Origin of the sequence: Parasphingopyxis sp. (assembly GCF_028279465.1) — a bacterium.
Classification (GTDB): Bacteria; Pseudomonadota; Alphaproteobacteria; order Sphingomonadales; family Sphingomonadaceae; genus Parasphingopyxis.
Window position 1 is genome coordinate 223728 of the sequence record NZ_JANQNS010000015.1, and the last position, 113191, is coordinate 336918.

General features: G+C 62.8%; 109 protein-coding genes, 2 tRNA genes, 2 other RNA genes and 1 pseudogene (2 of these 114 only partly in view). 70 read left to right on the forward strand and 44 right to left on the reverse strand.

Annotation, left to right across the window (positions count from 1 at the left end; genetic code table 11):
• The 5 genes from yidC to Q0974_RS10510 all read right to left on the reverse strand — a co-directional run.
• A protein-coding gene (gene yidC, locus Q0974_RS10490) for a membrane protein insertase YidC (protein WP_299327305.1) crosses the window boundary here: on the reverse strand, window positions 1-222 show its start. It extends 1521 nt beyond the left edge of the window; the window shows 222 of its 1743 coding nt (coding positions 1-222); its start codon is at window positions 220-222; its stop codon lies off the left edge, out of view.
• Between the two features lie 30 nt (window positions 223-252).
• On the reverse strand, window positions 253-465 hold the full coding sequence (gene yidD, locus Q0974_RS10495) for a membrane protein insertion efficiency factor YidD (protein WP_299327307.1): 213 nt from the start codon (window positions 463-465) through the stop codon (window positions 253-255).
• Window positions 462-803, reverse strand: coding sequence for a ribonuclease P protein component (gene rnpA, locus Q0974_RS10500; RefSeq protein WP_366943592.1), 342 nt, complete (start codon window positions 801-803; stop codon window positions 462-464). Before rnpA ends, yidD begins: the two co-directional genes overlap by 4 nt.
• Before the next feature lie 4 nt (window positions 804-807).
• Complete coding sequence (gene rpmH / locus Q0974_RS10505; protein ID WP_176874774.1) at window positions 808-942, reverse strand: 50S ribosomal protein L34; 135 nt, start codon at window positions 940-942, stop codon at window positions 808-810.
• Between the two features lie 92 nt (window positions 943-1034).
• Window positions 1035-1340, reverse strand: coding sequence for a hypothetical protein (locus tag Q0974_RS10510; protein ID WP_299327359.1), 306 nt, complete (start codon window positions 1338-1340; stop codon window positions 1035-1037).
• Window positions 1341-1484: 144 nt separating this feature from the next.
• On the opposite strand from Q0974_RS10510, the gene Q0974_RS10515 reads away from it, so the two are divergent.
• The 3 genes from Q0974_RS10515 to Q0974_RS10525 all read left to right on the forward strand — a co-directional run bounded on the left by Q0974_RS10515 (window position 1485) and on the right by Q0974_RS10525 (window position 3765).
• Window positions 1485-2993, forward strand: coding sequence for a YifB family Mg chelatase-like AAA ATPase (locus tag Q0974_RS10515; RefSeq protein WP_299327360.1), 1509 nt, complete (start codon window positions 1485-1487; stop codon window positions 2991-2993).
• A gap of 125 nt (window positions 2994-3118) precedes the next feature.
• Window positions 3119-3619 carry a DUF805 domain-containing protein gene (locus tag Q0974_RS10520; RefSeq protein ID WP_299327362.1) on the forward strand — a complete coding sequence of 167 codons (501 nt, stop codon included), beginning with the start codon at window positions 3119-3121 and terminating at the stop codon, window positions 3617-3619.
• A 61-nt stretch (window positions 3620-3680) separates the two neighbouring features.
• A tRNA-Leu gene (locus Q0974_RS10525) sits at window positions 3681-3765 on the forward strand.
• Between the two features lie 347 nt (window positions 3766-4112).
• Here the strand turns inward: Q0974_RS10525 and Q0974_RS10530 are convergent.
• The 4 genes from Q0974_RS10530 to Q0974_RS10545 all read right to left on the reverse strand — a co-directional run bounded on the left by Q0974_RS10530 (window position 4113) and on the right by Q0974_RS10545 (window position 11924).
• Window positions 4113-9200 carry a hypothetical protein gene (locus tag Q0974_RS10530; RefSeq protein ID WP_299327364.1) on the reverse strand — a complete coding sequence of 1696 codons (5088 nt, stop codon included), beginning with the start codon at window positions 9198-9200 and terminating at the stop codon, window positions 4113-4115.
• Window positions 9201-9276: 76 nt separating this feature from the next.
• Window positions 9277-10374, reverse strand: a complete 1098-nt coding sequence (locus Q0974_RS10535) for a hypothetical protein (RefSeq protein ID WP_299327366.1) — start codon at window positions 10372-10374, stop codon at window positions 9277-9279.
• Between the two features lie 77 nt (window positions 10375-10451).
• Window positions 10452-10913: a hypothetical protein gene (locus Q0974_RS10540; RefSeq protein ID WP_299327368.1), complete on the reverse strand. Its 462-nt coding sequence runs from the start codon at window positions 10911-10913 to the stop codon at window positions 10452-10454.
• A 12-nt stretch (window positions 10914-10925) separates the two neighbouring features.
• Window positions 10926-11924: a hypothetical protein gene (locus tag Q0974_RS10545; RefSeq protein WP_299327370.1), complete on the reverse strand. Its 999-nt coding sequence runs from the start codon at window positions 11922-11924 to the stop codon at window positions 10926-10928.
• A gap of 285 nt (window positions 11925-12209) precedes the next feature.
• On the opposite strand from Q0974_RS10545, the gene Q0974_RS10550 reads away from it, so the two are divergent.
• A tRNA-Asp gene (locus Q0974_RS10550) sits at window positions 12210-12286 on the forward strand.
• Here the strand turns inward: Q0974_RS10550 and Q0974_RS10555 are convergent.
• The 5 genes from Q0974_RS10555 to Q0974_RS10575 all read right to left on the reverse strand — a co-directional run bounded on the left by Q0974_RS10555 (window position 12275) and on the right by Q0974_RS10575 (window position 13921).
• Complete coding sequence (locus tag Q0974_RS10555; protein ID WP_299327372.1) at window positions 12275-12484, reverse strand: DUF2842 domain-containing protein; 210 nt, start codon at window positions 12482-12484, stop codon at window positions 12275-12277. The two genes, Q0974_RS10550 and Q0974_RS10555, sit on opposite strands and share 12 nt — an antisense overlap.
• The gene (locus Q0974_RS10560; RefSeq protein ID WP_299327374.1) at window positions 12481-13047 is read right to left on the reverse strand and encodes a 5-formyltetrahydrofolate cyclo-ligase; all 567 of its coding nucleotides are present in this window, start codon (window positions 13045-13047) and stop codon (window positions 12481-12483) included. The genes Q0974_RS10555 and Q0974_RS10560 overlap by 4 nt, the downstream gene beginning before the upstream one ends.
• An 18-nt stretch (window positions 13048-13065) precedes the next feature.
• Window positions 13066-13222: non-coding RNA, 6S RNA (gene ssrS / locus Q0974_RS10565), on the reverse strand.
• 11 nt (window positions 13223-13233) lie between these two features.
• Window positions 13234-13542: a cell division protein ZapA gene (locus Q0974_RS10570; protein ID WP_299327376.1), complete on the reverse strand. Its 309-nt coding sequence runs from the start codon at window positions 13540-13542 to the stop codon at window positions 13234-13236.
• A complete protein-coding gene (locus Q0974_RS10575) occupies window positions 13535-13921 on the reverse strand; it encodes a hypothetical protein (RefSeq protein WP_299327378.1) in 387 nt (128 codons plus the stop codon). Before Q0974_RS10575 ends, Q0974_RS10570 begins: the two co-directional genes overlap by 8 nt.
• A gap of 158 nt (window positions 13922-14079) precedes the next feature.
• Between Q0974_RS10575 and tkt the strand changes: the two genes are divergently transcribed.
• The 6 genes from tkt (at window position 14080) to thiE (ending at window position 20390) form a co-directional block, all read left to right on the forward strand.
• Window positions 14080-16053: a transketolase gene (gene tkt / locus Q0974_RS10580; protein ID WP_299327380.1), complete on the forward strand. Its 1974-nt coding sequence runs from the start codon at window positions 14080-14082 to the stop codon at window positions 16051-16053.
• Window positions 16054-16067: 14 nt separating this feature from the next.
• Complete coding sequence (gene gap, locus Q0974_RS10585) at window positions 16068-17075, forward strand: type I glyceraldehyde-3-phosphate dehydrogenase (RefSeq protein ID WP_299327382.1); 1008 nt, start codon at window positions 16068-16070, stop codon at window positions 17073-17075.
• A 35-nt stretch (window positions 17076-17110) separates the two neighbouring features.
• Complete coding sequence (locus Q0974_RS10590) at window positions 17111-18295, forward strand: phosphoglycerate kinase (protein ID WP_299327384.1); 1185 nt, start codon at window positions 17111-17113, stop codon at window positions 18293-18295.
• Window positions 18292-18744 (forward strand): PaaI family thioesterase, encoded by a 453-nt coding sequence (locus tag Q0974_RS10595; RefSeq protein ID WP_299327386.1) that lies wholly within the window; start codon window positions 18292-18294, stop codon window positions 18742-18744. Before Q0974_RS10590 ends, Q0974_RS10595 begins: the two co-directional genes overlap by 4 nt.
• Window positions 18745-18862: 118 nt before the next feature.
• Window positions 18863-19756 carry a fructose bisphosphate aldolase gene (locus tag Q0974_RS10600; protein ID WP_299327389.1) on the forward strand — a complete coding sequence of 298 codons (894 nt, stop codon included), beginning with the start codon at window positions 18863-18865 and terminating at the stop codon, window positions 19754-19756.
• Window position 19757: 1 nt separating this feature from the next.
• On the forward strand, window positions 19758-20390 hold the full coding sequence (gene thiE, locus Q0974_RS10605; protein ID WP_299327391.1) for a thiamine phosphate synthase: 633 nt from the start codon (window positions 19758-19760) through the stop codon (window positions 20388-20390).
• A 9-nt stretch (window positions 20391-20399) separates the two neighbouring features.
• Here the strand turns inward: thiE and Q0974_RS10610 are convergent, their stop codons facing one another.
• Window positions 20400-20585 carry a hypothetical protein gene (locus Q0974_RS10610; RefSeq protein ID WP_299327393.1) on the reverse strand — a complete coding sequence of 62 codons (186 nt, stop codon included), beginning with the start codon at window positions 20583-20585 and terminating at the stop codon, window positions 20400-20402.
• 136 nt (window positions 20586-20721) lie between these two features.
• On the opposite strand from Q0974_RS10610, the gene efp reads away from it, so the two are divergent.
• The 23 genes and pseudogenes from efp to Q0974_RS10725 all read left to right on the forward strand — a co-directional run bounded on the left by efp (window position 20722) and on the right by Q0974_RS10725 (window position 41598).
• Window positions 20722-21285 (forward strand): elongation factor P, encoded by a 564-nt coding sequence (gene efp / locus Q0974_RS10615; RefSeq protein WP_299327395.1) that lies wholly within the window; start codon window positions 20722-20724, stop codon window positions 21283-21285.
• Between the two features lie 35 nt (window positions 21286-21320).
• Complete coding sequence (locus tag Q0974_RS10620; protein ID WP_299327397.1) at window positions 21321-22139, forward strand: inositol monophosphatase family protein; 819 nt, start codon at window positions 21321-21323, stop codon at window positions 22137-22139.
• A 94-nt stretch (window positions 22140-22233) separates the two neighbouring features.
• Window positions 22234-22623, forward strand: coding sequence for an NADH-quinone oxidoreductase subunit A (gene ndhC, locus Q0974_RS10625; protein WP_299327399.1), 390 nt, complete (start codon window positions 22234-22236; stop codon window positions 22621-22623).
• The gene (locus Q0974_RS10630) at window positions 22614-23159 is read left to right on the forward strand and encodes an NADH-quinone oxidoreductase subunit B family protein (RefSeq protein WP_299327401.1); all 546 of its coding nucleotides are present in this window, start codon (window positions 22614-22616) and stop codon (window positions 23157-23159) included. The genes ndhC and Q0974_RS10630 overlap by 10 nt, the downstream gene beginning before the upstream one ends.
• 3 nt (window positions 23160-23162) lie before the next feature.
• Window positions 23163-23774: pseudogene (locus Q0974_RS10635) on the forward strand (NADH-quinone oxidoreductase subunit C); the annotation flags it as partial.
• A 150-nt stretch (window positions 23775-23924) separates the two neighbouring features.
• Window positions 23925-25160 carry an NADH-quinone oxidoreductase subunit D gene (locus tag Q0974_RS10640; RefSeq protein WP_299327403.1) on the forward strand — a complete coding sequence of 412 codons (1236 nt, stop codon included), beginning with the start codon at window positions 23925-23927 and terminating at the stop codon, window positions 25158-25160.
• Entirely contained in the window at window positions 25157-25525 is a 369-nt protein-coding gene (locus Q0974_RS10645) for a cupin domain-containing protein (RefSeq protein ID WP_299327405.1), read from the forward strand. The genes Q0974_RS10640 and Q0974_RS10645 overlap by 4 nt, the downstream gene beginning before the upstream one ends.
• Window positions 25525-26202 (forward strand): NADH-quinone oxidoreductase subunit NuoE, encoded by a 678-nt coding sequence (gene nuoE, locus Q0974_RS10650; protein ID WP_299327407.1) that lies wholly within the window; start codon window positions 25525-25527, stop codon window positions 26200-26202. Before Q0974_RS10645 ends, nuoE begins: the two co-directional genes overlap by 1 nt.
• Complete coding sequence (locus Q0974_RS10655; RefSeq protein WP_299327409.1) at window positions 26202-26402, forward strand: hypothetical protein; 201 nt, start codon at window positions 26202-26204, stop codon at window positions 26400-26402. The genes nuoE and Q0974_RS10655 overlap by 1 nt, the downstream gene beginning before the upstream one ends.
• Window positions 26395-27696 (forward strand): NADH-quinone oxidoreductase subunit NuoF, encoded by a 1302-nt coding sequence (gene nuoF, locus Q0974_RS10660; RefSeq protein ID WP_299327411.1) that lies wholly within the window; start codon window positions 26395-26397, stop codon window positions 27694-27696. The genes Q0974_RS10655 and nuoF overlap by 8 nt, the downstream gene beginning before the upstream one ends.
• Window positions 27693-28430, forward strand: a complete 738-nt coding sequence (locus Q0974_RS10665) for a hypothetical protein (RefSeq protein ID WP_299327413.1) — start codon at window positions 27693-27695, stop codon at window positions 28428-28430. The genes nuoF and Q0974_RS10665 overlap by 4 nt, the downstream gene beginning before the upstream one ends.
• Window positions 28430-30445, forward strand: coding sequence for an NADH-quinone oxidoreductase subunit NuoG (gene nuoG / locus Q0974_RS10670; protein WP_299327415.1), 2016 nt, complete (start codon window positions 28430-28432; stop codon window positions 30443-30445). The genes Q0974_RS10665 and nuoG overlap by 1 nt, the downstream gene beginning before the upstream one ends.
• A complete protein-coding gene (gene nuoH / locus Q0974_RS10675) occupies window positions 30442-31512 on the forward strand; it encodes an NADH-quinone oxidoreductase subunit NuoH (protein ID WP_299327417.1) in 1071 nt (356 codons plus the stop codon). The genes nuoG and nuoH overlap by 4 nt, the downstream gene beginning before the upstream one ends.
• Window positions 31509-31997 (forward strand): NADH-quinone oxidoreductase subunit NuoI, encoded by a 489-nt coding sequence (gene nuoI, locus Q0974_RS10680; protein WP_299327419.1) that lies wholly within the window; start codon window positions 31509-31511, stop codon window positions 31995-31997. The genes nuoH and nuoI overlap by 4 nt, the downstream gene beginning before the upstream one ends.
• 36 nt (window positions 31998-32033) lie before the next feature.
• Window positions 32034-32645 carry an NADH-quinone oxidoreductase subunit J gene (locus Q0974_RS10685; RefSeq protein ID WP_299327421.1) on the forward strand — a complete coding sequence of 204 codons (612 nt, stop codon included), beginning with the start codon at window positions 32034-32036 and terminating at the stop codon, window positions 32643-32645.
• 127 nt (window positions 32646-32772) lie between these two features.
• A complete protein-coding gene (nuoK, locus tag Q0974_RS10690) occupies window positions 32773-33078 on the forward strand; it encodes an NADH-quinone oxidoreductase subunit NuoK (protein ID WP_299327422.1) in 306 nt (101 codons plus the stop codon).
• A gap of 4 nt (window positions 33079-33082) precedes the next feature.
• Window positions 33083-35074 carry an NADH-quinone oxidoreductase subunit L gene (nuoL, locus tag Q0974_RS10695; protein WP_299327423.1) on the forward strand — a complete coding sequence of 664 codons (1992 nt, stop codon included), beginning with the start codon at window positions 33083-33085 and terminating at the stop codon, window positions 35072-35074.
• Window positions 35071-36651 carry an NADH-quinone oxidoreductase subunit M gene (locus tag Q0974_RS10700; RefSeq protein ID WP_299327425.1) on the forward strand — a complete coding sequence of 527 codons (1581 nt, stop codon included), beginning with the start codon at window positions 35071-35073 and terminating at the stop codon, window positions 36649-36651. Before nuoL ends, Q0974_RS10700 begins: the two co-directional genes overlap by 4 nt.
• Window positions 36651-38093: an NADH-quinone oxidoreductase subunit NuoN gene (nuoN, locus tag Q0974_RS10705; protein WP_299327426.1), complete on the forward strand. Its 1443-nt coding sequence runs from the start codon at window positions 36651-36653 to the stop codon at window positions 38091-38093. The genes Q0974_RS10700 and nuoN overlap by 1 nt, the downstream gene beginning before the upstream one ends.
• Before the next feature lie 63 nt (window positions 38094-38156).
• Window positions 38157-38876, forward strand: coding sequence for a biotin--[acetyl-CoA-carboxylase] ligase (locus tag Q0974_RS10710; protein ID WP_299327427.1), 720 nt, complete (start codon window positions 38157-38159; stop codon window positions 38874-38876).
• An 11-nt stretch (window positions 38877-38887) separates the two neighbouring features.
• On the forward strand, window positions 38888-39661 hold the full coding sequence (locus Q0974_RS10715) for a type III pantothenate kinase (protein ID WP_299327429.1): 774 nt from the start codon (window positions 38888-38890) through the stop codon (window positions 39659-39661).
• Between the two features lie 6 nt (window positions 39662-39667).
• The gene (locus Q0974_RS10720; protein ID WP_299327431.1) at window positions 39668-41305 is read left to right on the forward strand and encodes a ribonuclease J; all 1638 of its coding nucleotides are present in this window, start codon (window positions 39668-39670) and stop codon (window positions 41303-41305) included.
• A gap of 2 nt (window positions 41306-41307) precedes the next feature.
• The gene (locus tag Q0974_RS10725) at window positions 41308-41598 is read left to right on the forward strand and encodes a DUF1467 family protein (protein WP_299327433.1); all 291 of its coding nucleotides are present in this window, start codon (window positions 41308-41310) and stop codon (window positions 41596-41598) included.
• On the opposite strand, the gene Q0974_RS10730 is transcribed toward Q0974_RS10725, so the two are convergent.
• Window positions 41595-43886 (reverse strand): hypothetical protein, encoded by a 2292-nt coding sequence (locus Q0974_RS10730; RefSeq protein ID WP_299327435.1) that lies wholly within the window; start codon window positions 43884-43886, stop codon window positions 41595-41597. The two genes, Q0974_RS10725 and Q0974_RS10730, sit on opposite strands and share 4 nt — an antisense overlap.
• Before the next feature lie 99 nt (window positions 43887-43985).
• Here Q0974_RS10730 and Q0974_RS10735 point away from each other — a divergent pair, with 99 nt between their 5' ends.
• The 4 genes from Q0974_RS10735 (at window position 43986) to Q0974_RS10750 (ending at window position 48230) form a co-directional block, all read left to right on the forward strand.
• Window positions 43986-44315, forward strand: a complete 330-nt coding sequence (locus tag Q0974_RS10735; RefSeq protein WP_299327437.1) for an Hpt domain-containing protein — start codon at window positions 43986-43988, stop codon at window positions 44313-44315.
• Window positions 44316-44431: 116 nt separating this feature from the next.
• The gene (locus tag Q0974_RS10740; RefSeq protein WP_299327439.1) at window positions 44432-45670 is read left to right on the forward strand and encodes a hypothetical protein; all 1239 of its coding nucleotides are present in this window, start codon (window positions 44432-44434) and stop codon (window positions 45668-45670) included.
• A gap of 53 nt (window positions 45671-45723) precedes the next feature.
• Window positions 45724-46860, forward strand: a complete 1137-nt coding sequence (locus Q0974_RS10745) for a DUF2336 domain-containing protein (RefSeq protein ID WP_299327441.1) — start codon at window positions 45724-45726, stop codon at window positions 46858-46860.
• On the forward strand, window positions 46860-48230 hold the full coding sequence (locus Q0974_RS10750; protein WP_299327442.1) for a HAMP domain-containing sensor histidine kinase: 1371 nt from the start codon (window positions 46860-46862) through the stop codon (window positions 48228-48230). The genes Q0974_RS10745 and Q0974_RS10750 overlap by 1 nt, the downstream gene beginning before the upstream one ends.
• Window positions 48231-48233: 3 nt before the next feature.
• Here Q0974_RS10750 and Q0974_RS10755 read toward each other — a convergent pair whose 3' ends face one another.
• Together Q0974_RS10755 and gltX are read right to left on the reverse strand one after the other, a co-directional pair.
• Window positions 48234-49517: a citrate synthase gene (locus Q0974_RS10755; RefSeq protein ID WP_299327443.1), complete on the reverse strand. Its 1284-nt coding sequence runs from the start codon at window positions 49515-49517 to the stop codon at window positions 48234-48236.
• 13 nt (window positions 49518-49530) lie between these two features.
• Window positions 49531-50964 (reverse strand): glutamate--tRNA ligase, encoded by a 1434-nt coding sequence (gene gltX / locus Q0974_RS10760; protein WP_299327445.1) that lies wholly within the window; start codon window positions 50962-50964, stop codon window positions 49531-49533.
• A gap of 26 nt (window positions 50965-50990) precedes the next feature.
• On the opposite strand from gltX, the gene Q0974_RS10765 reads away from it, so the two are divergent.
• Window positions 50991-53123, forward strand: coding sequence for a ComEC/Rec2 family competence protein (locus tag Q0974_RS10765; RefSeq protein WP_299327447.1), 2133 nt, complete (start codon window positions 50991-50993; stop codon window positions 53121-53123).
• Here Q0974_RS10765 and lexA read toward each other — a convergent pair.
• The 5 genes from lexA to trpD all read right to left on the reverse strand — a co-directional run bounded on the left by lexA (window position 53117) and on the right by trpD (window position 57272).
• On the reverse strand, window positions 53117-53773 hold the full coding sequence (gene lexA / locus Q0974_RS10770) for a transcriptional repressor LexA (RefSeq protein WP_299327449.1): 657 nt from the start codon (window positions 53771-53773) through the stop codon (window positions 53117-53119). The genes Q0974_RS10765 and lexA overlap by 7 nt on opposite strands.
• Window positions 53774-53847: 74 nt before the next feature.
• Window positions 53848-55035 carry a gephyrin-like molybdotransferase Glp gene (gene glp, locus Q0974_RS10775; RefSeq protein WP_299327451.1) on the reverse strand — a complete coding sequence of 396 codons (1188 nt, stop codon included), beginning with the start codon at window positions 55033-55035 and terminating at the stop codon, window positions 53848-53850.
• On the reverse strand, window positions 55032-55502 hold the full coding sequence (gene moaC, locus Q0974_RS10780; protein WP_299327453.1) for a cyclic pyranopterin monophosphate synthase MoaC: 471 nt from the start codon (window positions 55500-55502) through the stop codon (window positions 55032-55034). The genes glp and moaC overlap by 4 nt, the downstream gene beginning before the upstream one ends.
• A complete protein-coding gene (gene trpC / locus Q0974_RS10785) occupies window positions 55495-56289 on the reverse strand; it encodes an indole-3-glycerol phosphate synthase TrpC (RefSeq protein ID WP_299327455.1) in 795 nt (264 codons plus the stop codon). The genes moaC and trpC overlap by 8 nt, the downstream gene beginning before the upstream one ends.
• Window positions 56286-57272 (reverse strand): anthranilate phosphoribosyltransferase, encoded by a 987-nt coding sequence (gene trpD, locus Q0974_RS10790; RefSeq protein WP_299327457.1) that lies wholly within the window; start codon window positions 57270-57272, stop codon window positions 56286-56288. The genes trpC and trpD overlap by 4 nt, the downstream gene beginning before the upstream one ends.
• Before the next feature lie 128 nt (window positions 57273-57400).
• Between trpD and Q0974_RS10795 the strand changes: the two genes are divergently transcribed.
• Entirely contained in the window at window positions 57401-58123 is a 723-nt protein-coding gene (locus Q0974_RS10795; RefSeq protein ID WP_299327459.1) for a hypothetical protein, read from the forward strand.
• 5 nt (window positions 58124-58128) lie between these two features.
• Here the strand turns inward: Q0974_RS10795 and Q0974_RS10800 are convergent, their stop codons facing one another.
• Window positions 58129-58719, reverse strand: coding sequence for an aminodeoxychorismate/anthranilate synthase component II (locus tag Q0974_RS10800; protein ID WP_299327461.1), 591 nt, complete (start codon window positions 58717-58719; stop codon window positions 58129-58131).
• 153 nt (window positions 58720-58872) lie between these two features.
• Here Q0974_RS10800 and Q0974_RS10805 point away from each other — a divergent pair, with 153 nt between their 5' ends.
• Both Q0974_RS10805 and Q0974_RS10810 read left to right on the forward strand, forming a co-directional pair.
• Window positions 58873-60942 (forward strand): M13 family metallopeptidase, encoded by a 2070-nt coding sequence (locus Q0974_RS10805; RefSeq protein ID WP_299327463.1) that lies wholly within the window; start codon window positions 58873-58875, stop codon window positions 60940-60942.
• 27 nt (window positions 60943-60969) lie between these two features.
• The gene (locus tag Q0974_RS10810) at window positions 60970-61098 is read left to right on the forward strand and encodes a hypothetical protein (protein WP_299327465.1); all 129 of its coding nucleotides are present in this window, start codon (window positions 60970-60972) and stop codon (window positions 61096-61098) included.
• 186 nt (window positions 61099-61284) lie between these two features.
• Here the strand turns inward: Q0974_RS10810 and cls are convergent, their stop codons facing one another.
• From cls to Q0974_RS10830, 4 genes are all read right to left on the reverse strand, one after another.
• Entirely contained in the window at window positions 61285-62721 is a 1437-nt protein-coding gene (gene cls / locus Q0974_RS10815) for a cardiolipin synthase (protein ID WP_299327467.1), read from the reverse strand.
• 29 nt (window positions 62722-62750) lie between these two features.
• A complete protein-coding gene (locus tag Q0974_RS10820; protein ID WP_299327469.1) occupies window positions 62751-63281 on the reverse strand; it encodes an HdeD family acid-resistance protein in 531 nt (176 codons plus the stop codon).
• A 110-nt stretch (window positions 63282-63391) separates the two neighbouring features.
• Window positions 63392-64900 (reverse strand): anthranilate synthase component I, encoded by a 1509-nt coding sequence (gene trpE, locus Q0974_RS10825; protein WP_299328492.1) that lies wholly within the window; start codon window positions 64898-64900, stop codon window positions 63392-63394.
• A gap of 31 nt (window positions 64901-64931) precedes the next feature.
• Window positions 64932-66887: a peptidyl-prolyl cis-trans isomerase gene (locus Q0974_RS10830; protein WP_299327471.1), complete on the reverse strand. Its 1956-nt coding sequence runs from the start codon at window positions 66885-66887 to the stop codon at window positions 64932-64934.
• A 148-nt stretch (window positions 66888-67035) separates the two neighbouring features.
• Here Q0974_RS10830 and tpiA point away from each other — a divergent pair, with 148 nt between their 5' ends.
• The 5 genes from tpiA to Q0974_RS10855 all read left to right on the forward strand — a co-directional run bounded on the left by tpiA (window position 67036) and on the right by Q0974_RS10855 (window position 71882).
• Window positions 67036-67785 (forward strand): triose-phosphate isomerase, encoded by a 750-nt coding sequence (gene tpiA, locus Q0974_RS10835; protein WP_299327473.1) that lies wholly within the window; start codon window positions 67036-67038, stop codon window positions 67783-67785.
• A gap of 96 nt (window positions 67786-67881) precedes the next feature.
• On the forward strand, window positions 67882-68277 hold the full coding sequence (secG, locus tag Q0974_RS10840; RefSeq protein WP_299327475.1) for a preprotein translocase subunit SecG: 396 nt from the start codon (window positions 67882-67884) through the stop codon (window positions 68275-68277).
• Between the two features lie 88 nt (window positions 68278-68365).
• Window positions 68366-70000: a CTP synthase gene (locus Q0974_RS10845; RefSeq protein WP_299327476.1), complete on the forward strand. Its 1635-nt coding sequence runs from the start codon at window positions 68366-68368 to the stop codon at window positions 69998-70000.
• 51 nt (window positions 70001-70051) lie between these two features.
• Entirely contained in the window at window positions 70052-70753 is a 702-nt protein-coding gene (locus Q0974_RS10850; RefSeq protein WP_299327478.1) for a Crp/Fnr family transcriptional regulator, read from the forward strand.
• A 49-nt stretch (window positions 70754-70802) separates the two neighbouring features.
• Window positions 70803-71882 (forward strand): DUF2855 family protein, encoded by a 1080-nt coding sequence (locus Q0974_RS10855; RefSeq protein ID WP_299327479.1) that lies wholly within the window; start codon window positions 70803-70805, stop codon window positions 71880-71882.
• Here Q0974_RS10855 and Q0974_RS10860 read toward each other — a convergent pair.
• The gene (locus Q0974_RS10860; RefSeq protein WP_299327481.1) at window positions 71879-72919 is read right to left on the reverse strand and encodes a glutathione S-transferase family protein; all 1041 of its coding nucleotides are present in this window, start codon (window positions 72917-72919) and stop codon (window positions 71879-71881) included. The two genes, Q0974_RS10855 and Q0974_RS10860, sit on opposite strands and share 4 nt — an antisense overlap.
• A gap of 11 nt (window positions 72920-72930) precedes the next feature.
• Window positions 72931-74439, reverse strand: a complete 1509-nt coding sequence (locus Q0974_RS10865; protein ID WP_299327483.1) for an MFS transporter — start codon at window positions 74437-74439, stop codon at window positions 72931-72933.
• Window positions 74440-74841: 402 nt separating this feature from the next.
• Here Q0974_RS10865 and proS point away from each other — a divergent pair, with 402 nt between their 5' ends.
• The 7 genes from proS (at window position 74842) to Q0974_RS10900 (ending at window position 84616) form a co-directional block, all read left to right on the forward strand.
• Window positions 74842-76161, forward strand: coding sequence for a proline--tRNA ligase (proS, locus tag Q0974_RS10870; protein ID WP_299327485.1), 1320 nt, complete (start codon window positions 74842-74844; stop codon window positions 76159-76161).
• Window positions 76158-77408 (forward strand): lipoprotein-releasing ABC transporter permease subunit, encoded by a 1251-nt coding sequence (locus tag Q0974_RS10875; protein ID WP_299327487.1) that lies wholly within the window; start codon window positions 76158-76160, stop codon window positions 77406-77408. Before proS ends, Q0974_RS10875 begins: the two co-directional genes overlap by 4 nt.
• Window positions 77401-78087, forward strand: coding sequence for an ABC transporter ATP-binding protein (locus Q0974_RS10880; protein WP_299327489.1), 687 nt, complete (start codon window positions 77401-77403; stop codon window positions 78085-78087). Before Q0974_RS10875 ends, Q0974_RS10880 begins: the two co-directional genes overlap by 8 nt.
• Window positions 78084-78560, forward strand: a complete 477-nt coding sequence (locus Q0974_RS10885; RefSeq protein ID WP_299327491.1) for a glutathione peroxidase — start codon at window positions 78084-78086, stop codon at window positions 78558-78560. Before Q0974_RS10880 ends, Q0974_RS10885 begins: the two co-directional genes overlap by 4 nt.
• A gap of 78 nt (window positions 78561-78638) precedes the next feature.
• Window positions 78639-82169, forward strand: a complete 3531-nt coding sequence (gene dnaE, locus Q0974_RS10890) for a DNA polymerase III subunit alpha (RefSeq protein WP_299327493.1) — start codon at window positions 78639-78641, stop codon at window positions 82167-82169.
• Window positions 82170-82257: 88 nt separating this feature from the next.
• Entirely contained in the window at window positions 82258-83856 is a 1599-nt protein-coding gene (locus tag Q0974_RS10895) for a long-chain fatty acid--CoA ligase (protein WP_299328495.1), read from the forward strand.
• Window positions 83857-83881: 25 nt separating this feature from the next.
• Entirely contained in the window at window positions 83882-84616 is a 735-nt protein-coding gene (locus tag Q0974_RS10900) for a class I SAM-dependent methyltransferase (protein ID WP_299327495.1), read from the forward strand.
• Between the two features lie 6 nt (window positions 84617-84622).
• On the opposite strand, the gene Q0974_RS10905 is transcribed toward Q0974_RS10900, so the two are convergent.
• A complete protein-coding gene (locus Q0974_RS10905; RefSeq protein WP_299327497.1) occupies window positions 84623-85696 on the reverse strand; it encodes a PA0069 family radical SAM protein in 1074 nt (357 codons plus the stop codon).
• A 61-nt stretch (window positions 85697-85757) separates the two neighbouring features.
• Between Q0974_RS10905 and Q0974_RS10910 the strand changes: the two genes are divergently transcribed.
• On the forward strand, window positions 85758-86549 hold the full coding sequence (locus tag Q0974_RS10910) for a hypothetical protein (protein WP_299327499.1): 792 nt from the start codon (window positions 85758-85760) through the stop codon (window positions 86547-86549).
• Here the strand turns inward: Q0974_RS10910 and moaB are convergent.
• The 3 genes from moaB to Q0974_RS10925 are packed head-to-tail and all read right to left on the reverse strand — an operon-like array spanning window position 86546 to window position 89566.
• Window positions 86546-87073, reverse strand: coding sequence for a molybdenum cofactor biosynthesis protein B (moaB, locus tag Q0974_RS10915; protein ID WP_299327501.1), 528 nt, complete (start codon window positions 87071-87073; stop codon window positions 86546-86548). The genes Q0974_RS10910 and moaB overlap by 4 nt on opposite strands.
• Window positions 87063-88823 (reverse strand): lytic transglycosylase domain-containing protein, encoded by a 1761-nt coding sequence (locus tag Q0974_RS10920; RefSeq protein ID WP_299327503.1) that lies wholly within the window; start codon window positions 88821-88823, stop codon window positions 87063-87065. Before Q0974_RS10920 ends, moaB begins: the two co-directional genes overlap by 11 nt.
• Window positions 88820-89566, reverse strand: coding sequence for a uracil-DNA glycosylase family protein (locus Q0974_RS10925; RefSeq protein ID WP_299327505.1), 747 nt, complete (start codon window positions 89564-89566; stop codon window positions 88820-88822). The genes Q0974_RS10920 and Q0974_RS10925 overlap by 4 nt, the downstream gene beginning before the upstream one ends.
• A gap of 113 nt (window positions 89567-89679) precedes the next feature.
• Here Q0974_RS10925 and Q0974_RS10930 point away from each other — a divergent pair, with 113 nt between their 5' ends.
• Genes Q0974_RS10930 through Q0974_RS10940 form a run of 3 tightly spaced genes read left to right on the forward strand, consistent with a single transcriptional unit; the run spans window position 89680 to window position 93825 of the window.
• Window positions 89680-91332, forward strand: coding sequence for an electron transfer flavoprotein-ubiquinone oxidoreductase (locus tag Q0974_RS10930; protein WP_299327507.1), 1653 nt, complete (start codon window positions 89680-89682; stop codon window positions 91330-91332).
• 43 nt (window positions 91333-91375) lie between these two features.
• Complete coding sequence (locus tag Q0974_RS10935) at window positions 91376-92971, forward strand: tetratricopeptide repeat protein (protein ID WP_299327509.1); 1596 nt, start codon at window positions 91376-91378, stop codon at window positions 92969-92971.
• Entirely contained in the window at window positions 92971-93825 is an 855-nt protein-coding gene (locus Q0974_RS10940) for a 4-(cytidine 5'-diphospho)-2-C-methyl-D-erythritol kinase (protein ID WP_299327511.1), read from the forward strand. Before Q0974_RS10935 ends, Q0974_RS10940 begins: the two co-directional genes overlap by 1 nt.
• Before the next feature lie 175 nt (window positions 93826-94000).
• On the opposite strand, the gene Q0974_RS10945 is transcribed toward Q0974_RS10940, so the two are convergent.
• Complete coding sequence (locus Q0974_RS10945) at window positions 94001-95854, reverse strand: DUF885 family protein (protein ID WP_299327513.1); 1854 nt, start codon at window positions 95852-95854, stop codon at window positions 94001-94003.
• A gap of 102 nt (window positions 95855-95956) precedes the next feature.
• Here Q0974_RS10945 and Q0974_RS10950 point away from each other — a divergent pair, with 102 nt between their 5' ends.
• From Q0974_RS10950 to Q0974_RS10965, 4 genes are all read left to right on the forward strand, one after another.
• Window positions 95957-96685, forward strand: a complete 729-nt coding sequence (locus tag Q0974_RS10950; protein ID WP_299328498.1) for an N-formylglutamate amidohydrolase — start codon at window positions 95957-95959, stop codon at window positions 96683-96685.
• A 10-nt stretch (window positions 96686-96695) separates the two neighbouring features.
• Window positions 96696-98417: a dihydroxy-acid dehydratase gene (gene ilvD, locus Q0974_RS10955; protein WP_299327515.1), complete on the forward strand. Its 1722-nt coding sequence runs from the start codon at window positions 96696-96698 to the stop codon at window positions 98415-98417.
• A gap of 129 nt (window positions 98418-98546) precedes the next feature.
• Window positions 98547-98921: a hypothetical protein gene (locus Q0974_RS10960; RefSeq protein ID WP_299327517.1), complete on the forward strand. Its 375-nt coding sequence runs from the start codon at window positions 98547-98549 to the stop codon at window positions 98919-98921.
• Window positions 98918-100315, forward strand: a complete 1398-nt coding sequence (locus Q0974_RS10965; RefSeq protein ID WP_299327518.1) for an NAD(P)H-hydrate dehydratase — start codon at window positions 98918-98920, stop codon at window positions 100313-100315. Before Q0974_RS10960 ends, Q0974_RS10965 begins: the two co-directional genes overlap by 4 nt.
• A 102-nt stretch (window positions 100316-100417) precedes the next feature.
• Here the strand turns inward: Q0974_RS10965 and Q0974_RS10970 are convergent, their stop codons facing one another.
• Genes Q0974_RS10970 through Q0974_RS10980 form a run of 3 tightly spaced genes read right to left on the reverse strand, consistent with a single transcriptional unit; the run spans window position 100418 to window position 102247 of the window.
• Window positions 100418-101371 carry a carbon-nitrogen hydrolase family protein gene (locus Q0974_RS10970; protein ID WP_299327520.1) on the reverse strand — a complete coding sequence of 318 codons (954 nt, stop codon included), beginning with the start codon at window positions 101369-101371 and terminating at the stop codon, window positions 100418-100420.
• On the reverse strand, window positions 101371-101796 hold the full coding sequence (locus tag Q0974_RS10975) for an MAPEG family protein (protein ID WP_299327522.1): 426 nt from the start codon (window positions 101794-101796) through the stop codon (window positions 101371-101373). Before Q0974_RS10975 ends, Q0974_RS10970 begins: the two co-directional genes overlap by 1 nt.
• 19 nt (window positions 101797-101815) lie before the next feature.
• Entirely contained in the window at window positions 101816-102247 is a 432-nt protein-coding gene (locus Q0974_RS10980; protein WP_299327524.1) for an MAPEG family protein, read from the reverse strand.
• A 109-nt stretch (window positions 102248-102356) separates the two neighbouring features.
• Here Q0974_RS10980 and Q0974_RS10985 point away from each other — a divergent pair, with 109 nt between their 5' ends.
• A complete protein-coding gene (locus Q0974_RS10985; protein WP_299327526.1) occupies window positions 102357-103325 on the forward strand; it encodes a threonine/serine dehydratase in 969 nt (322 codons plus the stop codon).
• A 9-nt stretch (window positions 103326-103334) separates the two neighbouring features.
• Entirely contained in the window at window positions 103335-103514 is a 180-nt protein-coding gene (locus Q0974_RS10990) for a hypothetical protein (protein WP_299327528.1), read from the forward strand.
• A gap of 34 nt (window positions 103515-103548) precedes the next feature.
• Here Q0974_RS10990 and Q0974_RS16285 read toward each other — a convergent pair whose 3' ends face one another.
• Both Q0974_RS16285 and Q0974_RS10995 read right to left on the reverse strand, forming a co-directional pair.
• Entirely contained in the window at window positions 103549-103980 is a 432-nt protein-coding gene (locus Q0974_RS16285; RefSeq protein ID WP_366943593.1) for an energy transducer TonB, read from the reverse strand.
• 41 nt (window positions 103981-104021) lie between these two features.
• Complete coding sequence (locus Q0974_RS10995; protein ID WP_299327530.1) at window positions 104022-104678, reverse strand: alpha/beta hydrolase; 657 nt, start codon at window positions 104676-104678, stop codon at window positions 104022-104024.
• A gap of 119 nt (window positions 104679-104797) precedes the next feature.
• Here Q0974_RS10995 and Q0974_RS11000 point away from each other — a divergent pair, with 119 nt between their 5' ends.
• The 7 genes from Q0974_RS11000 (at window position 104798) to Q0974_RS11030 (ending at window position 110425) form a co-directional block, all read left to right on the forward strand.
• Window positions 104798-105871, forward strand: coding sequence for an aminotransferase class V-fold PLP-dependent enzyme (locus tag Q0974_RS11000; RefSeq protein ID WP_299327532.1), 1074 nt, complete (start codon window positions 104798-104800; stop codon window positions 105869-105871).
• Window positions 105868-106998: a cysteine desulfurase family protein gene (locus Q0974_RS11005; RefSeq protein WP_299327534.1), complete on the forward strand. Its 1131-nt coding sequence runs from the start codon at window positions 105868-105870 to the stop codon at window positions 106996-106998. Before Q0974_RS11000 ends, Q0974_RS11005 begins: the two co-directional genes overlap by 4 nt.
• Window positions 106995-107330 (forward strand): 2Fe-2S iron-sulfur cluster-binding protein, encoded by a 336-nt coding sequence (locus Q0974_RS11010; RefSeq protein ID WP_299327536.1) that lies wholly within the window; start codon window positions 106995-106997, stop codon window positions 107328-107330. The genes Q0974_RS11005 and Q0974_RS11010 overlap by 4 nt, the downstream gene beginning before the upstream one ends.
• 95 nt (window positions 107331-107425) lie before the next feature.
• Window positions 107426-108226, forward strand: coding sequence for a class A beta-lactamase (bla, locus tag Q0974_RS11015; protein WP_299327538.1), 801 nt, complete (start codon window positions 107426-107428; stop codon window positions 108224-108226).
• Window positions 108227-108261: 35 nt separating this feature from the next.
• An RNA gene (ffs, locus tag Q0974_RS11020) (signal recognition particle sRNA small type) lies at window positions 108262-108359 on the forward strand.
• A 52-nt stretch (window positions 108360-108411) separates the two neighbouring features.
• Window positions 108412-110097 carry a DNA polymerase III subunit gamma/tau gene (locus Q0974_RS11025; protein ID WP_299327540.1) on the forward strand — a complete coding sequence of 562 codons (1686 nt, stop codon included), beginning with the start codon at window positions 108412-108414 and terminating at the stop codon, window positions 110095-110097.
• 4 nt (window positions 110098-110101) lie between these two features.
• Complete coding sequence (locus tag Q0974_RS11030) at window positions 110102-110425, forward strand: YbaB/EbfC family nucleoid-associated protein (RefSeq protein ID WP_299327542.1); 324 nt, start codon at window positions 110102-110104, stop codon at window positions 110423-110425.
• Here the strand turns inward: Q0974_RS11030 and Q0974_RS11035 are convergent.
• The 4 genes from Q0974_RS11035 to Q0974_RS11050 form a co-directional block, all read right to left on the reverse strand.
• Complete coding sequence (locus Q0974_RS11035) at window positions 110422-111306, reverse strand: alpha/beta hydrolase (RefSeq protein WP_299327544.1); 885 nt, start codon at window positions 111304-111306, stop codon at window positions 110422-110424. The two genes, Q0974_RS11030 and Q0974_RS11035, sit on opposite strands and share 4 nt — an antisense overlap.
• A complete protein-coding gene (gene mtgA / locus Q0974_RS11040) occupies window positions 111303-111989 on the reverse strand; it encodes a monofunctional biosynthetic peptidoglycan transglycosylase (protein ID WP_299327546.1) in 687 nt (228 codons plus the stop codon). The genes Q0974_RS11035 and mtgA overlap by 4 nt, the downstream gene beginning before the upstream one ends.
• Before the next feature lie 81 nt (window positions 111990-112070).
• Window positions 112071-112973, reverse strand: a complete 903-nt coding sequence (gene rpoH, locus Q0974_RS11045; RefSeq protein ID WP_299327548.1) for an RNA polymerase sigma factor RpoH — start codon at window positions 112971-112973, stop codon at window positions 112071-112073.
• Between the two features lie 61 nt (window positions 112974-113034).
• A protein-coding gene (locus Q0974_RS11050) for an RluA family pseudouridine synthase (protein ID WP_299327550.1) crosses the window boundary here: on the reverse strand, window positions 113035-113191 show its end. It continues 800 nt past the right edge of the window; 157 of the gene's 957 nt are visible here — the last part of the coding sequence; its start codon lies off the right edge, out of view — the gene reads right to left on this strand; its stop codon occupies window positions 113035-113037.

A 113191-nucleotide genomic window follows, 5' to 3' on the forward strand; every position in this document is an offset into this window, starting at 1 on the left:
GGCGGCATCGTTTCCGTCGAGCACATCGGCCACGGTGCGTGTCGCCTCAACGCTTTCGGCGGCGGGCATCTCGGCTTCGGGCAGCACGACATCGGCTTCGGCGGCCGTTTCGGGCGCGGGTTCGGGCGGGGGCGGAGCGACCTGCTCAGCGATGAAACTCCAGCCGATCAGCACGAGCGCCGACAGCGCGATCGCCAGGATCATGTTGCGCGAATTATCCACCGCAATTCCTCATTCGTCTCAATCTCTTACTTATGGAACCGGATCGTGGCCCGATCCGCCCCAAGGATGGCAGCGCGATATACGCCGAAGCGCAAGCCAGCTACCCTTGAATGCCCCATAGCGCTTCCAAGCCGTGATCGCATAGGCCGAACATGAAGGCTGATAGCGGCAGGTCGGCGGCAGGATCGCCGAGGGCCCGATCTGCCAAAGCCGGGCGAGGCCGATAAGGAGTTTTGCGATCATTGGCTCAACCGCTCAAGCGCTTCGGAAAAGTCGCTGCGTAGCGCGCCGAAATCGCGGTCTATCCCGCTCTTGCGGCCGATCAAAACATGATCGGCGCCGATGATGCCCTTTTCCGGCAGGACTTCGCGACCCAAAGCGCGGAACCGCCGCTTCATGCGGTTGCGCACGACGGCGCCGCCGATTTTTTTGGTAACGGTAATGCCGAGCCGGATCGTGTCGTCGCCATCCGCCCGGTCGCGAACGAGCAGCACGAAGCCGGGCATAGCCGCGCGTTTGCCGCGATTGGCGGCGAGAAAATCGCGTCTTTTCGTTAGCGTCGCCACACGGGGCGCAGACACCGCCTTAGGCGGACAGCTTCTTGCGGCCCTTGGCACGGCGTGCGCGCAGCACGTTGCGGCCGCCGACCGTCGCCTTGCGGGCCCGAAAACCATGCCGCCGTTTGCGCACGAGATTGCTCGGCTGGAAGGTGCGCTTCATCGCTCAATTCCTCAAAAACTGGAACAAAAAGGGCCGCGCCTTTCGGGCGGCCTCAAATCTGGGCATTCTGCTAATCGAAGCCCCGGCTAAAGTCAATCAGCGCCTTGCTGTTCGCGCTTGCGGCGGAGGCGCCGGAGCGTGCTCTTGCGCCGCATCGCCCAATCGACCCATTCGCCCTTTTTCGGATGCTTCGCTTTGAGCCGTGCGTAGAAGCGTCGGACGATGGCCGAATTCTTGAGCATCAGCGGGAAACCGATCGCGAACATAAAAATACCGCCCGGTCCCGGTAACAGGCCGACGATCGGCGCGGTGATGACGAGCAATCCGCCGATAACCGTCAGAACGAAACGGATTCCGGCGCGCTTGTCGCGTTGATCGGCGATAGTCGGCTCTCTCATGATGTCGAACTAATATCATGCGCTTGGTGAACAAGACATGTGCGTCTTTTGAACAAGATATGTGACCGAATAGAGGCTTTTGCTCGACTCTTGCGGCGGGGCGTGTCAAAAACAGAACAAACAGTGAAAATAGGGGGGGTGGCAATGGTCGCTCATGTTGCGACGACTGCCTATCTGGGGCTGGAAGCCCGCGCGGTCGAAGTGCAGGTGCAGATTGCGCCGGGCGTACCCGCCTTCAATCTGGTGGGCCTGCCGGACAAGGCTGTTGCCGAGAGCCGGGAGCGGGTGCGCGCCGCGATCGCGGCTATAGGCCTCGCGCTGCCGCCCAAGCGCATCACGATCAACCTCTCGCCGGCCGACCTTCCCAAGGAGGGATCGCATTACGATTTGCCGATTGCGCTCGGGCTTTTGGGCGCGATGGGCGTGATCGATGCCGAAACGCTGGCCGGTTATGTGGTTGTCGGCGAACTGGGATTGGACGGCCGGGTCGCGCCGTCGCCCGGCGTATTGCTCGCCGCGCTCAATGCGTCCGCGCGCGAGCTCGGCCTGATCTGTCCGGCGGCGCAGGGTGCGGAAGCGGCCTGGGCGGGCGATGTCGAAGTGATCGGCGCGCCCGACCTCCTCTCGCTGCTCAATCACTTCAAGGGTACGAGTCAGCTCGCGCCGCCAACGCCCGGAGACGTGGAGGAACCCGCTACCGGTCCGGATTTGCGTCAGGTGAAAGGGCAGGAGACGGCCAAGCGCGCGCTCGAGATCGCGGCGGCGGGCGGGCACAACCTCTTGATGTCGGGCCCGCCGGGTTCGGGCAAATCGCTGATGGCGGCCTGCCTGCCCGGTATTCTGCCCGAACTGACACCGGCGGAGGCGCTGGAAGTATCGATGGTGGCGAGCGTCGCGGGCACGCTGGAAGGCGGTAAGCTCGCGCGCAACCGGCCTTATCGCGCGCCGCATCACTCGGCCTCGATGGCCGCGTTGGTCGGCGGCGGGCTCAAGGTGCGGCCCGGCGAAGTGAGCCTCGCGCATCTTGGTGTGCTGTTTCTCGACGAACTGCCCGAATTCCAGCGTCCGGTACTCGATTCGCTGCGCCAGCCGCTCGAAACGGGCACCGTATCGATCGCGCGGGCGAACGCGCATGTCAGCTTCCCGGCGCGAGTCCAACTCGTGGCGGCGATGAATCCGTGCCGATGCGGCCATCTGGGAGACGCCGCACTCGCCTGTTCGCGCGCGCCCAAATGCGCGGCCGACTATCAGGCGAAGATTTCGGGCCCGCTGCTCGACCGGATCGACCTGCATGTCGATGTGCAAGCCGTGTCCGCCGCCGATCTCACGCTGCCGCCGGCGGCGGAAGGATCGACCGACGTGGCCGCGCGCGTCGCTGCGGCGCGCGCGCTGCAGACCGAGCGTTTCGCTGACGAAGGCGTGCGCACCAATAGCGAGGCCGATGGCGAGCTGCTCGACAGCGTGGCGACGCCCGACGAAGCGGGCCGCAAATTACTGGGCCAGGCCGCCGAGGCGATGCGGCTGACCGCGCGCGGCTATTCGCGCGTGTTGCGCGTGGCGCGGACCATTGCCGATCTCGCTGGCGGCGAAAACGTCGGCCGCGTCCATGTCGCCGAAGCGCTCAGTTATCGCCGCCTGCCACCGCGCAACTAAAGGTCTTCGGAACGGAGAGGTTGATCGCGGGGAGTTTTTGTCGGACCTGCATATCTTCCGGCGAATGACCGGATTGAATCCGCCGATATGCGCACGGCGTGTTTGATCAAGAGAAGGGGGGTTATATGGGATATATGTTTTTGCCGCTCCGGCGGTACGCGGAATTCGGCGGACGGTCTCGTCGCATGGAATTCTGGATGTGGACGCTGTTCGTCTTCCTTCTGTGGGTGACATATTTCATTTTGATATTCGCCGTTGGAGGCGGCGCGCTGTTGATGGCGGCAAGCGATGCGGCGGGTGCTTTGGCCGCAACCGGGTTTCTCTTGGGGTTGGGGTTACTCTATTTTGCTATTGGCCTGGCAATCTTTCTGCCCGGCTTGGCCGTCACGGTAAGGCGTTTGCATGATACGGGAAGGAGTGGCTGGTGGGTCTTGCTCGTCTGGGGGCCATTCATTGCGGCGATGGTCCTTGGAAGTCAGAGCGAAACTATTTCCGGTATAGTAGGTTTGGCATGGCTTGTCGGTGCGATCGTCCTGATCGTATTCTGCTGCTTGGATGGAACGCCCGGTGCGAACCGCTATGGTGACGATCCAAAAGGTAGAGGATTGGCCGATACATTCGCCTGACCGGCACAGAGCCGCTTGCGGAGTGCGGAGCGCTCCGCTAATCGGCTTTCCCTGTCTGCGGGCCTCTGTGGCGGAATTGGTAGACGCGCTCGACTCAAAATCGAGTTCCTTCGGGAGTGCCGGTTCGACTCCGGCCAGAGGTACCAGATTTCTCTGTCAGAATTTTCCTGACGGAAAATCGCGGCACCGGCCCGCTCCCCCTCCCGACCTCCCAATAAGTGTACCCTGTGGGAGGTCGGGAGGGGGAGCGGGCTGGTGCCGCGACATTGCGAGAGCAATGTTCTGACAATCAAAACCCGGTGCCGCGTTCGACCGAACGGTCGAGTTTGACAGAAAAAGCCCCATTTTCCTGTCCTACACATGGCCGCGCATGATAGACTGCGCTGCCGCAAACGGAGAGGAGTGGCAGAAATAACCGACCTACGGTCGTTCGAACGGATAAGGGCCAGGGGAATACCCTGGCGTGTGTCAACCAGTGTCAACCGGCGCGGCGCTAGAAGCCGAGATCGCGGAAGGTCTGCTGGTCGAAGCGCAGGCGGAAGGTGACATAGGGGCCGTCACGCGTGTAGCGGGCTGCCTCGAAATCGCGGTCTTCGAAGCCGGTGATATTGTAACCAACTGAAATCCATGTATTTTCCATGGGGCTGATCCCGACATTCGGGCCGACCGACCAGGTCCAGGCGCGCCCGCCATTGCCCTCGCGCACGCTGGCCGAGGCGCCGATATCGATGGTTTCGGAGAGATCGAAGCGCACATCGGCACCGAACAGGTTGCTCCAGCCTTCGACATCGGCGGTACCGAAGCGATCGGAGACGTAGCGCGTGCCCCAGAAGAAGGTGAACTCGCTGCGGTCGAGCCAGTCATTGCCGCCAAACATGCTGAGCACGGACGTGGTCGGCGAATAGTTGAGCGAGAAGCTGTTGACGATGCGTCGCGAGCGTTGATCGCCATTGACCAGCAGGGGCGCGCTGCCGACCGGGCCCGGCTGGCCCGCGACGGCGTTTGTGATTTCGTCGCTGCGCAGCTCGAGCTTGTTGAGGAAGGACCAGTCGCTATAGGCCGGGCGGTGCGCGACCGAGATTTCGAGCGACGTGACTTCGCTCGTCGCGCCGCCATCCTGTTCGGCGCGCAGCCAGGAGAAGGCGCCGCCCACCGCGCTGCCTTCGCCGATCTGGCGGAGCAGCGAGGTTGTCAGGCCGTAGCGGTTTTCGCGTTCCCCGTCGCGATATTCGGCGCGGCCCGCCCAGCTCCAGCGTTCGCCGCGATAGGTGGCGCCGGCGGTCACGGCAGTGAAGTCTTCGGTGAGTATCGGGTTGGTGCCATTGCCGATAAAGCCGCCGCTCGCGATCGGCTGGGCCGGGTTGATCACGGTATCGGGATCGATGCCGCCATTGAGCGTCTTGTTGCCGTCGAGCGAGAAATCGAGCGACCAGTTTTCATCGAGCACGACCGACTGGGCGAAGCCGTAGGCGGCGAAGGTGCGGGGGCCATATTCGGCGATGTCCTGCTGATTGCCGGCGAGCGAAATCCGCGCGCCGGACCAGGGCTGGAGATCGAAACCGACCCGTGCAGTGCGGGCATCGACTGTGTCCCCCTCGGCGATCTCATAGCCGCCGACTAGCGTCAGCCAATCGGTTGCCGCGAAACGGGCGGTGAACTGGTGGCGCGCTGGGAAGTCGACGCTTTCGGCATCGTCGAGTGCGAACTCGGTCTGCGCGTCAAGCGTCAGGCGATTGCCGAACAGCCGCTGGGTGACGCCGAGCTGCAGCAGCGTCGATTCGAGCGTCTCTCCGTCGCTGAGCTCGTCATTGCTGTAGATGATGCCGAGCCGGCTATCGGTCGAACCGCTGCGATATTCGAGCAGCGCGCGGCCGGCGATCCGGCGTGCACCCGTCGTCAGGAAATCCTCGTGCCAGCCGCTCGCGGCGAGCGACAGGCTGCCATCGATCCGTACGCGGCCGTCGAAACCGAATTTGCGCGTGCCGCGTTCCGCGCCGCTCAACTGGCCGACGCCGAACTCGGCTTCCTGCTCGCGGGCATAGGCCAGGATATCGATGTCCGAACTGTGATGCTCGGCCTCGACCAGCCAGGCGGTGGCCGTGCCGGGATCCTCGGTATCGGGACCGGCGCCATTGCCCGGATCGCTGTTGCTCGCGGCGAATTCGGCACGGATTTCGGTCGTATCGGTCGGTCGCCAGCGGATATCGATGCCGCCCATATTCGTCTCGCGCTGATTATCGTCGTCGCGCAACGCCGTAACACCGATGCGCAGCCGCTGATCGGCGGTGGCCCAGGTGACTCGCGCACCGGCATTGATGCGCCGCGCGGCGACCCCGTCGACTTCATATTCGACGACGATGATTTGCGGGTTCAACGCAGAATCGCGGCTGAGGATCGGCTCGCGGAAGCGGATCGTGCCGTTGAAATAATCGATATCGTAATCAATGTGCCGGACGAGCGGTTGGGTCGATATGACGATGTTCGAGCGCAGCCGGTCGCGCACTTCGATCAAGATGCGCTCGCTGTTCGCGAGGATCTGCGTGCTGCCGATGGCATAGGGGCCGGTCAGGCCGTTGCCTTGTATTTCGACGCGGCGGAACCGGTAGGGCGTGTCCGCGACGAAGGCGGTTGCCGACACCCGCTCGTTACGGAATTCCGCGCGCGCCCCGTTGAAGCTGCGATTGTAGCGGGCGAGCTGGGTTTCATCGAAACCCGTCTCATAATCGCCGAACATCGCGTAGAATTGCGGCCGTTCGAGCCGGAGATAGAGGCGGCGGACGCTGGCGGCGTCGAAGCGGCGTTCCGATCGATCAGCATAGATGGTGTAATATTGGTTCGGGTCGATAATGCCCTGGAAGCGCGTTTCGTCGCGTTCAGCGTCGCTGTCATAGGCGAGCGTCATCAGCCACTGGCCGGTCACGCGGCCGCGCGCATAAAGCGCGACCCGCGCATCGGTGTACCAGGTCTCTTCGTCCGCGCCGATCTCTTCGAGATTGCGGTCGAGATGGTTGAAGCCGACCGTACCGGCGGCAAAGCCGACAATAGTCCAGGGCCGGTCGCCGGGTTCGAGCCAGGTTTCGATCCGCTGCTCACGCGAAACCTCGCCGTCGCGGAATGAGAAGGTGACCGAGAGCGTACCACTGACCGTCGTCGGTTCGAGTTCGATATAGGCGATGCCCTCATCGCCTTCGACACGCCAGACCGGCGCCGCGCGTTCGAGGCCCGCCAGTTGCCGTGCCTGTTGTGCATCGGCCTCGACCGCGGGGAAGTAAGGGGAGGGGACTGCGAAATCGCCGGTCAGCCCGTGATGGACGGGCCGGCCATCCCGGTCGGTCAGCCGCACAGCGATCAGCGGACGCGAGACGCCATCGGCGATGAGACGTGATCGTTCGCGGACCAGTTCGGCCCGGATTGGCGCATTGCCGAAATGGACGGTCCGTTCGAGCGTTTCGACCGCGGCGCCGCTGGCGTCGAGAATTTCGGCGACGAACCGGTTCTCACGCGGCTCGATGCCGATGCCGCGCCACTGGCTGACCGATACGGTGCCGGCGGCATTGGTCCGCAGGCCTTCGAACGCGACTGCGGCCACCTGTTCGCCATCGAGCGACAGGCGCACGGTTTGGCCGGGCAGATGCTTGATCGCGACGCGAACAACACGCGTGCGGGGATTGTGATCCGGCGCCGGGAACAGCCAGGCGATGCCCGGTTGCTGACCTTCCAGCCAATCGCGCTCGCCACCGGCCGCCTGAATGTCGGTGAGCGGTTCGGGGCGCTCCACGGCCGGCGTAGCGCTTTCGGGTGCTTCCCGCGGCTCGACGGCACGGACGCGGAAATCGGCGCGATACAGCCCGCCGCCGCGACCCTCCACGAAGCGGGAAAAGGCTCGTCCAGCGGAGCGCGTATTGCGTGCGCAATCCACGGCTGCGCGGTCCAGCGGCAATGTCGATTCATCGATCTGGACGACGTGCAGACCTGGCGTCACGGCTTCGAAGTGATAGCGGCCATCCTCGTCGGTGACCGAATAGCTGCCATCCTCCATCATGACCCGCACGCCCGGAACGCCAGCCGCCGTGCGCGGATCGACGCCGCACCCGCCTTCGGTGATCCGGCCGATGATCGTCATCCGGCTCGCAATCGTCTCGCGCTGGATGCGGACGGCGGCATCCACGGTGTCGCTGGTCTGTCCGCGATCGTCTTCGGCGCGAGCGCGATTGATCGCGTCGCCTGCGCGCGCTTGCGGCAAGACTTCGGTGATATAGGTCAGCATGGCCATTTCACCGGCTGCCAGCGCTGGTATCTGGACGGCAAAATCCCGGCCATCTGGCGTGATTTCAACGCCGCTCGCGATCTCAACGCCGTTCAAACGCAGCGAATCGGGCCGCAACCGCAATTGCGCGGGTAGCGTGTCGCGAATGGTGATCGGTCGGGTCGGACGCGTCTGATCGGTGCTGCTGACGCGAATGCTGAACAGCACAGGATCACCCGGCTGCGCGAGCTGGCGGGATGCGGCTTTTTCGATACGCAACGGTGCGGTCGGCCGATCGAGCGGGACATCGATTTCGATCGAAGACGGGCCGCCGATCATGAAAGCGTCGCCATAGGAACCCTGGACGATGTCATAGGGATCGCCCCGAGAATCGACGAAAACCGCAAGTTCCTGCGGCGTTGCTTGCGAGATTCCGGTATAGGGATCGGGCGGTTCGACGATCAGCCGGTATCGGCCGGGCGGCACGACCGGGAAGAAGAAATCGCCTGGCCCCGGCGTATAGGTGAAGCCCCGGCTGTCGGTGACCGGTTGGCCTGTCACCACGGTTGCGGGAAAGCTCGAAAACCCGTCATTCCCGAACAGCTCGGCTGGCTGTCCGGTATCGGCATCGACCAGCGTGACCCGCGCGCCATTGATTGGATCACCGGTCTCGCTGTCGAATACTGTGGAGCCGAAACTTTCAAGCACATCGACGACCAGCTCGCGAAATTCGCGCACGCCATTTTCGCCGGTAGCGACGATCCGGAGTTCCGAACCCGGCACCACGGAGAGTTCGCAATTCTCGGGAACAGGCTGTGGCGGTACGGCTATCGTATAAATAAAGCCGGCAAAGACGCCGGTATCCGGACCCGTTTCCGACAGGCGAATACGCTCCCGATCTCCCTCGGGCGTCTCGATGACGATTTCATACGTATCCGTTGCATTGGGATTGGTATTCGCACCGTCGAACTCGACCATGAATACCAGCGGTTCGCCGGGCCGGATGGCCGACGCGCCGCTAACCGTAGCGGGCGCGATCGGTTGACCGACAAAGTTTTCGCCGAGCGGCAGCGAGATATGGGGCGGTGTCGCGACGCAGTTCGTACCGTTGAGCACGACCTGCGTGCCACCGCCGTCTCCGGGGCCAAATTGGAACAAGCCAATTTCCGGGGGAGCCCCATCTATCGGTTCGACGGTAATGTCGACCTGGTTCGAAGGCCGGCGCACCCGCTCGGTGCCTTCGTCCCATTCGGCATAAGCGACATTGCTGATCGTCTGGGCGTGTGCGATCGAGCCCGCTGGCGTCCACAGCGCAGCGAACAGTGCAAAACACATTGCACATGCCAAGAGGACCGGTTGGCGCATCGAGCCACGCGATGGCCGCCGTTTTCCGGCGGCCACGCGCTTCCCTTTAGTCGATTACCGCACGGAAGGTGACGATTTCCGTCGTCCCCGCAGACACGGTGCCGAGATTGGCCGAAACCGTGTTGCTGCCGAACGAACCGCCAGCCGAACCGCCACTATTGTCGCAGCTCGTCAGCGTATCGTCGGCCGGATTCCCGGGCGTGCCATTGTCATCGATCGTCGCGGTACCGCCGATCACGATCGACGAGGCGACGAAGGTCGTATTGGCCGGCAACGGGTCGGAAATCTGGACGCTCGTCGCGTCCGCGCCACCCGCGGCGTTGGTCACCGCGATGCAATATTCGACCGTGGCGCCCGGAATATTGTAAAATTCCGTGGCTCCGGTGATCGGATAGTTGACGCTGAGCACGGTGCTGCCCTTCAGCGCGGTCAGCGCCGCGGCGAGGACCGTATAATCGTCATCGTCGAACGCGACGCCGTCGAATACGCCATCGGCATCAGCAAAGACCGTATCCACGCCGGCCGTATCGCCGCCAGTAGACGCGGTAATCGCACCGCCGACTGCGCCGCCCGTCGTGCCGCTATTGCCTTCACGGGCCGTACCGGTCAGCTCGACATCGGCGACATCGCCGGTCGAAAGTCCGGTAGGGACGTCGGCGACGATGAAGATGCGCCGCGTTTCGCCATTGCCCATTTCGTCGAGAAAGGTGACCTGGCTCTCGGTGCCATCATAGCTGCCATTGCCTTCATCGACATAGATTTCGACATTGTTGACGTCGAACGAGTCGGTGCCGCCATGGGCAGCCGTGCCGCCGACGATCTGCGATACGGCCAGCGCGATATCGATGAAACCGTTGGTCTCATTAGTGACGTCGAAGGTCGTGACTGCATCTTGCTCGCCGGGCGAAACCGACGTGGTCGCGTTGCCGACTTCGGCGACGATCACGTTGATCGCACGGTCGACGACGAATGTGTCGGAAGCGACGACATCGTCCTGATCGTTGCCGCCGACCTGATATTCGACGGTAACCGTGTTGAGAATGCTCGACCCTGCGTCGGTGCCTGCCGCAAGAGCAGGGCTGGCGGCCAAGGCCGCAAGAGTAACACCGCTGACAGAGACGAGGTATTTCGTCATACTTTTCATTGTCTTAGTCCTAGTCTGTCAATCACTGTGCCTTTCACCCCCCGGTCCGCTGGCACATTTGGCGGTTTCATGTGCGGCTATCTGACGACGCCACGAAATCTGAGTTGTCCGGATCCGCCGGCCGCAATCGGCTCGGTCAGAGTCCAGCGAATATGTGTGACGTCGACGGGCTGTGCGGCGCGATCGACACCACCCTCGCTCGCGACCCTTAATTCTGTGAGCGGCCCGAAATTTTCGCCGCCGTCGACCGAATAGACAGCGCCGCCGTCGATCGCTTCGACGAAGACCACGGCTTCAGGCATCGGATTGGTGACGACGAAATTGTCAGCCGGTTCCGCGCCGGTGTTTTCGTAGCTCAGCACGAAGACCAGATTGTCGCCGGGTACGACGCGGCTCGGCTCCTCGAGCGTGACGGTAACGCTGCCATCGGCCGCTTCGGCGCTGCGCTCGACAAAGACTTCGCTGTCGAGCGAAACCTGGTTGGCCATGGCTGTGCCGACCGGCGCCAAGAGCGCGAACATCGCGATAAGATACTTCATAACTGTTCTCCGTCAGTCGATAACAACCTGAAATTCAATGATATTACTGGATCCGCCGGCAACGGTGCCAAGGGAGACCGCGATGCCGCTTCCATCGAATTCGCCGGCGTCGGCGTCGCTCACGTCGGTCAGGCCGGTGCCGTCGAGCGTGATGCTGTCGTCGACATAGCTGGTGTCGTCGGGAATCGAGTCGGTGATCACGACATTGTCGAGCGAGCCGCTGCCGGTCGCTTCGGCGACGAGGCGGTAGGTGATGATTGCGCCCGGTACTTGCGTCGTGCCGCCGAAGGGATCGAGCACCGTGGCGGATTTTGTGAGGTCGAGATCGGCATCGATAATGGCATAAAAGCCGCTATCCTCGTCCGTCGCGCCGGTGGAGCCGACAACGGCATCGCCGCCGCCTTCGCCCTGACCGGCGAATACCGTTCCGGGCGTTCCGCTGCCCGTTGCTGCCGTACCGGTGAGCTGGACTTCGCTACGTTCGCCGTCGGAAGCCGACGGGATGTCGCCGAGAATGAAGACGGTGATGCTCTCTTCCGCCGCGAGAACGGGCGGCGAGCCGGGATCGTACAGCGTGTCCGTGCCGGCGTCGTAGGTGCCGTTACCATCTGTATCGATAAAGAGTGTTACGGCATCGGGATCGAAATCGTCGCCCGCGCGATTGGGATCGACGCCGAGCACAACGGGCTCCGGCCCATTGCCGCCATTGGTCACGGTAAAGGTCAGAACGACATTGTCGGTATCGGGTGCCGTCGTGACGTCGCCTGGATCGGCCCAAGTCACGGCAATATCGAGCAGTTCGTCGACGATCAGGGATACGGTGTTCGAATCGATCGTGACCGTCGATCCACCATCGTCATAGGATGCGGTTGCGGTATTCTCGATCGGCGTGCCGGCCGGAGTCGGCGCCGCATGCGCGGTCGATGCAAGAAAGAGCGGTCCGAGCACGCCCAGCCAGATCGGCAATGTGCGTGCACTCGATACCCGATAATGACGTCGACTGGTCGACATTCCGTACGTCCCCCCGGACAAAACAATGACTTTCGGGGGCGTAGATGCCGTATTAACGCTAATAAGCCGTAAACCGGTGGCGGTTTTCGGCATTTTTTTCAGAAGGTCATCTTGTGAGACGCGATTTTATCGCAGTCCCGATGAGAATATTAAGAAGTTCTATTCGAATATCGTAAAGGAAAGGTAAATATTCGGGCAGTTGCGGGACGCGCTTTCAGGCAGCCATGCTACTTTGCTTGACAGGGCGCAACGCCTCCCCTAACTCGCGCGTCTTCAACGCCTCACGCGGGTGTAGCTCAGTTGGTTAGAGCGCCGGCCTGTCACGCCGGAGGCCGCGGGTTCAAGTCCCGTCACTCGCGCCATTTCCCGGTTTCCATCCACATCAACAGCGGCTTTAGCGGCAGGATCCAGACGATTCCGGCCGCCAGATAGATTGGCGCCTGGATCAGTACCGGCAGCTGCCCGATCGGCCCGGCGGCGCTGGCGACGATGAATGCCCAGACGGTGATGATCGCGATAATTAGAAATGCCCCGACAGGCTTGCGCCAGCTTGGTGTCATGACGTCATCTCCAATATTCGGTCTGGCGTGGCGATATAATCCAGCGGCTCGTCCCAGGGATCGGCAGGGATCTCGGCCGCGATCTGGCATTCCCAGGCAAGCCCGATTGCCGTGATCGATCCGTTTTTGCGCGTTTCTGACAGAAAACGGTCGAAATGCCCTTGTCCCTGACCGAGACGGTTGCCCTTGGCGTCGGCGGCGACCAGCGGGACAAGTATCGTTTCGGGCTTCACCGCCGGGTTGTTAGATTGCGGCTGATCGATCGAGAAGGGGCCGCGTTCGAGCGCCTCGCTCGCTAGCCTGAATTCCATTTCCGAATGCCTGTTTTCGAAATAGGGCAGGGCGATTTGATGGCCTCCCGATCTCAGTCGCGAGAGAAGCTGTGCGGGATCGAATTCTGACGTCATGGCAGCATATCCGCCGATCGTTCCTGTCATGATATCCGCCGCGAGAAGACGGTCGCCAAGGCGATTTTCGAGCTGATCAATCTCATATCTTTTATTATAAAAAACAAAATCTTGTCTTTGCTTTTTAAAATAGATTCTAAGCTCATTTTTGGTCATTATGTCGCCCGTGCGGGTGGCGGGGCCGCCATGGCCGTTTGCCCGAAAATCCTCTGACGCCATTAACGTCAGGTGGGCGCCATATGCACCGGACCACGGTCCGGACAGGGACGGCTCCCTAGGATGCTGTATCGCCTCAGGGATAATCGCAAAGGCGCGTACCGGGCAGCGCCCGCCAAGGCCGATTTAGGAGGGCTGGGAGCCCGAGACAAGATCGTCGCCAAGCGCGGTCAGGCGATCGGCGAGCTGTTCGAGAGTGTCGAGCGTGTCATCCGGGATGCTGGCATTGGTGCGTAGCTCGTCGGCTTCGTCGGCCAGCAGAAGCGCGGCGAAGAGCAGAACCCGTGCTTCGCCCATATTCCCGCCGACAGCCTGCTGTGCATGAGACGTTTTCGCGTCCACAATTTCGCCCAGTTTCAGCAAACGCTCCTCTTCGCCATCCCGGCAGGCGACTGTGTAGCTGTGTCCGGCGATAGTGAGTTGGACTTCAGCCATTGGCCTGCTCCGCTTTGCCGATCACCTGATCTAGGTCGGCAAGTGTCGATTCCGCGGTTGCTTTGAGATGCGCATATTTCCGCTGCAGCGCTTCATGTTCCGCCGCCGAGACACCGCTTTCGGCGCTTTTCTCCGCGTGTATCTGGTCCCTCAGCCTTTGGATTTCCTGGTCTTTCAGCCGCCCGATATCGGCCGCATCCGCCCGCAGCTTGGCGATTGTCCGGTCGCGCTCTTCCAGCGCGGCTTTGGCCGATTCGAGCTCTGCCTGCAGCCGCTCCAATGCGGCGGTATCTGGCTGCGGTATCTGACCGACGCTGCCGATCGTCTCGGCAGCCTGCTCGATCCTTGCAATGGCGCGGGCAAGCCGTTCTTTCTCCATCGGCTTTGCATAGCAGGAAAGCGCTGCCCGGCAAGTCTGTGAGAGCCACGGTTGACGATGACGGCAGGACAGACCAACTGATCGCGCACGCCCGCGAATCGCGCGGCGGTTCGCCGGTCCGCTTCCGGAGCCAGCCCGGTGGAAACAGGGGAAAGCGAATGACCGTCACCCACATCCAGCTCGCAAATGCCATCCGCGCCCTCTCCATGGACGCCGTGCAGGAGGCCAATTCGGGCCATCCGGGCATGCCGATGGGTATGGCGGACGTCGCGACGGTCCTCTTCACAAAATATCTAAAGTTTGACCCACAAGACCCTGAATGGTTTGACAGAGATCGTTTCGTGCTTTCGGCCGGCCACGGATCGATGCTGATCTACTCGCTGCTCCATCTGACCGGCTATGCGCGCCCCACGATGGACGAAATCAAGCATTTCCGGCAGCTTGGCAGCCCCTGTGCAGGTCATCCGGAGAATTTCCTTTTGCCCGGCGTGGAGGCGACGACGGGGCCGCTGGGCCAGGGACTGGCAATGGCCGTCGGCATGGCGATCGCCGAGCGGCATCTGAATGCGCATTTCGGCGACGATCTCGTCGATCACAGGACTTGGGTTATCGCCGGCGACGGTTGCCTGATGGAGGGTATCAACCATGAAGCCGTCGGTCTTGCCGGGCATCTCCAGCTTGGCCGGCTGATCACCTTCTGGGACGATAACAATATCACGATCGATGGCGAAACCGATCTTTCGACGAGTGAGAATGTTCCGGCGCGCTACGAAGCGGCAGGCTGGCACGTAACGTCATGCGACGGGCACGACCCGGATGCTATCCGCTTTGCCATTGAGGAAGCGCTGGCCGACCCGCGGCCCTCGCTGATCGCCTGTAAGACGATTATCGGCTATGGCGCTCCGAACAAGCAGGGCACGGCCGCCACCCATGGCGCGGCGCTGGGCGAGGACGAAGTCGCCGCAACGCGCGTGGAACTGGGCTGGGATGCGCCGGCGTTCCACATTCCCCCGGAAATTGGCGAAGCCTGGGCCGAAGCAGGCCAGCGTTCTGTAGAAGCGCATGAAGCGTGGAAGAATCGTGTTTCGGGCAGTGCGGACAAGGCGGAATTCGAGCGGCGGATAGCGGGCGAGCTGCCCGATGGCGATGCGATGCAGACCTATCTTGAATCCTTGGCCGCCGAACCGCCCAAAGTCGCCACCCGCAAAGCGTCTGAAATGTCGCTCACGGCGATCAACAAGGCCCTGCCGGATACGATTGGCGGTTCGGCCGACCTCACCGGCTCGAATAACACGAAGACCGGCGCGACCGAACCGCTGACCAGAGACAATTATGGCGGGCGCTACATCTATTACGGTATCCGCGAATTCGGCATGGCGGCGGCGATGAATGGCATGGCGCTGCATGGCGGTGTCATCCCCTATGGCGGGACCTTCCTGATTTTCTCCGACTATTGCCGCCCGGCGATCCGGCTGTCGGCGCTCCAGAAGGTGCGCGCTATCTATGTGATGACGCATGATTCGATCGGGCTCGGCGAAGACGGCCCGACGCACCAGCCCGTCGAGCATCTGGCGAGCCTGCGCGCGATGCCGAATCTCGATGTTTATCGGCCCTGCGATGCCATCGAAACAGCGGAATGCTGGGCGCTTTCGCTCAAACGCAAGGATGGACCGTCTGTGCACGCGCTGACCCGACAAGGCCTGCCGCCAATGCGGACCGATGTCAGCGAGAATATGTGCGCCAAAGGTGCGTACCGACTGCGACCGGCGGAAAACGACTGCAAAGTCGTCCTGCTGGCGTCGGGGTCCGAGGTGCATCTGGCCGTCGAAATCGCCGAAAAGCTGGAATCGAAGGGGATCGGCGCGGATGTCGTGTCGATGCCCTGCTGGGAGCTGTTCGAGGCGCAGGACGATGCCTACAGAGCCGATATTCTCGGTACGGAAGACGATGTGCTGCGCGTTTCCATCGAAGCGGGGGCGACATTTGGCTGGGAACGCTATACGGGCTCCGATGGATTGAATATCGGCATCGACCGTTTCGGCGGTTCGGCGCCGGCCAATATGCTTTTTGAATATTTCGGACTGACGGAGGCGGCGATCACGCCGCAAATCCTGTCCGCTCTGAAGAATTAAGGGAGACATTTGCAATGGCCGTCAAAGTAGCGATCAACGGTTTCGGGCGGATCGGGCGCCTCGTGGCTCGCGCCATGCTCGAGCGCGACGATCACGATTTCGAACTCGTCGCGATTAACGATCTGGCGGATGCCAAAGCCAATGCGCTGCTTTTCCAATATGATTCGACCCATGGCCGCTTCCCGGGCGAGGTTTCCGCGGGCGACGGCAGCATCACGGTGAACGGCAAAGCCATCGCCGCGACGTCCGAGCGCGATCCCGGTAATCTTCCGCATGCCGATATGGGCGTGGATATGGTGCTCGAATGTACGGGCTTCTTCCAGTCGGTCGAAGCCTCAAAGCCGCATCTCGGTGCTGGTGCAAAGCGTGTTCTGATCTCCGCGCCGGCCAAGGGCGATCTCAAAACGATCGTCTATGGCGTCAATCACGACACGTTGACCGGTGACGACACAATCGTTTCCAACGCCAGCTGCACGACCAACTGCCTGGCGCCGGTCGCCAAGGTGCTGAACGACACGGTCGGCATCGAGCGCGGTTTCATGACGACGATCCACAGCTACACCAACGATCAGCGCATGCTCGATCAGATGCATTCCGACATGCGCCGAGCGCGTGGCGGGGCGCAGAACATGATCCCGACAACGACGGGCGCGGCCCGCGCGGTCGGCCTCGTGCTCCCTGAACTGAACGGCAAGCTTGACGGCAGCTCGGTGCGGGTGCCCACGCCCAACGTATCCCTCGTCGACCTCGTCTTCACGCCGGGCCGCGATACTTCCGCCGAAGAGCTCAACGCGGCGCTCAAGGCCGCGGCCGACGGCCCGATGAAGGGCGTGCTCGATTACACCGAACAGCCGCTGGTCTCGTCCGATTTCAACCATCATCCGGCCAGCTCGACGGTCGACAGCCTCGAAACAGCCGTGCTTGAGGGCAAGCTCGCCCGTGTCGTGAGCTGGTACGACAATGAATGGGGCTTCTCGAACCGGATGATCGATACGGCCGGCGTGATGGCGGGGATGCTCTAAACCCCGGCTTTCCGGGAAAAACGGGAGTTGACGTCATGACGGCGTTTCGAACGCTCGACGATATCGGGGACGTTGCGGGTAAGCGCGCGCTGGTGCGCGTCGACCTTAATGTTCCGATGGCCGACGGCGCGGTGACGGACAATACCCGGCTGCGAGCGCACATCCCGACGATCACCGAATTGTCCGACGCCGGGGCGAAGGTGCTGCTGCTCGCCCATTTCGGCCGGCCGAAAGGCGAATATAAACCGGAATTCTCGCTGCAGCCGGTCGTTCCCGCGCTCGCCAATGTCCTCGGCCGTGACGTGACCTTTATGGAGCGCCCGAGCCGGGAGGCGATTGCCGATCTCGCGGACGGGTCTGTCGTCGTGATCGAAAACACGCGCTATGCGCCGGGCGAGGAGAAGAACGATCCTGGAATGGCGAAGGCGATCGCCGGATTTGGCGATTTCTACGTCAACGACGCGTTTTCCGTGTCGCATCGCGCGCATATGTCGACCGAGGGCCTGACGCATCATCTGCCTTCCTATGCCGGGCGCGCGATGGAGGCCGAGCTGAAGGCGCTGGAAGCCGCGCTCGGCAATCCCGAGCATCCGGTTGCGGCGGTGGTCGGCGGCGCGAAAGTGTCGACCAAGCTCGCCGTGCTCGAACATCTTGTCACCAAGGTCGATCACCTGATCATCGGCGGGGGGATGGCAAACACCTTTCTGGCAGCGCGCGGTGTCGATGTCGGAAAGTCGCTGTGCGAGCACGATCTGACGGATACGGCGGTCGCGATCCTCGAAGCTGCGGACCGGGCCGAATGCACCGTCTATCTGCCGTACGATGTCGTGGTCGCGAAGGAGTTCGCAGCCAATCCGCCGACCCGGACCGTGAACGTCCATGACGTCGCCGCGGACGAGATGATTCTCGATATCGGGCCGGCGGCGGTCGAGGCGCTCGCTGACGTGCTGAAGACCTGCCGGACGGTGGTCTGGAACGGCCCGCTCGGTGCATTCGAAACACCGCCGTTCGACGCGGCGACTGTTGCGCTTGCGCAGACTGCGGCGGCGCTCACCCGGGAAGGATCGCTCGTGTCGGTTGCCGGCGGCGGCGATACGGTGGCCGCGCTCAATCATGCCGGAGCGGCGGCCGACTTTACCTTCATATCGACGGCCGGCGGCGCCTTCCTCGAATGGATGGAAGGTAAGGAATTGCCGGGCGTCGCGGCGCTGCGCGCATGAGCGAAGATGAGGGCGTCGGCTATGGCGGCGGGCTCGTCACCATCACCGAGGGCGAATGGGCCGGCTGGTCGACCTGGCGTGGCGATTCCTTCGAGCAAAGCAGCGGTCCGTTCTACGAGCGAATCGACGAAGACGGCCGCCCGGTTTCCGCTTTCCGCGCCGAACCGCGCCATATGAACGGCGCGGGTTTTATGCATGGCGGTTGCCTGCTCACCTTCGCGGATGGCGCGATCTTTACGATCGCGCATGAGGCGATGGCGGACGAACATGGCGTCACGCTGAGCCTGACCGGCGATTTCCTCGATCCGGTTAGTGTCGGTCAGCTGGTTGAAGCGCGCGGCGAGGTCGTCCGCGCGGGCGGCAAGACGATCTTTGTCCAAGGCATGGTGACCGCCGACGGAAAGCCAGCACTCCGCTTCAACGGGATCATCCGCAAGATCAGGCGCTGAGAGATTTTCGCGCTTCCCACGCTGCGCACATGAGCCGGTTCGCTGGCCGTTGCTCCTGCCACTGGCCTTTACTATCAGACGCGCAAGATTCGTACGAACAGAGAGGACACCCATACCGATGGCAAATCCCGAAATGATGCAGCAGATCAAGACCGGGGCGGGCTTTATCGCCGCGCTCGACCAGAGCGGCGGATCGACGCCGAAGGCGCTCAAGGGTTTCGGGATCGGCGAGGATGCCTATTCGAACGAAGAGGAAATGTTCGCGCTTATCCATCAGATGCGCCAGCGGATCATCACTTCACCATCCTTCGGCAACGGCAAGGTCATCGGTGCCATACTCTTTGAGAAGACGATGGACGGCGAGGCCGATGGCAAACCCGTACCGACATTGCTGTGGGACCGCGGCGTCGTGCCGTTCCTGAAGGTCGACAAGGGCTTGGAAGACGAAGCGGACGGCGTTCAGATGATGAAGCCGATGCCGGGGCTCGACGAATTGCTCGAGCGCGCCAAGGCGAAAGGCGTGTTCGGTACCAAAATGCGCTCGGTTATCGCCATGGCGTCGTCAAGCGGCATTGCGGCCAATGTGACGCAGCAGTTCAAGGTCGCCAACCAGATTATCGATCACGGCCTGATGCCGATCGTTGAGCCCGAAATCTCGCTGAAAAGCCCCGAGCGCGCCGCGGCCGATGCAATCCTGAAAGACGAGCTGACCAAGTCGCTGGATGCGCTGCCCGAGGATCGGCAGGTGATGCTGAAACTGTCGATCCCGGTCGAACCCGGGCTCTACGATAGCATCGTCGCGCATCCGCGCGTGGCGCGCGTTGTCGCCCTGTCCGGCGGTTTTTCGCAGGACGAGGCCTGTGCCGAGCTTGCGAAAAACACGGGCATGATCGCCAGTTTCTCGCGCGCGCTACTGCAGGATTTGCGCCAAGATATGGACGATGCGGAATTCGATCGCACGCTCGGCGCGGCTATCGACAAGATCCATCGGGCGTCGACCGAAAAAGTCTGAGATGCCGGACGCGCCGCAGGGCTGTCAGCTGTACCTGATTTCGCCACCCGATCCGGCGAATGATTTTCCCGAGCGGCTGGAGCGCGCGCTCGATGCCGGACCGGTTGCGGCGTTCCAGCTGCGGATGAAGGGGGCGGACGATGCCGCCATCGTTGCAATGGCGGAGCGACTGATGCCGATTTGCGCCGATCACGGTAGCGCCTTCATCCTCAACGATCGTGCCGATCTCGCCGCCAAGCTCGGCGCCGATGGCGTGCATCTGGGGCAGGACGATGGCGATGTTGCGGAGGCGCGCGCGCTACTCGGTCGCGACGCGCAGATCGGCGCGACCTGCCATGACAGCCGCCATCTGGCGATGGAAGCGGGTGAAGCGGGCGCAGACTATGTCGCGTTCGGCGCTTTCTATCCGAGCGATACGAAGGACACGACCCACCGCCCCGATCCGGATATCCTGACCTGGTGGACGACGATGTTCGTTCTGCCCTGCGTAGCGATTGGCGGGATTACGGCTGACAACGCCAAACCGCTGGTCGATGCGGGTGCCGATTTCCTGGCGGTAAGCGGTGCGGTCTGGAACCACCCCGAGGGCGAGGCCAAAGGCGTGGCGGCCTTTGCGGCGCTGTTGGGCCGCTAGGTCCTGTCCCTAATCCTGGCGGCAGCCGGTCGTGAAAGCGATGGCGCTGCGCAGCAATGCTTTGCGATAGCCCTCCGGGTCCGGCGCATTGCGGATGTCGCACGCATTCCGCTCGGTCTTCGATTTGGCCGCAGGCTGCCCAAACAGCCCGGCAGCACGGGGCGATTTGTTTTTGCTCGGTACCATTTCGATCACCTGTATCTCCTGTGCCGTCTTTTACCGATTCGCCGATTCGCGGTATTGGACGGATGCGACAGGCGCTCGCCGCTTGTCGCATCGCATCGCGGCTGGTAGACGCCGCGCCTGCTCTTTCGAAACAAGCGAGATACCCATGAAGATCAGCGGCGTGGACATCCGTCCCGGCAATATCATCGAATATGAAGGTGGGCTTTGGAAAGCCGTGAAGATCCAGCACACGCAGCCGGGCAAGGGCGGCGCCTATATGCAGGTGGAGCTCAAGAACCTGATCGACGGGCGCAAGAACAATGTCCGTTTCCGCTCGGCCGAAACGGTCGAGAAGGTCCGTCTCGATACGCGCGAATATCAGTTTCTCTTCGCCGATGGCGACATGCTGACCTTTATGGACAAGGAAAGTTTCGAACAGATCGAGCTGCCGTCGGATATGCTCGGCGATGCTGCGGCCTTCCTGCAGGACGGCATGGATGTAATGCTCGAACTCTACGAGGAAAAGCCGATTTCGGTGCAGCTGCCCGATCATGTCGAGGCTGAGATCGTTGAGGCCGATGCCGTGGTCAAAGGCCAAACGGCGTCGTCCTCCTACAAGCCTGCCATTCTCGACAATGGCGTTCGCGTCATGGTTCCGCCGCATATCAGCGCAGGCACGCGGATCGTCGTCGATGTCTATGCACAGGAATATGTGAAAAAGGCCGATTAGACCGGGCCGCATCAACGCGCCCGCAGGAAACCATCATGCCAGCCCGTTCCGCCGTTATCACCGTCATGGACCGCGCCGCCCGCAAGGCGGGGCGTAGCCTTGCGCGCGACTTTTCCGAGGTCGAGCATCTGCAGGTATCGAAGAAAGGCCCGGCGGATTTCGTCTCGAAGGCCGATCAGCGGGCCGAGCGTATTCTCTATGACGAGCTACTCGCGGTGCGCCCGGGCTGGGGGTTCCTGCTCGAAGAGGCGGGCGAGATTGCGGGCGAAGAGGGCATGCCGCGCTGGGTCATCGATCCGCTCGATGGCACGTCGAACTTCCTCCACGGCATTCCGCATTTTGCAATCTCGATTGCAGTGCAGGAACCCAAGCCCGGCGGCGGCTGGGGCGAGGTCAGCGCGGGCATGGTGTATCAGCCGCTGACCGACGATCTGTTCTGGGCAGAAAAGGATCGTGGTGCCTTCCTCCACGACCGGCGGTTGCAGGTATCGGCGCGGCGCAATTTGAGTGAGACGCTGATCGCGACGGGCATCCCGTTCAAAGGGCATGGCGATCTAGATCGGTTTAATGCGATCTTCAACGCGGTCGCCCCGCAAGTCGCCGGAATCCGCCGGTTCGGGGCGGCATCGCTTGATCTCGCATGGCTCGCGGCCGGCCGCTATGACGGCTTTTGGGAAGCGGATTTGCAGTCCTGGGACGTCGCCGCCGGCATCCTGATCGTGCGCGAAGCGAAAGGCTTCGTCACCGATTTTCGCGGCGGTAGCCAGCCCATCGAGCGCAGCGAATTTCTGGCCGCGAACGATGCGATTCATTCGAAGCTGCACAAGATTGTTGCCGGAGCCTTGCGCGGGTAGAAAAAGCGGTGATCGGTGGGCCTCCTGACCTTGCCCCGCTGGCCGCATCCTCCTAAAAGCGCCACAAAATCCACTCAGACCACGAGTCCAGACTTTGCCCGACACGATTGCCGTCGATCTCGTTGAATATTTGCCGATCCTGCTGTTTCTCGGGGTCGCCTTGCTGCTCTCGCTCGCCTTCGTCGTGCTGCCGATGATCGCGGCCAAATTCACCGGCGCCTCCAACCCCTATCCAAACAAGCTGACCGAATATGAATGCGGCTTTCCAGCGTTTGAGGATTCGCGCAGCCAGTTCGACGTGCGCTTCTACCTTGTGGCGATCCTGTTCATCATTTTCGATCTCGAGGCGGCGTTCCTGTTTCCCTGGGCTGTCACGGTCTTTGATTTGGGCTGGGTGGCCTGGTTCGCAATGATGATCTTCCTGGCGGAACTCGGCATCGGCCTTGCCTATGCCTGGAAAGTGGGGGCGCTCGAATGGGAGTAGACCTCACCGCCAAAGGCCCGCCGCCGCCCGGTACGCTGCCCGACCCCGATTTCCTGAAGGACATCAACTCGGAAGTCACAGACAAGGGCTTCCTCGTCACCTCGACCGAGGAGCTGTTCCAATGGGCGCGCACAGGCTCGCTTTGGTGGATGACCTTCGGCCTCGCCTGCTGCGCGGTCGAGATGATCCATGTAAATATGCCGCGTTACGATATGGAGCGGTTTGGCGTCACGCCGCGCGCCAGCCCGCGCCAGTCCGACGTGATGATCGTCGCCGGCACGCTGTGCAACAAGATGGCGCCGGCCTTGCGGCGCGTCTACGACCAAATGTCGGAGCCGCGTTATGTGATCAGCATGGGTAGCTGCGCCAATGGCGGCGGCTATTATCATTACAGCTATTCGGTGGTCCGCGGGTGCGACCGGATTGTGCCCGTCGACATCTATGTGCCGGGCTGCCCGCCGACGGCCGAGGCGCTGCTCTACGGCGTCATGCAGCTCCAACGCAAAATCCGCCGCATCGGAACGATAGAGCGATAGGCCATGGCGTCTCCGGCACCTGTCATCGCCTCTAACGAGGGCGTTATCGACGCGGTAAAGGCCGCGCTCGTTGACGATCTCGTTTACGCCGAAGAGGCTGTCCACGAAATCTCGATTACCGTGCGGCGCGAGGCGCTGAATGACGTGATGATCGCTTTGCGCGATACGGAAGGGCTGAAATATCAACAGCTTATGGAGATCGCCGGCGTCGATTATCCGGAACGGCCTGAGCGGTTCGAGGTCTGTTACCACCTGCTCTCGCTGACCCGCAATCATCGCATCCGCGTCAAGGTCACGACCGACGAGGATACGCCGATCCCGACCGTCACCGATGTCTGGCCGGTCGCCGGCTGGCTCGAGCGCGAAGTGTTCGACATGTATGGCGTGATTTTCGAGGGCAATTCGGACCTGCGCCGCATTCTCACCGATTACGGTTTCCGCGGCCATCCGTTCCGCAAGGATTTCCCGCTGACCGGTTATGTCGAGATGCGCTACTCCGAAGAGCATAAGCGCGTGATCTACGAGCCGGTCGAACTCGCCCAGGATTTCCGCACCTTCGATTTCATGAGCCCCTGGGAAGGCGCGGATTACATATTGCCCGGCGACGAAAAGGCCGAGGATGAGGTGGACAAACCGGGAGGGGACTCGTGATGGGTCGAGCCTTTCTCGTCATTCCAGCGGAAGCTGGAATCTCAGGCTATATGCGGTGCGCCCAGCCGCCCGAGATCCCAGCCTTCGCTGGGATGACGATTTGGGGGAATCGTCATGGCTGACTATCTCGAAGAGCTGCAGGGCGAGACCGACGCCATCGATCCGACGACGGGCGATATCGCGATCTCCAACTATACGATCAATTTCGGCCCGCAGCACCCGGCCGCGCATGGCGTGTTGCGCATGGTGATGGAGCTGGACGGCGAGATCATCGAACGTGTCGATCCGCATGTCGGCCTGCTGCATCGCGGCACCGAGAAGCTGATCGAACACAAAACCTATCTGCAGGCGCTGCCCTATTTCGATCGGCTCGATTATGCCTCGCCGCTCTGCCAGGAGCATAGCTATGTGCTGGCGATCGAGAAGCTGCTCGATCTCGAAGTGCCGCTGCGCGCGCAATATCTACGCGTGCTGTTCGCCGAGCTGACGCGGATTTCGAACCATCTGCTCAATATCGGCGCGCATGTGATGGATGTCGGCGCCATGACGCCGAACCTGTGGCTCTTCGACCTGCGCGAGGATTGCCTCAATTTCTTCGAACGCGTTTCAGGCGCCCGAATGCACAGCGCCTACTATCGCCCGGGCGGTGTGCATCAGGATACGCCGGTCAAATTGCTGGCCGATATCGCCGACTGGCTCGATGGCCGGATGCCCGAGCTGTTCGAGGATGCGCTGAGCCTCGTTGTCGACAACCGCATCTTCAAGCAGCGCAATGTCGATATCGCCGTCGTGTCCAAGGACGATGCGGTCAAATGGGGCTTTTCCGGTCCGATGATCCGCGGCTCCGGTATTCCCTGGGATCTGCGCAAATCGCAGCCTTATGAGGTTTACGACCGGATGGAGTTCGACGTGCCCGTCGGCACCAATGGCGACTGTTATGACCGGATGATGGTCCGCGTCGAGGAGATCCGCCAGTCCGCGCGCATCATGCGGCAATGCATCAACGATATGCCCGACGGACCGATCGCCAGCTTCGATCGCAAGATCGTCCCGCCCAAACGCGGCGAGATGAAACAGTCGATGGAAGCGCTGATCCATCACTTCAAACTCTACACCGAGGGTTTCCACGTGCCGGCCGGCGAAGTCTATGTCGCGACCGAAAGCCCCAAGGGCGAATTCGGCGTCTATCTGGTCGCGGACGGCACGAACAAACCCTATCGCTGCAAGATCCGCCCGACGGCATTCTCGCATCTCCAGGCGATGGATTTCATGTGCAGGGGCCATATGCTGGCCGACGCCACCGCGATCCTCGGCGCCATCGATGTCGTATTCGGGGAGTGCGACCGGTGACCGCTCCATCCCCCATCAACCTCGCCGACAAGCTCGCGCAATTTTCGGATCACTGGAATCCGCGGATTGCCGCGACTTACAACGATAACGAGGTCCGGCTCGCCAAGCTCAAGGGCGATTTCGACTGGCACAGCCATGCCGAAACCGACGAGCTGTTCCTCGTGCTCGAAGGCGCGATCGGGATCGAGTTTCGCGATGGTGTCCGGCATTTGGAGCGCGGCGAGATGATCGTCGTGCCGGCGGGCGTCGAACATCGGCCTTTCTGCGAGAATGAGGCGCATGTGATGATCATGGACCGCGCGGGCGAACCGAACACCGGCGTCAATCCATCCGCTCGCACCCGCGAAACGCTGGAGGCGATCTGATGACGATCCTTCCCGACGAAAAACTCTCCGAAAGCTCGACCGATACCGCGCTCGAAAACGAAGCGGTGCGGGAGCGCTGGGGCGCGTTCGCCTGGACCGAGGAGAATGCCGCGGAAGCGGAGAAGATCATCGCGCGCTATCCCGAAGGGCGGCAGGCCTCAGCCGTGATGCCGCTGCTCGATCTCGCCCAGCGGCAGGTCGGCGCGGAAACCAAGACGCAGGGCTGGCTGCCCGTGCCGGTGATCGAGTTCGTCGCCGCCCAGCTCGATATGCCCTATATGCGCGCATACGAAGTCGCGACCTTCTATACGATGTATAATCTCGTGCCGGTCGGGCGGTATCACGTCCAGCTGTGCGGCACGACGCCCTGCCTGTTGCGCGGCTCCGACGATGTTATGGCGGCGTGCAAAAACAAAGGGCTGGTCAAGGGCAAGACGACGCCCGACGGTCTCTTCACGCTGACCGAAGTGGAATGCCTGGGTGCCTGCGCCAATGCGCCGATGGTGCAGATCAACGACGATAATTTCGAAGATCTCGATTATGACAGCATGACCGATATCCTCGAAAAGCTGAGCAATGACGAGCCGGTAACGCCCGGCCCGCAGATCGAGCGCCAGACAAGCTGTCCCGAAGGCGGGCCGACGACGCTTAAGGAAATGGCGGAGGCGGCCGAGTGATGGCCTCCCGCGGACCCTTCTCCTCGATGACGCTGATGCAGGCGACGATCACTTTCGTGGTTGCATTTGTGGCGATCAATGTCGCGTTCGATGTGATGCGCGGCCGCGAAATCGCCTGGGTCATGCATACGGCATTCGGCGTGCTCGCGGCGCCGATCTGGTATCTGTTCATTCGCTGGATGAGGTCGCGAAATGCTTGACGACAAGGATCGCATCTTCACCAATGTCTATGGCTTCCAGCCATGGGGCATCGACGCGGCGATGAAGCGCGGCGACTGGGACGGCACGAAGAAGCTGCTGGAGAAAGACCAGGACGGCATCATCGACGAGATCAAGGCTTCCGGCCTGCGCGGCCGCGGCGGGGCGGGCTTCCCGACCGGTCTCAAATGGTCTTTCATGCCGAAAGAGAGCAAGGACGGCCGGCCGAGCTTCCTCGTCATCAACGCCGACGAATCCGAGCCGGGCAGCTGCAAGGACCGCGAAATCATCCGTCACGATCCGCACAAGCTGATCGAAGGGGCGCTGATCTCCGGCTATGCGATGCGCGCGCGGGCGGCGTACATCTATATCCGCGGCGAGTTTATCCGCGAGGCCGAAACGCTCTTCGCCGCCGTGCAGGAAGCCTATGACAAGGGCTTTATCGGCAAGAATGCCTGCGGCTCCGGTTATGATTTCGACGTGTTCGTCCATCGCGGGGCAGGGGCCTATATCTGCGGCGAGGAAACGGCGCTGCTGGAGAGTCTCGAAGGCAAAAAGGGCCAGCCGCGCCTGAAGCCGCCTTTCCCGGCGGGCGCGGGGCTCTATGGCTGCCCGACCACAGTGAACAATGTCGAGAGCATTGCGGTCGTGCCGACGATCCTGCGGCGCGGGCCCAGCTGGTTCGCGAGCTTCGGGCGCGAGAAGAATGAGGGCACCAAGCTCTTCCAGATTTCGGGCCATGTCGAAAAGCCGTGCGTCGTAGAAGAGGCGATGAGCATTCCGTTCCGCGAGCTGATCGAAAAGCATGCGGGCGGCATTACGGGCGGCTGGGACAATCTGCTCGCCGTGATCCCGGGCGGTTCTTCGGTCCCGCTGGTGCCGGCCGAAGAGATTATCGACGCGCCGATGGATTTTGATGGGCTGAAGGATCTCGGTTCGGGCCTCGGCACGGCGGCGGTCATTGTCATGGACAAATCGACCGATATCGTCCGCGCGATCAGCCGTATCTCCTATTTCTACAAGCATGAAAGCTGCGGCCAGTGCACGCCGTGCCGCGAGGGCACGGGCTGGATGTGGCGGATGATGGAGCGGCTGCGCGAAGGCAAGGCCGACATCGCCGATATCGACATGCTGCACGAAGTGACCAAACAGGTCGAAGGCCACACCATCTGCGCGCTTGGCGATGCGGCAGCCTGGCCGATCCAGGGCCTGATCCGCCACTTTCGCCCAGAACTGGAACGCCGCATCCGCGAATATGCGGGCGAGAGCGGTGAGATGATGGAGGCGGCGGAGTGAAGCAGAGTATTCCCGCTGCAGTTGCGCTATTGGTAGCCGGCCTTGCCGTTCCGATGCACGATCTATCCGCCCAGGCAAGGGACACACCTACCGGCTCACGCATCGAGCGCGAATATTCGTCTCGCGAGTTGCGCCAGGACCGCGCCGGAAGATTCGTCGATGAATTCGCCCGCTGCGTGTACGACCGTAACCGCACCGAAGTTCCCGTACTCTTTGCGGCCAGCGATCCTGCCACGATCGATTATGAGGAACTGGGGTTAGTCAATTTTGACCGCTTCCGTTCCGCCTTTGCCATGGACCGCTGTATGGAGGACGTCGTTCGCCTCAGTCCGACCGGTGTCGTAATCAGCACATCGCCGACAAGTTTGAGACTGATGATGATGGAGCGGGCCTATCTTGAAGCCTATCCTTCGCCGCCGAACTGGCTCGGTCAAGATGTGGCAGTGCCTGAACGCTCCTATGTTTCCGAAGGAGAGGCGCTTGCCTCGGCGAGGGGGTTGGCGGATTTTGCCGACTGCATAGTTGCGGCTGCACCCCGGGAATCCGATGCTCTGTTGCGGACCCCGCGACGCAGCGAAGCTGAGAACATCGCAGTCCAGCCCATCATAACACATCTCGGACCATGCCTCGCTGAAGGCCATACGCTTGGGCTGGAAATCGAGAATGTCCGACAGTTCGTCGCCGACGGTCTTTGGCAACGTGCATCCGCTTATGCCGACGGGAGTGACAATTAATGCCTAAAGTCACCGTAGATGGCGTCGAACTTGAGGTTCCCGAGGGCGCAACCGTGCTGCAGGCGTGCGAGCTCGCCGGCAAGGAAATCCCGCGCTTCTGCTATCATGAACGCCTGAGCATCGCCGGCAATTGCCGGATGTGCCTTGTCGAGGTGAAGCCCGGACCGCCCAAGCCGCAGGCGAGCTGTGCGCTGCCCGCCGCCGAGGGGCAGGAAATCTTCACGACGACCGAGATGGTCAAAAAGGCGCGCGAAGGGGTGATGGAGTTCCTCCTCATCAACCATCCGCTCGATTGCCCGATCTGCGACCAGGGCGGCGAATGCGACCTGCAGGACCAGGCGATGGCCTATGGCAAGGGCAGCACGCGCTACGAGATGAACAAGCGCGCGGTCACCGAGAAATATATGGGCCCGGTCGTCAAGACGATCATGACGCGCTGCATCCATTGCACGCGCTGCGTCCGCTTCGCCGAGGAAGTGGCCGGGGTCGAGGAAATCGGCGCGGTCGGGCGCGGCGAGAATATGGAGATCACGACCTATCTGGAGCATGCCGCGAAGAGCGAGCTTTCGGGCAATGTCGTCGATCTCTGCCCGGTCGGCGCGCTGACCGCGCGGCCCTATGCGTTCGAGGCGCGACCTTGGGAACTCCGGAAGACGCCCTCGATCGACGTGATGGACGCGGTCGGCACGAATATCCGCCTCGACAGCCGCGGCCGCGAAGTGCTGCGCGCACTGCCGCGGATCAACGAGGACGTCAACGAGGAGTGGGCGAGCGACAAGACGCGCCACGCGGTCGATGGCCTCTACCGCAACCGCCTCGATACGCCCTATGTCCGCCGCGACGGAACGCTAGAGAAAGCGAGCTGGAGCGAGGCGTTCGCGGCGATTGCCGAAGCGGCCAGGAAGGCGGGAAGCAAGGTCGCGGCGATTGGCGGCGATCTGGTCGAGGTCGAGGCGCTCTATGCAGCGCAGAAGCTGCTCGAAGGGCTGGGGTCGAAGCTGATCGAAGGCCGGCAGAACGGCATGGATTATGATGCGAGCAACCTCGCGGCGGTGAATTTTAACACGACGATTGCGGGTATCGAAGAAGCGGACGCGATCCTGCTCGTCGGCACCAATCCGCGCTGGGAAGCGCCGCTGGTGAACACGCGCATTCGCAAAGCTGTGAAGGCGGGCGCCAAGGTCTTTGCGATCGGCCCGGAGATCGATCTCACCTATCCGGTGACGTGGCTGGGCGACGAGGCGACGCTTGTCGCGGACCTGCCTGCCGAAGCCGCGGACGTGCTGAAAGGTGCGGAGCGCCCGGCGATGATCGTTGGCGGTGGTGCGTTGATGGTGCCGGGCCTGCAGGCCGCGTCGCTGGCGCTGGCGGATACGCTCAATCTCGTACGGGATGGCTGGAACGGCTATAACGTCCTCCACTTCTCCGCGGCGCGGATGGGCGGACTCATGCTTGGCTGGGCGCAGCCGGGCGGCACGGCGGATATCGCGGCCACCAAGCCCGAACTGCTCTTCCTGCTCGGCGCGGACGGCGTCGATTTCGATGCGTTCGGCGATGCGTTCACAGTCTATGTCGGCCATCATGGCGAGCAGGGCGCGGCCAATGCGGACGTTATCCTGCCCGGCGCGTCCTATGCCGAAAAGAGCGGCACCTGGGTGAATCTGGAGGGCCGAGTTCAGCGCGGCAATCGCGCTGTCTTCCCGCCGGGCGATGCGCGTGAGGACTGGACGATCTTCCGCGCCCTCTCCGATGCGCTCGGCAAGCCGCTGCCCTTCGACACGCTGGACCAGCTGCGCGACGCGATCGCCGCCGATTTCCCGGCGCTCGCCGATGAAGGTCTCGCCGACTATGAATGGGCGCCGCCCAAACTCTCCGGCGATGCACCCAGCGGACCCATCGCCCTGCCGATCAAGGATTTCTACCTGACCAACGCCATCTGCCGCGCCAGCGCGACAATGCAGCGCTGTTCGGCCGAACTGATCCATGGCGAGGAATTCGCGGAGGCGGCGGAATGACCGCATTCTTCCAGTCTCTCGGCATGTCCTATGAATGGGCGTGGTTCGTTGCGACCATTTCGGCGATCCTGCTGATCGCGCTACCGCTGTTGCTCGCGGTCGCGATGATCATCTATGCCGACCGCAAAATTCTCGCCGCGATCATGCTGCGGCGCGGGCCGAATGTCGTCGGGCCGTTCGGGCTGCTTCAGAGCTTTGCGGACGGGCTCAAGGTCTTCCTCAAGGAAACGATCATCCCGACCTCGGCGAACCGGGGTCTGTTCCTCATTGCGCCGATCGTGACCTTCACCGTGGCGCTGATTGCCTGGGCGGTGATCCCGTTCGGCCCGAACATGGCGCTCGCCGATATCAATGTGGCGCTGCTCTACATTCTCGCGATCAGCTCGCTCGGCGTATACGGCGTGATCATCTCGGGCTGGGCGTCCAACTCCAAATATCCCTTCTACTCTGCCCTGCGCGCCGCCGCGCAGATGGTGAGCTATGAGGTGTCCATCGGCTTCGTGCTGCTCTCGGTCGTGATGTTCGCGGGCACGTTCAGCCTGTCCGGCATTATCGAGGCGCAGCAGGGCCATGTCTTCGGCGTCCTGAACGGCTTCGGCTTCAATCCGCTGCTCTTCCCGATGGCGGTCATCTTCCTGATCTCGGCCATGGCGGAAACGGCGCGGACGCCGTTCGACCTGACCGAGGCGGAATCAGAGCTCGTCGCCGGCTACCAGACAGAATATTCATCGATGAGCTTCGCGCTCTTCTGGCTCGGCGAATATGCGAACATCCTCTTGATGTGCGCGCTCAACGCGATCCTGTTCTGGGGCGGCTGGCTGCCGCCTATCGACTGGGCGCCGCTCTACGATTTCCTGTTCACGCCGGAGATCACGGGCATGTTCTGGCTGTTCCTGAAGATACTGCTCGGCTTTTTCATCTTCAGTTGGGCCTGGGCGACGCTGCCCCGCTATCGCTACGACCAGCTGATGCGGCTGGGCTGGAAAGTCTTCCTGCCGATCTCGCTGATCTGGGTCGTGCTGGTGTCCGGTTATCTCATGCTGACCCGCCATGGAGGCCTGCTATGAGCAGCATCGCCCATTTCATCAAAACCTTCACTTTGTGGGAGATCGTCAAGGCGCATGCGCTGACGCTCAAATATTTCTTCAAGCCCAAGGCGACGGTCAATTATCCGTTCGAGAAGAACCCGATCAGTCCGCGTTTTCGCGGCGAGCATGCGTTGCGCCGCTATCCCAATGGGGAGGAACGCTGCATCGCCTGCAAGCTGTGCGAAGCGGTCTGCCCGGCCCAGGCGATTACGATCGAGGCCGAGCCGCGCGAGGACGGCAGCCGCCGGACGACTCGCTACGATATCGACATGACCAAATGCATCTATTGCGGATTGTGTCAGGAGGCCTGCCCGGTCGACGCCATCGTCGAGGGGCCGAATTTCGAATATGCGACCGAAACGCGGGAGGAGCTGCTCTACGACAAGGAAAAATTGCTGGCCAATGGCGATAAATGGGAGCGCGCGATCGCCGCGAACCTTGCCGCCGATGCGCCCTATCGCTAAGCCGCAGCCGATTCTTACAGGGGTCCCCCAAATATCGTGATCCACGTCTTCGCCTTTTACCTTTTCGCGTCCATCGTTGTGGCCTCGGGCGCGATGACAATCCTGGCGCGCAACCCCGTGCATTCGGTGTTATGGTTGATCCTCGCCTTCTTCAACGCGGCGGGGCTGATGCTGCTGCTTGGCGCGGAATTCATCGCGATGCTGCTGATCCTCGTCTATGTCGGCGCGGTGGCCGTGCTGTTCCTGTTCGTGGTCATGATGCTCAACATCGATTTTGCCCGGCTGCGCGCGGGATTCGCGCGCTATCTGCCCTTCGGTCTGCTCATCGCAGCCGTGCTGCTGGCCGAGATCGTGCTCGCCATTGGCGTCTGGAGCTTTGGCGATCTCGGACCCGATACGCGCATGGCGACGATCGATCCGGACGTACCCAATATCGAGGCGATCGGGCGTGCGCTTTATGATCGCTATCTGCTGGTGTTCGAGGGCGCGGGTATCGTGCTGCTCGTCGCCATGGTCGGCGCTATCGTGCTGACGCAGCGCGAACGCGCCGGGGTGCGGCCGCAAAATATCGGCAAGCAGATTCGCCGGCGTCCGGAAGACGCGACCCGCAACACGCAGCCCGAAGTGGGCGAAGGGGTCGAGCTGTGATCTGTGCGTTTCAAACCCCCGCTAGCCCTGAGCTTGTCGAAGGGCTGTCCTTCTTTTTCATCGCTGAAAGAAAGGGCAGGGCTTCGACAAGCTCAGCCCAAACGGTGATTTCGGAAAGTCATTGGGCATGATCGGGCTCGGTCATTATCTCGTCGTCAGCGCGATCCTGTTCGTGATGGGCGTGCTCGGCATCTTCCTCAACCGGAAGAACATCATCATCATCCTGATGGCGATCGAGCTGATCCTGCTGTCGGTGAACATCAATCTCGTCGCGTTCAGCGCCTTTCTCGGCGATGTCGTCGGGCAGGTCTTCGCGATGTTCGTACTGACCGTTGCGGCCGGCGAGGCCGCGATCGGGCTGGCGATTCTCGTGATCTATTTCCGTGGTCACGGCAATATCTCCGTCGACGATCCAAGCCGGATGAAGGGCTGACCCGATGATCCAGCTCATTGTCTTTCTGCCGCTGCTGGCGGCCATCATTGCCGGTCTTGGCAATCGGATGCTCGGCAATTTCGTCGCGAAAATTCTGACGACGGGCGCGCTGTTCATCGCCTGCGCGCTGAGCTGGCCGATTTTCCTCGACTTCCTCGTCGGCGGGCAGGAGGCCTATGTCGCACCGGTCTTCACCTGGATCGCCTCGGGCGAGATGGACGTCGCCTGGAGCCTGCGCGTCGATACGCTAACGGCCGTGATGCTGGTCGTGGTCACGACCGTTTCGGCGCTCGTCCACCTTTATAGCTGGGGCTATATGGCAGAGGACCCGGACCAGCCCCGCTTCTTCGCCTATCTCTCGCTCTTCACCTTCGCGATGCTGATGCTCGTGACGTCGAACAACCTCGTGCAGATGTTCTTCGGCTGGGAAGGGGTCGGGCTTGCCTCCTATCTGCTGATCGGTTTCTGGTACAAGAAGCCGAGCGCCAATGCCGCGGCGATCAAGGCGTTCGTCGTCAACCGTGTCGGCGATTTCGGCTTTTCGCTCGGCATATTCGGCACGTTCCTCGTGTTCGGCACGGTATCGATCCCCGAAATCCTCGAAGCCGCGCCCGCCATGGCCGGATCGACGATCGGCTTCCTCGGTTATCGCGTCGACACGATGACCTTGCTTTGCCTGCTGTTGTTTATCGGCGCGATGGGCAAATCGGCGCAGTTCGGGCTCCACACCTGGCTGCCGGACGCGATGGAGGGTCCGACGCCCGTCTCTGCGTTGATCCACGCCGCGACGATGGTGACAGCCGGCGTATTCATGGTCTGCCGCCTTTCGCCGATGTTCGAGACAAGTGACATGGCGCTCGCCGTGGTCACATTCTTCGGTCTGCTCACGGCCTTTTTCGCGGCGACGGTTGGGACGGCGCAGATGGATATCAAGCGGGTGATCGCCTATTCGACCTGCTCGCAGCTCGGCTATATGTTCGTCGCCGCCGGTGTCGGCGCATACGGCATCGCGATGTTCCACCTGTTCACGCACGCCTTCTTCAAGGCGCTGCTCTTCCTCGGTGCGGGTAGTGTGATTCATGCCATGCATCATGAGCAGGACATGCGGCATTATGGCGCGCTCAGGAAAGAAATTCCGCTGACCTTCTGGGCGATGATCATCGGCACGCTCGCGATCACCGGCGTCGGAATCGTCGGCGTGTTCGGCTTTGCCGGTTTCTACTCGAAAGACCTGATCATCGAGGCGGCCTTCGCGACCGACTCCGAACTGGGCGGTGTCGCCTTCTTCACGCTCGTCTTCGCCGCATTGCTGACGAGCTTCTATAGCTGGCGGCTGATCTTCATGACCTTCTTCGGCAAGCCGCGCTGGATCACGAGCGAGCATATCCAGCACAGCGTTCACAAGACGCCGGAAACCGCCGAAGACGCGACTGGCGGCTATCATCCGCATGAAAGTCCCTGGTCGATGCTTGTGCCGTTGGGCGTGTTGTCGCTCGGCGCCGTATTCGCCGGCTATCTCTTCTACTATCCGTTCGGCTATGCCGAAGAGGGCGAGATTTTCTGGGCGGGCAGCATCGCGCTCGATACGCATCTGCTGCATGCGATCCACGAGGTGCCGACCTGGGTGAAATATGCGCCGGGCGCGGTGATGCTGACGGGCCTCGCGATCGCCTGGCTGGCCTATATCAAATATACCGACTGGCCTGCGAAATTCGTCGATCAGTTCCGCGTGCTGCACGCGTTTCTCTACAACAAATGGTATATCGACGAGCTGTATAACGCGATTTTCGTGAAACCCGCCTTCGCCATCGGCCGCTTCTTTTGGAAGCGCGGCGACAAGGGCTTTATCGACCGGTTTGGGCCTGACGGCGTCTCCGCGCTTGTCGCCAGCGGCACTGGCGTCGCGAAGCGTTTCCAGTCCGGCTATCTCTACACCTATGCGCTGGTGATGCTGATCGGTCTGGTCGCGGCCGCCACCTGGGCGATCACCCGGTGAACCAGCTCGGCTTTCCGATCCTGACCGTAATGGTCCTGCTGCCGCTCGCCGGTGCGCTGCTCTGCCTGATATGGCCGGGGCAGGGCGAGGGCAAGGCGGGCATGGCGCGCGTCATCGCGCTCGGCACGACGCTTGTCACCTTCGCGCTCGGTATCCTGCTCTGGATCAGCTACGAGATTGGCGGGCCGCAATGGCAGTTCGTCGAATATTATCCGATTTTCGGGCGCTTCGCCTGGGCGATGGGGATCGACGGCATCGCGCTGATGCTGATCATGCTCTCGGTCTTCCTGATGCCGATCTGCATCATCGCGAGCTGGCAATCCATTCAATCGCGCGTGCCCGAATATATGGCGGCGTTTCTGCTCATGGAATCGCTGATGATCGGCGTGTTCACCGCTCAGGACATCTTCCTCTTCTACATCTTCTTCGAGGCCGGCCTCATCCCGATGTATCTGATCATCGGCATCTGGGGCGGCGCCGAGCGGATCTACGCGAGCTATAAATTCTTCCTCTACACGCTTTTGGGATCGGTGCTGATGCTGATCGCGATGCTCTGGATGGTGCAGGAAGCGGGCACCTCGTCGATCCCCGAGTTGATGACGTACGATTTCCCGGGTGGCGCGCAGAACTGGCTCTGGCTCGCCTTCTTCGCGAGCTTTGCCGTGAAGATGCCGATGTGGCCCGTTCATACCTGGCTGCCCGATGCCCATGTCCAGGCGCCGACGGCGGGCTCGGTGATCCTTGCCGGCGTACTGCTGAAGATGGGTGGCTATGGCTTTATCCGCTTCTCGCTGCCGATGTTCCCCGAAGCCTCGGCCGAGCTGGTCTGGATCGTCTTCGGCCTGTCGATGGTCGCGGTCGTCTACACGTCCTTGGTCGCGCTCGTGCAGAAGGACATGAAGAAGCTGATCGCCTATTCATCGGTGGCGCATATGGCCTTCGTCACGATCGGGCTGTTCGCCTTCAACCGGCAGGGCATCGAGGGCGCGATGATCGTCATGCTCTCGCACGGTCTCGTATCCGGAGCGCTCTTCCTGTGCGTTGGCGTCATCTACGACCGGCTCCATACGCGCGAGATCGAGCGTTATGGCGGGCTCAGCGACAATATGCCCAAATACGCGATCCTGTTCATGCTCTTCACCATGGCCTCGATCGGCCTGCCGGGCACGAGCGGCTTTGTCGGCGAATTCCTTGCGCTGGTCGGCGCCTATGAGGCGAATAGCTGGGTCGCTGTAGTCTGCACGACCGGCATCATCCTGGGCGCGGCCTATATGCTCTATCTCTATTGGCGCATCTGCTACGGCGAGCTCGAAAAGGAAGACGTCAAAGCAATGCCCGATCTGTCGGTGCGCGAGCTTGCGACGCTCGGGCCGATCGCCGCCGTCGTCTTATGGATGGGCGTCTATCCGGAAAGCTTCCTCGCGCCGATCCGCGACGATGTCGGCACCTTGCTGGCCCGGATCGAGCCCGCAAACCCACCAGGCGATGCGCAGCTCGCGATGGGCGCAGGCATGCTGCTCGAAGCCGAGCATGGTGACGGCCATGGCGGCGATCATGGCGGGGAGGGCACGCACTGATGACGATCTGGGAAAGCCTTCTCACCGTCGCGCCCGAGCTGATCCTGACGCTCGGGGCTACGGACCTGCTGCTCGTCGGCGCGTTCAGCAAGAAGCCGGACGTTTCGCGCCGCGTGAGCATCTATGCGGTGCTAATGCTGATCGCCTGCGGCCTGTCGCTGCTCGGCCCGGCGGGCAATGGCGGCACGGTCTTCGGCGGGCTCTATGTCGCCGATGCCTTCTCCACCTTCTCCAAGGTGCTGATCTACGCCTCGGCGGCCATCGCGATCCTGATGGCCCCGCGCTTTTTCGATCGGCGCAGCGAAATGCGCCCCGAATATCCGGTGCTGATCCTGTTTGCCGCGCTCGGCATGGGTTTCATGGTTTCGTCGGGCGATCTGATGCTTCTCTATATCGGCTTGGAGATCAACAGCCTGGCGGCCTATGTGCTGGCGAGCTTCATGCGGCAGGACACGCGCTCGGCAGAAGCGGGCCTCAAATATTTCGTGCTCGGCGCATTGGCGAGCGGCATCCTGCTCTACGGTATCTCATTGCTCTACGGCTTTACCGGCACGACTAGTTACACCGGCATCGCGACGGCCTTTGCCGACGACATGTCGACGGGCGAACTGTTCGGACTGGTGTTCGTCCTGGCCGGTCTCGCCTTCAAGATCAGCGCCGTGCCGTTCCATATGTGGACGCCGGACGTTTACGAGGGCGCGCCGACGCCGGTCACCGCCTTCTTTGCCTCGGCGCCCAAGATCGCGGCCATCGCACTTGCGGTGCGCGTGATGTTCGAAGCGCTCGGTCCGGCGACCGATGCCTGGCAGCAGATCGTGATCTTCGTCGCGCTCGGCTCGATCGCGCTCGGCGCAGTGGCCGCCATCGGTCAGTCCAACATCAAGCGTCTGCTTGCGTACAGCTCAATCAACAATATCGGCTTCGCGCTGATCGGCCTTGCTGCGGGCACGCAGGCCGGCGTAGCGGCGACCATGTCTTACATGGCCATCTATGTCGTAATGACGCTCGGCAGCTTCCTGTGCGTCCTGCAGATGCGCGATGCGGACGGCCGCCCGGTCGAGGATATCGAGAGCCTTGCCGGTCTCTCCAAATCGCAGCCGGGCCTCGCCGCCGCCTTCGCGATCTTCATGTTCAGCCTTGCGGGCATTCCGCCGCTGCTCGGCTTCTGGGGCAAATTCCTGGTCTTCGACGCGGCCGTCGCTGCCGGGCTCTTTCCGCTTGCCGTGATCGGCATCGCGCTATCGGTGGTCGGCGCCTACTATTATCTGCGCATCATCAAGACGATCTATTTCGACGATGCTGCCGAACCCTATGCACCCGCCAATTCGGTGATGGAGAATGGCTTGATCGCGGTCACAGCGGCAGCGGTATCGCCGCTCGGCTATCTGCTCGTGCCGTTCCTCGCGCTGACCGCGGGCAATGCCGCCGCGGCGCTGTTCTAAGGCGATCGCGGTCTGAGCATCCGGATCCAGTCCGTCGCCGAAACCGGCTCCACCAATGACGATATGATCGCGCTTGCGCGGCAAGGCGAGCCGGAAGACTCATGGCTACGCGCAGAACGGCAGATCGGCGGCCGAGGCAGGCAAGGGCGCAAGTGGGTTTCCATACGCGGTAACCTCTATGCCAGCACGATAGTCAGGTTGAAGGAAGATGATCCGCCGCCCGCAACGCTCTCGCTGGTTGCGGGTTCAGCTCTGTGGTCGCTTGTCTTTTTGGAAATGAATGATCCGGATTTTCGGGGCCACGTATCGAAGCCAGTCGAGTTAGAACCAAATTTGCGTTGGAGCGACAAACTGGTTCTGAAATGGCCGAATGATCTGCTACTCGATGGAGCCAAGATGGCCGGGATTCTGCTTGAACGAGACCGTGACGCCGTCATCATCGGTTTCGGCGTGAACCTAGCAGATCACCCGCGCGATTTGGATCAACCTGCAAATAGCTTGGCGAAATATGTTGATCCGCCAACGCCTGACGTTTTTTTGGATTATCTCGCTGGAATATTTCGTCATTCGCTGCAGGAATGGCGAGAGCACGGACTTTCATATCTACGGTATTCCTGGATGGAGAAGAGCTTTCCGATCGGCCAGCCGATGGCAATTCACGATCGCGACAACAACAGGATTTCCGGCGAGTTTGCAGGATTATCGGAGGATTGCGCCTTGCGGCTGCGCTTGGCGGATGGGTCCGTCCGTGTCATGCATGCGGGCGATGTTTTCCTGATTTGAGGACTGATGCGATGCTGCTCGCTATCGATGCCGGAAACACCAATGTCGTCTTCGCGCTCGTCAAGAATGGCGAGATTGCCGCGCGCTGGCGGATCGCGACGGACCCCCGGCGCACGGGCGATGAATATGCGGTCTGGCTGCATAACCTCATGGCGCTCGAAGGGGTCACGCCGGACGACATCGAGGCGGTGATCATCTCGACCGTCGTGCCCCGCGCGCTGCACAATCTGCAGGTGCTGGCGTCCAAATATTTCGATGTCGAGGCGCTTGTCGCAGGCGAACCGCCGGTCGAATGGGGCATATCGCTCGACATCGACGAACCCTCGAGTCTCGGCGCGGACCGGGCGGTCAATGTGATCGCCGCCCATGCGCTTCATCCTGAAGACCTGATCATCATCGATTTCGGCACGGCGACCACCTTCGACGTCGCCGATTATGAGGGCGCCTATAAAGGCGGGGTTATCGCGCCGGGCATCAATCTCTCGCTCGATGCGTTGGTAGGGGCGGCGGCCAAGCTGCCGCGCATTGCGATCGAGGCGCCGCGCGACCGATCCGTCATCGGGACCAACACTGAAGACCAGATGCACATCGGCGTGTATTGGGGCTATATCGCCATGATCGAAGGGCTGGTCGCGCGCACGCGCGCGGAGATCGGCCGCCCCGCCAAAGTCGTGTCGACCGGCGGGCTGGCGACGCTTTTCGATCAGCATACGGACGTGTTCGACGTGATCGAGCCCGACCTCACCATCCAGGGGCTGGCGATGCTCTATGAAAGGTCCAGATAGACCCGAATGACTCCCGAAAACGAACTGCTTTTCCTCGCGCTCGGCGGGTCGGGCGAGATCGGCATGAACGTCAATCTCTACGGCACGCAGGGCAAATGGGTCATGGTCGATTGCGGCATGACCTTCGGCGATCCCTATTATCCGGGGATCGAACTCGTCCTGCCTGACCTGGAATTTATCGAGGACCGTATCGATGACCTGCTCGGCATCGTGCTGACCCATGGCCATGAGGACCATATCGGCGCGCTGCCCTATCTGGCGGGCGATCTTGGCGTGCCTTTATACGCAACGGCCTTTACCGCCGGACTGATCTACCGGAAACTCGAAGAGGCGGGTCTGACCGAGGAGATCGAGCTGAACGTGATCGATCCGGACGACAGTTTCGATCTGGGCCCATTCAATTTTCAATATATCCCGCTCGCCCATTCGATCCTCGAAGGCAATGCGCTGGTGATCGAGACCGAGTATGGCCGCATTTTCCACACCGGCGACTGGAAGCTCGACCCCGATCCGCAAACCGGCACGCCGACGACGCCCGAAGAGATGATCGCGATCGGCGATACAGGTATTCTCGCCCTCGTCTGCGATTCAACAAACGTCTTCAATGAGAAGGATTCGGGCAGTGAGGGCGCGGTGAAGGCGGGGCTGGCCGAGGTGATCGGTGCGGCCACGGGGCGCGTGCTGGTGACGACCTTCGCGTCAAACGCGGCGCGCCTGCAGACGCTGGGCCGCATCGCCACGGAAACGGGCCGCAAAGTATGTGTGGCGGGCCGCTCGCTGGACCGGATCATCGATACCGCGCAGGCCGTCGGCTATCTGAAGGACTTCCCGCCAACAGTCGATTTCGAGGAAGCGATGCGTTTGCCGCCGCGCGAGCTGCTTATCATCGCAACAGGCGGGCAGGGGGAATCGCGGGCGGCGTTGGGGCGTATCGCCGAGGACAATCACCCCCTGACGCTCGATAGTGGCGATCTCGTCGTCTTCAGCTCGAAACAGATTCCGGGCAACGAGCTCGCCATCGGCCGGGTGCAGAATGCGCTTGCCGCGAAACAGATACCGATCGTCACAGACCGGCAGGCGATGGTGCATGTATCCGGCCATGCCGGCCGTCCGGAGCTGGCGAAAATGTACGAATGGATTCGGCCTGAGATTCTTGTGCCCGTCCATGGCGAGCTGCGGCACATGGCCGAGCAGGCGCGGTTCGGCGCGGCGCAAGGCGTTCCCAAGACTATCGTCCAGCAGAATGGCGATGTGGTCAGGCTTGCACCCGATGGCCCGGCGATCATCGGGCATGAGCGTACTGGCCGGCTCGTGCTTGACGGTGATACTATCGTGGCGGCGGATGGCGAGGCGATGAACGAACGCCGCCGTATCGGCCAGCGCGGGCTTATCGCGATCACCGTGGCGTTCGGCGAAGACGGCAAGATGCGCGGTACCCCGGCTTTCTCGATGGCCGGCATTCCCGTCGAAGAAGATCGCGAGGCGTTTATCGACGATGCCGTCGAAGCCGCCGCCGATGCCGCGCGGAAAGGCGCGAAAGACCCTGAAAAACTGCGCGAGACGATCCGGCTTGCCGTGCGCCGCACAGCGACCCACTGGACGGGCAAGAAACCCGTGGTCAACGTTTCGCTGATGGAGGTGTAGCGATGGAGCTCATTTCGGTGCTCGCCATCTATTTTCTCTTCTGGTTTCTCTGCCTTTTCATGGTGTTGCCGTTCAGCGCGCGGACGGATCGCGAGGCGGGCGTGGAGACGCTGCCCGGCAATGCGGAAAGCGCTCCGCACCGGTTCCGCGCGGGGCCTGTCGTCTTGCGTACGACCATCGTCGCAACGATCTTTTTCGGCCTGTTCTACGCCAATTATGTCTATGGTTGGATCGGCGCCGACATTCTCGATTTCCTCAAACCGGAATCGATGCGAACGACGGTCGAGCGCTAGCGCAGCCGCTCGATAGCCTGGGCGAGCGCAACGTAGAGCTTGCCATTGTCCGACGACAGCAGGGTCACCGCGAGCGGCGCGCCGTCCCGCGCCGTCATCACGCGGCGCAGCATTGCTTCGAAATCGTGAACATAGCGGTTCACCTGCTCGCGGAATTCGCCATTATTCTCATATTGCGCGACGATCTCGCGCGCCTCGCCCGTATCGAGCAGCCGCACGGCGCGGCGCGAAAAGATACCGCGATCGCCTTTCAGATAGGCCGCCCATGCCGTGTCCGTGACCTCGTTCGAGAGGATTTTGCTCACGTCGATAGCCGTCGAATTGAGCGATTCGATGAGCAAAGTGACCTGGCGGGCAAAGCCGTCGAGGCTGGCGTCTTCGGCATCGGTTTCCGCTTCGCGCAACTGGCTCTGAAGGGCCGCGCTGCGGCTCTCGATCTCCGCAATCTTGGTATCCAGGGCGGCCATCGCTTCCTGCGCCAGTGAGGCCGCCTGTTCGGACGTCGCGATCAGTTCGGCGATCCGGCTTTCGACATTCTCGCCCAGCGCGTCCGTCATGGCGGCCTGGGTCGCCTCGCCGATCGCCGCAGCGCTTTGCGGGATAACGTCGCCAAAGGCGGCGCGTGCTTTCTCGGCCGCTTGGTCTGCCGTCTCGCGCACTTCCATCAATATCTCGATCAGCCGCGGTGCCGCGCCGTCCGCGATGCTTTCGGCCTGTTCGGCGGAATGGTTGAGACCGTCCTCAATGCTCGTGATGTCGGCCCGCATCGCCGTGATCCGGTCGCCGACCTGATCGACGAAGGAGGCCACCGCAGCCCGCTGATCTTCGAGACTTTCGCCGGTAACGCCGATATAGCTGCGCGTGTCGTCGGCCAGCTGTTTCAGCGTTTCGAGATCGGGTGCGACATCGGCTATCGCGGCCTTCAATCGCTCGGCCCGGCTTTCGGTATCGGCGAACGCCTGGGGCAGGGCGTCGGCCAGCGATTCTGCGCTGAGGTCGAGCGCGGCCTTCACCTCGGCGGCCCGCGCGATCAGCCGTTCGGTGGCAGCGTCATTGCCGCCGATATTCTCGCCGAGCGCGGTCATGCCTTCGCGCAACCCGTCGATTTCGGCGCTCAGCGTGCGCGCATGCTCCGCGCCGTCCGTGGACAGACCGGCGAGCCGGCTCTCGATATCGCCCAGGCCCGTATCCAGATCGCCCAGTGTTGCGGCCGTTGCATTGCGCTGCTCGCTCAGCTGTGCGTCGAATGCCGACAGCGCGGCGGTGGTTGCGACGATCCGCTCGTCGAGCGCGGCGGCTGCATCCTCGCCCTCCTGACTGAAATTCGTCCGGGCATTTTCGACCATTGCGGTCAGCGCCGTGCCGATTTCGTCGACAACCTTACGCGTATCCTCGACGGCCGCGCTGGACCGCTCCAGGATGCCATCGACGACCGTATTGATCTCCTCGCCTGTCGTAGCGAGCTTGGCCGCCGACACGTCCGCAACGCCTTCGATCCGCGCGAGATTGGCAGCCAGCGACTGGGCCGCGCCATTGGCCACGTCCTGCGCCTGCTCGCCGCGCGCTTTCAGCGACAGCAATTGCGTATCGAGTGATGCGGCCTGTTCATGCGCGTTGACGCCCGCTTCGCGGATGCCCTCGCTCACGGCCCGTGCCTGTTCCTCGGCGCGCGGCAGATCGGTCATCAGCACATCGACATCTTCGCGCGCGGACTTGGCCGCCTTGTCCAGAATGCTGGATTTCTGCTCGATATTGGTGCTGGCATCGCGCATCATGTCGCTGACGGCGCGCAGCCGGCCGGCGGCATCGTCGCCGAGCGCGAGCAGGCGATCGGTTTCGCTGGAAACGCCCTCGCGGATTTCGGAGAGCTGGGCGGAAACGACGGCCATGGCATTGTCGAGCCGCCGGGCCTCGGCGCGCATCGCTTCGGATGTCCGCCCGAACCGCACCGCCTCGCGGCGGCTGGTCCGCTGGGTCAGCAGCCAGACGATACCGAGCAGCGCGAGTGGCACGGAGCCGATCGCGATCCAGTTGGCGATCTGCGTCAGGTTCGGCGTTTCTGCCGTCACGCTTGAATAGGCGGCCCAGCCCACAAAGCCGACCCAGATACTCGCCAGCGCGATGATCGCTATGGACGGCAAGCGTTCGGCGAAGCTCGGCTCTTCCAGCTCGAAATCCCACTCGTCTTCGGCGATCCATTCGGCGGCTTCGGACGGCTGGACTGTCGCGCCGCGCCCGATTTCGGCAGGGCTTTCCACCTCCGCTAGGTCATTTGCTGCTTCGGCCATCGCATTTCCCTCTCAATTCGCCGTGTTTACCATGTTTTGGACCCTCCGAAAGCCATGCACGGCAACGGAGCGTTAACGGCGATGCTTTAAAGCCACACCATGGCCTATGACCCTGGAGCATTGGACAAAACCCTGGCGGCGGCGGTCGGCGACGATCCGGCGCTGATTGTCGAGCTGCGTTCGGCCTTCTTCCAGAGCGCTCGGCGGCAGGTTTCCGCGCTTCACAATGCGGTCAACGATCAGCAATGGCAGGTCGCGGCCTGGCGGCTGAAAGGGCTTGCGGCGAGCTTCGGTGTCGTCGATCTGATGGCGCTCGCCAATGAAGCGGCCGAAGGCGTGCCCTTCGACCAGGCACTGCTCCAGCGCATCGATAAATCGCTGGCCGGCTTTTCGTCCGCCGACGCGGAATCGGAAAAAGGCGGGGAATAGCCCGCCCTTTGTGAGCACTCCTCTGCGAGCAATCCCCGGATTTCCAAGGCGAATGGCTTTGCAAGCCTGTATCTCTGCGCGTATCGCATCGAGCCAATGGCTTTGGGACGCACATCATGGCCTTTGCGGCGCTGATTGCCGCCTATCAGGAGGCCGATGACGGCGAGGCGGGCCTGCGCGCGCTCTTGCCCATGGCGGGCCGCAGCCTTCTCGAAAATCAGGTCCGGCGGGCGATAACGGCGGGCGCCAGCCATGTCGTAATCCTTGTCGAACGCGTGCCGGCGGCGCTTAGCGCGGCGATCGACCGGCTCAAGCGCGATGGCATAGCGGTCAATCTCGCACGCGATCCGATGGCGGCGGCGGATTATTTCCATCCCGAGGAACATGTCCTCCTCGTCGCAGACGGCCTCGTCGCCGCGCCGGACTGTTTCGAGGCGATGGCCGCGCGCGTTGCGCCGACATTGCTGGTCGTGGCCGATACGCCGGAAAACGAAGACTTTGAGCGGGTCGATGCCGATCATCGCTGGGCGGGCCTCGCGCTCACCGATGTGGATGCCGTGTCGACAACGGCCGCAATGCTCGGGGATTGGGATCTGCAATCGACATTGATGCGCCGGATCGTGCAGGGCGGCGCGGATTTTCTGCCGGTCGACGGCGATTCCGGCGTTGTCATCGATGCCAGCGAGGCGGTCGTCTTGGCCGAGCATAGCGGGCGCAGCCGGGATGCCGGCCATTCGATGCTCGAGCGGAACAGCCTGCAGGCCGGGAGCTGGCCGGAACGCTTTATCTACGCACCTGTGACGTCCCGAATTGCGCCGCTTTTGCTCGATCGGCGGGTCGAACCGATCTGGCTCCGGGTGGCGGCAATCGCGCTGACCATCGGCGGCGCGGCGGCGTTCTGGTGGGGCTGGTTGTGGACCGGGTTCGTGCTCCTGTTGCTCGCGGGGCCGCTGGATGCGATCGCGGCGCGGATCGATCTGGCGCGATTGCGCGATTATGACGGTGGTTGGGAAATCCGGTTCGCCAAGGGCATCTCGCAGGGCCTCGCCATTCTCGCGCTCGGGCGCTTCGCGATGGTGACGTCCGGCGAGTTGGCCTATTTCATCGCGTCCGTCGTCGCGCTGGCGATACTCATTCTCGCCAATCGGGAGATGTATGTGCTGCGCAAATCGCTCGATGGCGAGCACCGGGCTTTGCCCTGGTTTATCGACGGAAATGCCGCGATCTGGCTGATCGTGCCGTTCGCGGCGTCGGGTTTCTGGTTTTTCTGGCCTGCCGCGGTTGCGATATATGCCGCTATATCGCTGTTTTTCATGCAGAATATGCTCAAGGAAGCCATTCGTCGCCGCGATTGAACGATCAAACAGGATTAGCACGGTCTTAACGACGTTTCCGCTATATCCTGACCATGTCCGATGCCGTCCATTCCGCTGCGGAAACCGCGGAAGAGCACGCTGCTGCGCTGCTCGCGGCCGCCGTGCGCGCAGCAGACGGGCGTCATCCGGGCGCCGGGGCGAGCCTGTCCGCCCTGATCCGGCCCGAGCATTACAAGCTGAGCGAGGTTGAACGGCTCACCGTACGCCGCTTGCTGAAAGGGCTTGTCGAGACGGTCGAAGCCGATCTCCGCGCCAGACTGTTGAACGCCGGCGCGTTGCCGGATGTGGAGGAATTTACCGCATCGCTTGGCGCGGCCCATGTCGCCATCGCATGGCCCATGCTCAGCCAGTCCGGGCTGCCCGATGATCGCGCGTTGGCGGAACTGCTCGTCAGGCGCAGCCGGACATTCGCGATCGGCCGCCAGTTGCGGCGCAATGCGGTGTCGACCGAAAATGGACGGCTGGAGACGCTGACCGACCATGGCGATGATGCCATTGCCGCCGATGCGATGGACCTGCTGATCGCCGAAAGCCGGACCAATGACCGGTTCGACGACCCGAAGGTCATGCGGTCCGATCTGTCGGATCCTTCCGACCGGCAACTGGTCTGGACGGTTGCGGCCGCGTTGCGGCGCTATGGCGTGCAGCTTCACGGCATCGAACCCTCCGCACTTGATCCTGCAATCGCCGATACCACTACGGCGATGCTGGGAGATCGCGGCGATATGCGGTCGCTCGAAGGCATTGCGATGCAGCTGGCCGGACGCCTGCATCGGGCTGACCTGGCCGACGATGCGCTGCTCGTCGAAACGCTCAACAGCGCGCGGCTGACGCTCTATGTCGCTTTGCTTGCGGCGCGCGGGGATCTGCCGTTCGGCGTCGCCTGGGAGATGGCGGTGCTGCCCGACGCTCCGAGCCATATGCTGCTGCTAAAGTCGCTCGGTGTCGCGCGCGAGGCGGCGTCTCACCTGCTCGTCGCCATGACGCGCGCGCTGCTGGCCGATGACCGGCTTGCGGATGAACGGGCGGCCGAATGGGTTCAGAGTTATGACCGGTTGCAGCCGGCCGATATCGAGCGCGCGATGCGGTCCTGGCGGCTCGATCGCGACTATCGCGATGCAATTGCCGCCCTGCGCGGCCGATCCTTTTCGGAACGCGGTGTTTCGTGATGGATATCGACAAGATGACCGATCCGGCCTTTGGCCGCGTGGATCGCGACGGATGTCTCGTCGCTGCCGATCCGCCGCTGGCCGATCTGCAGCGCAGCGCGGGTGGCGTGCCGGGCAAGCAATTGGCGATTCCGCAGGTCGCGGCGCTCGCCAAACTTGCCGAACGGCTCGGCATCGCCGTGTCGCGCTCCGTGATCGCGGCGGACGGCGATCACGATGTCGAGCTGCATATTCAGGCGGAACCCGATGACGATGGCGTCAATCTCGCCATTGGCGGTTGGGTCGAGCGTGAGCCCGCGCCGCCGGCAGCCGGCGATGCCGCGCTGCGGGAACATGATTTTTTGCGCGCGGACGCGGATTGGCTCTGGGAGACCGACCATGCGCTGCGCCTTACCGCGCTCTCGCCCGATGCCGAGCCGATGCTCGGCAACGCTTCCGCCTATATCGGGCAACCGCTGACCGGGCTGTTCCGCTTTGTTGAACGCGAAGACGGTGCGTTGCCGATCCTGAACGCGCTGGCCGAACATCGCCGCTTCGAACGCCAGGAAGCGGTGTTGCGGCAATCGGACGGTCAGCGTGTCGAGCTCACGGCCGTGCCGCTGATTGACGGCAATGGCCGGTTTGCGGGTTTCCGCGGCACGGCGGCGGCCATCGAATCTGCCTCTGCGCCAGCATCCACGTCGGAGACTGGCGGCGCGGTGTCGGATGTGTTTAGCGCGCAGGTCAGCCAGGCGCTGCGCGCGCCGCTCGATCGGATCGTCGCCAGCGCGCACAGCATCGAAGCCCAGCTCGATGGGCCGATCCGCGGCGATTATGCCGAATATGCGGGCGATATTGCGCGGGCCGGCCGCCATCTGCTCGGCCTGATCGACGATCTGGCGGACCTGCAGGCGGTCGAGCGCGACGATTTCACGCCCGAGGTGCAGGATATCGATCTGGCCGAAATCGCCCGGGATGCCGCCGGGTTGCTGACCGTGCGCGCCGCCGAAAAGAGTATCCGGATCGACCGCCCGGCCGATGACGAATCGCTGCCGGCCCGGGCCGATTATCAGCGTGTCTTGCAGATACTGGTGAACCTAGTGGGTAACGCCGTGCGCTTTGCGCCGGCCGAAAGCCAGGTCTGGATTCGGTGCGAGACGGAAGGCGATCTGGCCGCGGTCATCGTGGCCGATCAGGGGCGGGGAATTGCCCCGGACGATCAGCCGCGCATCTTCGAAAAGTTCGAGCGACTGGGCGCGGACGAGCCGGGTACGGGGCTCGGGCTTTACATCGCGCGCCGCCTCGCCCGGGCGATGGGCGGCGACATCAACGTCGACAGTGCGATGGGGCAGGGCGCGCGGTTCGTGCTCACGCTGCCGGTTGGCGATTAGCGTTTAGCGGCTGCCCACCGGCACATAATCGCGCTGTTCGGGACCTGTGTAGAGCTGACGCGGGCGGCCGATGGTCTGGTCGGGATCGGAGATCATTTCGTTCCACTGCGCGACCCAGCCGACCGTGCGCGCGATGGCGAAGAGCACGGTGAACATCGTCGTCGGGAAGCCAATCGCAGACAGGATCACACCCGAATAGAAGTCGACATTCGGATAGAGCTTCTTCTCGATGAAATATTCGTCGTTAAGCGCAATCTGCTCAAGCTCGCGGGCGACATCGAAGATCGGATCGTCGACGCCGAGCGTATTGAGCACATCGGTCGCCGTTTCCTTCATCACCTTCGCGCGCGGGTCGAAATTCTTGTAGACGCGGTGGCCGAAGCCCATCAGGCGGAACGGGTCCTCCTTGTCCTTGGCGCGGTCGATATATTCGCCGATCCGGTCGGGCGTGCCGATCTCGCGCAGCATGTTCAGCGCGGCTTCGTTGGCACCGCCATGCGCAGGACCCCAGAGGCAGGCGATGCCGGAGGCGATGCAGGCAAACGGGTTGGCGCCCGACGAGCCGGCGAGCCGCACCGTAGAGGTCGAAGCATTCTGCTCGTGATCGGCGTGGAGGATGAAAATCCGATCCATCGCCTTTTCGATTACCGGATCGAGCTCATATTCCTCGGCCGGCACGCCGAAGGTCATGCGCAGGAAGTTGCCAGTGTAGGAGAGGTCATTGTCCGGATAGAGGAACGGCTGGCCGATCGCATATTTATAGGCCATCGCCGCGATCGTCGGCATCTTCGCGATCATCCGGTGCGAGGCGATCATCCGCTGTTCGGGATCGGTGATGTCGGTCGAGTCGTGATAGAAGGCGCTGAGCGCACCCACGACGCCGCACATGATTGCCATCGGATGGGCGTCGCGCCGGAAGCCGCGATACAGTTCCTTCAGCTGCTCATGCACCATCGTGTGGAGCGTGATCGTCCGCTCGAAATCGGCGAATTCCTTGCTGCTCGGCAATTCGCCGTTGAGCAGCAGATAAGCGACCTCCATGAAGCTCGACTGTTCGGCGAGCTGTTCGATCGGATAGCCGCGGTGCAAGAGGATGCCCTGGCCGCCATCGATATAGGTCAGGCCGGATTCGCAGCTGGCCGTGGATTTGAAGCCGGGGTCGAAGGTAAACAGGCCGGTCTCGGAATAGAGCTTGCGGATATCAACCACATCGGGGCCGCACGATCCGGAGTGTACGCCATATTCATATTCACTATCGTTGACCGAGATTTTGGCGCTGTCGCCCATAAATTCACTCCTGCTATCCCGCCTGATCGGCGATCCGCGCCAGTGACTCCTCGCGGCCGAGGAGCAAAAGCACATCGAAAATGCCCGGCGATGTCGCACTGCCGGTCAGCGCTGCGCGCAAGGGTTGAGCGACCTTACCCAGCTTGAGATCGCGGGCTTCGGCAAACTCCCTGACGGCAGTGTCCAGCGCTTCTTCCGTCCAGTCCGGCAACGCTTCGAGATGCGGGACGAGAGCGGCGAGCCGCGCCGGCGCGTCATCCTGTAGCAGCATTTCCGCCTTCTCGTCCAGATTCAGGGGGCGGGTGCGAAATAAAAATCCCGCGCTCTCCGCCAATTCCCCGGTGGACTTGGCACGCGGCTTGATGCTTTCCATGCTGCGCTGCAGCAAGTCCTGCTCCTCGACGGTCAGTTCCCGGCCGATTTCAGCGGCGATTTTCGGCTCTGCGATTGTCGCCAGCCGGGCATTTTCGCTCTCCCGGATATAATGGCCGTTGAGATTGGTGAGCTTTTTCAAATCGAAGCGCGCCGCCGACTTGCCGACGCCATCCAGATCGAACCATTCGATAGCCTGCTCGCGGCTGATGATTTCGTCATCCCCATGCCCCCAGCCGAGCCGGAGCAGATAGTTGAATACGGCTTCGGGCAGCATGCCCATTTCGTCGCGATAGGCTTCGACGCCGAGCGCGCCATGGCGCTTCGAGAGTTTCGTGCCGTCGGGGCCATGGATCAGCGGGACATGCGCGTAGACGGGCTGCGGCCAGCCCATCGCGTCGATCAGCGCGCGCTGCCGGAAGGCGTTATTTAGATGATCGTCGCCGCGGATGACATGGGTGACGCCCATATCGTGATCGTCGACCGCCACGGCGAGCATGTAGGTCGGCGTGCCGTCGCCGCGCAGCATCACGAAATCGTCGATCTCGCTGTTGCGAACGGTCACTTTGCCCTGGACCGCGTCGTCGATCACCGTTTCGCCGTCGAGCGGCGTTTTCAGGCGGATGACGAACGGCGCGCCCTCGGGCGCTTCGGACGGGTCGCGATCGCGCCAGCGGCTGTCATAGCGGATCGGCTGCTTCGCGGCGCGCTGCTGTTCGCGCATCTCGGCGAGTTCTTCGGGCGTGGCATAGCAACGATAGGCCTTGCCTTGATCGAGCAAGGCATGGGCGACCTCGGCATGGCGATCGGCGCGCGCGAACTGATTGACTTCGTCGCCGTCCCAATCGAGGCCGAGCCAGCGCATGCCATCGAGAATTTTCGCTATAGCCTCGTCGGTCGAGCGCGCTCGGTCCGTATCCTCGATGCGGAGCTTGAACTCGCCGCCATGATGGCGCGCGTAGAGCCAGTTGAACAGCGCCGTGCGAGCGCCGCCGATATGCAGGAATCCGGTCGGGGACGGGGCGAATCGTGTTACAATGCGTTGCGTGCCATCGGCTTTTTCGGTTGCGCCCATGCGCGCTATCTCCAAGACTGGGAAAGATGCGGGGAATATTGGGAGCGCGCACTAGCATAGCGCCCGCCGGGCGACAATCGGATCGCGCGTCCCTGATCGACCGGCTCGAAGCGCATCTGGAACGCGAGCGCGATCAACTGCCGCTCTGGCTCCCGGTGGCGCTTGGCCTGGGGATCGCGACCTGGTTCGGGCTTGCAGACAGGAACGGCTGGATCGCGTTCATATTGGGCATGGCGGGACTGGCGGTCGCCGGATTCGCGTTCGGCCGCCGCCTGCGCTTGGGGCGCAGCATCGGCATTTTCGCGATAGTCGCCGCGCTCGGCTGCGCGCTGATATGGGCGCGGGCCGAATATCGGGCGACCGACACGCTGGACCGGCCCGTGGTGAGCCGCTTCACTGCCGAAATCGTCTCGGTCGAACATTTGCCGGCGCGCGAAAGCGTCCGGCTGATGATGCGCAATCCCGGCGATCCGGAACTGCCCGAGCAGTTTCGGGTCAACCTCGCCGAGGACATGGTGACCGATGCGGTCGCCGTGGGCGCTTGGGTGACGCTAGATGCGCGGCTTATGCCGCCGCCGGGCGCGACGGTGCCGGGTGGTTATGACTTTGCACAGCGCGCCTGGTTCGAACGGATCGGCGCGACCGGCCGCGCCTGGGGCGAGGTGGAGATCGTCCGGTCGGCGGCTGGCGATAGCTGGCGCGGATGGCTCGAAGAACGGCGAGCGACATTAGCGGCGCATGTTGCGGACCGCGTCGGCGGACGGGAAGGCGCGATCGCTGCGACGCTCGCAACCGGCGATCGCGGACGAATTGCCGAGGAGGATGCCGAAGCCATGCGACGCAGCGGTCTTGCGCATCTGCTCGCGATCAGCGGCCTGCATGTGACGGCTGTGATTGGCGTTGCGCTGCTGCTGACGCTCAAGCTGCTGGCGCTGAGCCCGAAACTCGCGCTCAACGCGCCGCTGATCCTGATCGCTGCCGGGGCAGGGGCCTTGGCGGGCCTCGCCTATACGCTGTTTACCGGCGCCGAGGTGCCCACCGTGCGCGCCTGTATCGCGGCGATGCTTGTGTTGATCGGCGTGGCGCTCGGGCGCGATGCGATAACATTGCGGCTCGTGGCGACTGGTGCGCTTGTCGTGCTGTTGTTCTGGCCGGAAACGCTTGTCGGGCCGAGCTTTCAGCTCAGTTTTGCGGCGGTGACGGCGATCATCGCGTTGCACGAGCATCCGCGTACGAAAAAGCTGCTCTCGCGGCGCGACGAACCCTGGACGGCGAAGATGGGGCGGTTCACGCTCGGGCTACTACTTACCGGCCTCGTCGTCGAGATCGCGCTGATGCCGATCGCGCTGTTCCACTTCAACAAGGCGGGGCTGTACGGCGCGCTCGCCAATATTGTCGCGATCCCGCTGACGAGCTTTGTCATCATCCCGCTCGAGGCGCTGGCGCTGTTTCTCGATATTTTCGGCCTCGGTGCGCCGGTCTGGTGGCTGGTCGGTCAAACGCTCGGCCTGCTGCTCGATATCGCGCATGGCGTCTCGACGACACCCAGTGCCGTCGCCTTACTGCCTGCGATGCCCATGGCCGCCTATGCGCTGATGATAGTTGGCGGATTGTGGCTCTGCCTCTGGAAGAGCGGATGGCGCGTCTGGGGCCTGGCACCGATCCTCGCCGGGGCGATCTGGGCGCTCGTCACGCCGCCGGCCGATATCCTCGTAACCGGCGACGGTCGCCATATGGCGATCCGCGAGAGCGACGGTACGCTCGCGCTGCTCCGCCCGCGGGCCGGCGACTATGTGCGCGACATGTTCAACGAAACATCGGGCGTCGAAGATGTCGCCGGTGCGCTCGACGATCTGCCGACTGCCTGGTGCAACGCGGACAGCTGCCGCGCGACCCTATGGCGCGGTGGTCGGCAATGGCGGATTTTCGCGACGCGCAGCCGCTACTATCTGCCCTATCCGGATCTGGTCCGCGAATGCGCGGCTGCGGATATCGTCATCAGCGACCGGCGGATGCCGGAGGGCTGCACGCCGCGCTGGCTGCTGGCGGACCGCACCATGCTGCGCGAAACGGGCGGGCTGGCGATCAGCCTGTCCCCGCCCGGGGTCAAAACGGTGCTGGAACCCGGCGACGATCGCCCGTGGCGCCGCCGTCAGTAACGGCGGAGCAGGCCTGCCAGCGTGCCCTGAATCGCCACCTGTTCCGGCGCATAGCGCTGCGGCTCATAGTTGCGGTTGGCCGGATCGAGCCGGATCATCGAACCCTCGCGGCGGAAGGTCTTGAGCGTGGCTTCTTCCCGATCGATCAGCGCGACGACGATTTCGCCTTCGCGTGCCGTATCGGCCTTTCGGATCAGCGCATAATCGCCATCGAGAATGCCTTCCTCGACCATCGAGTCACCGGCCACTTCGAGCGCATAATGTTCGCCGCTGCCGAGAAAGGCGGCGGGCACGCTCAGACTGTCCTGGCCTTCGATCGCCTCGATCGGCTGGCCGGCGGCAATCCGTCCGTGCAGGGGGAGGTCGAGCACATCGTTCGCGGCGACCGGCATCATTTTCGGCGCGGTCGTGACGGGCGAGGATTTCGCGCCCGATTGATCGGGCATGCGGAGGATTTCCAGCGCGCGGGCGCGGTTCGGCAGGCGGCGAATGAACTCGCGTTCTTCGAGCGCGGAGATCAGCCTGTGGACGCCCGATTTCGATTTGAGATCGAGCGCATCCTTCATTTCCTCGAAGGACGGGGAAATGCCGGTTTCGGACAGACGGTCGTGGATGAACATCAGCAGCTCATGCTGTTTCTTGGTCAGCATCGCGTATCGCCTCCTCCAATTCTGTTCCGCTTAGGGAACGAACGGGGAACGTGTAGGAAACAAAAGATTCGCTGTCAAGCGAGGGCTAGGATGTCGACCATATCGCCGGCGCGGGCTGGCGCGCTTCCGGCCGGGCGGCGGATCAGCAGTTGCGTATGGGCGAGCGCGGCGAGCGCGGCGCTGCTTTGTTGCGGCAGTGCTTCGACCGCGCCGTCGCACCAACACCCGCGGAGGAATTCCGTCCGGATACCGATGGCCGGTAGGTCGGTGGCGAGCCGGGCTGGTTTGAATGCGGGCAGCGGATCGCTGGCACCGGCGAGATGCGCGATCAGCGGTTCGAGAAACAGCTTTGCCGTGACGAATGCCGAGGCCGGGTTGCCCGGAAGCCCGAGCACGACGGTGCGGCCGAGCGTGCCCGCCATCAGCGGTTTGCCGGGTTTCATCGCGATCCGCCAGAAATCGATTTCCGCGCCTGCGGCTTCCAGCGCCGGCCGGACCAGATCGTGATCACCGACCGACGCACCGCCGATTGTGACAATCACATCGGCCTCGCTTGCTGCATCCAATGCCTTCGCCAGAGCTTCGCGTGTATCGGGAACGATGCCGATATCGTCGATAGCAACCGGCAATCCGGCAAGCTGCGCGGCGATCATCGGCCCGTTGGAGGCGGGCAGCTGCGCGGCTTCGGCGGGTTCACCGGCCGGAACAAGCTCGTCTCCGGTCGAAATCAGCGATATCCGGATATCGCGGCGTACCGGCAGCGTGCCATGTCCACCGGCAATGGCCAGTGCGAGCGCGGGCGGTGTCAGTTTCGCGCCTGTCGGCAGCAATATGTCGCCCTCGGCAAAATCGCGGCCCCGCTTTCGAACGTGCGCGCCCATTTCGGGCGGTCCTTCACCCGCCAGGCTCAAGCGGTCGCCGTCTCGGGTGGCTTCTTCCTGGATCAAAACCGTGTCCGCGCCGACCGGCATGGCCGCCCCGGTGAATATCCGCGCCGCTTCGCCCGGCGACAGCGCGTTATCGAGCGGTGCGCCGGCGGCGCTTTCGCCAACCACCGTCCACGGCCCCGGGCATTCGGCGAAACGGATCGCATAGCCGTCCATCGCGGACAGATCGGCAGCGGGTTGCGTGCGCTGCGATGCGACATCTTCGGCGAGCCAGCGGCCGGCCGCCTCCGCTACGGGCAGGACGACGCTCTCAACCGGCGATCCCAGCGCCAACAGCCGCGCCTGCGCATCTTCGAGCGGCAGCAGGCCGGTCATTCCGCCGTCCAGTCGCCCGATCGTCCTCCGGATTTGGCGAGCAGCCGGATCTCGCCGATGCGCATGCCGCGATCGAGCGCCTTCGCCATGTCGTAGACCGTGAGCAGCGCCACCGATACGGCGGTCAGCGCCTCCATCTCGACGCCGGTCTTGTGCGTCGTGCGCACCGTGGCGGTGGCCGTCACCCCGCCTTCGTCGGCTTCGAGTTCCAGCGTCACGCCGGTCAGCGGCAGCGGGTGGCAAAGCGGGATGAGATCGGCCGTCTTCTTCGCCGCCATGATCCCGGCGATCCGCGCGGTGCCCAGCACATCGCCTTTCTTGATATTGCCGTCGCGGATCGCGGCGGCGGCCTCGGCGGACATCGCGATCCGCCCGGTCGCGGTCGCCTCGCGCGGCGTTTCCGCCTTGTCCGACACATCGACCATGCGCGCCGCGCCGGTCTCGTCGATATGCGTGAGATTAGCCATGGCCCGTCAATAGCATGCGCGTCGCGCTTTCGACATCCGCCTGCCGCATCAGCGATTCCCCGACGAGGAAGGCGCGCACGCCGCTTTCCGCCAGCCGGTCGCAATCCGCCTTGGTCGCGATACCGCTTTCGGAAACAAGGAAATGCGTGTCGGGCACGCGTGCGGCAAGCCGTTCGGTGGTCGCGAGATCGGTCGTGAAGGTCTTGAGGTTACGATTGTTGATCCCGAGCAGCGGCGATTGGAGCGCAAGTGCGCGCTCCAGTTCCCTTTCGTCATGCACTTCGACCAGCACGTCCATGCCATGGCCCAGCGCGGCGGCTTCGATCTCCGCCATCGGCCCGTCCTCGAGCGCGGCGACGATGATCAGGATCGCATCGGCGCCGAGCGCGCGTGCTTCTGCGACCTGCCAGGGATCGACCATGAAGTCCTTGCGCAGGACGGGGAGGGCGCAGGCCGCGCGCGCTGCGACCAGATAGTCGTCCGAGCCCTGAAAATAAGGTGCGTCGGTCAATACGGAGAGACAGGCAGCCCCGCCCGCTTCATAGGCCTGCGCATGGGCGGGCGGATCGAAAACTGCGCGGATCAGGCCCTTGGACGGGCTGGCCTTCTTGATCTCTGCGATTAGCGCATAGCCAGTTTCCGCTTTGGCTTTGAGCGCGGCGAGAAAACCGCGTGGCGCATCGCTTTCGCCGGCCTCTGCCTCGAGAGCGGATATGGACGTTGCGGCTTTGCGGCGTGCAACCTCTTCCCGCTTTGCCGCACAGATTTCGGCAAGCGTGTCGCTCACCGGAAATCGATCCAGCGGTCGAGCAAGTCTTTAGCAGCGCCATCGTCGATGGCGTTTGCCGCCTGCACCACGCCATGTTCCCAGCCGCCGGCGCGGCCCGCAACGATCAGCGCGCCGGCCGTGTTGAGCAATACGGCATTGCGATAGCCGCCTTTTTCGCCATCAAAGAGGCGCCGCAGCGCCGCGGCGTTGAATTCGGGATCGCCGCCCCGGATCGCTTCGATCGGAAAGCTGTCCAGCCCGCCATCGTCGGGCGTCACCCGGTCGCCGACATCGACGCTGCCGAAACTGCCGATGCGGCTCGGGCCGGAAATCGAGAGTTCGTCGAGCCCTTCCTCGCCCGAAACGACCATGGCTCCGTCCGCGCCGAGTTCGCGCAATGCTTCGGCATAGACCGGCACATAATCGGGGCGGGCGATGCCGATGAGCTGGCGCTTGACGCCGGCGGGGTTGGAGATCGGGCCCATCAGGTTGAAGATCGTACGTTTGCCGATACGTTTGCGGATCGGCGTGATGCGCCCCATCGCCGGATGGTGATTGGCGGCATGCAGAAAACAGATGCCGAGCTTCGCCAGACTGCGCTCCGCGATCTCCCCGGCATGATCGAGATCGAGGCCGAGTGCTTCGAGTGTGTCGGACGCGCCGGCCTTGCTCGATGCCGCGCGATTGCCATGTTTGGCGACGGGTACGCCGAGCGATGCGACGACGATGGACACGGCAGTCGAGACGTTAAGCGTGTGTTGCCCGTCCCCGCCCGTGCCGCAGACATCGATCGCGCCATCGGGTGCATCGATCCCGATCAGCCGTTCGCGCATCGCGGTGGCGGCCGCGGCAATCTCGATCGCCGTTTCGTCGCGCTCAGTCATCACGGTGAGGAAATGCTCAATATCCTCTTCGCTCGGCTTGCCGTCGAGCATGTCGGCAAAGGCCTGATAGGCGGTCGCGCGGTCGAGGGGCGCGGTCGGATCGGGGAGACTGGTCATAGGCCGCGCGTCAAAGCATGGGGCGATGCGAAAGGCCAGATAGAAAATCTGCACGTATGGACAGGCGTTGCATACAGAATGGCGCTTTCATGTTATTCGGGCGGTGCAAGACGAGGGGGCTTTATCTGATGAGAGTTATTGCATTGGCGGCTCTGGCGCTGGGCGCCTGTTCCGGTGGCGTGTCCGAGGACGCTGCCGAAAGCGAAGAAGCGCCCGTCGATACGGGCGGTGTCGCGGCCACGATTGTGAGTTCCGGCGGACCTGATAGTTGCGCCTATACATGGGACGGGCAGACCATCACGCCGGATGGCATTCTCGGCCGCGCGGTCGTGGTGGTCGGCGACGCGATCCAGACCAATGACGGCGTCAACAATATGACCGAGGAGGATCTGCCGCTCATCCGCTTCGAAGCCGATGCCGACGCGCCATTTCACTGTACCTCGATCGCCATCGGTACGATCCGCGCGACCGGCTTTACCGGCGGCACGCTGCGCGCCGCGGGCACTGAGCAAGACGTGAACATATTGTTCGAGGTTGCCGGTTTCGAAGGCAATCCACCGCGCACTGTGGCCGCGATGGATGGAGCGGGCGCGATCACGGTGACCGGCAGGCCCGTCGCACTCGCCGATCTCGGCCGCGAGATCGTCGCCACGCCGGACATGGGCCAGATCGTCGGCGCGGGCACCTTGTTTCTATTGCCCTCGGCCGACACGCCGTTCGGTCAAGTGCTCGAGGCCGCCGACACGGTGTTCCAGAGTGGCGGCCGGGCGACACTCGCCAGTTGCTACAACCCGACATTTGACCGGCCCTTCGCGGCGGACCAGACGGGAACGCCACTGCCCGAGTGCTAGGGGCGCTAAGCGGTTTCCAAAACTGCCATCCCCGCCAGCCGCATGAAATTGGCCAGCAACGCATGGCCATGTTCGGTGGCGATGCTCTCAGGGTGGAACTGCACGCCGTGGATCGGCAGGCTTTCGTGGCGGAAGCCCATTACCGTCGCGTCCGGGCCGCGGGCGTTGATGATAAGGCTATCGGGCAGGCCGTCCTCAGGCACGATGAGTGAATGATAGCGCGTTGCCGTAAAGGGCGAGGGGAGGTCGGCGAACACGCCGGTGCCGTCATGCTCGACCGGCGAGGTCTTGCCGTGCATCAGGCCGCCCTGGATCACGCGGCCGCCGAAATGCTGGCCGATGGACTGATGGCCGAGGCACACGCCGAGCAGCGGTTTTTCCGCGTCCGCGCAGGCGGCGACGAGATCGAGGCTGATGCCCGCTTCGTTGGGCGTGCAGGGGCCGGGCGAGATCAGGAAAGCCGAGGCGCCCGACGAGATCGCCTGTCCCGCCGAAATCGCATCGTTGCGCACAACATCGACTTCGGTACCAAGCTCGCGCAGATAATGGACGAGATTCCAAGTGAAGCTGTCATAATTGTCGATGACGAGGATCATGCGGGCCTGCCTATCGGGTAGAGGCAGCGCCGCCAAGAGCTGTCATCCGTCGATCCCCGGCACCGACTTGTCGAACCGCGCTGCCCTAGATAGGTAATGCACCTATTATCTTGCATCTTTTGCAACGCGCATATCGACTTCCGGGAGTTCATCATGACCGTTCGTTCCATCGCCCTTGCCGCCGCGTCCGCGCTGGCGCTGACGGCTGCAACGCCAGCGCTCGCCGATCATCACGCCGCTTCGTCCGAAGCCGAGGCGCCGGCCGGCACCGCCGAGATCGGCCCATGGGGCATCGATCTCGAAGGCCGCAACCTAGCCGTCGACCCCGGCGACGATTTCTACGAATATGCGGGCGGCACCTGGATGGCGAATACCGAAATGCCGGGCGACCGCTCGCGCTACGGCTCGTTCGACATGCTGCGCGAACGCTCGGAGCAGCAGGTTCGCGCTATCCTGAACGATCTCGCCGCCGATCCCGAAGCGGCCGGCGCGACCGGTCAGATGGTCGGCGATTTCTACGGCGCATGGATGGACGAAGAGGCAATCGAAGCGCGCGGTACGGCGCCGCTCGCCCCTTATCTTGCGCGCATCGATGCGATCGAAGATCGCGCCGGCCTGCTCGAGATATTCGGAACCGTCGGTTACGATTCGCCGGTTGGCGTCGGGACGCTGCCCGATCCGGCCGACCCGACCCGCTACATAGCTTTCGCCAGCCAAGCCGGTCTCGGCATGCCGAGCCGCGATTATTATCTCGACGAGGGCGAGGACTATGTGGCGTTCCGCGCAGCCTATCGCGATTACATCATCCGCCTGCACGAACTGGCCGGTATCCCGGACGGCGCGGCGAAGGCCGATCGCATCATAGCGCTCGAAACGCAGATGGCCGAAGCGCATTGGGAACCGGCCCGCCAGCGCGATATCCAGCAGATCTACAATCCGATGAACCGCGAACAGCTTGCCGAGCTGGCGCCGCAATTCGACTGGAGCAACTGGCTGGACGGCATGGGCTTCGGCATCGTCGATACGGTCGTCGCGGCCGAAACCACGGCGATTACCGCAGCGGGCGAACTGCTCGACAGCGTGTCGCTCGATACCTGGAAGGAGTATCTGACCTTCCAGTTTATCAACGATCATGCCCATTTTCTGCCGCGGGCGTTCGACGAGGCGCAGTTCGAGTTTTTCGGCCGGACGTTGCGCGGCACGGAGGAGCAGCGCGAACGCTGGGAGCGGGGCGTGGCGCTAGTCAACGCGAATATCGGTGAGGCGATTGGCCAGATCTATGTCGACCGCCATTATTCGGGCGAGGCGCGGCGCCAGATGACTGAGCTGATCGTCAATCTGCGTGCGGCGCTGCGCGAGCGGCTCGAGAATAGCGACTGGATGGACGAGGAAACCCGGGCCGAGGCGTTCGCCAAGCTTGATGCTTTCGATCCGCGCATCGGCCATCCGGAGAGCTGGATCGACTATTCCGATCTCGAAGTGCGCCGTGACGATCTGCTCGGCAATGCCATCCGGGCGCAGCAATTTGCCGTCGATCTCGATCTGGAGCGGCTGCCCGAGCCCGTCGACCGCTCGCTCTGGGCGATGAACCCGCAGACGGTGAACGCCTATTACAGCCCGCTGACCAACCAGATCACCTTTCCGGCCGCGATCCTGCAGCCGCCCTTCTTCGATCCCAATGCCGACCCGGCCGTCAATTACGGTGCGATCGGCGCGGTGATCGGCCATGAGATCGGCCATGGCTTCGACGATCAAGGCCGCCGCTTCGACGGCACTGGGCGCATCCGCGACTGGTGGAGTGAAACGACTGAGCAGCAGTTCCAGGAACGCGCGGCGCGGCTTGGCGCGCAATATAGCGCGGTCGAAGTGCTGCCCGGCCTCAATCTCGACGGCGATCTCGGGATGGGCGAGAATATCGGCGACCTTGGCGGGGTCGAAATGGCTTACGCCGCCTATCAGCGCTATGTCGCCGATCATGGCGAGCCGCCGGTGCTCGACGGGCTGACCGGAGACCAGCGCTTCTTCCTCAGCTGGGCGCAGGTCTGGCGGGGGCTGATCCGCGAGAACCGGCTGCGCGAACAGGCGCTGACGGGGCCGCACAGCCCGCCTGAATATCGTACCAACAACGTCGTCCCGAATATCGATGCATGGTATGAAGCGTTCGATGTCGGGCCGGACAATGCGATGTATATCCCGCCCGAAGAGCGGGTGACGATCTGGTAGGGAGCATTTGATGGTGGGGTTTGGGCGATGGCCGAGACGATAACCGCGAATATCGCGCATCAGCTCGGCCGCGTCGAAGCGCGCCGACGGATCGCCGACGGGATGGACGGCTTTGCCGATGCCATCCCGGGCGGCGCGGTGACCGAAAAGCGCTAGGAAGAGGATATCGCCTTCTTCACGATCGAAGCGCTGGGCCAGCGCTTGGCGTGCCGCCTCGATGTGATGAACGATGTCGTCGTTGCAACATTCGAGCTGCCGACCTTGCTTCAACCGTTCGCAGGCGCAATTCGCAACAAGTTGGAGCAGTACGGGCCGAAATTGCTCGAAGTGTGAGACGCGTTCTTACAGCAAATCGCTGAGCAGCCGCGCGCTGTTTTCCATGGTCTTCGTGATCAGCGATCGCTGCGCCCAGCTTTCCTTTTCGAGCTGGGTGGCATTGTCGAAATAGCGGCGTTCGACTTCAGCGACCGCGCTCGCAACCTCGGGGCCATAGCATACCATGCTGGCTTCTGCGTTCAGCCGGAAGGAGCGTTCGTCCATGTTGCACGAGCCGATGACGGCGATGTCGCGGTCGATCCGGATATGTTTGGCGTGGACGAAACCGTTTTCGTAAAGGTGGATTTCGATTCCCGCGCGTAGCAGTTCGGCATAGTAGGAGCGCTGGGCGTTGCCGACCAGAAACCCGTCCGAATAGCGCGACAGCATGATGCGCACCTTCACGCCCCGCAGCGCCGCGCTGGTCAGCGCCGCGATGATCGAATCATTGGGAATGAAATAGGGCGTGACGATCACAATCTCCTCGCGCGCTAGGTTCATCGCCGCGACGAACAGCAGGTCTATGCCGCCAATCGGATAGTCGGGGCCGCTTGGCACGAACTGGGCCGGGACATCGCCGGCATCGGCGGAGGGCGCGAAGAGATTCGCCTCGTCCAACGCCGTGCCGCTTTCCAGATACCAGTCGCCGATAAAAACGGCCTGGAGCTCGGCAACGGCTGGGCCCTCGACGCGGATGACAAGCTCGACATTAGGCGGCGCGCTGCGGTCCGGCTGCGCATCGACTATATTCTGAGAGCCGGTAAAGCCGATCTTGCCGTCGATCACCGCGATCTTTCGATGGTTTCTGAGATCGACGCGCGAGGCGTTGCGGCGCATGCCGAGCGGCAGGATGCGATGGGCTTCGGCGCCCGCTGCCTCCAACCGCGCGAGGATCGGTTTCACCCAGCGGATCGAGCCGATGGCGTCGATCAGCACCCGGCAGGTAACCCCGCGTTCCCGGGCGCGCTCGACGGCCTGGAGGATTTTTCGGCCCGTCCGGTCGTCGGCGAAGATATAATATTGGAGATGGACATGATGCTCGGCCTTGTCGATTTCCGCGACGAGCGCGTCGATCGATCCGTCATAATCCTCCAGCAAGTCGATCCGGTTGCCTTTGACCGGTGGCAGACCAGCGAGCCCGCTGCCGAGATCGCCGATCTGATCGAGCCGGTCGGGCAGGTCCGCGCGCGTTTCGCGTGTGGCAATCCCCGCCTTGGCGATAGCGCGGCGCAGGATTTCCGGCAGTTCCTCGAACAATTTGCGCCGCCGTTTGGGATGTTTCGGTGAGCCGATGACGAGGAACAGCAACAAGGCAGGCAGCGGCGCGATGAAGAAGAGCAACAGCCAGCCGCGCGCGGCAGCGGGCGAGCGGCGGAAGGGCACGAGGATCAGCGCGCCGATCCGGATCACCCAGGAGGCGATCGTCAGCGCATAGGCCCAGAGAAAGGCGATCACGGCGCTCATTCAGCGGGTCCCGTTGCCACCATTTTTCGCTATCCGGCGGATGCCCGGGCTGCCTTGCGGCGGGCCATGCCGGCCGTCATCAGGAATATCCCGTTGGAAAGCAGTTCCATTGCGAGGATGATACCGAGCAGCCGGGTCGCGGACACCGGGAAATCGAGCATGACCCAAGCGGCGAAGACGACCGAAAGAATGCCCGAAATCAGCATCGGCCAGAAGAACTGCTTGTCCTGTGAGGCCTTGGAGAACAGGATTTTCGCGATCCCCGAAAGCAGGAACATGGTCGCGACAACGGCGGTCAATGCCAGGATTCCGGCCAGCGGATGGCCGAGCAGCGTGATTCCGAGAAAGATCGAAGCGATCCCGGCGAGGCCCGCCCAGATGCGGCCGCGCACGCCCGTCCCGCCGATCACGGCGACAAGCTGGGCTATGCCTGCGAAGACGAACATCCAGCCGGTCAACTGCTCGACCAGCAGTGTCGCACCGAATGGATTGAACAGCGCGACGATGCCCGCCGCAAAGGCGATCAGTCCGACGCCGAACCAGATAATCCAATTGTTCAAGACAGAGCCCCCATTCTGGCGACCGACCATGGCCGCGGGCGGAGTTCTAGCAGAAGAATCGGGGAAAGGCAGCGTTCGCGCTCGAACGGGGTTTGCATAACCGCCCGGGACTATTGCCCGAATCCGGGTTCGTCCGCCCTTTCGATAGCCTCGCGCGCGGCGGCGAATAGCGCGCCGGCCTTGGCTTCGCATTCGCGCTGTTCGTAATCGGCATTGCTGTCGGCGACGATGCCGGCACCTGCCTGAATATGCATGACGCCGTCTTTCACGACGGCCGTGCGCAATACGATGCAGCTGTCCATCCCGCCATCGGGCGAGAAATAGCCGACGCCGCCCGCATAGGCGCCGCGGCTTTCCGGCTCGAGTTCGGCGATGATTTCGCAGGCGCGTACCTTGGGTGCGCCCGATACGGTGCCCGCCGGGAAGCCCGCGAACAGCGCGTCGATCGCGCCATACTCGTCCTCGAGTTCGCCGGTCACGTTGGAGACGATGTGCATGACATGGCTGTAAAATTCGACGCCATAGCTGTCGGTGACGGTCACGCTGCCGGCTTTGGCGACGCGCCCGACATCGTTGCGGCCGAGATCGAGTAGCATCAGATGTTCGGCGCGCTCCTTGGGATCGGCGAGCAGGCTCTCGCGATTGGCCGCGTCTTCGCTGGCCGTCTTGCCGCGCGGGCGGGTGCCCGCAATCGGCCGGATCGTGACCTCGCCGTCGCGGGCGCGCACCAGAATTTCAGGGCTCGATCCGATCAGCGCGAAACCCGGTAGATCGAGAAAATAGAGAAAGGGCGAGGGGTTGATGCGCCTGAGCGCCCGGTAGAGATCGACCGGGGGCAGGGGGAAGTGCTGGGTGAAACGCTGGGCAAGCACGACCTGAAAGATATCGCCCGCCGCGATATAATCCTTGGCCGTTTCGACCATGCGGGCATAGTCGGCTGGGTCGAGCACGGCCTCGGGCGCGACGTCTGGTAGATCGGTGACCTTGCGGTGGCGCGGCAGATAGGGTGCGTTAAGCCGCGCGGCGGCGGTTTCGATCCGCTCCACAGCTTTGTCCACGGCCTTGCTTACCGATGCATCCGCAGATTCATCCCCATGACCGTCAAGCGCGGGCCAGATCGGCGCGACCAGATGCAGCTTGTCCTCAAGCCGGTCGAAGATGAGAATGAGCGTCGGCCGCACGAACAACATATCGGGCAAGGCGAGCGGATTGTCCGGCGGGCGCGGCAGGTCTTCGATCAGGCCAATGGTTTCGTAGCCGAAATAGCCGACGAGACAGGCGAGCGATTCGGGCAGTCCGTCCGGCACGTCCATCCGGCATTCGGCGACCAGCGCGCGCAACGCGGCGACGCTATCGCCCTCGGTTTCGATAAAAGCGTCCGAATTGCGTTCCCAGTTGCGATTGATCGCCGCCGTCGCACCGTTCGCCCGGAATACGAGATCGGGCGCGAGGCCGATATAGGTGTAACGGCCGCGGACATTGCCGCCCTCGACCGATTCGAGAATGAAATCGCCACGGCCCGGCTCGATCAGCTTGAGCGCCGCGCCGATCGGCGTGTCGAGATCGGCGAGCTGTTGGCGCCAGATCAACGCCGGCCGCCCGGCTTCGAGCGCCGCCATCGCCTCGGCGCGGCCAGTGCCGCCGGTCACGTCAATTGCTGCGGCCCGTAACCAGCCGCTCGGCCAGCGCCTCGATCGCCTCTTCGTTGCGCTCGATCGGATAGTCGGCGAGCACGGCGTTGATGAACTGTTCGGCATATTCGTCGGCGGTAACGGTGGCGAATTGCCGGCGGGTCGCTTCGACGATTTCGGGCGTGATCGCCTCCGGATCGCTCTGAATTTCGTCGAGCACGACGACATACCAGCCCTGATCGCGCGGCAGGCGGACGAGCTTGGCCGTTTCGGCCGCCATGCGGAAGAGTAGCCGGACGGGTTCGGGCACGTTCACACCGGCCTGCGAAATCGCCTGGCGCGTGGCGCGTGCCGGCTGCGGCGGTGGCAGGTCGATATCGGCCTCGGCCATGGCCTGTGACAACGGCATGCCGTTATTCACCTTGGCGGCGATCTCTCGCGCGATTGCACCGGCACGGCGGGCCGCGCGATCGGCAATAAAATCACGCGTCACGAAGTTGCGGATCGTATTGAGCGGCTGGGGCGCGCTGCGCGCAATCTCGGTCACATCGACCATCGCATAGCGTTCGTCGACGATGACCGGTACGAGCACCGCATCTTCGTCATCGTCGAGCGTGAAGGCCATTTCCAGGACCGGCGCCAGATCGGCCGTCGGCCGGAAATCGGGCTGTTGTGGTGCAAGGCCGTTCGGCGAAACAAGCGGCGTTGCGACAATGGTCAGACCCTTGTCGTCGGCGACTTCCTCGAAGGATGCGCCGTCTTCGATCGCATTTTCCATATCGAGATATAGCTGGGCGAGCGCTTCGTTGCCGAACTGCTCGGTAAGCGTCCGGACGATCTCGGGGCGGACCGCTCCAAGCGGTGTCGCGTCGCGATTGACGATGTCCGCGATGCGGATCACGTGCCAGCCAAGGCCGGAGCGGATGGGCTGGAGCAGCGTTCCCTCGCTTGCCCCAAAAGCGGCGGCCGCGATCTCCTCGGACGTCGAGTTCTCGAAACTTTCGAGGGTCACGCCGCTGACCTGGGTTGAAGGCGCCGTAAAGCCGCGATCGATAGCCTGTTCCACGAAATCGGCGCCGCCATCTACGGCTTGGTAGAAAGCGCGCGCATCGACCTGATCGGCAAGGATGATCTGCTGAAAAGTGCGCGTTTCGCTGCCGCCATAGGTATCGCTGTTCGCCGCATAATATTCGCGCACCTGCTCATCGGTCGGCGTCGGAATATCGACATCGTCGAGCGAGAATATCGCATAGCGGACAGACCGGCGTTCGGGCAGCGTGTAGCGCTGCAGATTCGCGTCATAGAAGGTCTGCAACTCTTCTGTCGTCGGCGGATTGCCTTGTGGCACGGTGCTGGAGGGAATGGAGGCGACCTGGCCGCTGCGCTCTTCGAGCAACAGGCCCGCATAGGGCCGCGCAATCGCGGCTGGAACCTGCGCATTCGCCGCGACGGGGCCAAGCAGGATGCTGATCAGCGTCTGCCGCTCAAGGTCCAAACGCACTTCGTCTTCGGTCAGGCCCTGCTGCGCCAATACCTGGCGGAAGGTCGGTTCGTCGAACGTACCGGTCAGGCCCTGAAATGCGGGGATTTCGGCGATCGTCGCATCGATCAGCCGCTTGCTGATGAGCAGGCCATAGTCGCGGGCAAAGGCGCTCAGTGCTTCGCCCTCCATATATTGGCTGATCGTCTCGTCGAGCCCGCCGCCTTCGATCAGTGCGGCCATATCGAGCCCGGGCTGCTGCTCGCGGGCATTTTGAAGGGCGCGCGTCACCAATTGCGCGATGCGCTCGTCATTGACTTCGACACCGTCGACCGTCGCCACTGTTGTGCCACCACGGCTCAGAAAGCCGGTGCCGCCGCCGCCTGGCGCGCTGATATCGGCCAAGGCAAAAGCCGCCGCGATCAGCGCGACAAAGGCCATCGCGAATAGAAGGCCGAGCTTCGAAGCGAACAGGTTCCGGAAAAAGCTGATCATGGAAACGCAATCTTCATGTTGGAAGGGGCGGGTTGATCCGTGCTTTACGGATGTGCTCGCGCGGCTTCAAGCATTGTTGCGCGATTGGCAGATGGCGATGCGGCGGTTATCAGGCCGCCGAACAAATCGCATCGGGGACACAGACATCATGACGCGACGCAAATTGATTGCGGGCAACTGGAAAATGAACGGGCATATCGATCATCTGCGCGAGCTGCACGGGATCGAAAAAGCTGCCAAGGCGCACCCACAGGTCGATGTTGCGATCTGCCCGCCCGCAACCTTGATCGCGCCGGCCGTTGCGCGCGTGCCCAATCTCGCTATCGGCGCGCAGGACTGCCACGCGTCGGACAAGGGCGCGCATACCGGCTGCCTGTCCGCGGCCATGTTGAAGGAAGCCGGCGCGCATCATGTCATCGTTGGTCATAGCGAGCGGCGCGCGGATCAGGGCGAAACGGATGCGGATGTGCATGGCAAGGCCGAGGCGGCGCACCGCCACGGACTGACCGCGATCGTCTGCGTCGGGGAAACCGAAGCCGAGCGCGATGCCGGAGAGGCGGAAATGGTCGTTACCGGGCAAGTCGCCGGTTCGGTGCCCGCCGATGCAACCGCCGACTGGCTTGTCATCGCCTATGAACCGGTCTGGGCAATCGGCACGGGTCGTGTGCCGACGCTCGACGATGTCGCCGCCATGCATGCCGCGATCCGCGCAAAACTGGCGGACATGATCGGCGACAAGGCCGAGGGCGTGCGCATTCTCTATGGCGGTTCGATGAATGGCGACAATGCAGCGGACCTGCTGGCGGTCGACAATGTCGATGGCGGATTGGTCGGCGGTGCGAGCCTCAGCGCGGACAAGTTTGTGCCGATTATCGAAGCGGGCGCCGCGCAGGGCTGAACCTGCTTGCTTGAACCTTTCGGCGGAAACGCCTATTTCGCGCCAACGCTTCGGCGCGCCGCAGATCGGCCGCCCAACATTATATAGAGATCCGCAATGTTCACTTTTCTGCTCGTCCTTCAGGCCGTTATCGCCGCTGTGTTGGTGACGCTTATCCTTATGCAGCGTTCCGAAGGCGGCGGGCTGGGTGTCGGCGGATCGTCTTCCGGTCTGATGACGGCGCGCGGCCAGGCCGACTTTCTGACCCGGGCCACTGCCTTCACGGCGGTTGCGTTTGTGGGCCTCAGCATTTTGCTGGCCGGTCTCGCGACGACACGCCAGTCCGAATCGGGCCTCGATACAAGCCTGATCGAAGAATCCGCGCCCGCGACGCCGATCGCGCCGCTCGGTGATGCCCCGGCCAGCGAACCGGTCGATAACGATATATTGGGTGCTATCGCCGGGCAGGCCGAAGGTTCGGATACGGAAGAGGAAGAGGCGCCGGCCGAATAAGCGGTCCCGCTTTACTCACAAAATAATCGCCACAGACGGATTCGCCGTCTTGCGCTTTGCCGCCAATCCTGCGTAAGCCTTTCCTCCCATGGCGCGGTTCATTTTTGTCACCGGCGGCGTGGTTTCCTCGCTCGGCAAGGGTCTGATGGCGGCAAGCCTCGCGGCGTTGCTGCAGGCGCGCGGCTACAAGGTCCGCATCCGCAAATTCGATCCCTATCTCAATGTCGATCCGGGTACGATGTCGCCCTATCAGCATGGCGAAGTCTATGTAACCGACGACGGGGCCGAGACCGATCTCGATCTTGGCCATTATGAACGCTTTACCGGGGTCTCGGCGCGGCAGAGCGATAATGTCACTTCCGGACGCATCTATCAGACGATCATCACTAAGGAGCGGCGCGGCGATTATCTCGGCGCAACGGTGCAGGTGATCCCGCACGTGACTGACGCCATCAAGGATTTCGCCAAGAGCGATCTCGGCGATCTCGATTTCGTGATCTGCGAGATAGGCGGCACGGTCGGCGATATCGAGAGCCTGCCCTTCATGGAGGCGATCCGGCAGTTCAGAAACGAGCTTGGGCGCGGCCAATCGGTCTCGATCCATACCACGCTCGTGCCCTTTATCGCGGCGGCCGGTGAGCTGAAGACCAAGCCCACCCAGCACAGCGTGCGCGAGTTGACGTCGCTCGGCATCCAGCCCGAAGTGCTGGTCTGCCGTTGCGAACAGCCCTTGCCCGATGATGAGCGGGCGAAGATCGCAGCCTTCTGCAACGTGCGGAAAAGCGCGGTCATCCCGGCGCTCGATGCGCCCAGCATCTATGCGGTCCCGCTGACTTATCACGAGGCTGGGCTCGACGATGAAGTGCTGCGCGCTTTCGGTATCGAGGATGCGGACGAGCCCGATCTCGCCAAATGGGTCGATATCAACGACCGGCTCGAAAACCCCGAGGGCGAGGTCACGATCGGCGTAGTCGGCAAATATGTCGGACTGCAGGACGCGTACAAATCGCTGAACGAGGCGCTGGTCCATGGCGGCATCGCCAACCGGGTGAAAGTCAATATCAACTGGATCGATGCCGAGATTTTCGAAGAAGAGGACACCGATATCGCGGCGCAGCTCGAACCGCTGCACGGCATCCTCGTGCCCGGCGCGTTCGGCGAGCGCGGGGCGGAAGGCAAGATTTCCTCTGTCCGCTTCGCGCGCGAACGCAATGTGCCCTATTTCGGCATTTGTTTCGGCATGCAGATGGCCTGTATCGAAGGGATGCGCGATGCGGGCGTGAAAGAGGCCTCTTCGACCGAGTTCGGAGACACGCCCGAACCGGTTGTCGGCCTCATCACCGAATGGATGAGCGAGGAGGGCATCCAGCAGCGCGAGGCTGGCGGCGATCTTGGCGGTACGATGCGGCTTGGCGCTTATGACGCGACGCTCGACGGCAACAGCCATGTCTCGCGCATCTATGAGGGTGCGACCGAGATCAGCGAGCGGCACCGCCACCGCTACGAGGTCAACACAGCCTATATGGACCCACTCCAGAAAGGCGGACTCGTCTTTTCCGGCATGTCACCCGACGGCCGCTTGCCGGAGATCGTCGAACGGCCGGATCATGACTGGTTCGTCGGCGTGCAGTTCCACCCCGAGCTCAAATCGCGGCCGTTCGATCCCCATCCGCTCTTTGCGAGTTTTATCGAAGCGGCGGTGCGCCAGTCCCGGCTGGTCTGATCAGCCCGGATACGGCATAGTGGTGGCGCACCGTTTCGATGGGAGGACCATATGACTGTTGATCGGATGACCGGGCAGGACCTGCTTGCGCTATTGCCCAAAGGGTCTTTGCTGGCCGCCTGCGACGCCGATCAGCTCGACGATTTGCTCGGCCGGACCAAACTGGAATTTGCGCCCAAACGTGAAACGCTCATGCATCAGGGCGACCCCGGCGATTCGGCGATCATTCTCGTCACCGGCACGGCGCGGGTGAACATGGTTTCGGCCAATGGCCGGGAGATCGTGCTCGATTATCTCGGACCGGGAACGGTGATCGGCGAGATCGCGCTGCTCGACGGCGGAGAACGTACAGCGACGGTGACGATGGTCGAGGATGGCAGCATCATGCATCTTTCGCGCACCGAGTGCGAAGACTTCATCACGCGCAATCCCGGTGTCGCGCTCAGCATGCTGCAGGAGATGGCCCGCCGGCTGAGGCAGATGAACCTAACCGTCGAAAGCGATCGCGCTTTTTCGGCCGGGCCGCGTCTTGCGCGCTATCTCCAGCGCCTGACCGACGAGGAAGCGGCCAACCAGAAGCTCAAGATCGATGTCAGCCAGAGCGAGCTCGGCAATTTTGTCGGCATCAGCCGCGAGAATATCAATCGCCAGCTTTCGGCCTGGGCGGACGCCGGGCTGATCGAGCTCGAACAGGGCAAGATCCGCATCATCGATTGCGAAGCGCTATGGGAAATTGCCTCCATGGGCGATTGAGCCGATCGCCCCGCCATAACCGCTACATTTTAAGGAACAGGACCCCCTCATGACGACCAGCACCGATTTTCTCGTGAACAAGGCCAAGCTCGACGATACGCGCATTGCCGATACCGATCTTGGCGATTTGGCGGACGGCGAAATTCTGCTTGAAGTCGAAAAATTCGCGCTGACCGCCAACAATATCACCTATGCCGTGATGGGCGAGATGATGGCCTATTGGAATTTCTTCCCGGCCGAAGAGGGGTGGGGGCGCATCCCGGTCTGGGGCTTTGCGACCGTCGCAGATTCGCGGCATCCCGACATAGCGGCTGGCGAGCGGGTTTATGGCTATCTGCCAATGTCGTCCCACGTCGTCGTCCAGCCGGGCAAGGTCACCGATGGGACATTCTCGGACATGGCCGCGCATCGCCAGCCGATGAACCCGGTCTATAACAATTACCGCCGCCTGGCCGCCGATCCGGCCCATGTTCCGGACCTCGAAGCGCATCGCGCGCTGTTCGAGCCGCTGTTTATGACCTCCTTCCTGATCGAGGCATTTATGCGGCGCGAAGATTATTATGGCGCGAAATCGCTGATCATGACGAGCGCGTCCTCGAAAACCGGCATGGCGCTGGCGCAAGTCGCCAAGGCGCGCAGTCCCGAGATCGAACGGGTCGGCCTGACCGGTTCCGGCAATGTGGAATTCGTCGAAGGTCTGGGCTTGTACGACCGTGTGCTCGCCTATGACGCGGTGGGTGAACTCGATGCCGACACGTCCTCGGTCGTCGTCGATTTTGCGGGTAATGGGAAAACGCTGGCGGCGATCCACACGCATTTCGGCGATGCGCTCAAATATAGCTGCCTTGTCGGTGCGACCCATTGGGATGCGCGCGGGCAGGGCGGGGAGCTGCCTGGCCCGACGCCGATCTTGTTCTTCGCGCCCGACCATGTCGTGGCGATGACCGAGGAGCTGGGACCGGAAGGCTTCGCCATGGAAGTCGGCAAGGCCTGGGCCGGGTTCATCGGCGATGCGAAGGGCTGGGTCGACGTGATCCGGCGCGAGGGCGGCGATGCGGTGTCGGAGACCTACGCCACGCTGCTACCGGGCAATGCCAGCCCGCGCGATGGGTTCATCCTCTCGCTCTAGCCGAGTAGCGGTTCGCAGCCCGTTCCATCGATAAGCGCATTGACGCGCGCCTGGTCGTCCGGGGAGAGCGCCGCGAATTCCTCGCGGATCCATTGCAGGCATTTCGCCTGATAGGGGAAGGTCGGCTGCGACCAGGGCCGCCCGTCGATCTCCGTTTCGAAGTCTTCGGCGCCATTCATAACGGCTTGCGCATTGGCGAGGAGGAACGGCGCATAAACGCGCCCGATTTCGGTCAGCAGGGGCGTGAGCTGGGCATGTACGGCGTCGATATCGACCCAGTACTCGGTCTGGACGACGAGGCCGGAGAGATCGTCGACCCGGTCGACCCAAGCGCGTACGCGCGGGCTTCTTTCGGCAGCCAGCGCTGCCGGTGTCGGATCGACGATCGTCAGCTGGGTCAGCTGGCCGTACAGCGCGAAATCCGCCGAGGATGGGCGGCGGCCGAGCATATAGCCTTGGGCTCCGATCAGCGTATCGAGAATATCGAGTAGGCGAACATAGCTGGACTCGATCGTTTCGGCGGTCGTTTCGTTCGATCCCACGACATACAGCCTGTCGATCTGCCGCTGCGAAAATGTCTCTGCCATTGTCCGGGCCTGATCGTCGGGAAGTGTTGGCTCTGCCCAGTGGATCAGCAGCGGACCGGCATTTTTCGCATCGGCATCATAATGCCAGCGATAATGGAACATCGCCTTGGTCAGCCACTCGTCGGCATAATCCTCGATCAGATAGTTGATGAAGGCGAGGGCGGGATCGGGCGGGACGGCCGCTCGGCCCGGCATGTCGGCTTCGAGCCGGCGGATGATCGGCGTCGAGTCCACGACCGCTTCGAGCGCGCCGTTCATATCGCGGAAGAAGAAGGTCGGCATCAGCCGGACCTTGGGCTTTGGATAGCCTTCTGGCGCGCCCATCATCCCGCCCCAGCGCATCGCATAGCGAATATGGCGATAGCGCAGATAGGCGATCATCTTGCGCGTATAGGGCGAGCCCGGAGCACCCATCAGCTCGATGCGTTCAGGGGGCGATGTTTCGGTCATGCGATGGTTCCTCAGCTTTCCGCGCCGCGCCGCCGGGCCAGTTCGCGCAGATTGCTCTCATGGCCGCTGCGGTCGAGACTGTAGAAGCTGATAAAGCCGATCATCGCCATCCAGAGCGCAAGAATCGTCGGTACATAGACCGCGCCGAGATCCCAAAGCGTGTCTTCGGGCACTTCGCCCTGTACCGCACCTGCCGCGAGTCCGGCACCGGCGAGGACAAAGCCCGCCGCCACGATGCCGAACCCTTCGCCCCATTTGCGCATGAAGGTGGAAGCCGCGAAGAACAGGCCCTCGGACCGCCGCCCGGTCTTCACTTCTGCCTGTTCGACGAGGTCTGCGATCATCGAAGCGGCGAGAATCTGGTAACAGATGATCAGTCCGACATCGATCGTGTTGGCGATTAGGTAGAACCAGAAGATGAAGGGCGACTCATTGTCTGGCAAGACGCCGATCAGCCTGAGGAAGATCGGCATGGGCGAGCCGATAAAGGCGATGAGGCCGATAATGATGGCGCCGCGCTTCTTGCCGAGCTTGCGTGTGACGATGGGCGCAAGGGTCGAGCCGATGATCGCCGATATGAACACGCCGAAGGTGATTACGCCGAGCTGCTGCGGGCTGAAGCCCCAGAAATAGGTCGCGAAGTAAAAGGCGAGCCCGGCGGCAAGGCCGCTCGCCGTCCAAGCAAGCAGCGCGGCGCAGAACAGCACGATAAATGACCGGCTCGAAAGCGTTTCGAATATCTCGCGAAAAATCTTGCCGAGCGTCAGATCGCGCTTCGGTGGGGGCGCTTGCAGATGGGGAATACGGGAATGTGTGCCGAGAGCTGACACCATGATCGCTGTGAAAATCAGTCCGGAGGCGATCATGCTGTAGAATGAATAGGCTTCGGGATTGAATTGGCCATTGGGAATGGTCACGGTCGCGAAAGCCGGAAAGATCAAGGCGAAGTTGATGACCGTCATCGCGTTACCGCCCGTCCAGCCGAAATAATAGCGGAAGCCGAGCAGCGAGCTTCGCTCGTCATAATCCTGGGTCAGTTCGGGGGTGAGCGCGGTGTTGGGCGTTTCGAAAAAGGTGATGAAGGTGCGGATGATCACCGCGAGGACGACGATATACCAGAAGAGCGCCGTGTCGCTCCAGCCGGTTGGCGGGTTCCAGATGAAATAATAGCTGACCGATATCGGCACTGCCGCGATATACATGAAGGGGTGGCGCCGGCCCCAGCGGGAGCGGAGATTGTCCGACCAATAGCCGACGATCGGATCGCTGAACGCGTCGGAAATCAGCGCGATCAGGATCGCCAGGCTGACGAGCAGCGCATCGACGCCGATGACCTGCGCGTAGAAGAGCAGCAGAAAATATTTGAGGCCGCCGTCTTTCACGCCATAGGCGACTGAACCGAATCCATAAGCGAGCTTCGTGCCGAGCGAGAGCTTTTTCGAGGCGCCGCTATCAGCAGGTGCCGGTTGCAGCAGTTCGCGTTCCTGGGCCAGCTGGCCCGAGGCGGGCGGTTCTTTCATACAGGCTACCTCTCACGCGACTTTTCTTTTGTTATGAAGGCAATGATCGCGGGTGGCAAATGCGCGTCCCAAAACGAAAGTGCCCGGACCGTGAGGTCCGGGCACAAGCGTGACGAACTTGGGTTCGCCCCCTTTTTGTGGCTCCCGTGTCGCGCACATGCCTTCCCCTCAAGGCGTGCAGCGGGGAACCTCCCTGAACCACGGCCAAAGGCGCGTGATTGATGTCGAGCGTGCTAAGCCATGACTCTGGTCCTTGTCATGGGGTTAGCCGCATTTCTGCCACAATAAGTTGGCGGCTGTGACGTCAACGCAACAGCGGCGTACCGGCGTTGATGCTTGCGGCGGGCAGGCATGCACCCTAGAGACGCGCAATATCATCGGCCCATTTTCGGACCCATCATCATGCGCCTGTCCCGCTATTTTCTGCCCGTTACCAAGGAAACACCCGCCGATGCGGAGATCATCAGCCACAAGCTGATGCTGCGCGCCGGGCTGGTGCGCCAGACATCGGCCGGCATCTATGCCTGGCTGCCGCTCGGCCATCGTGTGCTCCGCAAGATCGAGCAGATTGTGCGTGAGGAGCAGGACCGGATCGGCGCGGCCGAGATGCTGATGCCGACTCTGCAATCGGCCGATCTGTGGCGCGAGAGCGGCCGCTACGATGCCTATGGGCCGGAGATGCTGCGGATCGAGGATCGGCAGGGGCGCGACCTGCTCTACGGCCCGACCAATGAGGAAATGATCACGGCGATCTTCAAGGATGGGGCGCGCAGCTATCGCGACCTGCCGAAGATTCTCTACCATATCCAGTGGAAGTTTCGCGACGAGATCCGTCCGCGTTTCGGCGTGATGCGCGGCCGCGAATTTCTGATGAAGGACGCCTACAGTTTCGATCTGGACGAAGCCGGCGGCCGGGTCAGCTATAACAAGCAGTTCGTGGCCTATCTGCGCACTTTTGCCCGGATGGGGCTGCGCGCCATTCCGATGCAGGCGGATACCGGGCCGATCGGTGGCGATCTCAGCCATGAATTCATCATCCTCGCGCCCTCGGGCGAGAGCGAGGTCTTTTTCCATAAGAGCTGGGAAGAGGCGCGCTCGGCGGAACACTACAATGTCGATGTGGAAGACACCGACGCGCTTCAGGCCTTCGTCGACAGCATGACAGCCGAATATGCGGCGACCGATGAGAAGCGGGACGAAGCGCGCGAAGCGGAGATGGGCGACGATCTGCTCCGGTCGCGCGGCGTCGAGGTCGGCCATATTTTCTTCTTCGGCGACAAATATTCGAAGGCGATGGGCCTCAAGGTCTCGGGCAAGGACGGTTCGATGGTGACGCCGGTCATGGGCAGCTATGGCGTCGGCGTCTCGCGATTGGCCGGGGCTATCATCGAGGCGAGCCATGACGATGATGGTATTATCTGGCCCGAGGCAGTCGCACCTTATAAAGTCGGTCTCATCAATATGCGCGCCGATGACGACGCCTGTGTGGCGGCGGCCGACGACCTTTACGCGAAGCTCGAAGCCGCGGGCGTCGAAGTGCTTTACGATGATCGCGACGAGCGCGGCGGCGCGAAATTCGCGACGATGGATGTGATCGGACTGCCCTGGCAGTTGATCGTCGGCCCGCGCGGGCTGAAAAATGGTGTGGTCGAGTTAAAGCGGCGTTCAACCGGCGAGCGTATGGAAGTGTCTCCCGAGGTCGCTTTGGAGACACTTGCATGATCCTGTCCCGCCATGAGCGGATGATCGCGAAACGCTATTTGCTGCCCGGCAAGGGCGAGCGGTTCATCTTCGTCGTCGCGTCGATCAGCTTCGTCGCGGTGATGCTGGGCGTGATGGCGCTGGTCGTCGTGATGAGCGTGATGAACGGTTTTCGCGCCGACCTGTTCGACAAGATTGTCGGGCTCAATGGTCATGCTGTGATGCAGGGCTATGGCGGGCGGCTGCCGGACTGGCGCGAAATCCTCGAAGAATCGCGGCAGACCGAGGGCGTGGTCTCCGCGACGCCGCTGATCGAACAGCCGCTGATGGCGAGCTATGACGGGCGGGTCGAAGGCGTCCTCGCGCGCGGTATGCAGGTCGAGGACATCCGCGCTAACGAGACGATCAACGAGAATATCGTCGCTGGTGATATGGAGCGCCTGACGCCGGGGAGCAGCCGGGTGGCGATTGGTTCACGGCTGGCAACGGCGCTCGGCGCGGTGACCGGCGGACAGATCAGCCTGATTTCGCCGCAGGGACGTTCGACGCCATTTGGCACGGTGCCACGGATCGTATCCTATGAGGTGGCCGCGATCTTCGAAGTCGGCGTCTATGATTTCGACAAGGCCTTCGTACTGATGCCGATGGAGGACGCGCAGACGCTCCTGCTGCTCGAAGACGCGGTCGGCATGATCGAATTCGACACGACCGATCCGGAGAATGTGAGGGAGATATTGGAGCCGATCGCCCGCAACTATGCCGCGCAGGGTGTGCTCACCGACTGGCGCGAGATGAACAGCCAGCTCTTCGACGCGCTGGCGGTCGAGCGCGTGGTGATGTTCTGGGTGCTCTCGCTGATCATTCTTGTCGCCGTGTTCAATATCCTCTCCTCGTTGATCATGCTCGTGCGCGCGAAAAAGCGAGACATCGCGATCATGCGGACGATGGGCGCGTCGCGCCGCTCGATGATGAAAATCTTCCTGACAATCGGCATGACGACGAGCACGCTCGGTACGCTGGCGGGGCTGGGCCTCGGTTTCCTGCTGCTGCACTTCCGGCAGAATGTCGTGAATTTCGTGCAGGCGGTGACGGGCCAGAATCTCTGGGACCCGTCGGTACGCTTTATTACCGAGCTACCGGCGCGCACCGATCCGTTCGAGATATTGGCGATCGTCGGGCTGGCACTCGGCTCGGCCTTTGTGTTCACGCTCTACCCGGCGTTCAAGGCGGCGAGCACCGATCCGGTGCAGGTGCTGCGCTATGAGTGAGACGGTTCTCGAAGTCCGCAATCTCGCGCGGAGCTTCGAACAGGGCGGCGTGATCATCGAGGTGCTGCGCGGCGTCGATATCTCGATCCGCAGGGGCGAGATCGTCGCGCTGCTCGGGCCGTCTGGCTCAGGCAAATCGACGATGCTGCAGGCCGTCGGTCTGCTCGAAGGCGGATTCAGCGGTTCGATCGCCATCGACGGCGAACAGGCGGGCAATCTCGAAAACGACGCGCGCACCCGGCTGCGGCGCGATCATCTTGGGTTCGTCTACCAGTTCCATCATTTGCTGCCCGATTTCTCGGCCAAGGAAAATGTGATCATCCCGCAGCTGATCCGCGGCGCGATGCCGGACGAGGCCGAGACGCGCGCCGCGGCATTGCTCGACCGGCTTGGCCTCCGCCATCGCCTCGATCATCGCCCCTCACAGCTGTCGGGCGGCGAGCAGCAGCGCGTTGCGGTTGGCCGCGCGCTCGCGAACCGGCCCTCGCTCGTCCTTGCCGATGAACCGACCGGCAATCTGGATGAAGCGACGGCCGATATCGTGCTCGGCGAATTTCTCTCGCTCGTCCGCGAGGAGGGGAGTGCGGCGCTGATCGCGACGCATAACGAACGGCTCGCGAAAAAGACCGATCAGGTCTATCGTCTCCATGAGGGCCATCTGGAAAGGGAAGCCGCATGAGCGTTCATGACTATGCCGTGAAGCTGCCTGACGGGGCCGAAAGGCAGCTCGCTGACTATGCGGGCAAGACGGTGCTCATCGTCAATGTCGCCTCGAAATGCGGGTTCACGCCGCAATATGCAGGGCTCGAAGAGCTGTACCGCAAATATAAGGATCGCGGGTTCGAAATCCTCGCTTTCCCCTGCAACCAATTCGGCGCGCAGGAGCCTGGCGATGCCGAGGAAATCGAGAATTTCTGCACGCTGACCTATGACGTCACCTTTCCGCTGTTCGCCAAGATCGACGTGAATGGCAGCAAGGCCGATCCGCTGTTCGCGCATCTGCGAGAGCAGAAACGCGGCCTGATGAGCGACCGGATCAAGTGGAACTTCACCAAGTTTCTCGTCGATGCGAGCGGCAATGTCGTGCAGCGCTATGCGCCGACGACCAAGCCCTATCAGATCGAAAAGGATATCGTGGAGTTGCTCGACTAGAGCGTCCCGCCGGGGCCTATCCACCGTCCTCTATTTGTTCTCGTTTCGCGAATCGCATCTCCGCCCCATATTGAGCGGATGTCCGCCGCGCCTTTCGTCCCGCTTCGTATCTTCTCGGCCTATACGATGCTCGAAGGCGCGATCCAGCCCAAGAAGATCGCCGCCCGCGCCCGCGAGCTGGGTTTCCCGGCGACGGCGCTTGTGGATCGTAACGGGCTTTATGCCGCCATGCCTTTTTGTGCGGCCGCATTCGATACGGGTGTGCAGCCGATTATCGGTACGATGCTGGCGGTCGCCCGGCCCGGTCGCGCCGAGAGCGAAGACCCGGTGATCGATTGGCTCCCGCTGCTCGCGCAGGATGAGAGAGGGTACGAAAATCTCTGCGCGCTGGTGTCGGAAGCGCATCTCGACCGGCCGCTCGAAGAACCGCCGCATGTGCCGTTTGAAGTGCTGGAAGGCCGTACGGATGGATTGATCGCGCTGACGGGTGGCGGCGAGGGGGCGTTGGCGCGGCTCTTCGAGGGCGAACAGACCGAGGCTGCGCTTGCCTATGCCGAACGGCTGATCGCGCTGTTTCCGGGCCGGCTCTATGTCGAGATCAGCCGGCGCGGCGATCCGGTCGAGGAGGCGAGCGAGGAGGCGCTGCTCGATCTCGCCTATGCGCGCGATCTGCCATTGGTCGCGACCAATCCCGCCTTTTTCCAGCAGCAGGATTTCCATGCCGCGCATGACGCGATGCTGTGTATCGCGGACAGCAATTATGTCGAAAGCGATGATCGCCGGCAGAGCCCGGAAGAGGGCTGGATGGTGCCGCATGAGGCGATTGAGGAGCGGTTTCGCGACCTGCCCGAGGCGCTCGCCAACACCCTCGTCATCGCCCAGCGCTGCGCCTTTGCCGCGCCGAAGCGCGATCCGATCTTGCCCAGCGTTGCCGGCGATCTTGACGGTGAGTCCGCGCAGCTGCGGGCGGATTCGCGCAAAGGCCTAGAGGAGCGCCTCGTCGCGATCCATGGCGATGCGCTGGCCGACGACATTCGGGCGCCCTATCTCGAACGGCTCGAATATGAGCTCGATATCATCATCGAGATGGGCTTTCCCGGCTATTTCCTGATCGTTGCCGATTTCATTAAATGGGCGAAGGCGGAGGGGATTCCGGTCGGGCCGGGGCGTGGGTCGGGCGCGGGGTCGGTCGTCGCCTGGGCGCTGACGATCACCGATCTCGATCCGCTCGAGCTTGGCCTGCTGTTCGAACGCTTCCTCAATCCCGAACGCGTGTCGATGCCCGATTTCGATATCGATTTCTGCGAAACGCGTCGCGGCGAGGTCATTCGTTACGTGCAGGAGAAATATGGCCGCGATCAGGTTGCCCAAATCATCACCTTCGGGACGATGAAGTCGCGCGCCGTGCTGCGCGATGTCGGGCGGGTGCTGCAGATGCCTTATGGACAGGTCGATCGGCTGACCAAGATGGTGCCCAACCATCCGACCGATCCCTGGACCTTGGAACGTGCGCTTAACGGCGTTTCGGAGTTCGAGACCGAGTATAAGACCGACGCGGACGTCAAGAAACTCGTCGATCTCGCGATGAAGCTCGAAGGCCTGCCGCGCCACAGCTCGACCCATGCGGCAGGCGTGGTGATCGGCGACCGCAGGCTCGATAAGCTCGTGCCGCTCTATCGCGATCCGCGTTCCGATATTCCCGTCACCCAGTTCGACATGAAAAATGTCGAAAAGGCAGGGCTGGTGAAGTTCGACTTTCTCGGGCTGAAGACGTTGTCGGTGCTGAAAAAGGCGGTGCAGCTGTTGGCGCAGCGTGGGATCAGCGTCGATCTCGATCGGCTCGGCTGGGACGATGACGAGGTCTACAAGCTGCTCCAGAGCGGCAACACGGTCGGGGTATTCCAGCTGGAATCTGAAGGCATGCGGCGCACGCTGGCCGCCGTGAAGCCGACCTGTTTTGAAGACATTATCGCGCTCGTCTCACTCTATCGACCGGGTCCGATGGACAATATCCCGATGTTCGGCGCGCGGAAGAATGGCGCGGAGGCAATCGAATATCCGCATCCCGATCTCGAGCCGATCCTGAAGGAAACCTACGGCATCTTCGTCTATCAGGAACAGGTGATGGAGGCGGCGAAGACGCTGGCCGGTTACAGCCTGGGTGATGCCGACTTGCTGCGCCGCGCGATGGGCAAGAAGATCCAGGCGGAGATGGATGCGCAGCGCGACCGGTTCGTTTCGGGCTGCGCGAGCAACAATATACCCTCGGGCAAGGCCAACGAGCTGTTCGACTTGATCGCCAAGTTCGCCGGTTACGGCTTCAACAAGAGCCATGCCGCCGCCTATGCGCTGATCGCCTATCAGACCGCCTGGCTGAAAACCCACTATCCGCACGAATTCTTCGCGGCGTCCATGTGCTACGACATGGGTAATACCGACAAGCTCGGCATCTTCCTTGAGGACATCCGGCGCACGCGCGACGAGGATACGGGCGAGCCTATCGTCTGCCTGCCGCCCTGTGTGAACGAGAGCGCGGCGCTGTTCTCGGTCGAGCCGTATGGTGCCGGTCACGCGGTCCGCTATGCGCTCGCCGCATTGAAGGGCGTCGGGCAGAAGGCGATGGAGCAGCTCGTTGCCGAGCGTGAGGCCGAGGGCAAGTTCGCCAGCCTCGATGATTTCGCGGCACGGGTTGATCCGCACCTGCTCAACAAACGCCAGCTCGAAAGCCTCGCGGGCGCGGGCGCGTTCGATGGGCTGGAGGACAACCGACCGGCCGTGTTCGCTGCAGCCGAGACGATCCTCGCCATCGCGTCGAGCGCCGCCGATGCGCGCGAGACGGGGCAGGGCGGATTGTTCGCCGATGCCGGCGAGAGCGATATCGCGCATATCCGGCTATCGCAGGAGGTGCATTGGCCGCTTGCCGAGCGGATGGCGCAGGAGAAGGAAGCGTTTGGCTTCTATTTCTCCGGCCATCCGGTTGATAATTTCAAGCATCTGGCCGACGCTTATGGCGCGCAGAGCTATGGCGCGCTTTGCGCCATGCCCGCGCCGGCGGCGGGCGGGCGCGTCACCGAGATCATGGCCGGCATGGTCGAAACCGTCCGCAAGCGTACCTCGCGGCGGGGCAATCCGTTCGTGACGGCGACGCTGTCCGATGCATCGGGGCAGTTTTTCGCGAGCGCCTTCGATGACGGCCCGCGGCTTGCGCTCGAAGAGGCGGCGAAGAGCGGCAAGTGCGGTCTGCTCAATGTCGAGCTCGATTGGCAGCCCGGCGAAGATATGCCGCGCGTGACGGTCCAGCGTTTCCAGCCCTTCGAAGATCTCGCGAACCGCAAGCGCGTCATGATGACTATATCGATTGCCGATCCGGCTGCCCTCTCGTCCGTTGCCGAAGCGCTTGGTGAGAATGCGGGCGGGCGCGGCACGGTCGTTTTCGAGGCGGCATTGCCCAAGGGCGGCAGTGCGCGCGTCGTGCTCGGCCGCCAATTCTGTCTCGATGCGGAGATCAGCGAGAAGATCGCGCAGCTTCCCGGAGTCATCGAAGCGCAGCTTGCGCCCGATACCGGGGCGGTCGATGAACAGCGCCCGCCGCTCGCGCTCGTTTCCTGATTTCGCGCTTTCCTGATCCATGGGGGCTGGACGATTGCCCGCCAGTGGCTAAACTGCGCCAAAAATCAGCACTATCGAGAGGATGACCATGCTTGGAGGAATGCAGAATGCGCCGCTGCGCATCAGCAATATTATCGATCATGCGGCGAAGGAGCACGGCACACGCGAGATCGTGACGCGCTGGGCCGACGGCAGCACGACCCGTTCGAACTGGGCCGGCATCGCCGAAGATGCCCGCAAATTCTCCCAGGCTCTCGAAAAACTCGGCATGAAGAAGGGCGACCGGATCGCGACGCTGGCGATGAACCATGCGCACCATCTATCGGCTTGGTACGGGATCAGCGGGATGGGTGGCGTCGTTCATACGATCAATCCGCGGCTCTTCGCGGAGCAACTTGTTTACATCATGAACCATGCCGAGGACCGGATTCTGCTGTTCGACAAGATGTTCGAACCGATCGTCGACGGCGTGAAGGATCAGCTCAAGACGATTGAGCATTTCATCCTGTTCGACGGTGAAGGCGACTATCCGACCTTCCGCGCGCTTACCGATGCCGAAGATGGCGATTATGAATGGGTCGACGGCGACGAGCGCGAGCCGTGCGGTCTCTGTTACACGAGCGGTACGACCGGCAATCCCAAGGGCGTGCTCTACGAACATCGCTCGAACGTGGTCCATGCGATTACCGAGGGACAGCCCGATGCCATGAACCTGTCGCAGCGCTCGGTCATGCTGCCCATCGTGCCGATGTTCCACGCCAATGCCTGGGGCTTGCCCTTTGCCTGCGCCGTGACGGGATCGAAGATGGTCTTCTCCGCCTCCAACGATGGCGGCGTGCTGCACAATCTGATGCTCGACGAGGGCGTCACGCATTCCGCCGGTGTGCCGACCGTCTGGCTGGCCATGTTCGCCCATATGGACGCGAACACGGTCGATTATGGCAAGCTCGAAATGGTCGTGATCGGCGGGTCGGCTGCACCGCGCGCGATGATCGAACGGCTGATGAACGCGGGCGTCTATGTCCTCCACGCCTGGGGCATGACCGAAACCTCGCCGATCGGCACGATCGGGATGCGTCCGCCGAACTGGGATGAGCTCAGCTTCGACGAGAAGGTCGATATCATCTGCAAGCAAGGCCGCACGCCGTTCGGCGTCGAAATCCGTGTCGTCGATGACGACGGAAACGAACTGCCGCGCGACGGCGAAAGCTCGGGCAGCCTCCATGTGCGTGGGCCCTGGGTGCTGGATCAATATTTCCAGGACGATGGCGGCAAATGTGTGGGCGACGACAATTGGTTCGACACCGGCGACGTCGCGGTCATCCATCCCGATGGCTGTATGCAGATCACGGATCGTGCGAAGGATGTGATCAAGTCCGGCGGCGAATGGATCAGCTCAATCGAGCTTGAAAATGCCGCAGTGGGTTGCCCGGGCGTTGCCGAAGCAGCGGCTGTCGGCGTCTATCACCCGAAATGGGACGAACGGCCACTGCTCCTGATCGTCAGGAAAGAGGGTGCGGAACTCAGCGGCGACGATGTCATCGACTATCTCACGGACAAGGTTGCCAAATGGTGGTTGCCCGACGAGGTAAAATTCGTCGATGAGTTGCCGCATACGGCCACCGGCAAGATCCTGAAACGCGCGCTGCGTGACGAATATAAGGATTACAAGCTGGAAACGGCCTGAGCGGGCACGGCGGGCATAGATCGCGATGTCGGCCATCTATGACGAGATCGGCGTCGACTATGCCGATCTGCGCAAACCCGATCCGCGCATAGCCGCCGCCATCGAAGGGGCATTGGGCGCTGCCGAGACCGTCCTCAATGTTGGGGCCGGTGCGGGCTCGTACGAGTCGGCCGGCCGGCAAGTAACCGCCGTCGAACCGTCGCTCGAAATGATCGGCCAGCGTCCGCGCGATGCGGCGCCAGCCATTCAAGGCGTCGCCGAAGACCTGCCTTTCGACGATGACAGTTTCGATGCATCGATGGCGGTGCTGACCATCCACCATTGGACCGATCAGGCCAAAGGCCTTGGTGAGATGCGCCGGGTCACCCGCGGGCCGGTCGTGTTGCTGACCTTCGATCCAGACTATCGCGACATCTGGCTGCTCGATTATCTGCCCGAGAATGCCGAACTCGACGCGCGGCAGATGCCCAAAATGGCCGATTACGAAAAATGGCTCGGGCCGGTCGAGATTGCGACCGTACCGATCCCGCACGATTGTACCGACGGTTTCCTCTACGCCTATTGGCGCCGTCCTTCGGCCTATCTCGATCCGCAAATCCGCAAGGGCAGCTCGACCTTCTGGAAGATCGACAATATTTCCGAAAAGCTTGAACGACTGGCGGACGATCTGCAATCGGGCGCGTGGGAGCGGCGCTATGCCGATCTGCTCGATCAGGATGCGATAGATATGGGCTATCGCCTCGTCGTCGCACGCGGTTAGCAGCGCTCAGAACAACTCCCCTTGCGGCCCGGCAGGCGGGCGGAACAGGTCGGTGCGCAGCATTATTTTCTGCTGATTGAGGCCGTGCTTGCGGCAGACTCTGGCGAAGCGCGCTTCGATCAACTTGCCCCAGGGTCCAGCCGCGCGCATGCGCGTGAAGTAATTGGGGTCGTTGTCGCGCCCCTGACGGATCGACCGGATGATATTCATCACCTTGCCGACGCGTTCGGGATAATATTCGTCGAGCCAGGCGCGAAACAGCGGTGCGACCTCGTGCGGCAGGCGGACCGGGATGAAAAAAGCTGCCTGCGCCCCTGCTTCGGCCGCTGTTTCGATTAGCGTCTCAATCTCGTGATCGGTGATCGCCGGGATGATCGGGGACATCGACACATAGGTCGGGATACCCGCCTCACTGAGCGCCGTGATCGCGGCTAGCCGCTTGCGCGCCGAGGGTGCGCGCGGTTCGAGCGTGCAGTGCACGTGCGGATCGAGCGACGTCACCGAAACCGCGACGGCGACGAGATCATGGGCGGCCATGTCGGCGAGCAGGTCGATATCGCGCACCACGCGGTCCGATTTGGTCGTGATCGTTAGCGGATGGCGCGCTTCGGCCAGGATTGCGATACAGTCGCGCGTGATCCGATAACGCCTCTCGATCGGCTGATAGGGATCGGTATTCGTGCCCATCGCGATCGGCGCGACGCGATAGTTCGGCTTCGAGAGCGCCTCGTGCAGAAGGCGCGGCGCACTAGGCTTGGCGAACAGCCGGGTTTCGAAATCGAGACCGGGCGAGAGATCGTGAAAGGCATGGGTTGGGCGCGCGAAGCAATAGATGCAGCCATGCTCGCACCCGCGATAGGCGTTAATCGAGCGGTCGAAGCCGATGTCCGGCGATGCGTTGCGGGTAATGATCGTCTTCGGGCGTTCGATCGTGACTGAGGTTTTGGGGGCAGGGGGCGCTCCGTCGATGTCCTCTTCGGCATCGAGCCAGTCGCCGTCCGGCTCGCGGTCGGGCAGGTTGAAGCGTGTGGGCGGGGCGTTCGCGGTCGCACCGCGGCCTTTTGTTTTGCATGAGAACATAACAAGAACACATTGCCATCTGCGCCGGTGCAGTGCAAGGTTAGCGAGAAAGGAAAAAGCGATGCGAACTCTCTGGACCAGCCTGACCTGTCTTGCGCTTGGGCTGACGGCTTGTGCGGCGGAAAGCGATACCGTTAGCGAAACCGAATCAGCCGAAGCGCGCACGGTTTCAGACGGTTCAGAAGACGCTGATACAGGCGGCGCGCCGGAACAGCTGTTGCTCGATACCGAGATTGCCGATGGCGCTGATCGTGTGGTTGGCATGGCGCCAGTAGGAAGCGCGGCCTTCGATCCGGAATGTTTCATCGCAGAAGATCGCGTCGCCGGCATCGCCCTGCCGGAAACGCTCGGCGACTTCGCTGCGGCCTTTCCGGAGGGCACGGCGCTCAACTTCTACTCGACATATATGGTCGATCTGAGCGCCTTGTGCGTGCGGTCAGAGGGCGAAGACGCGCTGTGCGCGATCACCTTCGCCGAAGAGAGCTATACGGCCGAGGCGGCCGTCGAAAGCCTCATCGTGTCGAGCCCCATCTGCAACGATGCGGCCGGGGTGGGCCCGGGCACGCCGGTTTCGACGGCAATCGAAGCCTATGGCGAACCGACCTTCGGCTTCAGTTGGGACAATGAGGGCCGCGAATATGTGACCTTCGCCAATGCGCCGTCCAATTTCCTGTTCCGGGCGCGATCCGACACGGCTGACGCTGAAACGCAAACCGGGGGCCTGACCGTGCCGGGCGGAGAACATGGCGGCGATTATAGCGGCGTGGAGGGAGACGGCACCTACTTTGAGACGTCCACCGCCTATCCGGATGCGGAAATCCGCGAAGTCTGGATTTCCCGGCCGGTCGGCTAGCCTTCCTGAAGCCGGGGCATGAGTTCGACGAAATTGCAGGGGCGATAGCGGTTGTCGAGCTGTGTCGCGAGAATTCCGTCCCAGCCATCCTTCACTGCGCCATTGGAGCCCGGCAGCGCGAAAATATAGGTGCCGCGTGCGACGCAGCCACAGGCACGTGATTGAATCGTCGATGTGCCGATCTTCTCATAGCTCAACATCCGGAACAGCTCGCCAAAGCCCGGTATCGCTTTGTCCTGCACCCGTTCGAGCGCTTCGGGCGTAATGTCGCGCCCGGTCAGCCCAGTGCCGCCGGTCGTTATGACGCAATCGACTTCAGGATCGTCGATCCAGGCATGGAGACGCGAGACGATTTCGGACATTTCGTCACGCACGATCTGGCGCGCCGCGAGGATATGCCCGGCATCGGTCAACCGTTGCTCCAATATGTCGCCCGAACTGTCCTGCTCGCGATTGCGCGTGTCCGAAACCGTCAGTAGCGCGATGCGGACGGGTTTGAATTCGGCACTCTCGTCAATTGGCAATGCGCGCGCCTCCCTGGCCGGACAGACGCACGGCAACCGCGCCCGGTGCGCCCGGGAAACGCGGCCACATGCCTTGCGCCAGCGCCGCGAGGCTCGTCGATTCTTCGCCGGCATTGCGCTGATACATCCAGTAATTACGCAGGACGATCGGCACATAGCCGCGCGTCTCGTAGAAAGGGATGCTCTCGATATAGAGCAGCGGATCGCCACGGTCGCGGAGGCGACCCTCCCAGTTCATCACCGCGCCAGGTCCGGCATTATAGGACGCGATCACCTTGGGCAGCAGCCCCTGCATGCCCGAAAAGTCGCGCATCTCTTCCATATAATGCTGGCCATATTCGATATTGATCTCCGGCACGTTGAGCCGTGAGGCGTTGACAGTCTCGCCGCGGTCGCGGGCGATGTCGCGCGCCGTGCCCGGCATCAGCTGCAAGAGGCCGCGCGCGCCAGCCGGACTTACGACTTCGGGGCGGAAATTCGATTCCTGCAGCGCATGCGCATAAACGAGCGAGCGATCGACGCGCCAACCGCCGACAGGCTCGTAGCCGGGCGCAGGGAAGCGCACGCGGGACGATGCGTGATAGGATACGGGCGCATTGCGCGCGATCCAGAGTTCGGCGTTGGGCAGGCGCAACTGGTTCGCAAGATCGAGCCATGCGTCATGATGCTGCGGATTGCCGATCGCGGCGCCATGCCGCACGAATTCGTCCGCCAGCTCCCGCTCTCCGAGCTCTGCCAGCGCCATCGCGCGCTGCGCCGTCGAGAAAGAGGCGACCGTATCCCATGTCGGCGACGGGATATTCCGGTGCGCCGGTGCTTCGGAGATGCCGAGGCTCTGCATTGCGAGCAGGCCGTAGAAAGTTTCGTCCATCAGCGCGGCGGTACGCAGCAAGGTCTGCACATTTTCCGGACGGCCGGCGCGCATCTCAGCGCGTGCGGCCCAATACAGGCCGGCGGCGCGTTTTTCGCTGTCAGGGGCGCGGCGTCCGACCGAAGCGAACGCGTCAGCCGCCGCCTCGAAATCGCCGAGCCGCCATGATGCCAGTCCGTCGACCCAATCGCCATGTACGGCCCAGTCGCCGATCCCAGCGCGCGCCTGGCGAGCGAGCCGCTGTGCATTGCGGTCGTCACCGGTCAGATAATAGGACCATGAGACGCGCTGCTGCACCTCGGTAAGGCCGGCGCGGGTGAGGGACTCGCGGTTCCGCTCAAGCACATTTTCCGCTTCGCGCGGGCTATCGGCGACGATCAGCGGGCGGATTTCCCGGACGACCGAGCGCGCGGCGCTATCGTCGCGCACCGGTTGAGCACGCGCCCGGCGCGAGGGACCGGACGGGCGGCGCATCGAGTGCGTGCGCGGCAATACGGGCGCCTGTTCGAGACCGCGGCTTTGCGCGAGTGTCAGAATGCGATTGGCGTCGGGCAAATCTGGCGCATCGTTCAGCAGCGCTCGGAGTGGCTCCAGCTCGACGCGCGGCGATCCGGGGGCAAGATAAAGCTCGGCGCGTGCTACGGGGTGCAGGACGCTGTCCGGCGCGCGCGCCAGCCGCCCTTCCGCGCTTTCCCAGTTGCGGTTGCGAATATCGGCGAAAATCTGGCGATAGGCCTCACGCTCGCTCCGGCTGAGCACGGAATCGATTTCGGATTGCGTTTGCGCCTGTGAAAGCGTGGGCAGGCTGGCCGCGTCTGCCAAGGCAGGCGTGAGAGACGCCGATAACAGGGCCGTTGCGGCAAGAAGCTTCAATTTCACGCGTGTATTCCCTCTATGAGCATCTGCAGGTCCTTCCAGCTTTGCGCCTTGAAGCGCGGCTGCTGGAGCAGGAACCGCGGATGAAAAGTGGCGGTCACCGACACAGTGCCGCCATCATGGTTAAAAATGTGTTGCGTTCCACGACTTTCATCGAGCCCGGCCCCGCAAAACACACGGCTCGGCGCGTCGCTCATGGTTAATAGTCGTTCCGGGCCAGCAAGGGCGACGTGATGGCGGGCGATAGAGCCGAGCGTTTCGAGCGCGTTTTCGTCGATCGCGCCGCCGGCAATCCGTGCGGGGGAGAGGGGCACGACATAGGCCGAAGCCCGATCGCGGCCGATAGCGGCCAGCATGCGATCGAACAGGAGTCCGGTGTCGCCCGATAGCAGTCCTCCAGCCTCGCGATCGCCTTGCTCGGGCATATCGACGAGGATCATCAACCCGGTCGTAGGATCGCCGATCGCGTCCAACCGCTCGGATATGGGTGCGGCCAGGGCCTCGCTGGAGAGCAACCATTGTCTGAATGCCGCTAGCTCCGAGGGCATGTCGGCCATATTAGGCGTTGGCGCTACAGTCGGCGCTTCGTTTTTTGCTGCGGGTGCTACGCGCGGCTTTTTCGGTTCTTCGAGCCAGCTGCGCGGTTCGTCGCCGACAATCGTGTCGACGCCGGCTTCGCGCCACCAGGAAACCAGATTATCGATGCCGTCGGAAATGGCTTGCCCCCGTTTTCCGTGAATTCCCATAGAGTCCAAGGTTGACGGCTTGGTCAATCGCCGGGCAGTGACTATCTGACAGATTGGTTGCTGGCCGCGACGATATGAGCCTGAAGCGGTCCGTTGAAGGAGAATGCGAGACCATGTCCGAACGGGAATCCATGCCCTATGACGTCGTGATCGTCGGTGGCGGCCCAGCGGGTCTCTCCGCGGCGATCCGGCTCAAGCAGCGCGCCGAGGAGGCGGGTAAGGAGATTTCGGTCTGCATCCTCGAAAAGGGCAGCGAGATCGGCGCGCATATTCTTTCAGGCGCGGTTGTCGACCCGAAGGCGCTCGACGAATTATTTCCGGACTGGCGGGATTTCGACGATGCGCCGCTGACCGTGCCCGTCACGGAAAACCATCACTGGATCCTGACGAAGAACAAGAAGCGCGAATTTCCGCATCTTCTGATGCCAAGCTTCATGAACAATAAGGGCACCTACACGGTCAGCCTCGGCAATTTCTGCCGCTGGCTCGCCGGCCGCGCGGAAGCCATGGGCGTCGAGATTTTCCCCGGTTTCGCGGCGGCGGAAGTGCTGTTCAACGAGGATGGCTCGGTCAAGGGCGTCGCGACCGGCGATATGGGCATCGCCCGCGATGGCGAGAAAAAGCCCGATTACATGCCGGGCATGGAGCTCCACGCCAAATATACCTTCTTCGCCGAAGGCGTGCGCGGGCACCTCTCAAAACAGCTGATCGCCAAGTTTGCACTCGATGCGAACTCCGAGCCACAAGTCTATGGTCTCGGGATAAAAGAGCTATGGGATATCGAGCCCGACAAACATGTGCCGGGCCGCGTGATCCACACCCAGGGCTGGCCGCTCGACGAAGCCAATGGCGGCGGTTTTCTCTATCATCAGGAGAATGGCCAGGTCGCGCTCGGTTTCGTCACTTGGCTCAACTATGCCAATCCCTGGATTTCGCCGTTCGAAGAAATGCAGCGCTGGAAAACCCATCCGGCAATCCGTGAGATTCTCGAAGGCGGCAAGCGCGTTTCCTATGGCGCGCGCGCGATCAATGATGGCGGCTGGCAGTCCGTGCCGAAACTCGCCTTTCCGGGCGGGGCGCTGATCGGCTGTTCGGCCGGTTTTGTGAACGTACCGCGGATCAAGGGTAGCCATACCGCGATGAAGACCGGCATGATGGCCGCCGATGCCGCGTTCGACGCCGTGCAGGCGGAACGCGCCAGCGACGAACTGACCGCCTATGAGCAGGCCTATGAGGATAGCTGGGTGTATAAGGAGCTCCGCAAAGTCCGGAACACGCTGCCGCTGGTCGAGAAATATGGCAATTTCACCGGTACCCTGCTTTCGGGCATCACGATGTGGGCCGAGCATCTGGGCATCCGCATGCCATTCACCATGGGCCATCATCCCGATCATGAAAGCCTGTGGCCCGCCGATCAGGTGAAGAAGATAGACTATCCGAAACCCGATGGCGTGATCAGTTTCGACCGTCTGTCGTCGGTCTTCCTGTCCAATACCAACCATGAGGAAGATCAGCCGGTTCATCTGACCCTTAAGGACGCGGACGTACCCGTGGCGCACAATCTGCCGCTCTATGCCGGGCCGTCGCAGCGCTATTGTCCGGCCGGCGTCTACGAGTTTGTCGAGGACGAGGACGGCAGTCCGCGGTTCCAGATCAACGCGCAGAACTGCGTGCATTGCAAGACATGCGACATCAAGGACCCGACCCAGAATATAAACTGGGTCGTGCCCGAAGGCGGCGGAGGACCGAACTATCCCAATATGTAAGCGTATCGCCGGGCGTGCCGCCCTTGTCCTTGCCCCGGTTCTCGTGATTACCGGAACCGCAGAGGCGAGCAATCCGCTATCGGATTATGCGCGCGCCCGGGTCGCCGATGCATCGGGACAGATCGGAATCGCGGCTGAAGGCTATGCTTCGGCGCTGTCCGGCGCGCCGTTCGACGAGACACTCGCCGCCCGCGCCTATCGCCGCGCGGTGGCGGCGGGCGACCGGACCTTGGCGCTGCGCGCCGCGCAATCGCTGCGAACCGCCGATGCGCTGCCGCCGGACGGCGAATTTCTGTTCCTGATCGAAACGCTGGAGGAGGGTGATTGGGCCGAAGCACGCCGGATCGTCGACCGGATCGAGGAGCAGGGGCTTTTCTCCTCACTCGCTCCGGTGATGCGCGCCTGGATCGCATATGGGGCCGATGACGGCGATCCGATCGCGTTTCTCGATGGCGTGGGCGAGGATTCGATCGCCAGCATCTATGTGCGCGAACACAGAGCCCTGCTGCTGCTCGCCATGGGACGCTATGACGAAGGCATTACGGCGACGCTGGCCTTGAACGATGTCGGCGCGCCGCGTTTTTTGCGGCTGCGCCTCGCCGCTGCGGCCCGGCTCGTACAGGCGCGCCGCCGGGATGAGGCGCTCGCTTTCCTGCCGGGGAATAGCCGGGCCGAACGCACCGCTCGCGCGACGATCGAGCGCCGGCGCTCGCTGCCCGGCGCCATCGACAGCGCGGCCGACGGTATCGGCGAGATGTTCGTGCGCCTTGCTGCCGACATCAATCGCCAAAATGCGACGTCGCTTGCGCTGACGATCAGCCGTTTCGCGACATTCATCTCACCCGACAACTCAGTGGGATGGTTCGTCACGAGCGGCATTCTCAATCAGGCCGATCAGGAACAGGCGGCGCTGCTGGCCCTAGATGGCGTCGGCAATCGCGATCCATTCTACTCCGATGTGCAGGATATGCGCGTACAGCTGCTCGCCGATACGGACGAGCCGCAAGCCGCTTTGGAGCTGGCGCGCGAGCGGGCGGAACGGCGCAACGCCACGGCGGCGGACTGGCAGCGCTATGGCGAACGCTTTGCCGCGCTCGACCGCTATGAAGAAGCCGCCGAAGCCTATGGCCGGGCCGTTACCCTAGCTGGCGGCGACGAAGCGCCATGGAGCACATGGCTGCTCTATGGCGGCGCGCTGCTCGATGCCGATCGGTGGGACGAATCCCGGCCCGCGCTCGAACGTGCGGTCGAATTGGCCCCGAACCAGCCGATCGCGCTCAACTATCTCGGCTATGCGTTGCTCGAACGGCGCGAAGATCTCGAAACGGCGGAGGACCTGATCCGGCGTGCCAGCGAACTCAGCCCCGACAGCGCGTCGATCACGGACTCGCTGGGCTGGGTCTATTACATTCAGGGCGATCTGGAGCGCGCCATACCGACACTCGAGCGCGCGGCGCGCGGTGAACCGGCAGAGCCGACGATCAACGAACATTTGGGCGACGCCTATTGGACCGCGGGCCGGCGACGGGATGCGCGTTTCGCCTGGCAGGCGGCCCTGGTGTCTGCGGAGGACGAGGCCGCGGACCGCATCCGGCAGAAGCTCGATATCGGCCTGACTGCCGAGACCGCCTCGCCCTGATGGCCGATCACAGCGCGGCATTGCGGGAAACCGCCTATGCCAAGATCAATCTTGCGCTGCATGTCCGCGAGCGGATGCCGGACGGCTATCACCGGATCGAAACCCTGTTCGCCTTTTGCGCAGACGGCGATGTGCTGCGCGCCGAGGCTGCAACCGATCTGACACTGACGATCGATGGACCTTTCGGCGATGCTTTGTCCAACGGGCCCGAGAATCTGGTCCTGCGAGCCGCAGACGCCTTGCGGAAGGCAGTACATATCGAAACCGGTGCCGCGCTGCATTTGACCAAAAACCTGCCGCTGGCCTCGGGGGTAGGTGGCGGTTCAGGCGATGCGGCGGCAGCGCTGCGCATTCTGAAGCGGCTTTGGGATCCAAAAAATGACGCGGGAGCGTTGCACCAGATCGCCGCCGATCTGGGCGCGGACGTGCCGGCGTGCCTGCTTTCCCGACCATGTTTCGGCGCGGGTAGGGGGGACGCGCTCACACCTGTTGCGCCCGGGAATCTTGCCGGTACGCCCATATTGCTTGTTAATCCGGGCGTTCCCGTCGAAACGGGGCCGGTTTTCGCGGCATGGAATGGCGAAGATGGCGGGGCGCTCGATATGACCGATCCTCTGCGCCTCGATACAGACTGGCGCAACGATCTGGCCGCGCCTGCCCGCGCCATCGCGCCTGCAATCGACAAGGTTATGGCCGTTTTGGAGGCGGCGTCAGGCGCCTATTTCGTGCGCATGTCGGGCTCTGGAGCCACCTGTTTCGCGCTGTTCGATACGGCCGGTGACCGCGATGCGGCTGCCGCCGCAATAGCGCGAGACAATCCCGAGTGGTGGACGATGCGATCGGCGCTGCGTTGACCGATATTCCGCCGTTAACCTTCTTTTTCAGCACTTTGGTAATGAATCCGGCTAATATTAGCGCATGAACGGATCGATCCCCGCAGGGAGACGTCCGCCAATGATCTACGTGTCCTCCAGAGCCGTACGTCATTGAAACGGGCAGCTGCGCTTCGGTGCCGCTGCCCGTTTCCGTTCAGCGGCTTGCGGCCTCCACGCGCTCGGCAAGCAGGCTGAGCGGCATCGCGCCCTGATCGAGCACTAATGCATTGAAATCGCGCACATCGAACGCTGCGCCCTGCGCCGCGCGTAACTGTTCGCGCATGTCGAGGATGCGCAATTGCCCGAGCTTGTAGCCAAGCGCCTGACCCGGCCATGCCATATAGCGCTCGATTTCGGCCGTGACCCGGCTTTCGGCGATGCCGGTGGCGCCCTGCATGAAGCGGATCGCCTGTTCGCGCGTCCAGCGCATGTGATGCAGCCCGGTATCGACGACGAGCCGGACCGCGCGGAAGAGTTCGTCCTGCAGCCGGCCGAGATCGCCGAACGGGTCGTCCGCATAATAGCCGAGTTCCTTCGCGAGCAGCTCTGCATAGAGCGCCCAGCCTTCCTGATAGCCATTGAAACTGGCGATTCTGACGATCAGCGGTGCGTCGCCAAGTCCGCTGGCGATCGCGATTTGCGTGTGATGGCCGGGCACGCCTTCATGATAGGTGAGCGTCGGGAGGCGGAAGCGCGGCACCGCGCGCATATCGCGCAGGTTGATCCAGTAGGTGCCGGGGCGCGTGCCATCGAGCGAGGGCGCGTCATAATAGCCGCCCGGTGCGCTGTCTTCGGTCGCCTCGGGTATGCGCCAGATAACGAGTTGCTGCTGAGGGATTATCTCGGGCGGCAGCATGTCTGTGTAATTGCCCTCCGCGCGCTGCGCGAGTTCGCCCACATAATCGAGCAATTCCTGCCGGCCGTCATCGCTGTCTTCGAACAGGAAGCGCTCGTCGCCGGCCAGCCGCAGCATCCGTTCGCCAACACTGCCGCCGGTTTCCCCATTGGCGGTGAGCAGCGCATCCATCTCGGCCGTGATCCGGCGGGTTTCGTCGAGGCCGATATCGTGGATTTCGTCGGGTGTCAGTTCGGTATCGCCGAGCGCGCGGGTATTGGCCGCGTAGAGCGCTTCGCCATCGGGCTGCGCCCAGATCCCGGCCGCCTCCTGCCCGCGCGGCAGCATCTCGGCGATATGGTCGCGCAGCCGTTGGAATGCGGGTCGTGCCTTGGTCTGCAGCGCAGTGATCGCGAAATGCAGAGCGGTAGCGCGCAATGTCGTGTCCGTCACGGCGGCGGCCATGCCATCGTCGAACGCTTCGATCAGCGGGTGGGATTCGGCCGGACCTTCGAGAAAGGAATCGAGCACCGGCAAGGTCTTGGCGAGCAAAGCCTGGGGCGGACGACAGCCAGCGGCCTCATCCGCGCGGATTTTTTCGAGCACGCCGGCAAAGCTCGTTTCGAAGCCGTTGAGCTTTTCGAGCCAGGCATCGATTGCATCGGGGGTACGCAAAGACTGTTGGCTCTTCATCACCGCCGGGGTGTCGATATGCGGACCGCTGATCTGCGACACGAGATAGGGCAGATGATTGACGTAACTGAACGGGTTGATCCGGCCATAGGGTATGTTCGCCGAGCGGTTGGCATTGGCGAGTACCGCTTCGGAGACGGCCGCGTGCAGCGCATCGCGCGATCCCGGCGTACATTCGAGCGCCGCTATGCGCGCCTGGCTCGCCGCCATGCCGTCGCGCAGCGCTTGCTCTCCGGCAGGCGAATAGTCGGCCATGTGCCGTGCAAGCGGTCCGCCATTTAGCGATGCTTCTGCGCCGTTATAGGTGGCGACTTCCGGCAGCAGTGCGAGCAGCCGCTCGGCTTCGTTTGCGAGCACCATGCCCGCGTTGCAGTTTTGGGCGGTGTCCGAAGCCGGTACAGTGGCGCACCCGCCGACGCTCAATATCGTACCGGCGGCTAGCCCCGCCATCGCCTCACGGCGTGTCAGCGCGAAACTCATCTGCGACCCTCCAATTGCCTTATGTGGTGACATAGGCCGCCGGGGACGGCAACTAGGGGCGATGCGCAGGGTAAATAGACTTTGGCTATCGGCGAGGCCGCAATGAAGGATGTCTATCGCGAGATAGCGGGCGGCCCCGATTCCGGGCTGATGTTGATCGCCGATCATGCGTCGAACCGGGTGCCGGACGATATCGATCTCGGTGTCCATCAGTCCGTCCTCGACAAACATGTCGCGGTTGATATTGGCGTCGATCGCCTTTCCGGCCTGGTCGCAGGCCATCTCGAATGCCCGGCGATCATCGCCAATGTTTCGCGGCTCGTCGTCGATCTGCATCGCGAGCATGATCATCCGGACGCGACTCCCGCGCATAGCGACGGCCATCACATCCCGGCCAATGCCGCGTTGGACGAAGCCGCCCGCCAAGAGCGGATCGCGCGTTTCTGGCATCCCTATCATGGCCGCACAGCCGAGCTGATCGATCACCATGATCCCGACATGCTCTTCACGCTGCACAGTTTCACACCGCAGCTCGAAACGCGCGCACATGAAGAGCGCCCTTGGCATGCCGGGATCCTCTACAACCAAGATGATCGCGCCGCGCGCGTCGCGATACCCAAGCTCGAGGCACTGGGTCTCCATGTCGGCGATAACGAGCCCTATTCGGGGCTCGAACTCAACGCGACGATGGACCTCCACGCCGAAGCACGGGGCCTGCCCTATCTCGCGATAGAGGTGCGGAATGACTTGATCGCGGACGCGGAAGGCGCAAGGAAATGGGCGGAATTGCTCGCGCCCGTGATCGCCGAGACGCGGGACGCGCTGAAATAGGGAAACCGCCATGTCCAACCGTTTCGACAAGTCGCAACTGCCGAGCCGCCATGTTTCGGTCGGCCCATCGCGCGCGCCGCACCGTTCTTACTATTACGCGATGGGCATTACCGAAGAGGAGATCGAGCAGCCCTTCGTTGCGGTGGCCAGCGCGGGCAATGACAGCGCGCCGTGCAACACACGGCTCGACCATCAGGCCGATATCTGCCGCGAGGGCGTGATTGCGGGCGGCGGGCTGCCGCGCCGATTCAACACGATCACCGTCACCGACGGCATTGCGATGGGTCATCAGGGCATGAAAAGCTCGCTCGTCAGCCGCGAGGTGATCGCCGATTCCGTTGAACTCTCGGTGCGCGGCCATTGCTATGACGCGCTCGTCGGCTTTGCCGGCTGCGACAAATCTCTGCCCGGCATGATGATGGCGATGCTACGGCTGAACGTGCCGTCGATCTTCGTCTATGGCGGGTCGATCCTGCCCGGCCGCTACCACGACAAGGATGTCACGGTCGTCGATGTGTTCGAGGCGGTCGGCCAGTATGAGGCCGAAGCCTGTCCGCTGCAGGAACTGATCGAGCTCGAGAAAGTCGCCTGTCCCGGCCATGGCGCGTGCGGCGGCCAGTTCACGGCGAACACCATGGCCTGTGTCGGCGAGGCGATCGGCCTTTCGCTGCCCAACAGCAATATGGTGCCTGCGCCCTATGAGTCCAACGACGATATCGCGCGCGCGGCCGGCGCTCAGGTGATGGAGCTGCTGGCGAACAATATCCGTCCGCGCGATCTCTGCACGAAGGCGGCATTCCAGAATGCGGCGCGCGTCGTCGCGGCGACGGGCGGCTCGACCAATGCGGCGCTGCACCTGCCAGCGATGGCGAACGAATGCGGGATCGATTTCGACCTGTTCGACGTTGCCGAGACGTTCAAATCCACACCCTATCTCGCCGACCTCAAGCCGGGCGGCAAATATGTCGCGAAAGATATGTATGAAGCGGGCGGCGTCTACATGCTGATGAAGACGCTGCTGTCCGAAGGCCTGCTCGATGGCGACTGCCTGACCGTGACCGGGAAGACCTTGGGCGAAAACATCGATGAAGTGACCTGGAACCCCGATCAGAAAGTCATCTACGCCGTCGACAATCCGATCACGCCGACCGGCGGGGTCGTCGGGCTCAAAGGCTCGCTCGCGCCGGATGGCGCGATCGTGAAAGTCGCCGGAATGGAGCGGCTCCAGTTCGAAGGCCCGGCCCGTTGCTTCGACAGCGAGGAAGACTGTTTCAAGGCCGTCGAGGAACGCGATATCGCCGAAGGCTCGGTGATCATCATCCGCTACGAAGGGCCAAAGGGCGGTCCCGGCATGCGCGAAATGCTCTCGACGACGGCGGCGCTGTACGGCCAGGGCATGGGCGAGAAGGTGGCGCTGATCACCGACGGGCGCTTCTCGGGCGCGACACGCGGCTTTTGCATCGGTCATGTTGGCCCCGAGGCCGCAGATGGCGGGCCGATCGGACTGGTCGAAGACGGCGATATCATCCGCATTGACGCCGAAGCCGGCACGATCGATCTCGATGTCGACGAAGCGGTGCTGGCGGACCGACGTGCCAAATGGACGCCGCGCACCAACGATTACCAGTCGGGTACGCTCTGGCGCTACGCCCGTAACGTCGGCCCGGCGCATGAAGGCGCGGTTACTCATCCCGGCGCGAAAGCGGAGACCCATGTCTATGCGGATATTTAGGACGATGATGTTCCCGCTCACCCTGAGCCTGTCGAAGGGTCGTCCTTATTTTCAGAAAGAAGGACAGGGCTTCGACAGGCTCAGCCCGAGCGGATGAGGGGTGCTATGAAACTTGGAGCAGCGCTTCCTGTGACCGGGCTCATTGCTCTTGCCGCGTGCGGTACGGCAAGCGAGGAGCAGCCTGTTGAGTCCGATCCGCTCATCGAGGCGGAAGTCGAAGCGCGGTCCGAACTCGCCGAAAGCGGTGTCGTCTATTGCGCATTGAACGGCGCGGTCGAAATGCGCTCCGACTGCCAGATCGAACGGAGCCAGAGCGATGACGGGCTAGTGCTGACGGTCCGTCATCCCGATGGCGGTTTCCGAAGATTGCTGGTGACGAATGACGGCAGCGGTCTGGTTGCCGCGGACGGTGCGGAGGCCGTCACGGTCACCCCGACTTCGGAGCGCGAGATCGAGGTCGCGATCGGTGGTGATACCTACCGGCTTCCCGCGACGGTGCGGTGATCGCCGGGCCGATCCTGACCGCCGCCGAGATGGTTGCGGCTGAAGAGGCCGCGATGGCGGACGGGATTTCGGTCGGCGAGTTGATGGAGCGCGCGGGCCGCGAAGTCGCCGATATCGCCTGGCGGATGGCCGGTGTCTCCGAAACGCTGATCCTGTGCGGACCGGGTAACAATGGCGGCGATGGCTATGTCGTCGCGCGGCTGCTCGCCGAGCGGGGTAGCGATGTGCGTGTCGCCGCGCTGGCCGATCCCAAGACCGAAGTGGCGAAGGAGGCGCGTGCGAAATGGGACGGTCCCGTCGAGCCGATCGCGGGCGCGAAGGGTGCATCGCTGGTCATAGACGCGCTGTTCGGCACGGGGCTGGTACGGCCACTGAGCGGATCGCTTGCGAAAACGCTGATCGATCATGTCGAAAGCGCTACGCATAGCGTCGCCGTCGACCTGCCGAGCGGGATCGAGACGGACAGTGGCGCGCTGCTCTCGCCGGTGCCCAAGTTCGACGCGACCGTTGCGCTCGGTGCCTTGAAACCGGCGCATCTGCTTCAGCCTTCGGTCCGGTATCTCGGGCGGGTTGTTCTCGGTGATATCGGCATCGCTTCTGAAAGCGATCTGAACGTTGTGTCTCGGCCGAACCTCACTCCGCCAAGTCCAGAGGATCACAAATATTCGCGCGGCTATGTGCTCGTTGCGGGTGGCGCGATGGCGGGTGCGGCGAGCCTCACCGCCGACGCCGCGATCCGGGGCGGGGCAGGCTATGTCGCGCTCGCCGGGCCCGATCATCCCGAAGGACCGTTGGCGCTCGTTTACCGTCTTGCCGCCGATCCGCGGACATTGGGCGACATGCTGGCGGACGAGCGGATCGATGTCGCGGTCGCCGGACCCGGACTGGGTCTGACTGGCAAGGCCGAGGCGCGGCTCGATCAGGTGTTGGACTCCGGCCGGCGGCTGGTGCTCGATGCGGATGCACTGACGCTGATAGCCCAAGGCGGCGTGGAGCGGCTGCACGAGCTTTCGACTGTGCCGATCCTGACGCCGCATCATGGCGAATTCGTGCGGCTGTTCGGGGAGGGCGAGGGTAGCAAGGTCGAGCGGGCGCGAGATGCGGCGCAACGCGCTAATGCGGTGATCGTCTACAAGGGCAGCGACACGGTGATCGCCGCGCCTGATGGACGCGCCGCTATCGCCGCGCGCGCGCCAACCTGGCTCGCAACGGCGGGCACCGGCGATGTCCTGACCGGCATCATGGCCGCGCGTTATGCGCAGAATGGCGATCCGTTCGAGGCGGCCTGCGAGGCGGTGTGGCTACACGGCGAAGCGGGTCGGCGGGCCGGTGCGTTCCTGATCGCCGACGATCTGCTGAATATACTTCCAAGGGCGCTAGCAAGCTATCTCTAACCAATTCCCGTTAGTCCTGAGCCTGTCGAAGGACGCTTTTCCGCCGATAGACGTCCTTCGACAGGCTCAGGACTAACGGCATTGTGCAACGATTAGGTGGCTCTAATCCTCGAACACCACGCCCGCCTGTTCGGCCCTATTCACACGCAGCTCGAACACATCGTGCCGGGCGTAGTGGCCGTCTGTGTCGAGCGAGGCGAGACCTTGGCCGATCAGATCGAGATCGAGTTCGGCATGGATGGTCTCCGCACGGCCGCCCGCTTCGGCGAGGATATCGGCATTGGGTGCGACGATCATGCTACCGCCGAATTGTAGCTGGTCGCTTGGTATTTCCTCGATCAGCGCGCGAGCATCGGGATTGCCGCCGCAGCGCTCCAGGCCGTCGAGCAGCGCGTCACGGTGCAACACAGTGCCCGCGGCCAGCACGAAACAACGGCCTTCGAACGCATAGTGGCGCGAGGCGATGGCATAGGTGTCGCGCACGGTCGGCCAGGCGGCGACATGCACGGCTTCGCGCTGGTTGTGCATGGCCGCGCGGGCGAGCGGCATCCAATGTTCCCAGCAGATCAGATGGCCGACATGGCCCCAGTCCGTTTCGTGCACGCCCAGCGTCGAGCCGTCGCCGCGCGCCCAGATCAGCCGCTCGCCATGGGTCGGCACGAGCTTGCGGTGGGGCAGGGGCGGCTGGCCGGGGCGGAACAGGAATTGCGTGTTGACGAGGCTGGATCGCACCCGCTCATGCGCGCCGACCGAGACGATCAGGCCGCGCTGATCGACCAGCTCCTGCAGTGGGGCGAGCCGTTCGTCATCTTGCTGGATCGCCTGATCGAGCAGGATGCGGTGCAGCGCCTTACTGCCCGGATGATCCCAGAGCGCCGCGCCGGGCGCCTCGTCGAGCCATATCGGATAGCCGCCGAGAAAGGTCTCGCCGAACGCGATGACCGTCGCACCACCATCGGCTGCGGCTTTGACATGGTCGACCAGGGCCGCGATCCCGCCCGTGATATCGAGCGGGACCGGTTCGGCCTGAACGATCGCGGTGGCGATGCGGGCCATCAGAAGACGATGAGCGCCGCGTTGACGATCATCCAGATAAGGACGGCCGTGCTCGCCACGAAGATCAGGAAACGGATCGGCACGATATTGACCGTGCTCTGCCAGAGGCTGTGCACGACGCGCAGGCCGACATAGGCCCAGGCGAGCGTCAGGTTGATGCCATCGCCCGCGCCGATGAGCGCGAGTGTGAGCGCAACCGCGTAGAACACGGTCGGCGCTTCATGCAGGTGGTTGTAGTTGTCGGCCTGCCACTGTACCTTCACCGGTAGCTTTTTCAGATCGTCATTGATGTAGACGCCGGGTGTAAAATCGACCTTGGCGGCGCTCATTGCGGGGATGCGGGTTGCATACATCCAGAGCCACATGATCATGGTCCAGATGGCTAACGCGATAATGGGCGCGAGGATGGGGCTGTTGATTTCCATGTATACCTCCTGTGACAGTCTATTGCAGCGCCGCGGCCGTCGCATGCAGCGCCAGCGCGAGTAGGACGAGCGAACCGAGCGAGAAAATCAAGAAACGGACCGGCACGATATTGACCGTGCTCTGCCAGATGCTGTGCACGATCCGAATGCCGACATAGGCCCAGGCCAGCCAGACATTGATCCAGGCATCGCCGGTGCCGGTCAGTGCGATGATGAAAACAACGGCGTAGAAGAGCGTCGGCTGTTCGACCAGATGCGCGTAGTTATGGGCTTTCCACTGGACCTCGGGCGGCAATACGCCTTCGAGGTCCTGACCTCGTCCGCCGCGCTGCGCGCCGATATCGAGTCCCGTTTTCTTGATCGCCGGAAAGCGTGTGGCGGCCAGCCAGATCAGCATGAAAAGCGTCCAGCAGATCAACACCGCCGCCGGCGCCAGAATAGCACTGTTCATTGCGACCCCCGTTTCTCTTCGCGCGGCGAGACTGGCGCAGGCCCAAAAGGTTGTCAAAGGCAACGGACATGACGTTGCGGCTTCGGGACTTGCGGGCTAGCGGAACCGCATGACGCACACCGAATCGCGCACGCCGACTCTTGATGGCATCCGGGAGGCGGCGACCCGTATCCGTGACGTCGTGCCGCCAACGCCGCTGATCCCGTTCGATACGGATTATGGCCGGGTCTGGCTCAAATGCGAGAATCTGCAGCCGATCGGGGCGTTCAAGCTGCGCGGCGGCTATCATCGGCTCGCCGCAATGAGCGCGGAAGAACGCAAGACCGGCGTGGTCGCCTTTTCTTCGGGCAACCATGCGCAGGGTGTCGCCTGGGCCGCGAAACGGCTCGGCGTGCCGGCGCTGATCGTGATGCCGGAAGATGCGCCCAAGGCGAAGCTCGACGCGACGCGCGCGCTGGGCGCCGAGATCGTCACCTATGACCGGATGAGCGGCAGCCGGGAAAGGCTCGCGGCGGACCTGGCCGAAGAACGCGACGCGATCGTTGTACCGAGCTTCGACGATCCCTGGGTAGTCGAAGGGCAGGGGACGACGACGCTCGAAGCGGTCGAGCAAATGGAAGCGCTGGCGGGCGGGCCGCCGGATAGCGCCGTCATCTGCTGCGGCGGCGGCGGGCTGGCGGCGGGCGCAGCGCTCGTGCTGCCCGATGCCGAGATTACAGTCGTCGAGCCTGAAGGCTGGGACGATATGGCCCGCTCGCTGGTGAATGGCGCGATCGAGCCGGTCGGCCCCAATCCGCCCGATACGCGTTGCGATGCGCTACAAACGATGCGCGTCTCGCCGATCACCTTCGATATTCTGCATGCTCACGGCGCAAGCGGAGTCGCCGTCAGCGAAGAGGAAGTCGCCGATGCGATGCGCATCGCCTATTCGGGGCTGCAACTGGTCGTCGAGCCGGGCGGCGCGGTTGCGCTCGCGGCCGCGCTCTCGGGCAAGGTGCAGCCCAAGGGCCGCACCATGGTCACGCTATCGGGTGGCAATGTCGATCCGGCGGTTTTCGCCGAGATCATCACGGGTTAGGAGACGGCCATGCTCCTCGCCGCCAATATCGCGCTCTCCGTCGCCATGCTCGCCGTCTTCGCGCTGGCGGTCGGCGGGATTTACCTATGGGCGAAGAAGGGCGACAAGCAACGCGGCCTGCTGATGCTCGCCGCTTCGATTGTGATCCTAGCCAATGTGCTGATCTGGACCGTGCCGTCGCCCGCCTAGTATTGGAAGTATATCCGCACCATTGCCTTGCTAACTAAGGCAAAGTCCAAGTCATGCTGGCTCCATAAGGTCCCTCGGTTGGGACTCCGTCAGCATCAAGTGCGGGCTGAAAACGACCTCTTTCAGAAATCAGCTGGCAGGTAGCTTCGTCGAGTCTGGTGTATCCACTCGATTGAGTTATGTCGCATCCTGAGACGCGTCCATTCTCACCAATGGTCAATCTGTAAGAAACTCTTCCGGATTCTCCGGCGCGAATCGATTCTGCTGGATAATCGCGATTGGTGATCCACCGATTTGGATTTTCGCTAGGTCTTGGAAAACGAGCGGAACTAGGAGGCGGAGGAACTGGCGAAATATTTCTTGTATTAACAGAAATACCCTCTTGGACATGCTGTTCGGGTTTTGAATCTTGCGAGTGAACAGTATCGGCTTGCGCAATAGCGATTAAGCTAACTGTTATTAGCATTCGAAACGATCCTTGATGGTTAGCATGGCTGGGTTATCTACCTACTTGATCGGGCAATCCGGATCGAGGCGCATGTCGAGATAGTCGTCGACCGTCGTCATCAGCTGCGGCATTTCCTTCTCGAAGAAATGGTTCGCGCCGGGAATGACCTCATGCTGGATCGTGATGTGCTTTTGCGTCCGCAGTTTGTCGACGAGCTTCTGCGTGCCGGACGGCGTCGCAACTTCGTCGGCATCGCCCTGGATGATGACGCCTGAGGCGGGGCAGGGCGCGAGGAAGCTGAAATCATACATGTTCGCCGGCGGGGCGATGGTGATGAAGCCGCGGATTTCCGGGCGACGCATCAGCAGTTGCATGCCGATCAGCGAGCCGAAGGAAAAGCCGGCGACCCAAGTCGTCTCGGCTTCCTGATGGAAACTCTGAATCCAGTCGAGCGCGGCGGCGGCATCGGACAGTTCGCCTACGCCATTGTCGAATTCGCCCTGGCTCTTGCCGACGCCGCGGAAGTTGAAGCGCAGTGTGGCAAAACCGCGATTGACGAACGTTTTGTAGAGCGCCTGCACGATCGCATTGTTCATTGTCCCGCCGCCCTGAGGGTGCGGGTGGAGGATCATCGCGACGGGCGCACGCGGGCGCGGCGGTGGGGAGAAACGGCCTTCGAGGCGGCCGTCGGGACCGGGAAAAATGACTTCAGGCATGGCGGTTCGATGCAACCCTTTGGCTGGAAACGGGCGGGAATCGGGCTTATGCCGATTGCGGCGAAGGCGGCGCTATAGGATATTTGCGGCGCCTTTCGCAACAAAAACCGGGTAAACTATTGAAAGATCGTCTTTATCTCGACCATGCGGCGACCATGCCGATGCTACCGGAAGCGCGGGATGCGGTCGCGCAGGCCTTTGAGAATTGGGCCAACCCCTCTTCGCCGCATGGCGAGGGGCGCGAAGCCCGGGCGGCGCTGGAAGAGGCGCGCAAGCGGATCGCGGCGGCGCTGGATTGGGATGGCGAACTCATTTTCACGAGCGGTGCGAGCGAGGCGATCGCGCTTGCGATCTCCTGCACCAAGGCCGAGCGTGTGATCGTCAGCGCCGTCGAGCATGACGCCGTGCTGCGCGCTGCAGGGGACGTCGAACGCATCCCGGTCGATGCGAAAGGCTATGTCGATGGCGGCAAACTCAACTGGATGCTGTCTGGGTCTGACGAAACGGCGCTGGTTGCCATCCAATCGGTGAATAGTGAGACCGGCGTGAAACAGGATCTCGACGATCTGCGCGAGCGCATCCATGTCGGCGGCAACTGGCTGTTCGCCGATTGCAGTCAGTCGGCCGGCAAGCTGCCGCTGTCTGATGCTGACCTGATCGCGATTTCGGCGCACAAGCTTGGCGGGCCGCCGGGCATCGGTGCGCTGCTGGTCAAGGATTTCGCGACGCTGCATGCGCTGGGCGGACAGGAGCGCGGCTATCGCCCGGGTACCGAAAACCTGCCGGCCGCGCTCGGTTTTGCCGCGGCGCTCGGAGCGCCGACCGGCTGGGTATCGCGCGCCGCCGAATTGCGCGAACATCTCGACAAAGCGATCGAACAGGAGGGCGGGAGCATCGTCGCGGGCGAGGTCGATCGCATCCCGACTATCGCCTCCTATCGGATGCCGGGCGTGGCTGCGAATGCGCAGCTTATCCAGTTCGACATGGCCGGGATCGCCGTATCCGCGGGTAGCGCCTGTTCGTCCGGGAGCCTCAAGCCCAGCCATGTGCTGACCGCGATGGGCTGGAGCGAGGCAGACGCCGCCGAAGTGATCCGCGTGAGCTTCGGGCCGCAGACCAGCCGCGCCGATATCTACCGCTTCATGGACGTCTGGAAGCGGCTCGCGGCCGAAGGGAAGGGGCGCGCGGCGTGAGCGGCACAATCTATCTCGACTATCAGGCGACAACGCCTATGGCGCCCGAAGCGCGCAAGGCGATGCTGCCCTTTCTCGACGAGAAATTCGGCAATCCGCATTCGCCGCACAAGCTGGGCCGCGAGGCCGCGGCAGCGGTCGAAGTCGCGCGCGATCAGGTGATGGAATGTATCGGCGCGGAGAGCGGCAACCTCTATTTCACGAGCGGCGCGACCGAGGCGGCAAATTGGGGAATCAAGGGCGCGATTGCGACGATGTCCGAAGACCGCCGGCGCATCGTAACTGTGGCGACCGAACATGCGGCCGTGCTCGATACGTGCGAATTTTTGGCCGAATGGGGCTGCGAACTGACCGTACTCGACGTGTCGGACGAGGGGCTGATTGATCCGATGGCCGTGGACCATGCGCTCGACGACGATGTCGGGCTCGTTGCCGTCATGCTCGTCAACAACGAGATCGGCGTGACGCAGCGTATCGCGGAGATCGGCGCAGCTGTCCGGCAGCGCGGCGCGCTGATGTTCTGCGACGCGGTGCAGGCGCTGGGCCGGGTCGAGATACCATGGCGGCAATGCGACATGGTCGCGATGTCGTCGCACAAGATTAACGGGCCGAAAGGCATCGGCGCGCTCTGGCTGGCCGATGGCGTGAAACCTTTGCCGCTCATGCATGGTGGCGGGCAGGAAGGCGATCTGCGCTCGGGCACGCTTGCGCCGGCCTTATGCGCGGGTTTCGGCGCGGCGGCCGCGTTGATGACTGAGCGGCGCACCGACGATTATGCGCATGTCGAAAGGCTATGGGCGATCGCGCGACGGAAATTCGGCGATATCTGGTCGCTGAACGGTTCGGATTGCGCGCGCTATCCGGGCAATCTCAATATCCGCCTAGACGGGCTCGACGCGTCGCGCCTTATATCGGACGTGCGCGGCGTCGCCTTCTCGGCCGGTTCGGCCTGCGCCAGCGGTTCGGGGCGGCCGAGCCATGTGCTGTCAGCGCTGGGCCTGAGCGACGCCGAGGCGAAATCTTCTATTCGCATCGGGTTCGGCCGCTATACGCGCGAGGAAGAACTCGAGACCGCGATCGATCTGATCCTTGAAGCTGCGGCCCGTCAGACTAGCTTGGCCGCATGACAAAGGTCCGCTTTATCTCGGCCGATGGCAATTCGGTCACCGAAGTAGAAGGCGCGCCGGGCGACCGGCTGCTCGATCTTGCTCAGGCCGATGGCCAGCCGCTCGAAGGCACGTGCGAGGGTCAGATGGCCTGTTCGACCTGCCACGTGCATGTCGATCCGGAGGATTTCGCCCTGCTGCCGCGTGCCGAGGAGATGGAAGACGATATGCTCGATCTCGCCGCGGATGTGAACCGCTACAGCCGTCTCGCCTGCCAGATATGGCTGAGTGAGGATATGGACAGCCTGACGGTCCGCATCCCGGATGCCGTCCACAATATGCAGGGGAGATGAGCGTGAAAAAGCGGGTTGCTGGTCTATGCGCAGCGATGCTGCTTTGGGCAGGCTGCGCTGCTGAGCCGCAGGGTGGATCGCCCATAGAAGCGATCATGAGCGAAGATGTGCTCGAAGGCATCGAGCAGCGGATCGGCGGGCGGCTCGGCGTGGCGCTGACCGACGAGAGCGGGAACCTGCTCCGCGCCTATCGTGGCGACGAGCGGTTCGCGATGTGCTCGACATTCAAGCTGGCATTGAGCGCGGCCGTGCTGGAGCGCGTCGAGGCGGGCGATATGGCGCTCGAGGATCCGCTGGCGTTCGGGGAAGCCGATTTGCTCGATTATGCGCCGGCAGCCGCAGCCTTTGTCGAAGCCGGCGAGATGGGTGTGAACGAGGCGGCAGAGGCGATCGTTACCCTGTCCGACAATACGGCGGCGAACCTGTTGCTCGCCGAAATCGGCGGTCCGGAAGGCATGACGGCCTTTTTCCGCCGCCATGGCGACGAAGTCTCGCGGCTCGACCGGATCGAGCCGGAGCTCAATGAGAATGCCGAAGGCGATGAGCGCGATACAACCAGTCCGGTGGCGATGGCCGGGCTGGTCCAGCGCCTGATATTCGGCGACATATTGACGGAAACGGGCCGGCAACAGCTGGCAGACTGGGCGATTGCGAACCAGACGGGCGATACGCGCATCCGCGCCGGCGTGCCCGATGGCTGGACGGTTGGCGACAAGACGGGCAGCTGCGGCAATGCGTTCAATGATATCGGCATTATCTGGCCGCCCAGCGGCCCGGCTTTCGTGCTGACCGTCTATATCGATCGTCCGACCGCGGAACCGGGAGAAGTCGATTTCGCGATGGAGGAAATCGCCGAACTCGCCGTGCTCTATATGAGTGAGCGGAATATCGGCTGACATTGCATTTTGCGTGCGACATCGCCATATGCCCGGTCGGAAGTCGGGCGGACGTGGCATTCGCCAACCCGGTCAGGTCCGGAAGGAAGCAGCCGTAACGATTTCGTCGCGGGTCGTTCCGGCTTCCACCTTTTTCTCTTCATAACAGCTTCGACATGCCGCTTCGCAGCGGCTAGTCTCGCGCCATGTCCGATTCCCAGGAGACTATGGAGCCCGCTGCCGATCCCGGCCCGGGTCTCGGCCTCGACGAGCCGCCGCAGCCCGCCGCGCCTGAGGCCGACCAACCCTACCGCGTGCTTGCGCGCAAATACCGCCCGCAAAACTTCGCGCAGCTTATCGGTCAGGACGCAATGGTTCAGACGCTCGGTAATGCGATCAAGCGCGACCGGCTCGCTCATGCCTTTCTGCTGACCGGCGTGCGCGGGGTCGGGAAAACCTCGACCGCGCGGCTGCTCGCCAAGGCGCTCAACTGTATCGGGCCGGATGGCGAGGGCGGGCCGACCATCGATCCGTGCGGTGTGTGCGAACATTGCCTGGCGATCGCAGAAGGTCGGCATATCGATGTCGTCGAAATGGACGCAGCCTCGCATACGGGCGTTGACGATGTACGCGAAATTATCGAAGCGGTGCGCTATGCGGCCGTCTCGGCGCGCTACAAAATCTACATCATCGACGAAGTCCATATGCTCTCGAAGAACGCGTTCAACGCGCTTCTGAAGACGCTCGAAGAGCCGCCGCCGCATGTGAAATTCCTGTTTGCGACGACCGAGGTGAATAAGGTGCCGGTCACGGTGCTGTCGCGCTGTCAGCGTTTCGATCTGCGCCGTATCCCGGCCGATCTGCTGGTCGAGCATTTCCGCTCGATAATCGAGCAGGAAGGCGCAGAAGCCGAAGACGAGGCGCTGGCGCTGATCGCGCGCGCGGCCGAGGGGTCCGTGCGCGACGGGCTTTCAATTCTCGACCAGGCGATTGCCCATGGCCCGGAGGGCGTCACGGCGGCGCAAATCCGCGAGATGATCGGCCTGTCGGACCGCGGCGCGGTCCGCACGTTGTTCGGCGAATTGCTGGCTGGCGATGCGCAGGCGGTGCTCGCGAGCATCGAACAACAACATACGCTCGGTACGGACCCGGCCGCCCTGTTCCGCGGCTTGCTCGAAACCACGCACGGTATCGTCCGCGCCAAGGTCGGCGGAGCCGACGACCCGGCGCTGTCGGCCGAGGAACGCGAGGCCTTTTCGGACTGGGCGAGCCGGTTGGGTTTCGCTGCGCTGCACCGCATCTGGCAGCTGCTGCTCAAAGGTCTGCGCGAGATCGAAACGGCACCGGTACCCCTCGAAGCGGCCGAAATGGGTTTGCTCCGCATCGTCCATGCCGCCGGTATGCCGGACCCGAGCGATCTGGCCCGCAAGCTCGAAAGTGGTGAAGTCGTCGCGACGGCGCCTTCGCCTGCGGGATCGGGCGGGCAGGGAAGTGGGCCGCAAGCCAGCCTTCCCGCCGATTTCGCGGCACTGGTGCGTCTCGTCGCAGAAAGCCAGCATGACGATGCGAGCTGGAAGACGGCGCAGTTTCTCGAACGCGATGTCCGGCTCGTCCGCTATGCGCCGCCGAGCCTTGTGATCCGGCCGCTCAAACCGTGCGACGAGGAGTTCCTGCGCGATCTCGGCCGGTTGCTGCGCGCGGAAACCGGACAGGTCTGGACGGTGGAGACCAGCGACGAGGAAGGCGAGGCCAGCCTTCTCGAGCAGGAACAGGCGGCGCTCGGCGCGGAACGCGAGGCCGTGATGCAATCCCCGATGGTCAAGGCGGCGTTCGAGGCCTTTCCCGATGCCGAATTGATCGATTACAAACTGGCCGCAGACAATAAGGGCTGATCCCATGCAGAATTTCGAAGAGATTATGAAAGCCGCGCAGAATGTGCAGGAGGAACTGCAAAAGGCGCAGGCGAGCCTCGAAAATATCGAGGTGGAAGGCGTGTCCGGTGGCGGGCTCGTCAAGGTTCGCGCCAGCGCCAAGGGCACGATCAAGGGCGTCGAGATCGATGAATCCCTGCTCACGCCGGACGAAAAGCAGGTACTCGAAGATCTGATCGCAGCCGCGCTCAACGATGCGCGGGTGAAAGCCGACGCCAAAAGCCAGGAAGAGATGAGCAAGATGACGAGCGGCCTGCCATTGCCGCCCGGCTTCAAAATGCCATTCTAGCTGGCGTCCGCGGCCTTCCGAAACGCGAGATAGGCCGACAACACCGCCTCTGGCGCCTCGACTTGCGGATAATGGCCGACATCGAGACGCGTCACGGCGATGTCCGGGTTGAGCGCTTCGAGAGCGTCGGCAAGGTGCCCGCCGGATACCGGATCATGGACACCGTTGACCATCGCAAGCGGGCAGGGCGGATCGGCGAGTACGCCCCGCCAGCGCGCGGCATGCTCCGCGCGCTCGGCCATATAGGCGAGCAGCGCGGGCTGAACCCGCTGCCCGTCATTCTCGCTGATCATGGCCCAATAGGCATCGAGTTCGGCCTCTAACGGCTGCGTGTCGGGCCCGAAAACCTCGGAAAAGCCCGCGCCGAACGCATCGCGGTTCATATGCTTGACGATCTCCGGCCCCTGCGGCCCGGCGAGCAACTCCTGGATCGGCCGCGGGCGATGCTGTTCGGGCAGCAGTCCGCCGTTCAGGAAGGCGCAGCTTCGAATCGCCGCGCCGTGCCGCGCCAGCAACTCCTGCGCGACGCTCACGCCATAATCATGGGCGAGGATGTCATATTCGGCGATGTCCAGCTGCGCGAGCAGCGCTTCGACGATGTCCGCCTGCTCGATCAGGCGATAATCGTGCGGATGCGGCTTGTCGGAAAAACCGTAACCGAGAAAATCGAGCGTGACCGGGCGGTAACGGTCGGCAAGACCAGGCCAGACGGGGAGCCAGTCGAGGCTCGATGTCGGAAAACCGTGGAGCAGAAGGACGGGCCGCGCATCCGGATCGCCGCCGGCACGGGTGAAGATCGTGTGGCGGCCATGCTCGATCATCATGCCGCCTGAACGCCATGTTTCGATGGCCGCGCTGTCGATCTTCGGCGTTTCCGTCATATGCAATCGTCCAATGGGCTGGCGCGGACCTGTTGCATGCGGCCGACGAGCCGGTTGGCATAGCCGGCGGTCCAGCTGCCGGGGCGGGTCGCGTCGCGGGTTTTCGGATCGGGCAAGACGGCGGCGATCTGCGCCGCCTGCATATCGCTGAGCCGGCTGGCGTCATGCCCGAAATAGCGCTGGGCGCCGGCATTAGCGCCATAGGTGCCGATCCCCGTCTCCGCGACGTTCAGATAGACTTCCATGATCCGCGGCTTGTCCCAGAGGAACTCGATCAGCACCGTGAAATAGGCTTCCAGACCTTTGCGGAACCAGCCGCCGCCTTGCCAGAGAAATACGTTTTTCGCCGTCTGCTGGCTGATCGTGGAGCCGCCGCGCCGCCGTGTACCGGCTTGGCGTTCCTCCCAGGCCTGCTGGATCGCTTCATAATCGAATCCGTCATGCAGGCAGAAATTGCCGTCTTCGGCGGCGATGACGGCGATCGGCATCGCACGGTCCATCTCGCTAAGAGCCATCCAGTTGCGCCCTGAGCCATTCTCGTCGAGCGCCATAGTCGCCGTGATCGGTGGCGGGACGAAGCGATAGAGTAGCACCCAGAGCACCGTGATCAACAGGAACCACAATATCGCCTTGAAGACGAAGATGATCATGCGGGCGGGCAGGGATCGGGTTTTGGCGGCCATGGTGCTGATCTATCCTGCCCAAAGAAAAACGCCATCCCCGATTTGCACCGGGAATGGCGTCTTTGGTGATCTGGTTCGCGATTAGCTTGCCGGAAGCAGCTTCCTGTCTTCGGCGATCCGCATCATGGCTTTCTGCACCTTCTCGAAGGCACGGACCTCGATCTGGCGGATGCGCTCGCGCGACACGCCATAGACCTGGCTCAGCTCTTCGAGCGTTTGCGGGTCGTCGGTGAGCTTGCGCTCCGTTAGAATGTGCTGTTCGCGCTCGTTAAGCTCGCCCATCGCTTCCATCAGCATTTCGCGACGGACATCGGCTTCCTGCTCTTCGGCGATCGTCTGATCGTGCAGCGGTTCCTCGTCGACGAGCCAGTCCTGCCACTGGCTGGAGCCTTCCTCGTCGCCGCGCATCGGTACGTTGAGCGACGTATCGCCCCCCATCGCCATGCGGCGGTTCATGCTGATCACTTCTTCCTCGGTGACGCCAAGATCGCCGGCGATCTGTTCGACATCTTCGGGCTTGAGATCGCCGTCCTCGAACGCGTTGAGGCGGGCCTTCATCTTGCGCAAATTGAAGAACAGCTTCTTCTGCGCCGCCGTGGTGCCCATCTTCACGAGGCTCCACGAGCGCAGGATATATTCCTGGATCGAAGCGCGGATCCACCACATGGCATAGGTGGCGAGCCGGAAGCCGCGATCGGCTTCGAACTTCTTCACGCCCTGCATGAGGCCAATATTGCCTTCGGAGATCAGCTCGGCGACGGGTAGGCCATAGCCGCGATAACCCATCGCGATCTTCGCCACGAGGCGCAGATGTGACGTCACAAGCTTTTGCGCGGCTTCGCGGTCGCCATGCTCTTCGAAACGCTTGGCGAGCATATATTCCTCTTCCTGCGACAGGATCGGGAATTTCTTGATTTCAGTCATGTAACGATTGAGGCCAACTTCGCCCCCAATCGCCGGAATTGTAGCAACGGCTTTTGCCATTTTGTTCCTATGCTCCTTGAACCTTGTGATCCCGGAATAATCCCGGAAATCCTTACATTATCTATACGTGTAATGCCCTGAATAGTTCCTGTATGTCGACAGGGAGTTCGCTATCAAAGGCTAAAGCGTTACTTGTCACGGGATGGATAAATCCAATACGCATAGCATGCAGCGCCTGACGCTTAAAATCCAGTCTTTTCAGCACGTCCTTTAGGGCA

Excerpts from the sequence above, each read along its gene's own strand:
- yidD (WP_299327307.1), bottom strand. The coding sequence starts at position 465 with ATGATCGCAAAACTCCTTATCGGCCTCGCCCGGCTTTGGCAGATCGGG.
- rpmH (WP_176874774.1), bottom strand. The coding sequence starts at position 942 with ATGAAGCGCACCTTCCAGCCGAGCAATCTCGTGCGCAAACGGCGGCAT.
- Q0974_RS10510 (WP_299327359.1), bottom strand. The coding sequence starts at position 1,340 with ATGAGAGAGCCGACTATCGCCGATCAACGCGACAAGCGCGCCGGAATC.
- Q0974_RS10515 (WP_299327360.1), top strand. The coding sequence starts at position 1,485 with ATGGTCGCTCATGTTGCGACGACTGCCTATCTGGGGCTGGAAGCCCGC.
- Q0974_RS10520 (WP_299327362.1), top strand. The coding sequence starts at position 3,119 with ATGGGATATATGTTTTTGCCGCTCCGGCGGTACGCGGAATTCGGCGGA.
- Q0974_RS10530 (WP_299327364.1), bottom strand. The coding sequence starts at position 9,200 with ATGTGTTTTGCACTGTTCGCTGCGCTGTGGACGCCAGCGGGCTCGATC.
- Q0974_RS10535 (WP_299327366.1), bottom strand. The coding sequence starts at position 10,374 with ATGAAAAGTATGACGAAATACCTCGTCTCTGTCAGCGGTGTTACTCTT.
- Q0974_RS10540 (WP_299327368.1), bottom strand. The coding sequence starts at position 10,913 with ATGAAGTATCTTATCGCGATGTTCGCGCTCTTGGCGCCGGTCGGCACA.
- Q0974_RS10545 (WP_299327370.1), bottom strand. The coding sequence starts at position 11,924 with ATGTCGACCAGTCGACGTCATTATCGGGTATCGAGTGCACGCACATTG.
- Q0974_RS10555 (WP_299327372.1), bottom strand. The coding sequence starts at position 12,484 with ATGACACCAAGCTGGCGCAAGCCTGTCGGGGCATTTCTAATTATCGCG.
- Q0974_RS10560 (WP_299327374.1), bottom strand. The coding sequence starts at position 13,047 with ATGACCAAAAATGAGCTTAGAATCTATTTTAAAAAGCAAAGACAAGAT.
- Q0974_RS10570 (WP_299327376.1), bottom strand. The coding sequence starts at position 13,542 with ATGGCTGAAGTCCAACTCACTATCGCCGGACACAGCTACACAGTCGCC.
- Q0974_RS10575 (WP_299327378.1), bottom strand. The coding sequence starts at position 13,921 with ATGGAGAAAGAACGGCTTGCCCGCGCCATTGCAAGGATCGAGCAGGCT.
- tkt (WP_299327380.1), top strand. The coding sequence starts at position 14,080 with ATGACCGTCACCCACATCCAGCTCGCAAATGCCATCCGCGCCCTCTCC.
- gap (WP_299327382.1), top strand. The coding sequence starts at position 16,068 with ATGGCCGTCAAAGTAGCGATCAACGGTTTCGGGCGGATCGGGCGCCTC.
- Q0974_RS10590 (WP_299327384.1), top strand. The coding sequence starts at position 17,111 with ATGACGGCGTTTCGAACGCTCGACGATATCGGGGACGTTGCGGGTAAG.
- Q0974_RS10595 (WP_299327386.1), top strand. The coding sequence starts at position 18,292 with ATGAGCGAAGATGAGGGCGTCGGCTATGGCGGCGGGCTCGTCACCATC.
- Q0974_RS10600 (WP_299327389.1), top strand. The coding sequence starts at position 18,863 with ATGGCAAATCCCGAAATGATGCAGCAGATCAAGACCGGGGCGGGCTTT.
- thiE (WP_299327391.1), top strand. The coding sequence starts at position 19,758 with ATGCCGGACGCGCCGCAGGGCTGTCAGCTGTACCTGATTTCGCCACCC.
- efp (WP_299327395.1), top strand. The coding sequence starts at position 20,722 with ATGAAGATCAGCGGCGTGGACATCCGTCCCGGCAATATCATCGAATAT.
- Q0974_RS10620 (WP_299327397.1), top strand. The coding sequence starts at position 21,321 with ATGCCAGCCCGTTCCGCCGTTATCACCGTCATGGACCGCGCCGCCCGC.
- Q0974_RS10630 (WP_299327401.1), top strand. The coding sequence starts at position 22,614 with ATGGGAGTAGACCTCACCGCCAAAGGCCCGCCGCCGCCCGGTACGCTG.
- Q0974_RS10640 (WP_299327403.1), top strand. The coding sequence starts at position 23,925 with ATGGCTGACTATCTCGAAGAGCTGCAGGGCGAGACCGACGCCATCGAT.
- nuoE (WP_299327407.1), top strand. The coding sequence starts at position 25,525 with ATGACGATCCTTCCCGACGAAAAACTCTCCGAAAGCTCGACCGATACC.
- Q0974_RS10655 (WP_299327409.1), top strand. The coding sequence starts at position 26,202 with ATGGCCTCCCGCGGACCCTTCTCCTCGATGACGCTGATGCAGGCGACG.
- nuoF (WP_299327411.1), top strand. The coding sequence starts at position 26,395 with ATGCTTGACGACAAGGATCGCATCTTCACCAATGTCTATGGCTTCCAG.
- nuoG (WP_299327415.1), top strand. The coding sequence starts at position 28,430 with ATGCCTAAAGTCACCGTAGATGGCGTCGAACTTGAGGTTCCCGAGGGC.
- nuoH (WP_299327417.1), top strand. The coding sequence starts at position 30,442 with ATGACCGCATTCTTCCAGTCTCTCGGCATGTCCTATGAATGGGCGTGG.
- nuoI (WP_299327419.1), top strand. The coding sequence starts at position 31,509 with ATGAGCAGCATCGCCCATTTCATCAAAACCTTCACTTTGTGGGAGATC.
- nuoK (WP_299327422.1), top strand. The coding sequence starts at position 32,773 with ATGATCGGGCTCGGTCATTATCTCGTCGTCAGCGCGATCCTGTTCGTG.
- nuoL (WP_299327423.1), top strand. The coding sequence starts at position 33,083 with ATGATCCAGCTCATTGTCTTTCTGCCGCTGCTGGCGGCCATCATTGCC.
- nuoN (WP_299327426.1), top strand. The coding sequence starts at position 36,651 with ATGACGATCTGGGAAAGCCTTCTCACCGTCGCGCCCGAGCTGATCCTG.
- Q0974_RS10710 (WP_299327427.1), top strand. The coding sequence starts at position 38,157 with ATGATCGCGCTTGCGCGGCAAGGCGAGCCGGAAGACTCATGGCTACGC.
- Q0974_RS10715 (WP_299327429.1), top strand. The coding sequence starts at position 38,888 with ATGCTGCTCGCTATCGATGCCGGAAACACCAATGTCGTCTTCGCGCTC.
- Q0974_RS10720 (WP_299327431.1), top strand. The coding sequence starts at position 39,668 with ATGACTCCCGAAAACGAACTGCTTTTCCTCGCGCTCGGCGGGTCGGGC.
- Q0974_RS10725 (WP_299327433.1), top strand. The coding sequence starts at position 41,308 with ATGGAGCTCATTTCGGTGCTCGCCATCTATTTTCTCTTCTGGTTTCTC.
- Q0974_RS10730 (WP_299327435.1), bottom strand. The coding sequence starts at position 43,886 with ATGGCCGAAGCAGCAAATGACCTAGCGGAGGTGGAAAGCCCTGCCGAA.
- Q0974_RS10735 (WP_299327437.1), top strand. The coding sequence starts at position 43,986 with ATGGCCTATGACCCTGGAGCATTGGACAAAACCCTGGCGGCGGCGGTC.
- Q0974_RS10740 (WP_299327439.1), top strand. The coding sequence starts at position 44,432 with ATGGCCTTTGCGGCGCTGATTGCCGCCTATCAGGAGGCCGATGACGGC.
- Q0974_RS10745 (WP_299327441.1), top strand. The coding sequence starts at position 45,724 with ATGTCCGATGCCGTCCATTCCGCTGCGGAAACCGCGGAAGAGCACGCT.
- Q0974_RS10750 (WP_299327442.1), top strand. The coding sequence starts at position 46,860 with ATGGATATCGACAAGATGACCGATCCGGCCTTTGGCCGCGTGGATCGC.
- Q0974_RS10755 (WP_299327443.1), bottom strand. The coding sequence starts at position 49,517 with ATGGGCGACAGCGCCAAAATCTCGGTCAACGATAGTGAATATGAATAT.
- gltX (WP_299327445.1), bottom strand. The coding sequence starts at position 50,964 with ATGGGCGCAACCGAAAAAGCCGATGGCACGCAACGCATTGTAACACGA.
- Q0974_RS10765 (WP_299327447.1), top strand. The coding sequence starts at position 50,991 with ATGCGGGGAATATTGGGAGCGCGCACTAGCATAGCGCCCGCCGGGCGA.
- lexA (WP_299327449.1), bottom strand. The coding sequence starts at position 53,773 with ATGCTGACCAAGAAACAGCATGAGCTGCTGATGTTCATCCACGACCGT.
- glp (WP_299327451.1), bottom strand. The coding sequence starts at position 55,035 with ATGACCGGCCTGCTGCCGCTCGAAGATGCGCAGGCGCGGCTGTTGGCG.
- moaC (WP_299327453.1), bottom strand. The coding sequence starts at position 55,502 with ATGGCTAATCTCACGCATATCGACGAGACCGGCGCGGCGCGCATGGTC.
- trpD (WP_299327457.1), bottom strand. The coding sequence starts at position 57,272 with ATGACCAGTCTCCCCGATCCGACCGCGCCCCTCGACCGCGCGACCGCC.
- Q0974_RS10795 (WP_299327459.1), top strand. The coding sequence starts at position 57,401 with ATGAGAGTTATTGCATTGGCGGCTCTGGCGCTGGGCGCCTGTTCCGGT.
- Q0974_RS10800 (WP_299327461.1), bottom strand. The coding sequence starts at position 58,719 with ATGATCCTCGTCATCGACAATTATGACAGCTTCACTTGGAATCTCGTC.
- Q0974_RS10805 (WP_299327463.1), top strand. The coding sequence starts at position 58,873 with ATGACCGTTCGTTCCATCGCCCTTGCCGCCGCGTCCGCGCTGGCGCTG.
- Q0974_RS10810 (WP_299327465.1), top strand. The coding sequence starts at position 60,970 with ATGGCCGAGACGATAACCGCGAATATCGCGCATCAGCTCGGCCGCGTC.
- cls (WP_299327467.1), bottom strand. The coding sequence starts at position 62,721 with ATGAGCGCCGTGATCGCCTTTCTCTGGGCCTATGCGCTGACGATCGCC.
- trpE (WP_299328492.1), bottom strand. The coding sequence starts at position 64,900 with ATGGCGGCGCTCGAAGCCGGGCGGCCGGCGTTGATCTGGCGCCAACAG.
- Q0974_RS10830 (WP_299327471.1), bottom strand. The coding sequence starts at position 66,887 with ATGATCAGCTTTTTCCGGAACCTGTTCGCTTCGAAGCTCGGCCTTCTA.
- tpiA (WP_299327473.1), top strand. The coding sequence starts at position 67,036 with ATGACGCGACGCAAATTGATTGCGGGCAACTGGAAAATGAACGGGCAT.
- secG (WP_299327475.1), top strand. The coding sequence starts at position 67,882 with ATGTTCACTTTTCTGCTCGTCCTTCAGGCCGTTATCGCCGCTGTGTTG.
- Q0974_RS10845 (WP_299327476.1), top strand. The coding sequence starts at position 68,366 with ATGGCGCGGTTCATTTTTGTCACCGGCGGCGTGGTTTCCTCGCTCGGC.
- Q0974_RS10850 (WP_299327478.1), top strand. The coding sequence starts at position 70,052 with ATGACTGTTGATCGGATGACCGGGCAGGACCTGCTTGCGCTATTGCCC.
- Q0974_RS10855 (WP_299327479.1), top strand. The coding sequence starts at position 70,803 with ATGACGACCAGCACCGATTTTCTCGTGAACAAGGCCAAGCTCGACGAT.
- Q0974_RS10860 (WP_299327481.1), bottom strand. The coding sequence starts at position 72,919 with ATGACCGAAACATCGCCCCCTGAACGCATCGAGCTGATGGGTGCTCCG.
- Q0974_RS10865 (WP_299327483.1), bottom strand. The coding sequence starts at position 74,439 with ATGAAAGAACCGCCCGCCTCGGGCCAGCTGGCCCAGGAACGCGAACTG.
- proS (WP_299327485.1), top strand. The coding sequence starts at position 74,842 with ATGCGCCTGTCCCGCTATTTTCTGCCCGTTACCAAGGAAACACCCGCC.
- Q0974_RS10875 (WP_299327487.1), top strand. The coding sequence starts at position 76,158 with ATGATCCTGTCCCGCCATGAGCGGATGATCGCGAAACGCTATTTGCTG.
- Q0974_RS10880 (WP_299327489.1), top strand. The coding sequence starts at position 77,401 with ATGAGTGAGACGGTTCTCGAAGTCCGCAATCTCGCGCGGAGCTTCGAA.
- Q0974_RS10885 (WP_299327491.1), top strand. The coding sequence starts at position 78,084 with ATGAGCGTTCATGACTATGCCGTGAAGCTGCCTGACGGGGCCGAAAGG.
- dnaE (WP_299327493.1), top strand. The coding sequence starts at position 78,639 with ATGTCCGCCGCGCCTTTCGTCCCGCTTCGTATCTTCTCGGCCTATACG.
- Q0974_RS10895 (WP_299328495.1), top strand. The coding sequence starts at position 82,258 with ATGCTTGGAGGAATGCAGAATGCGCCGCTGCGCATCAGCAATATTATC.
- Q0974_RS10900 (WP_299327495.1), top strand. The coding sequence starts at position 83,882 with ATGTCGGCCATCTATGACGAGATCGGCGTCGACTATGCCGATCTGCGC.
- Q0974_RS10905 (WP_299327497.1), bottom strand. The coding sequence starts at position 85,696 with ATGTTCTCATGCAAAACAAAAGGCCGCGGTGCGACCGCGAACGCCCCG.
- Q0974_RS10910 (WP_299327499.1), top strand. The coding sequence starts at position 85,758 with ATGCGAACTCTCTGGACCAGCCTGACCTGTCTTGCGCTTGGGCTGACG.
- Q0974_RS10925 (WP_299327505.1), bottom strand. The coding sequence starts at position 89,566 with ATGGGAATTCACGGAAAACGGGGGCAAGCCATTTCCGACGGCATCGAT.
- Q0974_RS10930 (WP_299327507.1), top strand. The coding sequence starts at position 89,680 with ATGTCCGAACGGGAATCCATGCCCTATGACGTCGTGATCGTCGGTGGC.
- Q0974_RS10940 (WP_299327511.1), top strand. The coding sequence starts at position 92,971 with ATGGCCGATCACAGCGCGGCATTGCGGGAAACCGCCTATGCCAAGATC.
- Q0974_RS10945 (WP_299327513.1), bottom strand. The coding sequence starts at position 95,854 with ATGAGTTTCGCGCTGACACGCCGTGAGGCGATGGCGGGGCTAGCCGCC.
- Q0974_RS10950 (WP_299328498.1), top strand. The coding sequence starts at position 95,957 with ATGAAGGATGTCTATCGCGAGATAGCGGGCGGCCCCGATTCCGGGCTG.
- ilvD (WP_299327515.1), top strand. The coding sequence starts at position 96,696 with ATGTCCAACCGTTTCGACAAGTCGCAACTGCCGAGCCGCCATGTTTCG.
- Q0974_RS10970 (WP_299327520.1), bottom strand. The coding sequence starts at position 101,371 with ATGGCCCGCATCGCCACCGCGATCGTTCAGGCCGAACCGGTCCCGCTC.
- Q0974_RS10975 (WP_299327522.1), bottom strand. The coding sequence starts at position 101,796 with ATGGAAATCAACAGCCCCATCCTCGCGCCCATTATCGCGTTAGCCATC.
- Q0974_RS10980 (WP_299327524.1), bottom strand. The coding sequence starts at position 102,247 with ATGAACAGTGCTATTCTGGCGCCGGCGGCGGTGTTGATCTGCTGGACG.
- Q0974_RS10985 (WP_299327526.1), top strand. The coding sequence starts at position 102,357 with ATGACGCACACCGAATCGCGCACGCCGACTCTTGATGGCATCCGGGAG.
- Q0974_RS10990 (WP_299327528.1), top strand. The coding sequence starts at position 103,335 with ATGCTCCTCGCCGCCAATATCGCGCTCTCCGTCGCCATGCTCGCCGTC.
- Q0974_RS16285 (WP_366943593.1), bottom strand. The coding sequence starts at position 103,980 with ATGCTAATAACAGTTAGCTTAATCGCTATTGCGCAAGCCGATACTGTT.
- Q0974_RS10995 (WP_299327530.1), bottom strand. The coding sequence starts at position 104,678 with ATGCCTGAAGTCATTTTTCCCGGTCCCGACGGCCGCCTCGAAGGCCGT.
- Q0974_RS11010 (WP_299327536.1), top strand. The coding sequence starts at position 106,995 with ATGACAAAGGTCCGCTTTATCTCGGCCGATGGCAATTCGGTCACCGAA.
- bla (WP_299327538.1), top strand. The coding sequence starts at position 107,426 with ATGAGCGAAGATGTGCTCGAAGGCATCGAGCAGCGGATCGGCGGGCGG.
- Q0974_RS11025 (WP_299327540.1), top strand. The coding sequence starts at position 108,412 with ATGTCCGATTCCCAGGAGACTATGGAGCCCGCTGCCGATCCCGGCCCG.
- Q0974_RS11030 (WP_299327542.1), top strand. The coding sequence starts at position 110,102 with ATGCAGAATTTCGAAGAGATTATGAAAGCCGCGCAGAATGTGCAGGAG.
- Q0974_RS11035 (WP_299327544.1), bottom strand. The coding sequence starts at position 111,306 with ATGACGGAAACGCCGAAGATCGACAGCGCGGCCATCGAAACATGGCGT.
- mtgA (WP_299327546.1), bottom strand. The coding sequence starts at position 111,989 with ATGGCCGCCAAAACCCGATCCCTGCCCGCCCGCATGATCATCTTCGTC.
- rpoH (WP_299327548.1), bottom strand. The coding sequence starts at position 112,973 with ATGGCAAAAGCCGTTGCTACAATTCCGGCGATTGGGGGCGAAGTTGGC.